This window comes from Streptomyces sp. NPDC018031 (genome assembly GCF_044327625.1).
Classification (GTDB): domain Bacteria; phylum Actinomycetota; class Actinomycetes; order Streptomycetales; family Streptomycetaceae; genus Streptomyces.
Genome location: NZ_JBIRFT010000001.1, coordinates 177,567 through 292,909 on the forward strand (window position 1 = coordinate 177,567; position 115,343 = coordinate 292,909).

General features: G+C 73.4%; 95 protein-coding genes, 1 pseudogene and 1 riboswitch (1 of these 97 only partly in view). Of the genes and pseudogenes, 34 read left to right on the forward strand and 62 right to left on the reverse strand.

Annotated elements, in window-relative coordinates; translation table 11 throughout:
• From ACH4B3_RS00725 to ACH4B3_RS00760, 8 genes and pseudogenes are all read left to right on the forward strand, one after another.
• A pseudogene (locus ACH4B3_RS00725) lies at positions 1–1,076 on the forward strand (histidine kinase); the annotation flags it as partial.
• A 9-nt stretch (positions 1,077–1,085) separates the two neighbouring features.
• Positions 1,086–1,499, forward strand: coding sequence for a roadblock/LC7 domain-containing protein (locus tag ACH4B3_RS00730; protein WP_197992152.1), 414 nt, complete (start codon positions 1,086–1,088; stop codon positions 1,497–1,499).
• A 107-nt stretch (positions 1,500–1,606) separates the two neighbouring features.
• The gene (locus ACH4B3_RS00735; RefSeq protein WP_398460534.1) at positions 1,607–2,017 is read left to right on the forward strand and encodes a DUF742 domain-containing protein; all 411 of its coding nucleotides are present in this window, start codon (positions 1,607–1,609) and stop codon (positions 2,015–2,017) included.
• Complete coding sequence (locus ACH4B3_RS00740; RefSeq protein ID WP_398460535.1) at positions 1,998–2,582, forward strand: GTP-binding protein; 585 nt, start codon at positions 1,998–2,000, stop codon at positions 2,580–2,582. The genes ACH4B3_RS00735 and ACH4B3_RS00740 overlap by 20 nt, the downstream gene beginning before the upstream one ends.
• Before the next feature lie 395 nt (positions 2,583–2,977).
• Positions 2,978–5,983, forward strand: a complete 3,006-nt coding sequence (locus ACH4B3_RS00745) for a nitrate- and nitrite sensing domain-containing protein (protein ID WP_398460536.1) — start codon at positions 2,978–2,980, stop codon at positions 5,981–5,983.
• Between the two features lie 10 nt (positions 5,984–5,993).
• Positions 5,994–6,407 carry a roadblock/LC7 domain-containing protein gene (locus ACH4B3_RS00750; RefSeq protein WP_135337964.1) on the forward strand — a complete coding sequence of 138 codons (414 nt, stop codon included), beginning with the start codon at positions 5,994–5,996 and terminating at the stop codon, positions 6,405–6,407.
• Between the two features lie 81 nt (positions 6,408–6,488).
• A complete protein-coding gene (locus tag ACH4B3_RS00755; protein ID WP_398460537.1) occupies positions 6,489–7,064 on the forward strand; it encodes a DUF742 domain-containing protein in 576 nt (191 codons plus the stop codon).
• A complete protein-coding gene (locus tag ACH4B3_RS00760; RefSeq protein WP_398460538.1) occupies positions 7,045–7,623 on the forward strand; it encodes a GTP-binding protein in 579 nt (192 codons plus the stop codon). Before ACH4B3_RS00755 ends, ACH4B3_RS00760 begins: the two co-directional genes overlap by 20 nt.
• A gap of 149 nt (positions 7,624–7,772) precedes the next feature.
• On the opposite strand, the gene ACH4B3_RS00765 is transcribed toward ACH4B3_RS00760, so the two are convergent.
• The 10 genes from ACH4B3_RS00765 to ureA form a co-directional block, all read right to left on the reverse strand.
• Positions 7,773–8,012, reverse strand: coding sequence for an acyl-CoA carboxylase subunit epsilon (locus ACH4B3_RS00765; RefSeq protein WP_398460539.1), 240 nt, complete (start codon positions 8,010–8,012; stop codon positions 7,773–7,775).
• A 43-nt stretch (positions 8,013–8,055) separates the two neighbouring features.
• Positions 8,056–9,639 carry an acyl-CoA carboxylase subunit beta gene (locus ACH4B3_RS00770; RefSeq protein WP_398460540.1) on the reverse strand — a complete coding sequence of 528 codons (1,584 nt, stop codon included), beginning with the start codon at positions 9,637–9,639 and terminating at the stop codon, positions 8,056–8,058.
• 250 nt (positions 9,640–9,889) lie between these two features.
• Positions 9,890–12,376 carry a polysaccharide lyase 8 family protein gene (locus ACH4B3_RS00775; protein WP_398460541.1) on the reverse strand — a complete coding sequence of 829 codons (2,487 nt, stop codon included), beginning with the start codon at positions 12,374–12,376 and terminating at the stop codon, positions 9,890–9,892.
• Positions 12,376–12,900, reverse strand: a complete 525-nt coding sequence (locus ACH4B3_RS00780) for a hypothetical protein (protein ID WP_398460542.1) — start codon at positions 12,898–12,900, stop codon at positions 12,376–12,378. Before ACH4B3_RS00780 ends, ACH4B3_RS00775 begins: the two co-directional genes overlap by 1 nt.
• Before the next feature lie 387 nt (positions 12,901–13,287).
• Positions 13,288–14,613: a hypothetical protein gene (locus ACH4B3_RS00785; RefSeq protein WP_398460543.1), complete on the reverse strand. Its 1,326-nt coding sequence runs from the start codon at positions 14,611–14,613 to the stop codon at positions 13,288–13,290.
• A gap of 231 nt (positions 14,614–14,844) precedes the next feature.
• The gene (cimA, locus tag ACH4B3_RS00790; protein WP_398460544.1) at positions 14,845–16,455 is read right to left on the reverse strand and encodes a citramalate synthase; all 1,611 of its coding nucleotides are present in this window, start codon (positions 16,453–16,455) and stop codon (positions 14,845–14,847) included.
• 379 nt (positions 16,456–16,834) lie between these two features.
• Positions 16,835–17,449, reverse strand: a complete 615-nt coding sequence (locus tag ACH4B3_RS00795) for a TetR/AcrR family transcriptional regulator (RefSeq protein ID WP_398461539.1) — start codon at positions 17,447–17,449, stop codon at positions 16,835–16,837.
• 76 nt (positions 17,450–17,525) lie between these two features.
• Positions 17,526–18,605 (reverse strand): agmatine/peptidylarginine deiminase, encoded by a 1,080-nt coding sequence (locus tag ACH4B3_RS00800; RefSeq protein WP_398460545.1) that lies wholly within the window; start codon positions 18,603–18,605, stop codon positions 17,526–17,528.
• A gap of 19 nt (positions 18,606–18,624) precedes the next feature.
• Positions 18,625–20,316 carry an urease subunit alpha gene (locus tag ACH4B3_RS00805; RefSeq protein ID WP_398460546.1) on the reverse strand — a complete coding sequence of 564 codons (1,692 nt, stop codon included), beginning with the start codon at positions 20,314–20,316 and terminating at the stop codon, positions 18,625–18,627.
• The gene (ureA, locus tag ACH4B3_RS00810; RefSeq protein WP_398460547.1) at positions 20,313–21,089 is read right to left on the reverse strand and encodes an urease subunit gamma; all 777 of its coding nucleotides are present in this window, start codon (positions 21,087–21,089) and stop codon (positions 20,313–20,315) included. The genes ACH4B3_RS00805 and ureA overlap by 4 nt, the downstream gene beginning before the upstream one ends.
• A 163-nt stretch (positions 21,090–21,252) precedes the next feature.
• Here ureA and ACH4B3_RS00815 point away from each other — a divergent pair, with 163 nt between their 5' ends.
• Positions 21,253–22,707: a cytosine permease gene (locus ACH4B3_RS00815; RefSeq protein ID WP_398460548.1), complete on the forward strand. Its 1,455-nt coding sequence runs from the start codon at positions 21,253–21,255 to the stop codon at positions 22,705–22,707.
• 128 nt (positions 22,708–22,835) lie between these two features.
• Here the strand turns inward: ACH4B3_RS00815 and ACH4B3_RS00820 are convergent, their stop codons facing one another.
• Both ACH4B3_RS00820 and ACH4B3_RS00825 read right to left on the reverse strand, forming a co-directional pair.
• Positions 22,836–23,921 carry a branched-chain amino acid aminotransferase gene (locus ACH4B3_RS00820; RefSeq protein ID WP_398460549.1) on the reverse strand — a complete coding sequence of 362 codons (1,086 nt, stop codon included), beginning with the start codon at positions 23,919–23,921 and terminating at the stop codon, positions 22,836–22,838.
• A gap of 296 nt (positions 23,922–24,217) precedes the next feature.
• Positions 24,218–25,261 carry a 3-isopropylmalate dehydrogenase gene (locus ACH4B3_RS00825; RefSeq protein ID WP_398460550.1) on the reverse strand — a complete coding sequence of 348 codons (1,044 nt, stop codon included), beginning with the start codon at positions 25,259–25,261 and terminating at the stop codon, positions 24,218–24,220.
• A gap of 128 nt (positions 25,262–25,389) precedes the next feature.
• Here ACH4B3_RS00825 and ACH4B3_RS00830 point away from each other — a divergent pair, with 128 nt between their 5' ends.
• A complete protein-coding gene (locus ACH4B3_RS00830) occupies positions 25,390–27,024 on the forward strand; it encodes a purple acid phosphatase family protein (protein ID WP_398460551.1) in 1,635 nt (544 codons plus the stop codon).
• A gap of 70 nt (positions 27,025–27,094) precedes the next feature.
• Here ACH4B3_RS00830 and ACH4B3_RS00835 read toward each other — a convergent pair whose 3' ends face one another.
• From ACH4B3_RS00835 to ACH4B3_RS00845, 3 genes are all read right to left on the reverse strand, one after another.
• Complete coding sequence (locus tag ACH4B3_RS00835; RefSeq protein WP_398461602.1) at positions 27,095–27,274, reverse strand: hypothetical protein; 180 nt, start codon at positions 27,272–27,274, stop codon at positions 27,095–27,097.
• Between the two features lie 657 nt (positions 27,275–27,931).
• On the reverse strand, positions 27,932–29,563 hold the full coding sequence (gene pruA, locus ACH4B3_RS00840; protein ID WP_398460552.1) for an L-glutamate gamma-semialdehyde dehydrogenase: 1,632 nt from the start codon (positions 29,561–29,563) through the stop codon (positions 27,932–27,934).
• Between the two features lie 50 nt (positions 29,564–29,613).
• Positions 29,614–30,540 carry a proline dehydrogenase family protein gene (locus tag ACH4B3_RS00845; RefSeq protein ID WP_398460553.1) on the reverse strand — a complete coding sequence of 309 codons (927 nt, stop codon included), beginning with the start codon at positions 30,538–30,540 and terminating at the stop codon, positions 29,614–29,616.
• Between the two features lie 309 nt (positions 30,541–30,849).
• Between ACH4B3_RS00845 and ACH4B3_RS00850 the strand changes: the two genes are divergently transcribed.
• Positions 30,850–32,115, forward strand: a complete 1,266-nt coding sequence (locus tag ACH4B3_RS00850) for a PucR family transcriptional regulator (RefSeq protein WP_398460554.1) — start codon at positions 30,850–30,852, stop codon at positions 32,113–32,115.
• A 254-nt stretch (positions 32,116–32,369) separates the two neighbouring features.
• Positions 32,370–32,684, forward strand: coding sequence for a putative quinol monooxygenase (locus ACH4B3_RS00855; RefSeq protein WP_398460555.1), 315 nt, complete (start codon positions 32,370–32,372; stop codon positions 32,682–32,684).
• Between the two features lie 107 nt (positions 32,685–32,791).
• On the opposite strand, the gene ACH4B3_RS00860 is transcribed toward ACH4B3_RS00855, so the two are convergent.
• From ACH4B3_RS00860 to ACH4B3_RS00895, 8 genes are all read right to left on the reverse strand, one after another.
• Positions 32,792–34,279 (reverse strand): MFS transporter, encoded by a 1,488-nt coding sequence (locus tag ACH4B3_RS00860; RefSeq protein WP_398460556.1) that lies wholly within the window; start codon positions 34,277–34,279, stop codon positions 32,792–32,794.
• Between the two features lie 76 nt (positions 34,280–34,355).
• Positions 34,356–35,036, reverse strand: coding sequence for a TetR/AcrR family transcriptional regulator (locus ACH4B3_RS00865; protein ID WP_398460557.1), 681 nt, complete (start codon positions 35,034–35,036; stop codon positions 34,356–34,358).
• Between the two features lie 263 nt (positions 35,037–35,299).
• Positions 35,300–36,904: a phosphoglycerate dehydrogenase gene (gene serA / locus ACH4B3_RS00870; RefSeq protein WP_398460558.1), complete on the reverse strand. Its 1,605-nt coding sequence runs from the start codon at positions 36,902–36,904 to the stop codon at positions 35,300–35,302.
• Between the two features lie 401 nt (positions 36,905–37,305).
• Positions 37,306–38,304: a ketol-acid reductoisomerase gene (gene ilvC, locus ACH4B3_RS00875; protein ID WP_398460559.1), complete on the reverse strand. Its 999-nt coding sequence runs from the start codon at positions 38,302–38,304 to the stop codon at positions 37,306–37,308.
• A 143-nt stretch (positions 38,305–38,447) separates the two neighbouring features.
• Positions 38,448–38,972, reverse strand: coding sequence for an acetolactate synthase small subunit (gene ilvN / locus ACH4B3_RS00880; protein ID WP_398460560.1), 525 nt, complete (start codon positions 38,970–38,972; stop codon positions 38,448–38,450).
• An 18-nt stretch (positions 38,973–38,990) separates the two neighbouring features.
• A complete protein-coding gene (locus tag ACH4B3_RS00885) occupies positions 38,991–40,862 on the reverse strand; it encodes an acetolactate synthase large subunit (RefSeq protein WP_398460561.1) in 1,872 nt (623 codons plus the stop codon).
• A gap of 245 nt (positions 40,863–41,107) precedes the next feature.
• Positions 41,108–44,065, reverse strand: coding sequence for a putative bifunctional diguanylate cyclase/phosphodiesterase (locus ACH4B3_RS00890; protein WP_398460562.1), 2,958 nt, complete (start codon positions 44,063–44,065; stop codon positions 41,108–41,110).
• 496 nt (positions 44,066–44,561) lie between these two features.
• Positions 44,562–45,587 (reverse strand): 2-hydroxyacid dehydrogenase, encoded by a 1,026-nt coding sequence (locus ACH4B3_RS00895; protein ID WP_398460563.1) that lies wholly within the window; start codon positions 45,585–45,587, stop codon positions 44,562–44,564.
• 75 nt (positions 45,588–45,662) lie between these two features.
• Between ACH4B3_RS00895 and ACH4B3_RS00900 the strand changes: the two genes are divergently transcribed.
• From ACH4B3_RS00900 to ACH4B3_RS00910, 3 genes are all read left to right on the forward strand, one after another.
• Positions 45,663–46,685 (forward strand): aldo/keto reductase, encoded by a 1,023-nt coding sequence (locus ACH4B3_RS00900; protein WP_398460564.1) that lies wholly within the window; start codon positions 45,663–45,665, stop codon positions 46,683–46,685.
• Between the two features lie 107 nt (positions 46,686–46,792).
• On the forward strand, positions 46,793–47,971 hold the full coding sequence (locus ACH4B3_RS00905; RefSeq protein ID WP_398460565.1) for a PQQ-dependent sugar dehydrogenase: 1,179 nt from the start codon (positions 46,793–46,795) through the stop codon (positions 47,969–47,971).
• A gap of 105 nt (positions 47,972–48,076) precedes the next feature.
• Positions 48,077–48,241 carry a DUF6191 domain-containing protein gene (locus ACH4B3_RS00910; protein ID WP_398460566.1) on the forward strand — a complete coding sequence of 55 codons (165 nt, stop codon included), beginning with the start codon at positions 48,077–48,079 and terminating at the stop codon, positions 48,239–48,241.
• A gap of 111 nt (positions 48,242–48,352) precedes the next feature.
• Here ACH4B3_RS00910 and ACH4B3_RS00915 read toward each other — a convergent pair whose 3' ends face one another.
• The 5 genes from ACH4B3_RS00915 to ACH4B3_RS00935 form a co-directional block, all read right to left on the reverse strand.
• A complete protein-coding gene (locus ACH4B3_RS00915; protein WP_398460567.1) occupies positions 48,353–48,889 on the reverse strand; it encodes a cupin domain-containing protein in 537 nt (178 codons plus the stop codon).
• Positions 48,890–48,968: 79 nt separating this feature from the next.
• Entirely contained in the window at positions 48,969–52,073 is a 3,105-nt protein-coding gene (locus ACH4B3_RS00920; RefSeq protein ID WP_398461540.1) for an AAA family ATPase, read from the reverse strand.
• 146 nt (positions 52,074–52,219) lie between these two features.
• Positions 52,220–52,408, reverse strand: coding sequence for a hypothetical protein (locus ACH4B3_RS00925; protein WP_398460568.1), 189 nt, complete (start codon positions 52,406–52,408; stop codon positions 52,220–52,222).
• 789 nt (positions 52,409–53,197) lie between these two features.
• Positions 53,198–55,414 carry an MMPL family transporter gene (locus ACH4B3_RS00930; protein ID WP_398460569.1) on the reverse strand — a complete coding sequence of 739 codons (2,217 nt, stop codon included), beginning with the start codon at positions 55,412–55,414 and terminating at the stop codon, positions 53,198–53,200.
• Positions 55,415–55,636: 222 nt separating this feature from the next.
• A complete protein-coding gene (locus ACH4B3_RS00935; protein WP_398460570.1) occupies positions 55,637–57,739 on the reverse strand; it encodes a phosphocholine-specific phospholipase C in 2,103 nt (700 codons plus the stop codon).
• Between the two features lie 494 nt (positions 57,740–58,233).
• Between ACH4B3_RS00935 and ACH4B3_RS00940 the strand changes: the two genes are divergently transcribed.
• Entirely contained in the window at positions 58,234–59,736 is a 1,503-nt protein-coding gene (locus tag ACH4B3_RS00940; protein ID WP_398460571.1) for a hypothetical protein, read from the forward strand.
• A gap of 411 nt (positions 59,737–60,147) precedes the next feature.
• Here ACH4B3_RS00940 and gatB read toward each other — a convergent pair whose 3' ends face one another.
• The 9 genes from gatB to ACH4B3_RS00985 all read right to left on the reverse strand — a co-directional run bounded on the left by gatB (position 60,148) and on the right by ACH4B3_RS00985 (position 71,473).
• On the reverse strand, positions 60,148–61,656 hold the full coding sequence (gatB, locus tag ACH4B3_RS00945) for an Asp-tRNA(Asn)/Glu-tRNA(Gln) amidotransferase subunit GatB (RefSeq protein ID WP_398460572.1): 1,509 nt from the start codon (positions 61,654–61,656) through the stop codon (positions 60,148–60,150).
• 27 nt (positions 61,657–61,683) lie between these two features.
• A complete protein-coding gene (locus ACH4B3_RS00950; protein WP_398460573.1) occupies positions 61,684–61,923 on the reverse strand; it encodes a hypothetical protein in 240 nt (79 codons plus the stop codon).
• Between the two features lie 85 nt (positions 61,924–62,008).
• Positions 62,009–63,502, reverse strand: a complete 1,494-nt coding sequence (gene gatA / locus ACH4B3_RS00955) for an Asp-tRNA(Asn)/Glu-tRNA(Gln) amidotransferase subunit GatA (RefSeq protein WP_398460574.1) — start codon at positions 63,500–63,502, stop codon at positions 62,009–62,011.
• 6 nt (positions 63,503–63,508) lie between these two features.
• Positions 63,509–63,805: an Asp-tRNA(Asn)/Glu-tRNA(Gln) amidotransferase subunit GatC gene (gene gatC / locus ACH4B3_RS00960; RefSeq protein WP_398460575.1), complete on the reverse strand. Its 297-nt coding sequence runs from the start codon at positions 63,803–63,805 to the stop codon at positions 63,509–63,511.
• Positions 63,806–64,274: 469 nt separating this feature from the next.
• Entirely contained in the window at positions 64,275–66,587 is a 2,313-nt protein-coding gene (locus ACH4B3_RS00965; protein WP_398460576.1) for a putative bifunctional diguanylate cyclase/phosphodiesterase, read from the reverse strand.
• Between the two features lie 220 nt (positions 66,588–66,807).
• On the reverse strand, positions 66,808–69,009 hold the full coding sequence (ligA, locus tag ACH4B3_RS00970; protein ID WP_398460577.1) for an NAD-dependent DNA ligase LigA: 2,202 nt from the start codon (positions 69,007–69,009) through the stop codon (positions 66,808–66,810).
• Positions 69,010–69,024: 15 nt separating this feature from the next.
• Complete coding sequence (locus ACH4B3_RS00975) at positions 69,025–70,035, reverse strand: methionine synthase (RefSeq protein ID WP_398460578.1); 1,011 nt, start codon at positions 70,033–70,035, stop codon at positions 69,025–69,027.
• Positions 70,036–70,220: 185 nt separating this feature from the next.
• Positions 70,221–70,910, reverse strand: coding sequence for an SDR family oxidoreductase (locus tag ACH4B3_RS00980; protein WP_398460579.1), 690 nt, complete (start codon positions 70,908–70,910; stop codon positions 70,221–70,223).
• Between the two features lie 23 nt (positions 70,911–70,933).
• A complete protein-coding gene (locus ACH4B3_RS00985; RefSeq protein WP_398460580.1) occupies positions 70,934–71,473 on the reverse strand; it encodes a TIGR00730 family Rossman fold protein in 540 nt (179 codons plus the stop codon).
• A gap of 119 nt (positions 71,474–71,592) precedes the next feature.
• Between ACH4B3_RS00985 and ACH4B3_RS00990 the strand changes: the two genes are divergently transcribed.
• Positions 71,593–72,480: an alpha/beta fold hydrolase gene (locus ACH4B3_RS00990; protein ID WP_398460581.1), complete on the forward strand. Its 888-nt coding sequence runs from the start codon at positions 71,593–71,595 to the stop codon at positions 72,478–72,480.
• 19 nt (positions 72,481–72,499) lie between these two features.
• Here the strand turns inward: ACH4B3_RS00990 and ACH4B3_RS00995 are convergent, their stop codons facing one another.
• On the reverse strand, positions 72,500–72,955 hold the full coding sequence (locus ACH4B3_RS00995; RefSeq protein WP_398460582.1) for an ATP-binding protein: 456 nt from the start codon (positions 72,953–72,955) through the stop codon (positions 72,500–72,502).
• Between the two features lie 169 nt (positions 72,956–73,124).
• Here ACH4B3_RS00995 and ACH4B3_RS01000 point away from each other — a divergent pair, with 169 nt between their 5' ends.
• Genes ACH4B3_RS01000 through ACH4B3_RS01010 form a run of 3 tightly spaced genes read left to right on the forward strand, consistent with a single transcriptional unit; the run spans position 73,125 to position 74,805 of the window.
• Entirely contained in the window at positions 73,125–73,979 is an 855-nt protein-coding gene (locus ACH4B3_RS01000) for a helix-turn-helix transcriptional regulator (protein WP_398460583.1), read from the forward strand.
• Between the two features lie 12 nt (positions 73,980–73,991).
• Positions 73,992–74,213: a DUF397 domain-containing protein gene (locus tag ACH4B3_RS01005; RefSeq protein WP_398460584.1), complete on the forward strand. Its 222-nt coding sequence runs from the start codon at positions 73,992–73,994 to the stop codon at positions 74,211–74,213.
• 10 nt (positions 74,214–74,223) lie between these two features.
• Positions 74,224–74,805: a YdeI family protein gene (locus ACH4B3_RS01010; RefSeq protein ID WP_398460585.1), complete on the forward strand. Its 582-nt coding sequence runs from the start codon at positions 74,224–74,226 to the stop codon at positions 74,803–74,805.
• A gap of 17 nt (positions 74,806–74,822) precedes the next feature.
• On the opposite strand, the gene ACH4B3_RS01015 is transcribed toward ACH4B3_RS01010, so the two are convergent.
• Positions 74,823–75,083, reverse strand: coding sequence for a hypothetical protein (locus tag ACH4B3_RS01015; RefSeq protein ID WP_398460586.1), 261 nt, complete (start codon positions 75,081–75,083; stop codon positions 74,823–74,825).
• Between the two features lie 71 nt (positions 75,084–75,154).
• Here ACH4B3_RS01015 and ACH4B3_RS01020 point away from each other — a divergent pair, with 71 nt between their 5' ends.
• Entirely contained in the window at positions 75,155–75,358 is a 204-nt protein-coding gene (locus ACH4B3_RS01020; protein ID WP_398460587.1) for a hypothetical protein, read from the forward strand.
• A gap of 99 nt (positions 75,359–75,457) precedes the next feature.
• Here ACH4B3_RS01020 and mnmA read toward each other — a convergent pair whose 3' ends face one another.
• On the reverse strand, positions 75,458–76,612 hold the full coding sequence (gene mnmA / locus ACH4B3_RS01025) for a tRNA 2-thiouridine(34) synthase MnmA (protein WP_398460588.1): 1,155 nt from the start codon (positions 76,610–76,612) through the stop codon (positions 75,458–75,460).
• A 230-nt stretch (positions 76,613–76,842) separates the two neighbouring features.
• Here mnmA and ACH4B3_RS01030 point away from each other — a divergent pair, with 230 nt between their 5' ends.
• Together ACH4B3_RS01030 and ACH4B3_RS01035 are read left to right on the forward strand one after the other, a co-directional pair.
• Complete coding sequence (locus ACH4B3_RS01030; RefSeq protein WP_398460589.1) at positions 76,843–77,604, forward strand: N-acetylmuramoyl-L-alanine amidase; 762 nt, start codon at positions 76,843–76,845, stop codon at positions 77,602–77,604.
• Between the two features lie 245 nt (positions 77,605–77,849).
• A complete protein-coding gene (locus tag ACH4B3_RS01035; protein ID WP_398460590.1) occupies positions 77,850–78,260 on the forward strand; it encodes a RidA family protein in 411 nt (136 codons plus the stop codon).
• A gap of 81 nt (positions 78,261–78,341) precedes the next feature.
• Here the strand turns inward: ACH4B3_RS01035 and ACH4B3_RS01040 are convergent, their stop codons facing one another.
• The 10 genes from ACH4B3_RS01040 to ACH4B3_RS01085 all read right to left on the reverse strand — a co-directional run bounded on the left by ACH4B3_RS01040 (position 78,342) and on the right by ACH4B3_RS01085 (position 90,245).
• Complete coding sequence (locus tag ACH4B3_RS01040; RefSeq protein ID WP_398460591.1) at positions 78,342–79,511, reverse strand: cysteine desulfurase family protein; 1,170 nt, start codon at positions 79,509–79,511, stop codon at positions 78,342–78,344.
• A gap of 137 nt (positions 79,512–79,648) precedes the next feature.
• Complete coding sequence (locus tag ACH4B3_RS01045) at positions 79,649–80,308, reverse strand: trimeric intracellular cation channel family protein (RefSeq protein WP_398460592.1); 660 nt, start codon at positions 80,306–80,308, stop codon at positions 79,649–79,651.
• Positions 80,309–80,415: 107 nt separating this feature from the next.
• Positions 80,416–81,768, reverse strand: coding sequence for an ABC transporter ATP-binding protein (locus tag ACH4B3_RS01050; RefSeq protein WP_398460593.1), 1,353 nt, complete (start codon positions 81,766–81,768; stop codon positions 80,416–80,418).
• 11 nt (positions 81,769–81,779) lie between these two features.
• A complete protein-coding gene (locus ACH4B3_RS01055; RefSeq protein ID WP_398460594.1) occupies positions 81,780–82,880 on the reverse strand; it encodes an ABC transporter ATP-binding protein in 1,101 nt (366 codons plus the stop codon).
• Positions 82,877–83,875 (reverse strand): ABC transporter permease, encoded by a 999-nt coding sequence (locus ACH4B3_RS01060; protein WP_398460595.1) that lies wholly within the window; start codon positions 83,873–83,875, stop codon positions 82,877–82,879. Before ACH4B3_RS01060 ends, ACH4B3_RS01055 begins: the two co-directional genes overlap by 4 nt.
• Before the next feature lie 124 nt (positions 83,876–83,999).
• On the reverse strand, positions 84,000–85,769 hold the full coding sequence (locus ACH4B3_RS01065) for an ABC transporter substrate-binding protein (protein WP_398460596.1): 1,770 nt from the start codon (positions 85,767–85,769) through the stop codon (positions 84,000–84,002).
• Between the two features lie 100 nt (positions 85,770–85,869).
• A complete protein-coding gene (locus tag ACH4B3_RS01070; protein ID WP_398460597.1) occupies positions 85,870–86,877 on the reverse strand; it encodes an ABC transporter permease in 1,008 nt (335 codons plus the stop codon).
• A gap of 315 nt (positions 86,878–87,192) precedes the next feature.
• Positions 87,193–88,005 (reverse strand): enhanced serine sensitivity protein SseB C-terminal domain-containing protein, encoded by an 813-nt coding sequence (locus ACH4B3_RS01075; RefSeq protein ID WP_398460598.1) that lies wholly within the window; start codon positions 88,003–88,005, stop codon positions 87,193–87,195.
• 129 nt (positions 88,006–88,134) lie between these two features.
• Positions 88,135–88,968, reverse strand: coding sequence for an enhanced serine sensitivity protein SseB (locus ACH4B3_RS01080; RefSeq protein ID WP_398460599.1), 834 nt, complete (start codon positions 88,966–88,968; stop codon positions 88,135–88,137).
• A 521-nt stretch (positions 88,969–89,489) separates the two neighbouring features.
• Entirely contained in the window at positions 89,490–90,245 is a 756-nt protein-coding gene (locus tag ACH4B3_RS01085) for an AAA family ATPase (protein WP_398461541.1), read from the reverse strand.
• Between the two features lie 265 nt (positions 90,246–90,510).
• Positions 90,511–90,620, forward strand: a riboswitch (glycine riboswitch).
• Positions 90,621–90,757: 137 nt separating this feature from the next.
• Here ACH4B3_RS01085 and gcvT point away from each other — a divergent pair.
• The 6 genes from gcvT to ACH4B3_RS01115 all read left to right on the forward strand — a co-directional run bounded on the left by gcvT (position 90,758) and on the right by ACH4B3_RS01115 (position 96,129).
• Entirely contained in the window at positions 90,758–91,948 is a 1,191-nt protein-coding gene (gene gcvT, locus ACH4B3_RS01090; RefSeq protein ID WP_398460600.1) for a glycine cleavage system aminomethyltransferase GcvT, read from the forward strand.
• Between the two features lie 174 nt (positions 91,949–92,122).
• Complete coding sequence (gene gcvH / locus ACH4B3_RS01095) at positions 92,123–92,500, forward strand: glycine cleavage system protein GcvH (RefSeq protein ID WP_398460601.1); 378 nt, start codon at positions 92,123–92,125, stop codon at positions 92,498–92,500.
• 33 nt (positions 92,501–92,533) lie between these two features.
• A complete protein-coding gene (glyA, locus tag ACH4B3_RS01100) occupies positions 92,534–93,793 on the forward strand; it encodes a serine hydroxymethyltransferase (RefSeq protein ID WP_398460602.1) in 1,260 nt (419 codons plus the stop codon).
• Between the two features lie 140 nt (positions 93,794–93,933).
• Entirely contained in the window at positions 93,934–95,316 is a 1,383-nt protein-coding gene (locus ACH4B3_RS01105) for an L-serine ammonia-lyase (protein ID WP_398460603.1), read from the forward strand.
• Positions 95,317–95,458: 142 nt separating this feature from the next.
• Complete coding sequence (locus ACH4B3_RS01110) at positions 95,459–95,698, forward strand: CopG family transcriptional regulator (protein WP_398460604.1); 240 nt, start codon at positions 95,459–95,461, stop codon at positions 95,696–95,698.
• Positions 95,695–96,129 carry a type II toxin-antitoxin system VapC family toxin gene (locus ACH4B3_RS01115; RefSeq protein ID WP_398460605.1) on the forward strand — a complete coding sequence of 145 codons (435 nt, stop codon included), beginning with the start codon at positions 95,695–95,697 and terminating at the stop codon, positions 96,127–96,129. Before ACH4B3_RS01110 ends, ACH4B3_RS01115 begins: the two co-directional genes overlap by 4 nt.
• Before the next feature lie 176 nt (positions 96,130–96,305).
• On the opposite strand, the gene ACH4B3_RS01120 is transcribed toward ACH4B3_RS01115, so the two are convergent.
• The 6 genes from ACH4B3_RS01120 to ACH4B3_RS01145 all read right to left on the reverse strand — a co-directional run bounded on the left by ACH4B3_RS01120 (position 96,306) and on the right by ACH4B3_RS01145 (position 102,856).
• A complete protein-coding gene (locus ACH4B3_RS01120; RefSeq protein ID WP_398460606.1) occupies positions 96,306–97,166 on the reverse strand; it encodes a lysophospholipid acyltransferase family protein in 861 nt (286 codons plus the stop codon).
• On the reverse strand, positions 97,163–97,924 hold the full coding sequence (locus tag ACH4B3_RS01125) for a GNAT family N-acetyltransferase (RefSeq protein WP_398460607.1): 762 nt from the start codon (positions 97,922–97,924) through the stop codon (positions 97,163–97,165). Before ACH4B3_RS01125 ends, ACH4B3_RS01120 begins: the two co-directional genes overlap by 4 nt.
• A 114-nt stretch (positions 97,925–98,038) precedes the next feature.
• Positions 98,039–99,415 carry a cytochrome P450 gene (locus tag ACH4B3_RS01130; protein WP_398460608.1) on the reverse strand — a complete coding sequence of 459 codons (1,377 nt, stop codon included), beginning with the start codon at positions 99,413–99,415 and terminating at the stop codon, positions 98,039–98,041.
• Positions 99,385–100,629, reverse strand: coding sequence for a cytochrome P450 (locus tag ACH4B3_RS01135; RefSeq protein WP_398460609.1), 1,245 nt, complete (start codon positions 100,627–100,629; stop codon positions 99,385–99,387). Before ACH4B3_RS01135 ends, ACH4B3_RS01130 begins: the two co-directional genes overlap by 31 nt.
• Positions 100,630–100,728: 99 nt before the next feature.
• A complete protein-coding gene (locus ACH4B3_RS01140; RefSeq protein WP_398460610.1) occupies positions 100,729–101,091 on the reverse strand; it encodes a DUF742 domain-containing protein in 363 nt (120 codons plus the stop codon).
• Positions 101,092–101,257: 166 nt separating this feature from the next.
• A complete protein-coding gene (locus ACH4B3_RS01145; protein WP_398460611.1) occupies positions 101,258–102,856 on the reverse strand; it encodes an ATP-binding protein in 1,599 nt (532 codons plus the stop codon).
• A gap of 245 nt (positions 102,857–103,101) precedes the next feature.
• Between ACH4B3_RS01145 and ACH4B3_RS01150 the strand changes: the two genes are divergently transcribed.
• Together ACH4B3_RS01150 and ACH4B3_RS01155 are read left to right on the forward strand one after the other, a co-directional pair.
• Entirely contained in the window at positions 103,102–103,653 is a 552-nt protein-coding gene (locus tag ACH4B3_RS01150) for a glycoside hydrolase family 25 protein (protein ID WP_398460612.1), read from the forward strand.
• A 123-nt stretch (positions 103,654–103,776) separates the two neighbouring features.
• Complete coding sequence (locus ACH4B3_RS01155; protein WP_398460613.1) at positions 103,777–104,085, forward strand: hypothetical protein; 309 nt, start codon at positions 103,777–103,779, stop codon at positions 104,083–104,085.
• A gap of 127 nt (positions 104,086–104,212) precedes the next feature.
• On the opposite strand, the gene ACH4B3_RS01160 is transcribed toward ACH4B3_RS01155, so the two are convergent.
• The 6 genes from ACH4B3_RS01160 to ACH4B3_RS01185 form a co-directional block, all read right to left on the reverse strand.
• Positions 104,213–104,437, reverse strand: a complete 225-nt coding sequence (locus ACH4B3_RS01160; RefSeq protein ID WP_398460614.1) for an EF-hand domain-containing protein — start codon at positions 104,435–104,437, stop codon at positions 104,213–104,215.
• Between the two features lie 65 nt (positions 104,438–104,502).
• Complete coding sequence (locus tag ACH4B3_RS01165) at positions 104,503–105,189, reverse strand: N-acetylmuramoyl-L-alanine amidase (protein ID WP_398460615.1); 687 nt, start codon at positions 105,187–105,189, stop codon at positions 104,503–104,505.
• 449 nt (positions 105,190–105,638) lie between these two features.
• Positions 105,639–106,142, reverse strand: coding sequence for an ATP-binding protein (locus ACH4B3_RS01170; protein WP_398460616.1), 504 nt, complete (start codon positions 106,140–106,142; stop codon positions 105,639–105,641).
• 288 nt (positions 106,143–106,430) lie between these two features.
• Complete coding sequence (locus ACH4B3_RS01175; protein ID WP_398460617.1) at positions 106,431–107,198, reverse strand: enoyl-CoA hydratase/isomerase family protein; 768 nt, start codon at positions 107,196–107,198, stop codon at positions 106,431–106,433.
• 168 nt (positions 107,199–107,366) lie between these two features.
• Complete coding sequence (locus tag ACH4B3_RS01180) at positions 107,367–108,542, reverse strand: Ig-like domain-containing protein (RefSeq protein WP_398461542.1); 1,176 nt, start codon at positions 108,540–108,542, stop codon at positions 107,367–107,369.
• A 390-nt stretch (positions 108,543–108,932) separates the two neighbouring features.
• On the reverse strand, positions 108,933–110,150 hold the full coding sequence (locus ACH4B3_RS01185; protein WP_398460618.1) for an Ig-like domain-containing protein: 1,218 nt from the start codon (positions 110,148–110,150) through the stop codon (positions 108,933–108,935).
• 441 nt (positions 110,151–110,591) lie between these two features.
• Between ACH4B3_RS01185 and glgX the strand changes: the two genes are divergently transcribed.
• The 3 genes in view from glgX to ACH4B3_RS01200 are tightly spaced (at most 34 nt apart) and all read left to right on the forward strand, a layout consistent with a single transcriptional unit that may run on beyond the window.
• The gene (gene glgX, locus ACH4B3_RS01190) at positions 110,592–113,039 is read left to right on the forward strand and encodes a glycogen debranching protein GlgX (RefSeq protein ID WP_398460619.1); all 2,448 of its coding nucleotides are present in this window, start codon (positions 110,592–110,594) and stop codon (positions 113,037–113,039) included.
• A gap of 34 nt (positions 113,040–113,073) precedes the next feature.
• A complete protein-coding gene (locus tag ACH4B3_RS01195) occupies positions 113,074–115,206 on the forward strand; it encodes an ABC transporter ATP-binding protein (protein WP_398460620.1) in 2,133 nt (710 codons plus the stop codon).
• On the forward strand, positions 115,203–115,343 hold the beginning of the coding sequence (locus tag ACH4B3_RS01200; RefSeq protein WP_398460621.1) for an ABC transporter ATP-binding protein. It continues 1,818 nt past the right edge of the window; the window shows 141 of its 1,959 coding nt (coding positions 1–141); the start codon lies at positions 115,203–115,205; its stop codon lies off the right edge, out of view. The genes ACH4B3_RS01195 and ACH4B3_RS01200 overlap by 4 nt, the downstream gene beginning before the upstream one ends.

The window sequence follows — 115,343 nt, forward strand, 5'->3', positions numbered from 1 at the left end:
ACACCGGACAGTTCGCCCGCCCCGAACTCGGCCAGGGCCCCGGCGACACCGGGCAGTACCCGCAGCCGCAGCTCGGCCAGGACCCGTCGGAGACCGCGCAGTTCGCCCGGCCCGAACTCGGTCAGGGCCCCGGCGACACCGGACAGTTCCCGCAGCCGCAGCTCGGCCAGGACCCGTCGCGGACCGGGCAGTTCGCCCGCCCGGAGCCGGGCCAGGGCCCCGGCGACACCGGGCAGTACCCGCAGCCGCGGCTCGGCGACACCGGCACCCATCGCCTCCAGGGCGGACCCGGCGACACCGGACAGTTCGCCCGCCCCGAACTCGGCCAGGGCCCCGGCGACACCGGGCAGTACCCGCAGCCGCAGCTCGGCCAGGACCCGTCGGAGACCGGGCAGTTCGCCCGGCCCGAGCCGGGTGCCCAGCGCTCCGCTCCGACCGGCGGCTACCTGCCGCAGGGCGGTCCGGGCGTCGGCCTCGGCGGCCGGCCGCAGACCGACACCGGGCAGTTCCCGGTGGCGTCCGAGCCCGCCGACGCGCTCACCGGAAAGCTGGAGGCGCTGCCGCCGTCCGGCCCCGGTGACGACCGCACACCGATCTTCGACACCATCGAGTCCAACTGGTTCCGCGGCGCGCGCGGCGGCACCGACGGCCGGGGGATCCCGGTTCCGGACCGCGAGAGCGCTCCGTCCGGCGACGTCCCGTCCCCGGTGTCCGAAGACCGGCATCGCGAGCCGCAGGCCTCGCCCGCGGGCGGGCCGGCGAACACCGCCGCTCCCGAGTGGCGTGCCTCGCCCAACGACGAGCGCTGGCGCCGGGCCGAGCAGGTCCGGGTGCCCGCCGCCGGCGGGATCACCGCTTCCGGGCTGCCGCGCCGGGTGCCTCGTGCCAACCTCGTGGAGGGCACCGCCCAGCAGCAGCCCCAGCAGACCGGTCCGCAGGTGTCGCGCGCGCCCGATGACGTGCGCGGACGGCTGACGAACCTCCGACGGGGGATCCAGCAGGGCCGTCAGGCCGGAACCGGTCCGGACGGCAACCAAGATCGCGGCCTTGGCCCGACTTACCAGCAGGAGCGTTAGTTGAGCCCGATGAGCCAGGCGGCGCAGAATCTGAACTGGTTGATCACCAACTTCGTGGACAACACCCCCGGGGTGTCCCACACCGTGGTGGTCTCCGCCGACGGACTCCTCCTCGCGATGTCCGAAGGCTTCCCCCGCGACCGCGCGGACCAGCTGGCGGCCGTCGCCTCCGGCCTGACCTCGCTGACCGCCGGAGCCTCCCGCATCTTCGAGGGCGGCTCGGTCAACCAGACCGTCGTGGAGATGGAACGCGGATTCCTCTTCATCATGTCCATCTCCGACGGATCGTCCCTGGCGGTCCTGGCCCACCCGGAGTGCGACATCGGCCTCGTCGGCTACGAGATGGCCCTGCTCGTCGACCGCGCGGGGAACGTCCTCACGCCGGACCTGCGGGCCGAGCTGCAGGGCAGCCTGTTGAACTGACCGCTTGTCCACCCACCGTCCGTCCCGCCCGGCCAGCAGGCCGGGCGCCCCCCACCGGCACCGACCGACGGCACCACCGTCATCTTGCTGTCCCGACCGGAGGATTCATGACCCCGCCCCCCGCCTCGCCCGGCCCGTACGGCGGCCATCATCACTCGCCGTACGGGGGCGAAGGCGACCAGCCCCTGGTACGTCCGTACGCCATGACCGGCGGCCGGACCCGGCCGCGCTACCAGCTCGCCATCGAGGCGCTGGTCAGCACCACGGCCGACCCTGCTCACCTGCAGGGGCTGCTCCCCGAGCACCAGCGCATCTGCCATCTGTGCCGGGAGGTCAAGTCGGTCGCGGAGGTCTCCGCACTGCTGAACATCCCGCTCGGTGTGGCGCGCATTCTCGTGGCCGACCTCGCGGAAGCCGGCATGGTGGCGATCCACCAGCCGGGCGGCGGCTCGGAAGCGGGCGGAACGCCGGATGTGACACTGCTGGAAAGGGTGCTCAGTGGACTTCGCAAGCTCTAACGGCGCGCCTGCCGCCCGGTCCACCACCTCCGCGAAGATCGTGGTGGCGGGTGGTTTCGGCGTGGGCAAGACCACGTTCGTCGGGGCGGTCTCGGAGATCAACCCGCTGCGCACCGAGGCCGTGATGACCTCGGCTTCCGCGGGCATCGACGATCTGAGCCATGTGCAGGACAAGACCACGACGACCGTGGCGATGGACTTCGGCCGCATCACGCTGGACGACGACCTGATCCTGTACCTGTTCGGCACCCCGGGCCAGGACCGCTTCTGGTTCATGTGGGACGACCTGGTCCGCGGCGCGATCGGCGCCGTCGTACTCGTCGACACCCGGAGGCTCGCCGACTGCTTCCCGGCCGTCGACTACTTCGAGAACAGCGGCCTGCCGTTCGTCATCGCCCTCAACGGCTTCGACGGACACCAGCCCTACTCCCCCGAAGAGGTCCGCGAGGCGCTGCAGATCGGGCCCGACACGCCGATCATCATCACCGACGCGCGGCACCGCAGCGAGGCCAAGAGCGCGCTCATCACACTCGTCGAGCACGCCCTGATGGCCCGCCTGAAGTAGTCCGCCGGGCCGTCGGCGGCAGCGGGTCGCGGGCCCGGAGTGCCCGGCGGACGGGCCGGTGGCGGTGCGCCGCGGGGCCCGAGAGACGTGCCCCCGGGCGGGCTGTGTCCTGTGACACGGCCCGCCCGGGGGCTTATAACGTTTCGACAGAGAAAAATACCCGGCCGGACACGCATCGCGCACAGCCTGTTCCACAGTGCATTCGTTTGCCTGGCTTTTTGCAGCCTCTCGACCCTGATGCCCTTTTCGTCCCTGGCTCTTGGCGCTTCGCGCGCGCTGTTCCCGGTGTTTGGACTGCACCCGTCCCCCGTGCTGGAATTCCCTGAACTGGGCAGTAAGGGCTCAGCTGAGAACGGCACGACATCAGGTGCCGACGCCGAGAGGTTGTTGGTCGAGTGAGGCGAAGCAAGCCCGACTCCGCACAGCAGGCGCGGGGGAACTTCACCCCGCCGCCGCGCACAGCGGCGTCGCCCGCCGATGTGCCGGAAACCCCCGCCCCCCAGGACAAGGGTGGCCGTTTTTCCCCCGGCAACTGGCGGGTACCCACCCGCCTGAACGCCATTCTGCTCATTCCGGTGCTGGTCGCCCTGGTCTTCGGCGGCCTGCAGGTGGAGTCGTCCATATCGACCTGGAGCGAGGCGCAGGACGCCGAGCGCACCGCGCGTCTGGTCCGGGCCGCCGCCGGCTACAGCAACGCGCTGATCAACGAGCGTGACCTGAGTGCCGAGCCGCTGCTCTCCGGTGGCGACGACACTGCGGTGAAACAGGCCCGCGCGGCCACCGACGCGGCGGCCGAGGAGTTCCACCGGCAGGCGGACGACATGCCGGACACAGCGAGCCTGAAGCGCCGGCTCAAGGCGTTCGAGGCGGTCGAGCCCCAGTTGGAGGCGCTGCGCCGCAACGCGTACACCTCCCGGCTGACCGGGGTGCAGACCGAGGAGGGCTACGTCGCCGTCCAGCACCCGCTGATGGAGTTCGCCAACGAGCTGGGTCTGGGCACCGGCAACATCACCTCCTACGGACGCACCGTCTACGCGATCTCGCTGGCCAAGGCCGCTGAATCGCTTCAGCGCTCGCTCGGTGTGCACCTGCTGGTGAAGCCCGGCCCGAGCGCCGAGGACCGGCGGGCACAGCTGACCGCCCTGGCCTCCTACGCGTATCTGGAGAAGATCGCGCTCGACGAGTTCAGCTCCGGCGGCATGGAGGCGGACGTGCGGCGGCTGGAGGACACCCTCGCCGCCACCAAGAAGGAGTGGGAGGAGCGCGTCGCGCAGGAGCGGGACGACGCCGAGGCCGCCGGGAAGCGGTTCGCCACCCCGCCGCCGATGGAGCGGATGCTGCGCGCCATCGGCGCGCCGGACGCCCAGGCGTCCACGCTCAAGCGGCAGGGCATCACCCCGCAGACCTGGTTCGACGCCGCCACCGCCAAGTTCGACGCCTACCGCGAGGTCGAGCAGCACCTCGCCGACAAGGCCGTGGACGAGGCCGCCCAGATCTCCTCCGACGCCAAGCGCGACGCGATCGTCACCTCGGTGATCGTGCTGGTCGCCCTGCTGGCGGCGTTCATCGTCGCGGGCATGATGGCCCGTTCCATGAGCCGCAGCATGCGGCAGCTGCGCAAGGCCGCCTTCGAGGTCGCCGAGCAGCGGCTGCCGACGCTGGTCGACCAGCTGTCCCGGACCGACCCGGGTCGCGTCGACACCCGGGTGGAGCCGATCCCGATCACCACCAAGGACGAGATCGGCGAGGTGGCCCGGGCCTTCGACCAGGTCCACCGGGAGGCGATCCGGCTCGCCGCCGAGCAGGCACTGCTGCGGGGCAACGTCAACGCGATCTTCACCAACCTCTCCAGCCGCAACCAGGGCCTCATCGAGCGGCAGCTGGAGCTGATCACCGGCCTGGAGAACAACGAGGCCGACCCGGACCAGCTGGAGAACCTGTTCAAGCTGGACCACCTGGCGACCCGTATGCGGCGCAACGGCGAGAACCTGCTGATCCTCGCGGGCGAGGAGCCGGGCCGCCGCTGGAACCAGCCGGTTCCGCTGGTCGACGTGTTGCGCGCGGCCTCCTCGGAGGTGGAGAACTACGAGCGGATCGAGATCTCCGGCGTGCCGGAGAGCGAGATCCACGGCCAGGCCGTCACCGACCTGGTGCACCTGCTCTCCGAGCTGCTGGAGAACGCCACCGCCTTCTCCTCGCCGCACACCAAGGTGAAGGTGGCCGCGACCCGGCTGCCGGACGGCCGCGTCATGATCGAGATCCATGACAAGGGCATCGGTCTGACCGCCGAGGACTTCGCCGACATCAACCACAAGCTGGCGAACCCGCCGACCGTGGACGCGGCGATCTCCCAGCGGATGGGCCTGTTCGTGGTCGGCCGGCTGGCCGACCGGCACGGCATCCGGGTCCAGCTGCGCCCGTCGGGTGAGCAGGCGGGCACCACCTCGCTGGTCATGCTGCCGGACGCCATCACCCACGGTGGTGGCGGCGAGGAGCTGTCGCAGGACGACTTCACCGTCTCCCGGATCGTTCCGGAGCAGCCGTACGCCACCCAGGAGACCCCGGCGCTGCGGACCGCCGCCGAGCTGGGCTTCGACGACTCGCACTACGGCGGGGAGCAGCAGCCCCCGGCGACCGGGATGGACCCGGTGGGGCGCTCGCTCGCCCGTGGTGAGCGGCGTGCCGCGCTGGAGGCGCAGACCTACCGCCAGACGGAGTATCCGGAATCGGACTACGCGGATCGGGCGGAAGATCCACAACAGTCGTACTTCGACTACAACTCGCCTGCGGAGCAGGGTGGATGGGCGGATTCCGGTTCGTACCAGGCTCCCTACGGTTCCTCGTACGGAACGCAACCGGAACCGATGCCCGGCATTCCCGAAGTCCCCGGGGACCGCGTAGAGTTCAACCATCCGGGTTCTGCCCCGGTCGACGCCCCGCCGGTGACGGACTCTGGTCTGCCGCGACGTGCCAAGCAGTGGCAGCAGCCCGGGGACGGTGCGGTGGACGCGTCGGGCGGCAGCCCGGGCCATGCACCGGAGCAGCAGCCCGTCCGGCCGGAGCAGGGTGCCGGGGAGAGCGGGCCCACCTGGGCTTCGGCCAACGACGAGCGCTGGCAGCGTGCCGAGCAGCTGCGGGAGCCGAAGGCCGGCGGGGTCACCTCCTCGGGGCTGCCCCGGCGGGTGCCCAAGGCGAACCTCGTGGAGGGCTCCGCGACCCAGTCCGTCTCGGGCGGTCCGCAGGTCTCCCGTGCACCGGAGGCCGTGCGCGGCCGGCTGAGCAACCTGCGCCGCGGCGTCCAGCAGGCGCGCAACGCGGGTGGTACCGACGGCAGCACCCCGCAAGACCAGCATGACCAACAGGGCTACGGCCCCGGCAGTACCTACGATCAGGAGCGTTAGTGTGAGCCCGATGAGCCAGGCGGCGCAGAACCTGAACTGGTTGATCACCAACTTCGTGGACAACACCCCCGGGGTGTCCCACACCGTGGTGGTCTCCGCCGACGGACTCCTCCTCGCGATGTCCGAAGGCTTCCCCCGCGACCGCGCGGACCAGCTGGCGGCCGTCGCCTCCGGCCTGACCTCGCTGACCGCCGGAGCCTCCCGCATCTTCGAGGGCGGCTCGGTCAACCAGACCGTCGTGGAGATGGAACGCGGATTCCTCTTCATCATGTCCATCTCCGACGGATCGTCCCTGGCGGTCCTGGCCCACCCGGAGTGCGACATCGGCCTCGTCGGCTACGAGATGGCCCTGCTCGTCGACCGCGCGGGCGGGGTACTGACCCCCGATCTCCGAGCAGAACTGCAAGGAAGCCTTCTCAACTGACAAACAGACAGTGCGTTCCGCGCCACCGCGCCATAGGGTGCGGTGGCGCGACCGCAAAACCGGCGAGCTGGAGGAGGACCCGTGGAGACGTCGCCTGGCGGATATCCGTACGAGCCCGAGCAGCAGTACGACCCACAGCACAACGCTCCGCTGCGCCGGTTCAACTTCCCCTCCTCCCCCAGCCAGCGCCGCCCGGGCGTCCCGCCCCGGCAGCAGCCCGGGCACGGCGCCGGCTACGAGCCGCCCCGCGCTCCCCGAATACAGCCGGTGGAGCCGCGCACGCCCGCTCCTGAGCCGTCCCCGGCCGCCGGGGGGCACCACCCCCTGGTGCGCCCGTACGCCATGACCGGCGGCCGGACCCGGCCCCGGTACCAGCTCGCCATCGAGGCGCTGGTCAGCACCACGGCCGATCCGTCGCAGTTGCAGGGCCAGCTGCCCGAACACCAGCGGATCTGCCAGCTCTGCCGGGAGATCAAGTCGGTTGCCGAGATCTCCGCCCTCCTCGCCATTCCCCTCGGCGTGGCCCGCATCCTCGTCGCCGATCTGGCGGAGGCCGGGCTCGTCGCCATCCATCAGCCCGGCGGCGACGAGACCGCCGGCGGACAGCCTGACGTGACACTGCTCGAAAGGGTGCTCAGTGGACTTCGCAAGCTCTAGCGATGCAGCTCGCTCCACCACCTCCGCGAAGATCGTGGTGGCGGGCGGCTTCGGCGTGGGCAAGACCACGTTCGTCGGCGCGGTCTCGGAGATCAACCCGCTGCGCACGGAAGCCGTGATGACCTCGGCCTCGGCGGGGATCGACGACCTCACGCATGCGCCCGACAAGACCACGACGACCGTGGCGATGGACTTCGGCCGCATCACGCTGGACCAGGACCTGATCCTGTACCTGTTCGGCACCCCGGGCCAGGACCGCTTCTGGTTCATGTGGGACGACCTGGTCCGCGGCGCGATCGGCGCCGTCGTACTCGTCGACACCCGGAGGCTCGCCGACTGCTTCCCGGCCGTCGACTACTTCGAGAACAGCGGCCTGCCGTTCGTCATCGCCCTCAACGGCTTCGACGGACACCAGCCCTACACCCCCGAAGAGGTCCGCGAGGCGCTGCAGATCGGCCCGGACGCGCCGATCATCATCACCGACGCGCGGCACCGCAGCGAGGCCAAGAGCGCGCTCATCACACTCGTCGAGCACGCCCTGATGGCCCGCCTGCGGTAGCCGGTCCGCCGGTCCGGGGCCCGGCCGGGGCCCCGGACCGGCGAGATATGGCCCCCGGGCCCGTGAACGACGGAAGTCCCCGCCACTCCCAGGGAGTGGCGGGGACTTCCGCGTTCGCTTCTCCGGACGGCGCGGCCGTCGGGCCGGGCTCAGCCCTGCCAGCTGTGCGGCGCCCGGAAGCCCGACTGGCGCTCCAGCCGGCGCCAGCGGGCGGTGCTGCGGCGGGGTCCGGTGGCGGTGTGGCTGCGGCGGTGGGCCGCGCCGGCCGCGGCGCGGGCCAGCAGGACCGCGGTGACGGCGGCGAGTTCCTCGGCGTCGGCGTGGCCCTTCTCCACCCGGACGAGCGTGGACGTGGCGGCGGTATCGGCGGGATCGCTGGTAGTGCTCACGTGGTCTTCGTCTCCATCGGTGCGTCAGTGCGGCGTGGTGGCGTTACTGCGGCGGGTTGCCGTGCTTGCGGGACGGCAGGTCGGCGTGCTTGGTACGGAGCATCGCCAGCGACCGGATGAGCACGGACCGGGTGTCGACGGGGTCGATGACGTCGTCGACGAGGCCGCGCTCGGCCGCGTAGTACGGGTGCATCAGCTCGGACTTGTACTCCTTGACCATGCGGGCGCGCATGGCGTCGGGGTCGTCCGCGCCGGCGATCTGGCGGCGGAAGATGACGTTGGCGGCGCCTTCGGCACCCATCACCGCGATCTCGTTGGTGGGCCAGGCGTAGGTCAGGTCGGCCCCGATGGACTGCGAGTCCATGACGATGTACGCGCCGCCGTACGCCTTGCGCAGGATCACCGAGATGCGCGGCACGGTGGCGTTGCAATACGCGTAGAGCATCTTCGCGCCGTGCCGGATGATGCCGCCGTGCTCCTGGTCGACGCCGGGCAGGAAGCCGGGCACGTCCAGCAGCGTGATCAGCGGGATGTTGAAGGCGTCGCACATCTGGATGAAGCGCGCGGACTTCTCCGACGCCTCGATGTCCAGCACTCCGGCCAGCGACTGCGGCTGGTTGGCGATCACGCCGACCACCTGGCCGTCCAGACGGGTGAGGGCACAGATGATGTTCGTCGCCCAGCGCTCGTGGATCTCCAGGTACTCGCCGTCGTCGACGATCTCCTCGATCACCTTGCGCATGTCGTAGGGCCGGTTGCCGTCCGCCGGGACCAGGTCCAGCAGGGCCTCGCCCTTGCGCTCCACCGGGTCCTCGGACTCCGCCACCGGGGGGTTCTCCCGGTTGTTCTGCGGCAGCAGGGACAGCAGGTAGCGCACTTCCTCCAGGCACGACTCCTCGTCGTCGTACGCGAAGTGGCACACCCCGGAGGTCTCGGCGTGCACGTCCGCGCCACCCAGTCCGTTCTGGGTGACCTTCTCCCCCGTCACCGCCTGGACCACGTCCGGGCCGGTGATGAACATCTGCGAGGTCTCCCGGACCATGAACACGAAGTCGGTCAGGGCCGGGGAGTAGGCGGCGCCACCGGCGCACGGCCCGAGCATCACGCTTATCTGCGGGATGACGCCGGACGCCTTGGTGTTGCGCTGGAAGATGCCGCCGTAGCCGGCGAGCGCGGAGACGCCCTCCTGGATACGGGCACCGGCGCCGTCGTTGAGCGACACCAGCGGCGCCCCCGCCGCGATCGCCATGTCCATGATTTTGTGGATCTTCGTGGCGTGGGCCTCGCCCAGCGCTCCGCCGAAGATCCGGAAGTCGTGCGCGTAGACGAACACGGTACGCCCGTGCACGGTCCCCCAGCCGGTGATCACACCGTCGGTGTAAGGCCGCTTGGCCTCCAGCCCGAACCCGCTGGCCCGGTGCCGCCGCAGCGGCTCCACCTCGTTGAAGGAACCCTCGTCCAGCAGCAGATCGATCCGCTCCCGAGCCGTCAGCTTGCCCTTGGCCTTCTGGGCCTCGGTCGCCCGCTCGCTCGGACCCCGCCGTACCTGCTCGCGGATCGCGTGCAGCTCGGCGACGCGCCCGCGGACGTCACTCGCCTCTTCGGGCGCACCTTCGAGATTGGTCATGCATCGACGGTACGTGCCGGGGGGCCATGACACTCATGTCGGTTTCATACAACGTCACACGCGTTTTCGTGGGCAGGCATAACAGAACTGCTCTGTGAGTTTGCCGTCCGCTGTTGTACCAAAGGCCAGTCCGAGCTGTCGGCACCCCACAAACCCTGCGAGGTCATCCCGCCATCGCCGGAGATTCACCACCCGGACGGGCGCACGCGGTCGGCGGATCGGGGCGCGTCCCCGCGGGGCCCCGGGGAGATCATCCGGCCAGTGACACGGTACAGCGGTGGGTGGCGCCGGCCGTACCCGCGGTGATCCGCAGCCGCAGTGCGCCGCCGGTGCCCAGCACCCGCACGCCCGGGTCGTGGGCGGTCACCGCGCGCACCGGACGGTGCCAGGTGACGTCCAGCGGTACTCCGGTGCGGGCCGGATCGGCGACGCAGACCACCGCGGCGCCGCCGGTGCGCCGCACCAGCACGCTCGCCGGACCGCTCACCGTGATCCCGCCGGTGCGGCCCGGCTGCCAGAAGTTCACGGCGGTGAGCCCTAGCGCGGGGACCCGTACGCCCTGCCGGCGGCCGGAGTTGACCAGCACCCGCACCCGGTCCCGGTCGGCGGCGCGGGCGGCGACCGCCTCCGGCCCGGCCCCGGGCATCAGCAGATAGGCGTAGGACGCCCCGTCCGGGTCGGTGCCGTGGTCGTGCCACAGCGTCAGGTACCGGCGGGTGAACGGTTCCGGCGAACCGCCGGTGTTGATGTCCCGCCAGGATCCGGTCCGGGACTCCAGCAGCGCGCGCACCCGGCCGCCGCCGGGGAAGACGTAGCCGCCGTGGCCGGGCAGGTGCGCCCAGCGGGCGTGCCCGAAGGTGGCGCTCCAGCCGGCGGACGCGGGCCGGCGGACGCCGTCCACGGTCAGCTGCACGGCCGGGGCGGCGCCCCCGGGGTCCCCGGGCGTGGGTGCCGGCTCCGCGCCGAGGTTGCGGTGGTCGATCACGGTCTCCACGGCGGTGCCGTCCCGCGCGGTGATGTCCGCCCCCAGGCAGAGGACCCCGTCGTCCAGGCAGAACCAGGACTTCCTGGCGCGCAGGGTGCTCGCCAGGCCGCGCAGGTCCTGGCCGAGCGCCGCGAACTCGCCGTCGGTGGTGCCGCCGACCCACCGGGCGTCGGGGCGGGGCTCGCCCCAGCCGCCGCCCTCGTTGTCGGCCAGGCGCTTCGCGGAGACGGTGGTGCCGGGCAGCCGGTAGGGGTCGGCGGTGGGCCAGAAGGCGTCCGTGTACTGGCCGTGCCGGCTGAGCGGGTCCCGGCCGGCCCACCAGTACAGCATTCCGGCGCCGGTGTGCCAGCCGCGCGGGTTCTCGCCGTTGCCGTTCTCGTAGTACGCGATCCGGTCCGAGGCCATGGCGATGTTGACGGTCCAGCCGGGCCGGCGGTGGACGGCCCGGTCCATGGCGGCGAAGAGCCGGTGTCCGGACGGTTCCGGGGCGGCCGGCACGGGGTCGGCGGCGACGGCGTGCAGCCGGGCCAGGTCGGCGACGCCGAACTGCGGGTCGGTGAGCACCGGACGGTAGGTGTCCCGTTCGATCCAGCCCTTGACCAGGGCGTGCCAGCGCTCCCGCGGGGTGCCCCCGGCGCCCCCGCCCGGCCCGCCGGCCGGGGTGCCGGCGTCCGGGACCCGGGCGAGCAGCGCGATCGCCGCCAGCAGCTGGTGTCCGCGCTGGTGGTCGCCCTGCCGGAGACCGCTGTCGGTGCGCTGCACCCCGCGGCTGATCGCCCGCCCGGAGACGCTGTCCATCATCAGCCCGTCGTGCAGCAGCGGCGCCCAGGCCCGCTCGACGCTGTCGAAGACGATGCGCCGGGCGGGGTCGGTGACCTCCCAGGGGGAGCCGGCGAGCAGGGTGAGCAGCCGGCCGAGCCCGTCCAGCAGCACATGGCCGTAGGTGCCGGAGTAGGCGACATGGGTGTGCTGGATGAAGGAGCCGTCGGCGTACAGGCCGTCGCCCCGGGTGACGTACGGGAAGACCGGGGAGAGCGCGTCGCGGGCGAGCGCGATCTTGGCGGCGGACCCGCCCAGCACGCCGCGCAGCGCGACCACCCGGCACAGATCGACCCGGTTGGCCCCGGTGGAGGTGCCGGTGTAGTCGCCGAGCATGCCGTCCGGGACGAAGTGGTCCACCGCGGCCAGGGTGCGGGCCCGCAGCTCGGCGGGAACCGCGCCGGGCAGGGTCGCCACCGCGTCCAGCAGCAGCCGGGGGCTGCCGATCTGCCACTCCCACCAGTTGCCGTAGCGGGTGGTGCCCGGGTGGTAGACGGTCCGGTCGAGGTGGTCCAGGCCGCGGACGACGTCCTCGGCCAGCCCGGGGTCCCCGGTGAGGCCGGTGCCGGGCTGGGCGTACGCCTGGGCCATGACGTTCAGCCGGGCGTAGCCGGCGGTGATGCCGCTGGGCGGGTCGTGGGGGCGGTCGGGCCACAGCCAGCCGGGGGCGGGCCGCATGGTCGCCCGGTATGCGGCGGCCTGCTGCCCGGTGCGCCGCAGCCGGTCGGCGTAGGGTGCGGCGCCCGGGTCGAAGCCGGTGCCGAGGGTGAGGTCCAGCCAGCGGCGGCGCAGCGCCTCGAAGGGCTCGGCGGACCGGTCGCGGGCGGGCGGTGCGGTGTCCGCGGCGGCGGACCGGCCCGGTCCGGCGAGGGGCAGACCGAGGCCGAACGCGGTGGTGGTCAGGAATCCTCGCCGGGACCAGGCCGGGGACATCAGCAGCCGCCGCAGTTGTAGTACAGCACGTCCCAGTGGTTGCTCTCGCGGGCGTAGATGTTGCCGGAGCCGGACTTCCACATCTTCGCGCCGTCGGAGCGGACGCCGATGTAGGTGAAGTTGCCGGTGATGTAGTTGCTCACGCAGGTGTAGGGGCTGAAGTCGAGCTTGTAGCCGTTCCAGTGGCTGTAGGTGCCGCCGGCGTGACCGGTCTCGGTGCCGCCGGTGATGTTGAGGGCGCAGCCGCTGGCCCGCTTGAGGGTCTGGGCGCCCTGCGCGGTGGGGAGGTTCAGCTGGTCGAAGGAGGTGCAGGTCGGGTTGTTCCGGTCGGAGCACCCGCCGGAGGAGGACCAGGTGATGCCCACCTCCCGGAACATGGCGGTGGCCTGCGAGTGGCTGATCTTGGTGACGGTGACGGCGGCGTGCGCCTCGCCGCCGCCGAGCGCGCCGACGCCGGGGGCGAAGAGCGCGCCGAGGACCAGGGCGAGCACGGTGAGGACATGGCGGACCGGATGGTGCCTCAAGGAATCCTCCTGCTGTGGACCGGGCTGGGGGGAGAGTCGTCGGTGTGCAGGTGGAGCAGGAGGATGATGCCCGAACGCTACGCGCGTCGCCAGGGTTCGCGGGAAACACCGGGCGAACGGTGGGCGTCGCCGGGCGACGGGCGGCGGCCCGCGTGCCGGCCCTCGGCGGGCGCGGCGGCGGCCGGTGCCCGGGGGCCGGTCCGGGGCGGACGGAGGGCCGGCCCCCGCGGTCGAGGCGGACGGACGGGTGGCCGGCCTCGGGGGTCGAGACGGGCGGCCGGAGGGGGCCGGCCCCGGGGCCGAGACGGGCGGACGAGTACCCCGGGGGTCGGAGCGGGCGGGCGGGTGGCCGGCGCCCGGGTCGGAGCGGGCGGGTGGCCGGCGCGGTCAGAAGTCGCCGCCGCCGAACCCGCCGCCGAAGTCTCCGCCGCCGCCGAACCCGCCGCCGTCGAAGCCGCCGAAGTCCCCGGAGTCGAAGTCGCCGCCGGAGAAGTCGCCGCCCTCGAAACCGTCGGTGTCGGCGTAGGCCGGGGTGGCGAGCATCGAGCCGAGCATGGTGCCCATCAGCAGGCCGGGCAGGAGCCCGCCGCCGAAGTAGCCGCCGGCCCACGGTCCGTACGCCGGTCCGGCCTCCCAGTACGGGACCCGGCCGCGCGCGGTCTCGACCGTGCGGCCGAGCGGCTCCTCACCGTCCGCCAGCCGGGCCGCGTCGGCCGCGCAGACCGGAACGGTCCGGGCGGTGCCGTCGGGCGGGGCCCATTCGGCGTCCGCGGTCGCGGGGCCGTGCCGGGGGTCGAAGAAGCACGGCGGGCGGCGTTCGGGCGGCGGCTCGCCGGCGCGGCGGGCGGCCAGCACGGCCAGCGCGAAGCGCCCTTCCTCCAGCGCCTCGGTGACCCCGCGCACGTCGTCCGGGTGCCGGGCGGCCGCCATGGCGGCCTTGGCCCGCTCGTAACTGTCCAGCGCCCGCTCGTAGTCGGCGCGCATCGCGTCGTCGGCGCCCGGCTCGCCGGGGTGGAAGTCCAGCCGGTCGAGTTCCTCGCCGAAGGCCGTGATGTCCTCGTCCACCACCACCCGCAGCTTCCGCAGGGCGGCCCGCTCCTGTGCCGCGCGCCGCTTGCGGCGGCGGTTGGTCACCAGGAACGCGCCGGCGGTGGCGACGACGAGCAGCATGCCGATGGTGACCAGGGTGCCCACGACGGTGGCGCCCCGGGAGGCGCCGCCCCAGGAGGACGGGGCGTCGCCATCGGCCTGTTCCAGCGCTCCGTCGACGAAGTCGTCCAGCTGGGTGGCGGCGTCGCTGCCGCCGGCCGGCTCCACCGAGCGGACGAGGTTGTCGACGGCCTGGTTGGACATGACCGAGGAGTCCGCGCCCGCGTCGAATCCGTCGCCGAGCCGGACCGCGTACACGCCGGAGATCCCGGTCTCGGTCCGCAGGTCGCTGAGGAGGTTCTGCTCCGGGAACTCGTCCCCGGCCGGGAGCACGGCGACGAAGACCGGCTTGTCGGCGTCCTCGATCTTCTCGGCCAGCGCGTCGGCCTCGGCCCGGGAGAGCTGGTCCCGGGCGCCCGGGTCCACGTAGACCGGCCCCTGCCGCAGTGCCTGGGCAGCGGTGTCGACCCCGGTGGCCGCGGAGGCGCCGCCGGCGGTCCCCAGGAGGACGGCCGACAGGAGCAGCAGCACGCCGGTGACGAGGGGGAACAGCCTCAACCGCATACTTCGAAGTTACCCGAAACGGAGCAAATCCGGGCATCGGGGTCGGGTAGTCCTGGCCCCGCACCGGGTCGCCGGGTACACCGCGCCACCCGCGGCCCGCTCGCCCGCACGGGGACCGTGCCCCGGCCACCCGCGCGGGGCGGGTGCGCCGGGTGCGCGGCACCGGCCCCCGGCGGCCCGGGGCGGGTGCCGGGCACCGGCGGGGTCCGCCCCGGAGGGGTGCCGGGGGTGCTACTCCTGCGGTTCGACGCCCGCGCGGCGCAGCCCGTAGGCGTAGGCGTCGTCCAGCGCCTGCCAGGACGCGGCGATCACGTTGTCCGCGACGCCGACGGTCGACCACTCGTCCCGGCCGTCGGTGGTGGAGACCAGCACCCGGGTGGTGGACTCCGTGCCGTGCTTGCCCTCCAGGATGCGGACCTTGTAGTCCACCAGCTCCATCCCGGCCAGCTGCGGGTAGATGCGCTCCAGACCCACCCGCAGCGCCCGGTCCAGGGCGTTCACCGGGCCGTTGCCCTCGGCGGTGGCGACGATGCGCTCGCCCTTGGCCCAGAGCTTGACGGTGGCCTCGTTGACGTGGCTCCCGTCCGGCCTGATCTCGACGATGGCGCGCCAGGACTCCAGCCGGAAGTAGCGGCGGGCCCGTCCCTCGACCTCCTCGCGCACCAGCAGCTCGAAGGAGGCGTCGGCGGCCTCGTAGGTGTAGCCGGCCAGCTCGCGCTCCTTGACCCGCTCGACCACGCGGCCGATCAGCTCCCGGTCCCCGCCGAGGTCGATGCCGAGCTCCTTGCCCTTGAGCTCCACCGAGGCGCGCCCGGCCATGTCGGAGACGAGCATCCGCATGGTGTTGCCGACCAGCTCGGGGTCGATGTGCTGGTACAGGTCGGGGTCCACCTTGATCGCCGAGGCGTGCAGTCCGGCCTTGTGGGCGAAGGCGGAGACCCCGACGTAGGGCTGGTGGGTGGACGGGGTCAGGTTGACCAGCTCGGCGATGGCGTGCGAGATCCGGGTCATCTCGGTGAGGGTGCCCGGCGGCAGCACCCGCCGGTCGTACTTCAGCTCCAGGGCGGCGACGACCGGGAACAGGTTGGCGTTGCCCACTCGCTCGCCGTAGCCGTTGGCGGTGCACTGGACGTGGGTGGCGCCCGCGTCCACGGCGGCCAGGGTGTTGGCCACCGCGCAGCCGGTGTCGTCCTGGGCGTGGATGCCCAGGCGCGCGCCGGTGTCGGCGAGCACGGTGGCGACGACCGCGTGCACCTGGGCGGGCAGCATGCCGCCGTTGGTGTCGCAGAGCACGACCACGTCGGCCCCGGCCTCGTGGGCGGTGCGCACGACCTGCTTGGCGTAGCCGGGGTTGGCGCGGTACCCGTCGAAGAAGTGCTCGCAGTCGACGAAGACCCGGCGGCCCTGGGCGCGGAGGTGGGAGACGGTGTCGCGGACCATCGCCAGGTTCTCGTCGAGGCTGGTGCGCAGGGCGAGTTCCACGTGGCGGTCGTGGGACTTGGCGACCAGCGTGATCACCGGGGCCCCGGAGTCCAGCAGCGCCTTGACCTGCGGGTCGTCCTCGGCGCGTACGCCCGCCTTGCGGGTCGCGCCGAACGCGACGAGCTGGGCGTGGCGGAAGTCGATCTCGTTGCGCGCCCGTGCGAAGAACTCCGTGTCGCGCGGGTTGGCGCCGGGCCAGCCGCCCTCGATGAAGCCCACGCCGAAGTCGTCCAGGTGCCGGGCGATGGCCAGCTTGTCCGCGACGGTCAGGTTGATGCCCTCACGCTGGGCGCCGTCGCGCAGCGTGGTGTCGAAGACGTGGAAGCTGTCGTCCGGGACGGTGGTGCTTGCGTCCGTCATGCTGATCTGACTCCTGTGAGGTCTCGGTCTACCGGAATAACCGGTTCCGCGCCCTCCATGATCCCTCGCGCTCCCGCTCCCGGCGGGGTCGGGCCGGGAAACGAAAAGACCCCTCGCGGGTGCGAGAGGTCTGCGCGCGGGTCTGGGGACACGATGTCCGCGCCGTACCGGGTCGTACGGGGCGGTCACTGCGGACCGGCGCGCCTGCTGCCAATAATCATGGCGAACGAGAGCACGAGCCGCAGTCTGGCACATACCGCCGCCGGGCCGCGTGCCGTCTCAGCATGCGAGCGGCGCGCCCCGGACACCGGACGGGACCGGCGCGCCGCCGAGCCGGTCCGCCGCCGCGGCACCACCGCCGGGGCGGGACGGACCGCCGTCAGGACGCCGGGACGAGCGCCTGGTCCAGGTACTCGCGGACGTGCGCCAGGGCCGTGGGCCGGTCCAGGCCGGGCAGCCCCACCACCAGATGGGTGCCGAAACCGTCCAGCATGGCCCGGGTGCGGACCGCGAAGCGCTCCGCGTCCACCGCCGCGAACTCCCCGCGGGAGGCACCCTCCGCCAGCAGCGCCACCAGGTCGCGGTGCCAGGCCAGCTCCAGTTCCAGCTGGCGGGCCCGGGTGGCGTCGTCGGCCGTCTGCGACCGGTTCCACACCTCCAGCCACAGCGTCCAGCGCGGGTCCCGGACCGCGTCGGGCAGATACAGCTCGACGAAGGCGTCCAGCCGTGCCCGGACGGCCACCGGCCGGGACAGCGCCGCCCGCCGCTCCGCGCCCAGCTGCTCCTCGCTCCACAGCAGGGTCTGCAGCAGCAGCTCGTCCTTGCTGCGGAAGTAGTACAGCAGGTGGCCGCTGCTCATGCCGACCTCGCGGCCCAGCCCCGCCATGGTCAGCGAGGCCAGGCCGTGTTCGGCGATGGTGCGCATGGCGGTGGCGAGCACCTGCTCGCGCGGCGGGCTGGCCCGCCGCTTGGGGGTACGGGCCGTACCGGCCACCACCGACGCTCCTTCGTCTCGGGCGCCCGCCGCCGGACACCGCCGGCCACCGGACGCGGAACCTGCCGGCGCGGGCCTAGCCGTGGCCACCGGGCCGGGGCTGCTGCTGGGTGATGCAGTGTATGCCGCCGCCGTTGGCGAAGATCTCCCGGGCGTCCACCAGCGTGACGGTGCGGTCCGGGAAGAGCCGGCGGAAGATCCCGGCCGCGTGTTCGTCGCGGGGATCGCCGAACGCGCAGAGCACCACGCCGCCGTTGCACAGGTAGTGGTTGACGTACGAGTAGTCCACCAGCTCCCCGTCGGCCTCCAGCACGGTGGGCGCGGGCAGCTCCACGACCGTGAGTTCCCGGCCCCGCGCGTCGGTGGAGTGGCGCAGCAGCTTGACGATCTCCTGGCACACCTCGTGGTCGGGGTGGAGCGGGTCCGGCTGGGTGTGGGCCACCACCACGCCCGGGGCGGCGAAGGCGGCGACGATGTCGACGTGGCCGCGGGTGCCGAACTGGTCGTAGTCGCGGGTCAGGCCGCGCGGCAGCCAGATCGCCTTGGTGGTGCCGAGCTGGGCGTGGATCTCGGCTTCGGCCTGCTCGTGGGTCCACCCCGGGTTGCGGTCCGGGTCCAGCTGCACGGTCTCGGTGAGCAGCACCGTGCCCTCGCCGTCCACATGGATGCCGCCGCCCTCGTTGACCAGCGGTGAGGCGTACCGCCGGGCTCCGGCCCGGCGGGCCACGAACTCGCCGATGTGCCGGTCGAGGTCCCACACCGCCCAGTCCTGGGCGCCCCACCCGTTGAACACCCAGTCGGTGGCGGCGAGCCCGTCGCCGCCGGTGAGGAAGGTGGGGCCGATGTCGCGCATCCAGGCGTCGTTGAGCGGTGCCTCCACGATGTCGATGCCCGGGCCGAGGAACCGGCGGGCCGCCCGGCCCTGCCCGGTGCCCGCGACCACGGTCACCGGCTCGAAGCGGCGCACCGCCCGGGCCACCGCGGTCCAGGCGTGCCGGGCGCGCTGCAGGGCCGGGTCGCCCTCCTCGCCGAAGGTGGCGTTGGGCCCCGGCCAGGCCATCCAGGTGCGGTCGTGCGGGGCCCACTCGGCGGGCATCCGGAAGCCGTCGGCGGCCGGGCCGGCGGTGGCGGGCGGGGGAAGGGGGCTGCTGCTCATATGGCGGTCCTTGGCTGGTTCACAGGAAGTACAGGCGGCTGAGGGAGACCCGGTCGGCCGGGTCGGAACGCATCGGGGCCCCGTCGAGGGTGACCAGTCCGCTGCGGTCGTCCACCCGGACGTCCCCCAGCCGGGAGTTGTGGACGAGGTCGGCGGGCCCGATGCCGCGGGTGCCGCGCACCGCGACCCGGCGGCGCCGGGTCGGCATGGTGTCGTCCTCCCGGTCCACGGCCGCCTGGGCGACGAAGGCCACCGAGAGGTCCGCGGCGGTGGCCCCGTAGGCGCCGAACTGCGGGCCGAGCACGAGGGGTTCGCAGGTGTCGGTGGCCGCGTTGGGGTCGCCGGTGACGCCGTAGGCGGGGAAGCCGGCCTTCAGCACCAGTTGCGGCTTGGCGCCGAAGAACTCCGGGCGCCACAGCACGATGTCGGCGAGCTTGCCCACCGACAGGGAGCCGACCTCGTGCGCCAGGCCGTGCGCGAGCGCCGGGTTGATGGTGAGTTTGGCGACGTAGCGCAGCACCCGGCCGTTGTCGTCGTGCGGGCCGTCGCCCTCCATCGGGCCGAGTTCGGCCTTCATCTTCCCGGCCATCGCGAAGGTGCGGCGCACCGTCTCCCCGGCCCGGCCCATGCCCTGGGCGTCGGAGGAGGTGATGCCGATCGCGCCCAGGTCGTGCAGCACGTCCTCGGCGCCCATGGTCCCGGCCCGGATGCGGTCCCGGGCCATGGCGGCGTCGCCGGGCAGGTCGGTCTTGAGGTCGTGGACGGAGACGATCATGCCGTAGTGCTCGGCGACGGCGTCCCGGCCGAAGGGCAGCGTGGGGTTGGTGGAGGAGCCGATGACGTTGGGCACCCCCGCCATCTTCAGCACGTTCGGTACGTGTCCGCCGCCGCAGCCCTCGATGTGGAAGGCGTGGATGGTCCGGCCCTCCAGCACGGCGAGGGTGTCCTCCACCGCCAGGCACTCGTTGAGGCCGTCGCTGTGCAGGGCGACCTGCACGTCGTGGTCCTCGGCCACCCGGAGCGCGGTGTCCAGGGCACGGGCGTGCGCGCCCATGTCCTCGTGCACCTTGAATCCGCAGGCGCCGCCCTCGGCCAGCGCCTCCACCAGCGGCGCCGGGTGCGAGGACGAGCCGCGGGCCAGGAAGCCGATGTTCACCGGCCAGGCGTCGAAGGCGTTGAAGGCGTGCCGCAGGGCCCAGGGCGAGTTGACGCCGACGCCCCACACCGGGCCGAACTCCTGGCCGATGATCGTCGTCACGCCGGACGCCAGGGACGCCTCCATCACGCGGGGCGAGAGCAGGTGGACATGGGTGTCGACGGCGCCGGCGGTGGCGATCATCCCCTCGCCGGAGACGATGGTGGTCCCGGTGCCGACCACCACGTCCACCCCGTCCAGGGTGTCGGGGTTGCCCGCGCGGCCGATGGCGTGGATACGGCCCTCGCGGATCCCGATGGACACCTTGCGGACGCCCAGCAGGGCGTCGATGACCAGCACGTTGCTGATCACCACGTCGCAGGTGTCGCGGACCGCCGCGGCCTTCAGGTGGAGCCCGTCCCGGGCGGTCTTGCCGAAGCCGGCGAGGAACTCGTCGCCGGGGCGCTGGGAGTCGGACTCCACCCGGACCACCAGTCCGGAGTCGCCGAGGACGACGCGGTCCCCGGCCCGGGGCCCGTGCACGGCCGCGTAGTCACGTGGGTCGATGGCGGTCACCGCTGGTCCTCCTCGAGGTCGGCGGGCGGGTTCGGTACGGAAGGCCCGGGCACCGGCGCGGCGGGGTCGGCCGGGCCGGCGCCCAGGTAGCCGCAGGCGGCGGCGCGGCGGAGTGCCTCGGCGCGGGCTCCCGGGGCGTCCAGCGGCCCGTCGACGAGTCCGGCGAAGCCGATGGCGACGCGGTCCCCGCCGATCGGGACCAGGCCGACCTCGACCCGCGCTCCGGGGTCGAAGCGCTGGGAGGACCCGGCCGGGACGCACAGCCGCATGCCGTAGGCGGCGCGCCGGTCGAAGTCCAGCCGGGGGTTGGCCTCGAAGAAGTGGAAGTGCGAGGTGACGCTGACCGGCACGGTGGCGGTGTTCGTCACGGTCAGGCGGACCGCCGGGACGGGCTCGGGGTCGGCAGGGCCGGGGATGACCGCCCCGGGCGCCGCGTCCCCGAGCGTGCCGGGGGTCCCGTCGGCCCCGGTGCCGCGGAGGGGGTCGGCGACCACCGCGAGCCGTGAGCCGTCGTCGAAGACCGCCTCCACGTGCACCTCGGTGACCACGTCGGCCACCCCGGGCAGCACGTCGTCGGGTCCGAGTACCGTCCGGGCCGCCTCGATCGCCTCGGCCAGCCGCCGCCCGTCGCGGGCCGCCTCGCAGACCGTGTCCGCGATCAGCGCGGTCGCCTCGGGCACGTTGAGCCGCAGGCCGCGCGCCCGGCGCGCCCGGGCCAGCTCCGCGGCACCGAACAGCAGCAGCCGGTCGCGTTCCGTAGGGGTCAGCCGCACTCCGTACACCTCCTCGTTTAGAGCGTCACTCTAAACCTAACCGAAGACTACGGCCAAGGGTTGACGCCCACCGCGACGTCCTTCACATTGAACGCGGTATTGAACGCCACTCTAAAAGTCGTCCGGCCGGCCCAGCCCTTCGTCCCCCAGGGAGAACAGCCCCATGCCGATAGCGAGAGAACAGCGCGGAGTCGACACCGTCCCCGACCGGGAGCGCACCAGCACGCCCCGGGACCTGGTCAGCATCCTGCTCGGCTCCAATCTGGCCCTGGGGGTGGTGATCTTCGGCTGGCTCCCGGTCTCCTTCGGCCTGGGGCTGTGGGCCTCGGTGTCCGCGCTGGTCGCCGGGACCCTGGTGGGCACCCTGCTCACCGCGCCGCTGGCGCTCGTCTCGCTGCGCACCGGCACCAATCTGTCCACCTCCAGCGGCGCCCACTTCGGGGTGCGCGGGCGGCTCATCGGCTCCGTGATCGGGCTGCTGCTCTCCCTCGGCTACACCGCGCTGACCCTCTGGGTGGGCGGCGACGCGGTGGTCGGGGTGCTCGCCCGGCTCTTCGGACTGCCCGCGGACGGCTGGGCCTACGCCGTGGTCTACGCCCTGCTGGCCGGCTGCACCGCCGTCGGCGCGGTGTACGGCTACCGGCTGCTGCTCCGGCTCAGCCGGGTGCTGGCGGTGGGGATGACCCTGCTGCTGACCGCGGGGCTGATCGCGTACGCCGACGGCTTCACCACCGCGGCCCCGGCCGGCGGCCCCGCGCTCGGCGGCTTCTGGCAGACCTGGCTGCTGGCGGCGGTCTCCGCCGGGCTCAGCGGCCCGATCGCCTTCATCACCCTGCTCGGCGACTACACCCGGTACATCTCCCCGCGCCGCCACTCCTCCCGCGCGGTCTTCTGGGCGACCTGCGCGGGACTCGTGGCCGGCCTGCTGATACCGCAGCTGTTCGGCACGTTCACCGCGCTGGCGGTCGGCGCCGGCGCGGACTACGCCGGACCGCTGGTCGCCGGATCACCCCTGTGGTACCTGCCGCCGCTGCTGCTCGCCGCGTCGGCCGGCTCGGTCGGCAACGCCGGGCTGATGCTGTACAGCATGGGTCTGGACCTGGACGCCATCGTGCCGCGGGCCACCCGCGCGCAGGCCACCTGCGCGGTGGCCGCGGTCTCCACCGCCTTCGTCTACCTGGGCCACTTCGCCTGGGACGCGCAGGAGGCGATGACCTCGTTCGTGCTGCTGCTCACCGCGGTCGGCACACCGTGGGCGGTGATCACGGTGTTCGGCTTCCTGCGCTGCGGCGGCGACTACGACGCCGAGGCGCTGCAGGTGTACAACCAGCGCTCCCGGGGCGGCCGCTACTGGTACCGGGCGGGCTGGCAGCCGCGCGCCACCGCGGCCTGGGCGCTGGGGGCGGCGGTGGGGCTGACGGCCGTCGACACCCCGGTCTACAGCGGGGTGCTGGTGCGCTGGACCGGCGGCATCGACGTCAGCTTCCTGCTGTCCGCGGCGGTCGCCGCGGGCGGGTACGCCGCGCTGACCGCCCGCGACCCGCGCCCCGTGGCGCCGCTGCGGGCCAGGGTGGCGGCCGTCCCGGCGGCCGGGGCGGAACCGGCCGAGGCGCCCTGACCGGGCCGGGGCCGGGCGACCGGCCCCGCCGGGCGGTCCGGCGGGCTCCCCCGCACATGGCGCCGGCGCCTGTCCGGCCCCGGAGACGGGGTCGGACAGGCGCCGGTGCGCCATCGGTGACGGCGGGTTCAGCCGAGCGGGTGCATCCAGCCGTGGGTGTCCGCGGCGGCGCCGGTCTGCACGTCCAGCAGGGCCTGACGGAGCTTCATGGTGACCTCGCCCGGCCGGCCGTCCGCCACCGTCCAGTCGCCGCGGGCGGACTTCACCGAACCGACCGGGGTGATGACCGCGGCGGTGCCGCAGGCGAAGACCTCGGTGAGGGTGCCGTCGGCGTTGCCGTTCCGCCAGTCGTCGACCGAGATGCGGCCTTCGGAGACCTGGTACCCGAGGTCCTCGGCGATCCGCAGCAGCGAGGCGCGGGTGATGCCCGGCAGCAGCGAGCCGGTCAGCTCGGGCGTGACGATGCGGTCGCCGAACACGAAGTACAGGTTCATGCCGCCCATCTCCTCGATCCAGCGGCGCTCCACGGCGTCCAGCCAGACCACCTGGTCGCAGCCCTGCTCGGCGGCCTGCGCCTGGGCGACCAGCGAAGCGGCGTAGTTGCCGCCGGTCTTGGCGGCGCCGGTGCCGCCGGGGGCGGCCCGCACGTACTCCTCGGAGAGCCAGACCGAGACCGGCTGCACGCCGCCGGGGAAGTAGGCCCCGGCGGGCGAGGCGATGACCACGAACAGGAACTCGTTCGCCGGCCGGACACCCAGGCCGACCTCGGTGGCGAACATGAACGGCCGCAGGTAGAGGGACTCCTCACCGGTGCCCGGCACCCACGCCCTGTCCTGGGCGACCAGCGCGTCGCAGGCGGCGATGAAGGTCTCGACCGGCAGTTCGGGCATGCCCATCCGGCGGGCGGACGCCTGGAAGCGCCGGGCGTTCTCGTCCGGCCGGAAGGTGGCCACGCCGCCGTCCGGCTGCCGGTACGCCTTGAGTCCCTCGAAGATCGTCTGGGCGTAGTGCAGGGTCATGTTGGCCGGGTCGATCGACAGCGGCGCGTACGGGACGAGCTGCGCGTCGTGCCAGCCCAGGCCCCTCGTCCACTTGATCGTCACCATGTGGTCGGTGAAGTGGCGGCCGAAGCCGGGATTCGCCAGGATCTGCTCCCGCTCCGCGTCGGACAGCGGATGCGAGGAGGGCTTGAGCGCGATCGAGGTCGTCGTCATGGGTTACGTGTCCTTCACCTTTTGTCGTGGCGGACCGCGCTGCACTCGCGTCCGGAAAACTGCTAGGACGTCCGAGCTTTCCCTCATGGTGCGGCCCCACGTTCGATTATCGCGCGCGCGGGTCCGGCCGGAACCCCCTGGGCAGCTGTCCGGTGCGGACGGGGGCGGACGCCTTGGGTCGATGGTCGCACCCAACCGCGCGGTAGCACAGCCACCCGTTCGTCACATCCGGGGCGGTATGCGCCTGGTGGAGTGAGCGGAACGGGTGGCTGTGCCGCGGTTCGGCGGAGGTGGCGTCAGCCGGCCACCCGGGCGGCGAGGGCGTCGCCGGTCCCCTCGGTGCCGCGGGGGGCGGACGGGTCGCGCTCGGCCAGGTCGGCGGCGACGGCGTCCTCGATCCGGGCGGCCTCGGCGCCGTACCCGAGGTGCCGCAGCAGCAGGGCGACGGAGAGCACGGTGGCGGTCGGGTCGGCCTTCCCGGTGCCGGCGATGTCCGGGGCGGAGCCGTGTACCGGCTCGAACATGGACGGGAAGTCACCGGCCGGGTTGATGTTGCCGCTGGCCGCGAGCCCGATGCCGCCGGTGACCGCCGCGGCGAGGTCGGTGAGGATGTCGCCGAAGAGGTTGTCGGTGACGATCACGTCGAACCGCTCCGGCTGGGTGACGAAGAAGATCGTCGCGGCGTCCACGTGCAGGTAGTCGGTGGTGACCTCGGGGTACTCCTGGCCGACCCGGTCGAAGATGTTCTTCCACAGGTGGCCGGCGTGGACCAGCACGTTGTTCTTGTGCACCAGGGTGAGCTTCTTGCGCGGGCGGGCGGCGGCCCGCGCGTAGGCGTCGCGGACCACGCGCTCCACGCCGTAGGCGGTGTTGAGGCTGACCTCGGTGGCGACCTCGGCGGGGGTGCCGGTGCGCAGCGAGCCGCCGTTGCCGACGTACGGGCCCTCGGTGCCCTCGCGGACCACCACGAAGTCGATGTCGGGGCGGCCGGCCAGCGGGGTGGCGGTGTTCGGGAAGAGCTTCGAGGGGCGCAGGTTGACGTAGTGGTCGAAGGCGAAGCGCAGCTTGAGCAGCAGCCCGCGCTCCAGCACGCCGGACGGCACCGTGGGGTCGCCGATGGCGCCGAGCAGGATGGCGTCGTGCTGCTTGAGCGACTCCAGCTCGGCGTCCGGCAGGGTGTCGCCGGTGGCGTGCCAGCGCTTGGCGCCCAGGTCGTACTCCTGGGTCTCCAGCTTCACGTCGGAGGGGAGCGCGGCGGTGAGGACCTTCAGGCCCTGGGCCACGACTTCGGGGCCGATTCCGTCACCGGGGATCACTGCGAGGCGAATGCTGCGAGACATACCGGGACCATACTCCGCGTCCCATTCATTGACACACACCGTCCGCCATGCGGACAGGCGCCCGTCGTACGACATGCGTTCACCTGGAATACCCCGGGACGTCCGCCGCCCCTGGGAAATTCGGGCGCATGGCTGCGACACCCTGGAAGGCGGGCCGCGGGGAACGCTCCGGCGGCCCCGCCGATCTCCCCCGCACCGGCATCCCGGACGAGCTGGCGGGCCGGCTGCCGATGGCCGAGCAGCACGCCCTGCTGCGGGCGCGGTTCTCCCGCCGCCGGATGCTGCGGGCGTCGGCCGCGGGGGCGGGCGCCGTCGCGGGCGCCGGGCTGCTCGGCGGCGCCGCCTGCGGCGCCGGCTCCCCGTCCCGCCCCGCCCCCACGCTGCTGCCCTCGCCGTCCGCGACCCGGGTGGACGGCTCCCTGGTGGCGCCGTTCGGCCGGCATCTGGCGTTCGGCGCCGATCCCCGCACCCAGATGCGGATCTCCTGGCAGGTGCCGGTGGCGGTGCGCAAGCCGTTCGTCCGGGTGGGCCTGGAACCGTGGGACCTCGGCCGCCGGATCGAGGCGGAGGTGCGCCATCTGCACACGCCGCCGCTGAGCGAGCGGCTGCCCGCGGTGGACCAGTACTACCTGCACGCGGCGCTGGACGGGCTGCGCCCCGGCACCACCTACTACTACGGCGTGGGGCACGAGGGGTCCGACCCGGCCGACCCGCGCCGCCACGGTGCGGTCGGGACGTTCCGGACCGCCCCGGCCCGGCCCGGGAAGTTCACCTTCACCGCCTTCGGCGACCAGGGCATCAGCTACCACGCGCTCGCCAACGACCAGCTGATCCTGGGCCGGGACCCGGCGTTCCACCTGCACGCCGGGGACCTCTGCTACGCGGACTCCACCGGGCACGGCGAGACGTCCGACGTCTACGACGCCCGGCTGTGGGACCAGTTCCTGGCGCAGACCGAGTCGGTGGCGGCCCGGGTGCCGTGGATGGTGACGACCGGCAACCACGACATGGAGGCGTGGTACTCCCCCGACGGCTACGGCGGGCAGCTCGCCCGCTGGTCGCTCCCGGAGTCCGGGCCCGATCCGCGCGGGGTCCCGGGCGCCTACTCGTTCGTCTACGGCAACGTCGGGGTGGTCGCGCTGGACGCCAACGACGTGAGCTACGAGATCCCCGCCAACCGGGGGATCTCCGGCGGCGCGCAGACCCGGTGGCTGGACCGCCGGCTGGCCCGGCTGCGGCGGACCCCGGAGGTGGATTTCGTCGTCGTGTTCTTCCACCACTGCGCCTACTCCACGACCAGCGCGCACGCCTCGGACGGCGGGGTCCGCGACGCCTGGGTACCGCTGTTCGACCGGCACCGGGTGGATCTGGTGGTCAACGGGCACAACCACGTCTACGAGCGGACCGACGCCCTGCGGGCCGGCGCGGTCGGCCGGAAGGTCCCCTCCGGCGGCAGCACCGACCCGGCGGTCGACGGCACCGTGTACGTGACGGCGGGCGGCGCGGGCGCGAAGCTCTACTCCTTCGGGGCGCCCGACAGCTACCAGGGCCATGAGAAGGACCGGGACGAGGTGGACACCTACCACTGGACCGAGGAGCGGGAGAAGGACCCGGACACCGTGGCGTGGTCGCGGGTGCGCTACACCGGCTTCTCGTTCCTCTCGGTCGAGGTGGAGCCGGGAAGCCGTCCGGCCATGCGGGTGACCGCGCTCGCCGAGTCCGGCGAGCGGGTCGACCACTTCACGGTCCGCCGCTCGGGCTGAGGGCCGCCGGTACCGGCCGCGGAGCGGCGGCGCGGCCCCTCAGCCGGGCGCGGCTGCGGGGTTCACGCCCTCAGGCGGGCGGCAGATGTCCCCAGTCGCCGCCGTTGTCCCGGCGGTCGAGGGCGCGCTGCAGCGCGGCGGCGGCGTTCTTGCGGTCGGTGTCGTCGCCCCTGCGGCGACGTCCGGTGGACACCCCTCCGGCGAACAGTGCGTTGCGGGCGGGGGTCCTGTGGGCAGCTGTCTCGGCCATGTGCACGTCTCCTCATGCGGTGAGCCCCGAGAAGGTGGATGCCGGAATGGGCGGGGGCCGGGGTGCGGCAGGGATCACCTGCGTTCCGCACCGGGCCGCAACCGCCGTCGCTGGTTGGAGCGAGACGTTCGGCTTCCACCAACGTAAGCCAGCGCGGCCGAGCTGTCTGCCCAATTACTCGGACTTCCTACTATCTGAGACGCGGGCGGCGCACCGCCGCTCGACGCGGTCGCCACCGCCGGGCTCCCGCGATGCGCGCCGGGCCGGTCCGTGCGGGACGCCGGGTGCTTCGACGCACACTCCGCCGTCCCCGCGCTCCGCCGCGCGCCGCTGCCGTCCGGGTGGCCCCGGTGCGGCATGGGGCCGACCCCCGTCCGGCCCCGGCCTGCGCGTGGCGGACACGCGCGGTCGCGCGCCGCCCCCCGTGAGGTGAGCGGTGTTAACTAAGGTGAAACTCACCTAACATGCTTGCCAGACGTTAGCACCGTGGAACGACGAGCGTCCACGCCATTGCCCGGAAGCTGCCAACCCGGGCCCCGGACGCACCACCGCCCCCGCCCGGCGGACCGGGCGGGGGCGGTGCGGAGTCAGCGTCTCGCGGCCTCGCGGCCCCGGAGGGCGAGCGGACCGCGGGGCGCCACCCCGGGACGGGGACGCTCAGCCCATGTGCGGGTAGCGGTAGTCCGTCGGCGGGACCAGGGTCTCCTTGATGGAGCGGGTCGAGGTCCAGCGCATCAGGTTCTGCTTGGCGCCCGCCTTGTCGTTGGTGCCGGAGGCGCGGCCACCGCCGAACGGCTGCTGGCCGACCACGGCGCCGGTGGGCTTGTCGTTGATGTAGAAGTTGCCCGCGGCGAAGCGCAGCTTCTCGCAGGTCTCCGCGGCGGCGGCCCGGTCCCGCGCGATGACGCAGCCGGTCAGGCCGTACGCGGACGCCGACTCCATCTGCTCCAGCATCTCGTCGTACTTCTCGTCGTCGTAGACGAAGACACCCAGGATGGGGCCGAAGTACTCGTCCTTGAAGATCTCGTTCTCCGGGTCGGTGGAGACCAGGACCGTCGGACGGACGAAGTAGCCCTCGCTGTCGTCGTAGCTGCCGCCGGCGACGACCTCGATGGTCGGGTCGGACTTGGCCCGGTCGATCGCCGCCTTGTTCTTGGCGAACGACCGCTCGTCGATGACCGCGCTCATGAAGTTCGCCAGGTCGCTGACGTCACCCATGGTGAGCGAGTCGACCTCGGCCGCGAACTCCTCCTTGAAGCCGTTCTCCCACAGCGAGCGCGGGACGTAGGCGCGGGAGGCGGCGGAGCACTTCTGGCCCTGGAACTCGAAGGCGCCGCGGGTCATCGCGGTCTTCAGCACCGCCCGGTCGGCCGACGGGTGGGCGACGATGAAGTCCTTGCCGCCGGTCTCGCCGACCAGCCGCGGGTAGGTCTTGTACTTCTCGATGTTGTTGCCGACCGTCTTCCACAGGTACTGGAAGGTCCTGGTCGAGCCGGTGAAGTGGATACCGGCCAGGTCCGGGTGGTTCAGCGCCACCTCGGAGACGTCCTTGCCGTCACCGGTCACCAGGTTGATGACGCCCTTGGGCAGGCCCGCCTCCTCCAGCAGCTGCATCAGCAGCACGGCGGCGTGGGTCTGCGTCGGGGACGGCTTCCAGACCACCACGTTGCCCATCAGGGCGGGGGCGGTGGGCAGGTTGCCCGCGATGGCGGTGAAGTTGAAGGGCGTGATCGCGTAGACGAAGCCCTCCAGCGGCCGGTGGTCGCTGCGGTTCCACACGCCCGGCGAGTTCGCGATCGGCTGCTCGGCGAGGATCTGGCGGGCGAAGTGGACGTTGAAGCGCCAGAAGTCCACCAGCTCGCAGGGGGTGTCGATCTCGGCCTGCTGGGCGGTCTTGGACTGGCCGAGCATGGTCGACGCGGCGAGGGTCTCGCGCCACGGGCCGGCGAGCAGGTCGGCGGCCTTCAGGATGATCGCCGCGCGGTCGTCGAAGCTCAGCGCCCGCCAGGCCGGGGCCGCGGCCAGGGCGGCGTCGATCGCGTCCTGCGCGTCCGCCTGGGTGGCGTTGGCGTAGGTCCCGAGAACGGCGGAGTGGTTGTGCGGCTGCACCACGTCGAAGCGCTCACCGCCACCCATCCGCTTCTCACCGCCGATGGTCATCGGCAGGTCGATCGGGTTCTGCGCGAGCTCCTTGAGCTTCGTCTCCAGACGGGCACGCTCGGCGCTGCCCGGAGCGTAGGTGTGCACCGGCTCGTTCGCCGGCACGGGGACCTGGGTCACAGCGTCCATGGTTGCCGTGTCTCCTTCGTTCGTGAGTCGGGGCGGGAAGCGTCCACCGGTCAGCCGCGGCTGACCAGCGACCGCAGGAAGAACATGAGGTTGGCGGGACGCTCGGCGAGACGCCGCATGAAGTACCCATACCAGTCTGTGCCATACGGGATGTAAACCCGCATACGGTGGCCTTCGGCCACCAGTCGCTCCTGCTCCGCCTCGCGGATGCCGTACAGCATCTGGAACTCGTACTCGTCCAGCTTGCGGCCGTGGCGCCGGCCCAGCTCCTGCGCGATGGAGATCAGCCGCGGGTCGTGCGAGCCGATCATCGGGTAGCCCTTGCCCGCCATCAGGATCTTCAGGCAGCGCACGTACGCCAGGTCCACCTCGCGCTTGTCCTGGAACGCGACGCTGGCGGGCTCCTTGTACGCGCCCTTCACCAGCCGCACCCGCGAGCCTTCCCCGGCCAGTGCGTGGCAGTCGTCCTCGGTGCGGAAGAGGTACGACTGGACCACCGCGCCGGTCTCCGGGAAGCGCTTCCGCAGCTCGCCCAGGATGGCCAGGGTGGAGTCGACCGTGGTGTGGTCCTCCATGTCCAGGGTCACGGTGGTGCCCGCCTCGGCCGCCGCCTCGACCACCGGGGTGACGTTGGCCAGCGCCAGGTCGTGGCCGCCGCGCAGCGCCTGCCCGAAGGCGGAGAGCTTCACCGACATCTCGGCCCGCGCGCCCAGGCCCTCGCCCTTGAGGGCCTCGGCCAGTGCCAGGTAGGCATCGCGGTTGCGCAGCGCCTCGACCGGGTCGGTGATGTCCTCGCCGAGGTGGTCCAGGGTCACCTCCAGACCGCGGCCGCTCAGCGACCGGACGGCCGACATGGACTCGGCCAGCCGCTCACCGGCCACGAAGCGGTCCACCATCGGGCGGGTGACCGGCGCGGCCGAGACGATACGGCGAATGGCGTCGCTGCGCGATGCGGCGAGCAACACGGGACCCAGCACGGGGCACCTCCGATGTGGTGTTCACGGGTGACCGCGGCGGTGGGACCGTGGCGGTCAAAATGAGCCACCGTGAAACCTAAGGATCCCTCCGATCAGAGGCCATCGACAGCTGTCACGCGTTGGTGGCCGAGATCTCAGACAGATGTATGACAATAGTGGCCGAGGTGGCGCGGAGGGGGTCAGGGACCACGCCGAGCCGCTCCGGAACGACCCGGACGGAGGCGCTCCGGGGCCTGCCGGACGGCGTTCCGGGGCACAGTCCAGGCAGTGTGACCGGTCGAAGGTGACGGGAAGGGAGCGGCGCGGCGGATGCGCGGTGACTATCAGCAGCTGGTGGACGAGATCTCGGCCACCCTCGGGGCGCCGGCCACCCTGGAGGACCGGGACTTCGCGCTGATCGCGTTCGGGGCGCACGACAGCGAGGGGGACATCGGGGAGCTGGCGCTGGACCCCGTGCGCACCCGGTCCATCCTGCAACGCCGGTCCACCGCCGCGGTACGGGCCTGGTTCGAGGGTTTCGGAATCGCCCGCGCCCAGGCGCCGCTGCGCATCCCGCCGGACCCGGCGGCCGGGGTGTTCATGGGCCGGATCTGCCTGCCCGCCCTCCACCGCGGCGTGGTGCGCGGCTATGTGTGGCTGCTGGACTACGGACACCTGTCCGATCTGGAACTCGGCGGCCCGGGGGTGCCGCCGGACCCGCGGCTGGCCCAGGCGATGGAGACCGCGGCGCGCATCGGCGCGCTGCTGGCGTCCGAGGCACGGGCCGACGCGGAGGTCGGCGAGCTGCTGCGGGAGCTGCTCACCGGCCCGGCCGCGGGACGGGACGCGGCGCGCGCGGGCCTCAGGCGGGCGCTGCGCGGGGTGGCCGACGGCCCGCTGGCGATGGTGGCGGTCACCCCCTGGGAGCCGGACCCGGACGAGGACTCCGGCGCCGGTTCGCCGCCCCATGTGCCCGGGGTGGCCGCCCTGTGCGCGGTGCCGGCCGCGGCCGGCGGCGGGGACGCGGGCGGCCGGTCCGCCGCGGGCTCCCGGCGTACCGGGGCGCTGGCGGCGCTGGTCAGACTGCGGACGGCCGGCGCGCTGGAGCCGGCCCGCACCGCGGGGGAGCAACTGCTGCGCGCCCCGCAGCCGGCGGGCGGCCGGTCCGCGGAGTTCCCGGCCGCCGTGACGGCGGGCGTCAGTGATCCGCGGCGGGGGCTGGACGAGCTGCCCGACGCCTGGCGGGAGGCGCGGGCCGCCGCCCGGGCCGCGCACGCCGAGGAGGGCCTGGGGCCGGTGGCGCAGTGGTCGGAGATCGGGCCGTACCGGGTGCTGACCGAGCTGCCCGGGGCCGCGCCGGACCCGGCGGTCCGGCCCCTGCTGGGACATGCGCATGCCGAACTGGCGCGCACCGTCGAGGTGTTCCTGGACTGCGCGGGCCAGGCGGGCCGGGCCGCCGCGGCGCTCGGCATCCACCGGCAGACGCTCTACTACCGGCTGTCCCGGGTGGAGCAGCTCACCGGCCTCGATCTCGACGCGGGCGAGGACCGGCTGCTGCTGCACATCGCGCTGAAGAGCGCCCGGCTGGCGGACTGAACGGCACCGCGGGGCGAGCCGGGCCCGGTCCGGCGCCGGGCCCGCGCCGGGTCAGCGAGGGACCGGCGCCGGTGCGCGCACCGGCCGCACCGCCGCCCGGTCGCCGCGCCGCCCCGGACCGGACCGGACGACCCCTCTAGGTTCGATTTGCCTCGTACCTTCACGACGACTACGGTCACCACGACCACCAGGTACGAGATTCTTCGTACCTGGTGGTCGTCACCGAACCCGTCCCCGACCGCCCGGAGCCCCCTGTGACCACGCCGTACAGCCTCGTCGGATTCGCCCGCCCCAAGCCCGAACGCGCCGCGGAGCTCAAGGAACTGCTGCTGTCGTTCGTCGCCCCGACCCGCGCGGAGCCCGGCTGCCTGGAGTACCACTTCCACGAGGACCGGGACGAGCCGGGCGTCTTCGTCTTCTACGAGGCGTGGCGCTCCAAGGAGGACCTCGACGCCCACCTCGCGCTGCCGCACCTGACCGACTTCTGGCAGCGGCGCATGGAGTACCTCACCACCGACCTGGAGATCCGCCGGCTCACCATGCACAGCCCCTACCCGCCCCGCGACTGACCCCAGCCGCCGGGCCCGCCCCGGCCCGGACGCGGTGACCGGACGGGCCGGGGTCCACAGGACCCCGGCCCGTCCGGTGCGGCCGGCGTGCGGGCGGCACGCGCCGCTCAGCCCAGGTGCGTCATCACCGGTTCGGCCGCCGCACCCGCGGGCCGCCGCTTCGGGCGCGGGGTGTTCATCAGCACGGCGACCAGCACGGCCGCCGTCGCGAGGATCACCGCGCCCCAGACGAACGCCTCGGAGAAGCCCTCGACCAGGGCCGCGTTCCGCAGGTCCGGGGTCATCGGCCGCCGGTCGCCGGCCAGCCGGTCGGCGGTGGCGCTGGTGGCGACGGTGTTCAGCAGCGCGGTGCCGATCGAACCGCCGATCTGCTGCGCGGTGTTGACGGTGGCGGACGCGATCCCGGCCTCCGCCGGCCCCACCCCGTGGGTGGCGTAGTTCATGGCGGGGGCCATCACCAGCCCCATCCCGAAGCCCACCAGGAGCTCGGCCGGCAGCACCCCGGTGGCGTAGGAGCTGCCGGGCTCCAGCGGCACCAGCAGCGCCACCCCGGTGGCCGCGGTCAGCAGCCCGGGGGCGATCAGGGCGCGCGGCGGCACCCTGGGCAGCAGCCGGGAGGCGACACCGCCCGCGGCGACCAGCACCGCCGCGGTCATCGGCAGGAAGGCCACCCCGGTGAGCATCGCGGAGTAGCCCTTGACGAGCTGCATGTAGTACGTCAGGAAGAGGAACATCGCGAACATGCCGACCACGGACATCCCGACCGCCAGATAGGCCGATCCGCGGGTGCGGTCCACCACCACGCGCAGCGGCAGCAGGGGCCGCGCGACCCGGCGTTCCACCAGGACGAAGGCGACCAGCAGCACCGCGCCGAGGGCGAGCAGTCCGCCGACCGCGGCGGAGTCCCAGCCTTCGGCTTCGGCCTCGCTGCACCCGTAGACCACGGCCACCAGGCCGGACACCGCGAGGACCGCCCCGGCCACGTCCGGCCGGGCCCGCCCGGTGCCGTCCCGGCTGTCGGCGGGCAGCACGTACCGGCCGAAGGCGGCGACGACCGCGATGGGCACGTTGACGTACAGGCACCAGCGCCAGTCGAGGTACTCGGTCAGCACCCCGCCCAGCACCAGGCCGATCGCGCCGCCGCCCGCGGCGATGGCACCGAAGATGCCGAACGCCTTCGCCCGCTCCCCCGGTTCGGTGAAGCTCACCGCGAGCAGCGAGAGCGCGGCGGGGGCGAGCAGCGCCGCGAACACGCCCTGCAGCGCGCGGGCCGCCAGCAGCACCCCGAAGTCGGGCGCCGCGCCGCCGAGCGCGGAGGCCAGGGCGAAGCCGGTGAGCCCGATGAGGAAGGCGCGCCTGCGGCCGGTGTGGTCGGCGATGCGGCCACCGAGCAGCAGCAGACTGCCGAAGGCCAGGGTGTAGGCGGTGATGACCCACTGCCGGTCGCCGTCGGAGACGCCGAGATCGGCCTGTGCGGAGGGCAGGGCGATGTTCACGATGGTGATGTCGAGAACGATCATCAGCTGGGCCAGGCCGATGAAGACCAGGGCCGACCAGCGGCCGGCCGGGGCCGCGGGCGGGGTGTCGGTGCTCATGGCGGAGCTGCCTTTCGGGAGGCGGGAGAGGACTGCGGGGCGGCGGTGACGGCGCCGGACTCCGGGAGGCGGGCGGTTATGCCTCGTCGGGCGCCTCGGCGGACCCGGGGCCTTCGGCGGCTGCGCGCCCGGCCACCCGGGCGCGCAGCCGCCGGAACCCCTCGGCGTCGACCACCGGGCCGGGCAGCCCGGCGGCCGGGCGCCGCGCCCCGGCGGCGCGCAGGCCGTCGAGGTAGATGTCGAGGTGCCGGTGGGCCAGCTCGGCGTCGTGCGGGAAGTCGCCGCCGGGCAGTGGCCGCGTCAAGCGGATGATCATGAAGGTGATGTCGCCCAGCGCGGCATCGGGGCGGATCAGACCGTCCCGCTGGGCCCGGGCGAGGATCTCCTGCACCGGTTCGACCGCGTCGCCGTCGAGGTCGGCGAGGAGCCGCCCGATGTCGATCCGGCCGAGGAGCGCGGGCATCACCGAGCCGACCTTGAGGTCCAGTGCCGCGTGCATGAAGCCGCGCAGCGCCTCGGCCGGGTCCGGCTCACGCCGCAGGCACTCCCCCGCGGCCCGGGCCAGCGCGGTGAGCACGTCGAAGGCCACCGCCTTGACCAGCTCGTCGCGGTCGGGGAAGCGCCGGTAGAGGGTGGCGATCCCGACGCCGGCCCGGCGGGCGACGGCGTCCAGCGGTGCGTCCGGTCCCTGGTCGGCGAAGATCTCGCGGGCCGCGAGCAGGATCTGTTCGCGGTTGCGCCGGGCGACTGCGCGCATGGCCACCTCCTCGGCGGAGCGGGCGGCGGCACGGCCACCCAGGTGGAGGAATTTCCTCCACCTGACAGTCAGCCTAATCCGCGCCGCGGCATAATTCAACACGCGGTGAATAACATGCGCGGAGACGGGGTGCCCGCGCCCGGCCCGCCCGGAAGCGGTTCCCGGCATGCGCGAGGGCCCGGCCCCCGCGAGTGCGGAGGCCGGGCCCTCGTCGTCGTCCCGGCGGCGCGCCGGCCGCTCGCCGGCGGGCTGCCGGTGGGCGGTCAGCCGACCAGGTTCACCGAGCGGGCCACGGTGGCGCCGATGTCGTCGGCGATCTCACCGAGCACGGCCGCCGGGATGGTGTCGTCCACGGTGAGCGCGACCAGCGCCGCACCGCCCGGGGTGGCCCGGGAGACCTGCATGCCGGCGATGTTGATGCCCGCCTCGCCGAGGATCCGGCCGAGCGTGCCGACCACACCGGGCTTGTCGGTGTAGTGGAAGAAGGCCATGTGGTCCGCGAGCGCCAGGTCCACGTCGTGGTCCCCGACCGCGACGATCTTCTGCACGTGCTTCACACCGGCCAGGGTGCCGGAGATCGCGACCTCGCTGCCGTCCCCGAGGGTGCCGCGCACGGTCACCACGTTGCGGTGCTCGGGCGACTCCGAGCTGGTGGTGAGCCGCACCTCGACACCGCGCTCCTGCGCGAAGAGCGGGGCGTTCACATAGGAGACCGTCTCGTCCACGATGTCCTCGAAGACGCCCTTGAGCGCGGAGAGTTCCAGCACCTTGACGTCGTGCTGGGTGATCTCGCCGTACACCTCCACGTCGAGCCGCACCGCGACCTCGCCCGCCAGCGCGGTGAAGATGCGGCCCAGCTTCTCGGCGAGCGGCAGCCCCGGGCGCACGTCCTCGGCGATCACCCCGCCCTGCACGTTGACCGCGTCCGGCACCAGCTCGCCGGCGAGCGCCAGCCGCACCGAGCGGGCGACGGCGATACCGGCCTTCTCCTGTGCCTCGCCGGTGGACGCGCCCAGGTGCGGGGTGGCCACCACGTTGTCGAACTCGAAGAGCGGCGAGTCGGTGCACGGCTCCTTGGCGAAGACGTCCAGGCCCGCGGCGGCGACCCGGCCCTCCTTGAGCGCGCTCGCCAGCGCCTGCTCGTCGACGATCCCGCCCCGGGCGGCGTTGACGATGCGCACCTCCGGCTTGACCTTGTGCAGCGCCTCGTCGCCGATCAGGCCCACCGTCTCCGGCGTCTTGGGCAGGTGCACGGTGATGAAGTCGGAGACCGCCAGCAGCTCGTCCAGGGTGAGCAGCTTGACGCCCATCTGGGCGGCCCGGGCGGGCTGCACGTAGGGGTCGTAGGCGACGATCTTCATCCCGAACGCGGACATCCGCTGGGCGACCAGGACGCCGATGCGGCCGAGGCCGACCACGCCGAGGGTCTTCTCGCTCAGCTCCACGCCGGTGTACTTGCTCCGCTTCCACTCGCCGTTCTTCAGCGCGGCGTTGGCCTGCGGGATGTTCCGGGCGGTGGCGACCAGCAGACCGCAGGCCAGCTCGGCGGCGGTCACGATGTTGGAGGTCGGTGCGTTGACGACCATCACGCCGGCCTTGGTGGCGGCGGCGACGTCCACGTTGTCCAGGCCGACACCGGCGCGGGCGACGACCTTCAGTTTCCGGGCGGCGGCGATGGCCTCGGCGTCGACCTTGGTGGCGCTGCGCACCAGGATCGCGTCGACGTCGGCGATGGCGGGGATCAGCTCGGCGCGGTCCGCGCCGTTGCAGGTCCGGATCTCGAAGTCCGGGCCCAGGGCGTCGACCGTGGCCGGCGACAGCTCTTCCGCGATGAGTACGACAGGCTTGCTGGACGAAGCAGTGCTCACGGGGTCTCAGTCCTCACTTGTCCTGGTGGCCCCTCCCGCCCCCCGAAGGGCCAGGGAGGAGACGGCCGTCCCGACGGCCGAAGGCGGTGAAGGGGGCAGCCGCGTGGAAGACGCACGACACTGTGAGCCTGAACGCGCTTGTGGAAAGCAGTGTAGTGGCGCCCGGCCCGGAGTCTTGTGCCGATCCGGCAGGATCACTCGCACGGGGCTGGACGCGCCGGACATGGCGGCGGTCACGGGTCCGCGCACGGCGGCTCCCGGCGCCGGGCACGGCCGTGGGGCGGGCCCGGGGAGGGCCCGCCCCACGGGCGGCGTGCCGGTCGCGCGAGCGCGGGCGGCACCGGCGCGGGTCGCCCCCGCGCCGGGCCGGCCGCACCGGGAGCGGGGCGCTCCCGGCAGGCTCACGCCTCTTCGTCGACCCAGCTCATGAGCTTGCGCAGCTCCTTGCCGGTGGTCTCCAGCAGGTGGTTGCCGTCGGCGTTCTTGTACTCGTTGTACTTCGGCAGACCGGAGTGGTACTCCTCCATCCACCGGTTGGCGAAGGTGCCGTCCTGGATCTCGGCGAGCACCTTCTTCATCTCGGCCTTGGTCTGCTCGGTGATGATCCGCGGACCGGTGACGTAGTCGCCCCACTCGGCGGTCTCCGAGACCGACCAGCGCATCTTCTCCAGACCGCCCTCGTACATCAGGTCCACGATGAGCTTCAGCTCGTGCAGGCACTCGAAGTACGCGATCTCCGGCTGGTACCCGGCCTCGACCAGGGTCTCGAAGCCGGCCTTGACCAGGGCGCTGGTGCCGCCGCAGAGCACCGCCTGCTCGCCGAAGAGGTCGGTCTCGGTCTCCTCGGTGAAGGTGGTCTTGATGACGCCGGCGCGGGTGCCGCCGATCGCCTTGGCGTAGGACAGCGCCAGCGGGAAGCCGGAGCCGGTGGCGTCCTGCTCGACGGCCGCGATGCACGGCACGCCGCGGCCCTCCTCGTACTGGCGGCGGACCAGGTGGCCCGGGCCCTTGGGGGCGACCATGCAGACGTCCACGCCGGCCGGCGGCTTGATGAAGCCGAAGCGGATGTTGAGGCCGTGGCCGAAGAACAGCGCGTCGCCGTCCTTCAGGTTGTCCTTCACGGACTCCTCGTAGACCTTGGCCTGGATCGGGTCCGGGACCAGGATCATGATGACGTCGGCCTCGGCGGCCGCCTCCGCGGGGCTGACCACCCGGAGCCCCTGCTCCTCGGCCTTGGCCTTGGACTTGGAGCCCTCGTGCAGGCCGACCCGCACGTCGACCCCGGAGTCGCGCAGCGACAGCGCGTGGGCGTGGCCCTGGCTGCCGTAGCCCAGGACCGCGACCTTGCGGCCCTGGATGATGGACAGGTCGGCGTCGTCGTCGTAGAACAGCTCGGCCACTTCGGATGTCTCCTAGTTTCGGGCGGGTCGGGTTGTGCGTCCCACCGTATGTCGGGCGGGCGGAAAGGGGGTCGCGGTCTCGCCATGCGGTCCGCGGTCTCCGGCCGTGCGGGCCACCCGGTGGCGGCCCGCACGGATCCGGTTCAGGCGGACCGGTCCAGGGCCCGCAGGCTGCGGTCGGTGATGGAGCGGGCGCCGCGCCCTATGGCGATGGTGCCGGACTGCACCAACTCCTTGATGCCGTACGGCTCCAGCATCTTGAGCATGGCCTCGAGCTTGTCGCTGCCGCCGGTGGCCTCGATGGTCACCGCCTCCGGCGAGACGTCCACCGTCTTGGCGCGGAAGAGCTGGACGATCTCGACGATCTGGGAGCGGGTCTCGTTGTCGGCCCGGACCTTCACCAGGACGAGTTCCCGCTGGATCGCCGCGCTGTCCTCCAGCTCGACGATCTTCAGCACGTTGACGAGCTTGTTGAGCTGCTTGGTGACCTGCTCCAGCGGCAGCTCCTCGACGTTCACCACGATGGTGATGCGGGAGATGTCGGGGTGCTCGGTGACGCCGACGGCGAGCGAGTCGATGTTGAAACCGCGGCGGGAGAAGAGCGCGGCGATCCGGGCGAGGATGCCGGGGGTGTTCTCCACCAGGACGGAGAGCGTGTGCTTGGACATGGCCTTGGGTCGTCTCTCTCAGTCGTCTTCGTTGTCACCGAAGTCCGGGCGGACGCCGAGCGCCGCCTGGATCTCGTCGTTGGAGGTGCCCGCGGCGACCATCGGCCAGACCATCGCGTCCTCGTGGACGATGAAGTCCACCACCACCGGCCGGTCGTTGATGGCGTTGGCCTCGGCGATGACCTTGTCCAGCTCCGCCGGGTCCTCGCAGCGCATCGCCACGCACCCCATCGCCTCGGACAGCTTCACGAAGTCCGGGACCCGGGTGCCGGCGCTCGGCGCCTTGCCGTCCGCGTCCGGGCCGGAGTGCAGCACCGTGTTGGAGTAGCGCTGGTTGTAGAAGAGGGTCTGCCACTGCCGGACCATGCCCAGGGCGCCGTTGTTGATGATCGCGACCTTGATCGGGATGTTGTTCAGCGCGCAGGTGACCAGCTCCTGGTTGGTCATCTGGAAGCAGCCGTCGCCGTCGATCGCCCAGACGGTGCGGTCCGGCTTGCCGGCCTTGGCGCCCATCGCGGCCGGCACCGCGTAGCCCATGGTGCCCGCGCCGCCGGAGTTCAGCCAGGTGGCGGGCTGCTCGTAGTCGATGAAGTGCGAGGCCCACATCTGGTGCTGGCCGACCCCGGCCGCGAAGATGGTGCCCTCCGGAGCGAGCTGGCCGATCCGCTCGATGACCTGCTGCGGGGAGAGGCTGCCGTCCTCGGGGAGGTCGTAGCCGAGCGGGTAGGTCTCGCGCCACCGGTTCAGGTCGCGCCACCACTCGGCGTACCGGTCCTGGGCGTACCCGCCGGTGTTCCCGGCGTCCAGCTCGGCCTGGACCGCGACCACCAGGTCGGCGATGACCTCGCGGGCGTCACCGACGATCGGCACGTCGGCGACGCGGTTCTTGCCGATCTCCGCCGGGTCGATGTCGGCGTGCACCACCTTGGCGAACGGGGCGAACGAGTCGAGCTTGCCGGTGACCCGGTCGTCGAAGCGGGCGCCCAGCGCCACGATCAGGTCGGACTTCTGCAGGGCGGTGACGGCGGCCACCGAGCCGTGCATACCGGGCATGCCGATGTGCTGCGGGTGGGTGTCGGGGAAGGAGCCGAGCGCCATCAGGGTGGTGGTGACCGGTGCGCCGGTCAGTTCGGCGAGCACCTTCAGCTCCGCGGTGGCGCCGGCCTTCATCACGCCACCGCCGACGTACAGCACCGGGCGCCGGGACTGGGTGATCAGCCGGGCGGCCTCGCGGATCTGCTTGGCGTGCGGCTTGGTCACCGGGCGGTAGCCGGGCAGGTCGGTCTGCGGCGGCCAGACGAAGGTGGTCTTCGCCTGCAGGGCGTCCTTGGCGATGTCGACCAGCACCGGCCCGGGGCGGCCGGTGGAGGCGATGTGGAACGCCTCGGCGATGGTCCGCGGGATCTCCTCGGCCCTGGTGACCAGGAAGTTGTGCTTGGTGATCGGCATCGTGATGCCGCAGATGTCCGCCTCCTGGAAGGCGTCGGTGCCGATCGCCTTGCTGGCGACCTGGCCGGTGATGGCGACCAGCGGGACGGAGTCCATGTGCGCGTCGGCGATCGGGGTGACCAGGTTGGTGGCGCCCGGTCCGGAGGTGGCCATGCAGACGCCGACCTTGCCGGTGGCCTGCGCGTAGCCGGTGGCGGCGTGCCCGGCGCCCTGCTCGTGGCGGACCAGGACGTGGCGGACCTTCGAGGAGTCCATCATCGGGTCGTACGCCGGGAGGATCGCGCCGCCCGGAATGCCGAACACGGTGTCCGCCCCGACCTCCTCCAGCGAGCGGATGAGGGACTGCGCGCCCGTGACGTGCTCGACGGTCGCGGGCTGCTGCTGCCCGCCGCTACGGGCCCGCGGCTGCGGATGGTGGGACCCGGAGGCCTGCTCGGTCATCTGCGTTCTCTTCTCGAAGACGAGGGTGTGTGCGGGGCCCGGTGGTTGGCTCCCGCCAGGGGTTTTGCGGGGTTTTGCAGGGTTCTGGTGCAACAAAAAACCCCCCGTGCCGTGAGGCAAGCGAGGGGAGCGCGTCGGGGAGGGTCCGCAGGGCTGCATGATGCCCTGCTTCAGCCGACGCGCTTTCCAAGTACGAGAATTCGGGTGCGCATGGCATCGACCCTCCCCCCGACGCGGGGTGGGTGTCAAGTGGGTGGGACGGGGGTCTCAGTATTTGAGCGCAATGGCGTACGGGTGTGCGCCTCCGGGCGCCGCCCGCCGTGCGGCGCCGCGAGGTGCGGCACGGCGCCGTGCCCACCGCCGGAGGGACGCACCGGCAGGGCTCCGCCCACCAGCACCGGCTCCTCCACCCGGGGCACCTCGAAGCCGCCCCGGACCAGCGCCCGGCGCAGCCGGTGCTCGTCCAGCGGCCCGGAGAACGCCATCCCCTGGGCGTGCGTGCAGCCCATGGCGCGCAGGGCGTCGATCTGCTCCGGCAGGTCCACGCCCTCGGCCACCGACTGCATGCCCAGGTCCCCGGCGATCCGCAGCAGTCCGGAGGTGATCTTGTGCAGCCGGGAGGACTCCACCACCCCCTCCACCAGCCCGCAGTCCAGTTTCAGGATGTCGACGGGGAGCCGGCGCAGTGCCCGGATGGCCGCGTAGCCGCTGCCGAACCCGTCCAGGGCGATCCGGACGCCCAGCCGCCGCAGCGCGCCCAGCCGGTGCTCCAGTTCGTCCAGCGGGACCCGGGGGTCGGAGTCGGTCAGCTCCAGGATGAGCGAACCGGACGGCAGTCCGTACCGCGCGAGCAGCGTCTCCACGCTCCGCGGCGGCATGGAGCGGTCCACCAGGCGGCTCGCCGGGAGCCGTACCGACACCGGTACCGGATGACCCGCCTGACGGCGCCGGGCGGCCTGCTCCACGGCCTCCTGGAGCATCCACCGGGTCAGTTCGGCGGCCCTGGCGGCCTCCTCCGGTCCGTTGTCGCCGCGGCCGCCCGCCGCGACCCGCAGGAACTCCGCCGGGGTGAAGAGGATGCCCTGCGCGGAGCGCCAGCGGGGCTGCGCGGCGAGCGCCGCGATCCGGCCGGTGCCGAGCTCGGCGATCGGCTGGTGGAGCAGCACGAACTCGCCGTCGTTCAGCGCGGTGCGCAGCCGGGTGGCCAGCTCGGCGCGGCGGGCCACCTCCGCCTGCATCTGCGGGGCGTAGAGCTCGACCCGGTTCTTGCCGGCGGACTTGGCCCGGTACATGGCCAGATCGGCGTTGCGCATCAGGGCGCCGGGGCCTATGCCCGGCTCGGCGAAGGCCACCCCGATGCTCGCGGCCACCCGCACCTCGGTGCCGCCCTCCACCCGGTACGGCTGGGACAGCGCGACCCGCAGCCGGTCGGCGATCTCCAGGATGCGGCACTCGCGGGCGGCCGGGTCGTCGTCGCCGTCCCCCACGATCAGGGCGGCGAACTCGTCCCCGCCGAGCCGGGCGGCGCAGTCACCGGAGCCGGAACGGACCGACTCCTGGAGCCGGCGGGCGGCCTGGACCAGCAGTTCGTCGCCGGCCTGGTGGCCCACGGTGTCGTTGACCGCCTTGAAGCCGTCGAGGTCGATGTAGAGCACGGCGGTGCCGACGTCGGTGCGGCGGCGACCGGCCAGCGCGTGCCGGACCCGCCTGGTGAACAGGGCGCGGTTGGGCAGGTCGGTGAGCGGGTCGTGCTCGGCGTTGTGCTGGAGCTGGGCCTGCAGCCGCACCCGCTCGGTCACGTCGCGGCTGTTGAGGATCAGCCCGCCGTGGTGCCGGTTGACGGTCGACTCGACGTTGAGCCATTCTCCGGCGCCGGAGCGGAACCTGCACTCGATACGGGTGGTGGGCTCCTCGCCGGGTGAGGAGGCCAGGAAGCGCCGGACCTCGTGCAGCACCGCGCCGAGGTCCTCCGGGTGGATGAGGGAGGCGAGTTCGGAACCGACGAGTTCGTCCGCGTCGCGTCCGTAGACACCGGAGGCGGCGGGGCTGACGTAGCGCAGCACCCCGGTCGGAGCGGCGATCATGATCACATCGCTGGAGCTCTGCACCAGGGAGCGGAAGTGGTTCTCCTTCTGCGCCAGCTCATGGGTGAGGGTGAGGTTGTCCAGCAGCATGATGGCCTGGCGGACCACGAGCGCGAGCACCACCGCGCACGCGGTGAAGATCACCGTGCCGTCGACCGGGCGGCCGTCCAGCACGTTGTAGAGCACGCCCAGGGTGCAGACGGCGACGGCCAGGTACGGCGCGAGCGCGGCGAGCGATCCGGTGATCGGCCTGCTCAGCGATGACGGGCGGACCGGCGGGGCGGGCGGGGCGGGCGACGGCCGGTTCGCGGCGCGGGACCGGGCGGCGGCCCACGGCGCGCAGCCCAGCAGCACCGAGCCGGCGAACCAGCCGGCGTCCAGCATCTCGCCGGAGCGGTAGTGCTCCCGCAGCACCGGGAGGGTGAACAGCGCGTCGCACACCACCGTCAGGGCGAGCGCCCCGATCGCGGTGTTGATCGAGGAGCGGTTGACCGAGGTGCGACTGCGGTGCAGCGCCAGCACCATGCTCACCAGCACGATGTCCAGCAGCGGGTAGGCCAGGGAGAGCGCGGTGCGCGCCACCCCGGCGCCCTCCTCGCCCAGCTGGCCGCGGTGCGCCAGGGCGAGGCTCCAGCACAGGGTGAGCAGCGAGCCCGCGATCAGCCAGGCGTCCAGCCCCAGGCAGACCCACCCGGCCCGGTTGACCGGGCGCTTGGCGAGCACCAGCAGCCCGACGATGGCGGGCGGGGCGAAGAGCAGGAAGCAGAAGTCGGCGAGCGACATGGGCGGCACCGGGCGGTCGAGGACCACCTCGTACCAGCCCCACACACCGTTGCCCAGGCCCGCCATGAGCGAGGAGACGGCGAAGAGCGTCCAGGCGGGGCGGCACCGGCCGAAACGGGTCCGGCTGTACCAGAAGCAGGAGACGGCGGCGCCGAACGCGGCGGCGCTGAGTCCGAAGTCGCCCATGATCATGGCGAGTTCGGCCGACCCCCAGCCGAGCAGGGCGCCGGCCGCGTAGCCGCCGCAGACGAGCGCGATCAGGAGCTGTCGCAGCAGCCCCAGACCGCCGCCGGAGGCCACCGACGGGCGGGGGAGGACGGCTCCGGCGGCGCTCACCGGACGGCCCCCCGGGTCGCCGGCCTCCGTATGTCCGGCCGGTGCGCCACGCGTCGCGCGAGGGCGGGGGAGTGCCGCCGTCGCTGCCTGAGTCGCGTCGGGTCGTTGATCCATCGACTGTCCATCGCCCGTCGCCCCCCTCACGTTCCGGTCCTTCGCTGCCGCCGTCCGGTATCAGGCGCAGCCCCCGCTCGGGACAATACACCAACCGGTCACACAGGGACATAGGTCATCTACGGAGCGTAATCGTGAGGAGTGTTTACGGATACGGAACGCATCCGGACGGTCTCTGTACGTGGTGCCAGTGGCAACCACCGCCACTTCGGGGCGCCCTGAGGGTGCCCCCGCGACCGCCGCGGGGACACCCCCGGACCGTCTCCGGCCGGGATTCCGACCGGGATCCGGCCGGGATTCCGACCCGGATCCGGCCGGGGCCCGCGGCCGGCTTCCGGGGCCGGGCGGCCCTCGGCCGAGACCCGCCGGGGACGGCCCCGGGTCAGCCGGTGGTGGCGACGACGTGCAGCGGCGGCTCCCCCGCCGCGAACCGCTCCAACTGCCCGCGCAGCAGCCGGACGGCGCGCGGCAGGAAGGCCGAGGACGGACCTCCCACATGCGGGGTGACGAGTACCCCAGGAGCGTGCCACAGCGGATGCCCGGCCGGGAGCGGTTCGGGGTCGGTGACATCGAGCGCGGCACGCAGCCGGCCGGACCTCAGTTCGGCGAGCAGCGCCTCGGTGTCCACCACCGGCCCACGGGCCACATTCACCAGCAGCGCACCGTCCTTCATCCGCCCCAGGAAACCCGCGTCCACCAGGCCGCGTGTGGTATCGGTGAGCGGGGTGCACAACACCACCACATCGGCGTCCGGCAGCAGCTCCGGCAGCGCGCCGACCGGGTGCACGGGGCCGCGCTCGGTGACACGGGCGGAGCGCGCGACGCGCACGACCCGCTCACACTCGAAGGGCACCAGCCGGTCCTCGATCGCCCTGCCGACCCCTCCGTACCCCACGACGAGTACGGACTTGTCGGCGAGCGCCGGCCGGAAGCCCGGCTGCCACCGGCCGGCGTCCTGGGCGCGCACGAAGCCGGGGATGTCCCGCAGCGCCGCCAGCACCAGCGCCAGCGCGAGTTCCGCGGTGGACGCGTCGTGCACCCCGCGGGCGTTGCACAGCCGCACCCCCGGCGGGAGGTCCGCCAGCGCGGGCTGCATGTCGTCCACGCCCGCGGTGAGGGTCTGGATGACGCGTACCGAGGTCATCGCGGACAGCGGCCGCCGGGAGACCTCGGCGCCCTTCATGTACGGGACGCAGTAGAACGCGCAGCGGGCGGGGTCGGTGGGGAACTCCGCGCCGCCGTCCCAGTGGGCGTACTCCAGCCCGTCCGGCAGGCCGCCGATCCCGTCGGGCGGGAACGGCAGCCACACCAGGGGCCGCTCCGGGCCGCCCGTCGGGTCGGGGCCGCCCGGGCCGGTGGGCCGCTCGGACCGCTCGGTGCGGCGCACGCCGCTGTGATCTGCGCTCATGCCAGGAGGCTATGCGAAGGCGGCCGGGACTCAGACGTTAGTTTGGGAGTCGCGGAACGGGAGGGGTCAGGCCAGGTGGAGCGCAGGACGATCGGGGCGACGGCGCTGGAGGTGGGCGCGATCGGCCTCGGGTGCATGCCCATGAGCTGGGCGTACACCGCCTCACAGCGGAACGGCGAGAGTTCCTTGCGCGCCTTGCACACCGCGCTCGACCTGGGTGCGAGCCTGCTCGACACCGCCGACATGTACGGGCCGTTCACCAACGAGCGGCTGGTCGGGCGGGTCCTCAGGGAACGGCGCGGGGACGCGTTCGTGGCCACCAAGTGCGGGCTCCTGGTGGGCGAGAACCACATCGTCGCCAACGGACGGCCCGGCTACGTCAAACGCGCCTGCGACGCCTCGCTGCGCCGGCTGGGGACCGACGTGATCGACCTCTACCAGCTGCACCGGGCCGATCCGGAGGTCCCGGTGGAGGAGACCTGGGGGGCGATGGCGGAGCTGGTGGCGGCGGGGAAGGTGCGGGCGCTGGGGCTGTGCGCCTTCCAGAAGGGCACCATGCGCGTCCACCGCCGGGGCGCGGTCACCCCCGGCCGGCACGGCACCCACCACGCCACCATCCGCCAACTGGAGCGGCTGCAGCAGATCTTCCCGGTGGCCGCCGTCCAGGCCGAGCTGTCGGTGTGGTCGCCGGACGCGCTGGACGCGCTGGTGCCCTGGTGCGCCGCCCGGGGTGTGGGTTTCCTCGCCGCGATGCCGCTGGGGAACGGTTTCCTCGGCGGAACCCTGACCCCGGGTCAGGGATTCGAGCCGGACGACGTCCGGGCCCGGCACCCGCGGTTCACCGCCGAGATGATGGCCGCCAACCAGCCGATCGTGGCCGGTCTGCGCCGGGTGGCCCGGCGGCACGGCGAGCGGGTCACGGCGGCCCAGGTGGCGCTGGCCTGGCTGCTCGGCCAGGGCGGCCATGTGGTGCCGGTGCCGGGCACCAAGCGCGAGCGGTGGGTCGTGGAGAACTGCGCCGCCGCCGGACTCGCCCTGGACGACGCGGACTTCGCGGAGATCGCGGCCCTGCCCGCGGCGCTGGACTCCTGGGACTGACCACCGTGCGCACCGGGGGGCGGTATCCGGACGCCGGCCGGGGCCGTCCGGTGTATAAGAGGCAGTGCCGCCTACCGGCGCCGCCACGCCACCGAGAGGAACCGACCGTGCGACGTCCTGCCGTGTCCGCCCTGCTCGTCGCCGCCGCACTGCTGGCGGCGGGCTGCTCCTCCGACGGGGACGACCCGGCGGGCGGGCGGGAGCGGAGCGGCAGCCCCGGCGCCTCCCGCACCACCGGCCCGTCCGGCCGGCCGTCGCCGACCGAGTCCGGCGCACCGGAGAAGGGCTCGGCGAAGGTGGTGCGTACCGTCGCGTCCGGCATCGAGAGCCCCTGGGGGCTCGCGCCGCTGCCGGACGGGGACCTGCTGGTCTCCTCGCGGGACACCGGCAAGATCTTCCGGGTGTCGCGGGAGGGCGGCCGGAAGACCGAGGTGGGCACGGTGGCCGGGGTGGCCCCGGAAGGCGAGGGCGGGCTGCTGGGGATCGCCCTCTCCCCCGACTTCAGCTCCGACCACATGGTGTACGCCTACTTCACCACCCGGTCCGACAACCGCATCGCCCGCATGCTGTACGACAGCGGGCGACCGGCGGGCGACCAGCTCGGCGCCCCGGACACCGTGTTCAAGGCCATTCCCAAGGGCGCGGTGCACAACGGCGGGCGGATCGCCTTCGGCCCGGACAAGATGCTCTACGCGGGCACCGGCGAGGCCGGCGACCGGGCGCTGGCGCAGGACAAGGAGTCGCTGGGCGGCAAGATCCTTCGGATGACGCCGGACGGGCAGCCGGCGGAGGACAACCCGGACCCCGGTTCGGTGGTGTACTCCTACGGCCACCGCAATGTGCAGGGGCTGGCGTGGGACCGCGCCAAGCGGCTGTGGGCCTCGGAGTTCGGGCAGGACACCTGGGACGAGCTGAACCTCATCCGGCCGGACGGCAACTACGGCTGGCCCGAGGTCGAGGGCGAGGCCGAGGACGGCGCCGGTGAGGGCTTCGTCGACCCGGTGGGGCAGTGGAAGCCGGAGGACGCCTCGCCCAGCGGGATCGCCTTCGCGAAGGGGTCGGTCTGGCTGGCCGGGCTGCGCGGGGAGCGGCTGTGGCGCGTCCCGCTGAAGGGGGACGCGCCGGTGGCCGAGCCGGCGGCCTTCCTCGACGGGAAGTACGGACGGCTGCGGACCGTGGTCGCCACCGACGACGGCGGCGGCCTGTGGCTGGTCACCAGCAACACCGACGGCCGCGGCGAGCCCGGCGGCAAGGACGACCGGATCCTCCTCCTCGACGTCACCTGAGCCGCGGCCGCCGGCCCGCCCCCGCACCGGGCCCGTTCCGGCACCCGGATGCCTACACTGGACGGCGGCCCACCCGGCGCGCACGCACAGGGAGACGAGGGACTCGTGTTCAACCTCATGGAGCAGCTGTTCGCACCGGGACGCAGGCACACCGACGAGGAGCGCAACCGGCTGGAACTCACTCGGGAGGACCAGGGTGACGGCGATCCGGGGCGCGGACCGATAGACCTCGACTCCGGCCAGGTCGTGATCAAGCCACGGCAGGGCTGACCGGCGGCCGGGGCGCTCCGCCCCGGGCGGCGGGCCCCGCACCCGGCGCCCGGACCGGGCGCGCCGGTCGGGCCGTGTCCGCCGCGGTGCCGGCCGGGGTGGCGGCGTGCGTCACGCCGAGGCGGCCAGGGCGGCCCGCCAGACGGGGCTGTCCACATAGTGGTTGTCGAAGCGCTCCGCGGACTCGGCGATCTCCCGCGGGTCGGCCTCGCCGCGCATCACCCGGCCGAGCAGGCGCAGGTAGTCGAACCTGCCCATGCCGGGGGTGAAGACGAACAGCACGTCGGCCTCGGCTCCCGGCGCCGCCGCGAAGGCGTGCGGAGTGTGCGGGGGCACCGCCAGGAAGTCGCCCGCCCCCAGGACGGTGATCTCCTCCCCCACCAGCACCCGGAGGGAGCCGCTGAGGACGAAGAACAGCTCCCAGGCCCGGGTGTGGAAGTGCGCCGGGGCGCCCACCGCGCCCTCGGCGAAGGTGGAGCGGTAGCTGGTGAAGGCGCCGCCGGTACCGGTGGAGTCGGCCAGCAGGGTCATCACACTGCTCGGGTCGGCGCAGGTCTCGGCCTCCGCCCGCCGGGTCAGGACGGCTTCCAGGGGCGTGCCGGGCGTCGTGGCGGCGGGTGCGGGCGCGGTGTTCTCGGTGGTTCCCATGGCCTCCACACTAGGCGCCGATTGACCTTCCGAGGAGGTCAATCGGGCGTCGGACGGATGGGCCAATTCCTTCCTCCGGTCAGCCGGCCGGCGCGCCCTCCAGGCCGTCCACCAGCTTCAGCCGATGGGCCAGCGCGCCCGCCTCGACCCGGCCGGAGACCTCCAGCTTGGCGAGGATGTTGGAGACGTGCACGCTCGCCGTCTTCGGTGAGATGAACAGTTCCTCGGCTATCTGGCGGTTGGTCCGGCCGATCGCCACCAGCCGCAGGACGTCGCGTTCCCTCGGCGTCAGGCCCAGGGCGCCGGCCGGGTCGGCCGAGCCGTCCGGTCCGGGGGCCGGGGTGGTGGCGGGGTCCGGGGCGGGCGGGGCCGGGGCCGCCGCCGTCTCCAGGGGCAACCGGGCGCGGCGGGCGAGCAGTTCGATCTCCTCGCGCAGCGGGCGGGCGTCGAGCCGCTCGGCCGTCGCATGGGCCCGGGCGAGCAGGCAGCCGGCCCGCTCCCGGGCCTCCCGGGCGTCCTGGGCGGGACGGGCGGAGCCCCCCGCGGCGCCGGCGATCAGCGCCTCGGCCCACCGGTGACGGGCCCAGGCCAGCAGATAGGGAGCCTCCAGCGCTTCCAGGGCGGTGACCGCGACCGCCCATCCGTCGGGGTCGTGATGGCCCGCGGCGCGGCCGAGTTCGGCGTCGAGCAGCAGGGCCTGGGCCCGCCAGAGCGGCGCCCACCGCTGCAGGCCCTCGGCCCTGCCGCGGATCATGCGCAGCACGTCGTCCCGGTCGGGTGCGGCGGCGGGCAGCCCCCGGGCGTCCGCCTCCGCGGTGGCGGCCGCGAGCAGCAGCGGCCAGGCGTAGCGCTGGGTGCCGGGCGCGAAGCCCGCGCGGAGCGCCCGGTCCAGGACGGCTCGGGCTTCGGGCAGCCGACCGCGGGCCGCCGCGATCTGCAGCGCGAAGCGCGCCAGCGGGATGGTGTGCTGCTGCTGGTCGTCGTGGGTTCCGTAGTGTTCGGCGGCGACGGCCAGTTCGCGATCCGCGGTGTCCAGGTCGCCGCGGAGCAGCGCCAGCTGGGTGAGCCGGCTGGCGGCCAGGCCCTGGGGGCGCAGTCCGGCCGCGAGCCGCCGGGCGTGTCCGGCGGCGGTGCCGGCCTCGTCCCAGCGGCCGAGGGTGATCAGCGACTCGGCCTGGTTGGCGTAGACCCAGGACTGGGCGTCGGGCAGGCCGAAGCCGCCCAGCACGGTGATGCCCTCGGCGGCCACCCGCACCGCCTCGGCGGAGCGGCCCACGCCTTCGAGGGTCGAGACGAGGTTGACGAAGCAGCGGCCCAGGACGGTGATGTCGCCGAGTTCGACGGCGCGTTCGCAGACCTGCCGCAGCTCGGCGAGGCCGGACTCCTGGTTTCCGGAGTCGATGGTCAGCCAGCCCAGGGTGACCCGGGCGTTGAGCTCGGTGGACTCGGCGCCGACCAGCCGGGCGACCTCCACGGCACGCTCGGCGGCGGCGAGGCTGTCCGGGCCGGGCCGGTGCAGCGCACCCCAGACGGCGACCTGGGCGAGCACCTCGGCGTGCACCGCGGACGGCGGCAGCCCCCGCACCAGCTCCTGGGCCCGGCTGAGTTCGTCCCAGCCGTCGCCGCGCGCCAGGCTGACCACGATCTTGGAGCGCTGCGTCCAGAACCACGCGGTGCGCAGGGTGTCGCCGCAGCCGTCCAGCTTCCGCAGGGCGCGCTTGATGATGGCCAGGGCCCGCTCGCCCTGCCCGGAGAGCTTGGCGGCGATCACCACCTCGGCGAGCAGGTCCAGGTGGAGGAGTTCCTCGTCCGGGCAGTTGCAGGCCGGGTACACCTCGGCGGAGTCGAAGGGGCGCTGGACCACCCGGATCTCCGGCGGGGTGTCCTCCCACAGCTCCATGGCGCGCTCCAGCAGCCGCAGCCGTTCGGCGTGGGCGTAGCGGCGGCGCGCTTCGACGGCGGCGCCGAGCACCGCGGGCAGCGCCTTGGCCGGGTCGTGCGCGTGGTACCAGTGGCTGGCCAGCCGGGCGGCCCGCTGGTCCGCCCGGACCAGCCCCGGGTCGTCCTCCAGGGCCTGTGCGTAGCGGCGGTTGAGGCGGGAGCGCTCGCCGGGGAGCAGGTCGTCCTTGACCGCTTCGCGGACCAGCGCGTGCCGGAACCGGTAGCCGTTGTCGTCGCCGGTGGGCCGCAGGATGTTGGCGCCCACGGCGGTGCGCAGCGCCTCGATGAGGTCGTCCTCGCCGAGCCGGGACACCGCGAGCAGCAGTTCGTACTCCACCGCGGAGCCGCCCTCGGCGAGGATCCGCACCACCCGCTGGGTCTCCTCGGGCAGCGCCTCGACGCGGACCAGCAGCAGGTCCCGGAGGGACTCGCTGAGGCCGGTGGTACAGCCTTCACGGATGCTGCCGGCGATCTCCTCGACGAAGAAGGCGTTGCCGTCGGTGCGCCGGAAGACCTTGTCGACCAGCCCGGGTTCGGGTTCCGCGCCGTTGATGCCGGCGATCTGGGCGTGCACCTCGCCCCGGGTGAACCGGGCGAGTTCCAGGCGCCGCACGGTGCGGGTGCGTTCGGCCTCGGCGAGGAAGGGGCGCAGCGGGTGACGGCGGTGGATGTCGTCGGAGCGGTAGGTGGTGACCAGCAGCAGGCGGGCGCTGTGCAGCGCCCGGAAGAGGTAGCCGAGCAGTTCGCGGGTGGAGCGGTCGGCCCAGTGCAGGTCCTCGACGGCCACCACCAGGGTGTGGTCGGCGGCGAGCCGCTCCAGCAGGCGGGTGGTGAGTTCGAAGAGCCGGGCGCGGCCGCCCTCGTCGTACGACTCGCGGGCGGTCTCGCCGAGTTCGGGCAGCAGCCGGGCCAGCTCCCCCTCCTGGCCCGCGGCCGCGCCCCGCAGGTCGTCGCCGAACCGGCGGCGCAGGGCGCGCAGTACGGCGGCGACGGGGGCGAAGGGCAGTCCGTCGGCACCGATCTCGACGCACGCACCGAGGGCGGTGACCGCCCCGGCCGCGTCGGCGGTCTGCAGGAACTCCTCGATCAGACGGGTCTTCCCGACGCCCGCTTCGCCGCCGATCAGCAGGGCCTGGGGTTCGCCGGCGGTGGCGCGGGCGAGCGCTTCGGTGAGCGTGGCGAGTTCGTCGTCCCGACCGACGAACACCGGGCTGACGGAGGTGGTCTGCACGCCGTCGAGGATCGCACACGTTTCCGCAGATGGGACACCGCCTTCCGGCCGGTGGAAGGCGGTGTCCCCGGCGGACCCGGGCCGGCGGGGCCCGGTGGCCGTTCCGCCGGGGGCCGGGGGCCCGGGCGGGGCGGGTGCCGAGGCGGACACCGGCCGGCTCAGGCGGTCGCGCCGCGGTGCCGTATCACCGACCCGTCGCCGCCCTGACTGCTCACCCGCCCTCCGAGTGCGCCGCGGCCGGACCGGCGTCCGGCGCGGCTCCGGGTGGCCTGGCGGGCCAGTCGCTCCCCCTCGGCGACGCGGCGCAGTTCGGCTCCCTGGGCTCGGTGCAGTTCGTAGTGGAACATCGCGTTCTCCTGTCGGTGCCGGTGGCCGGCGAGTGCTCGCCGCCCTGTCGTGCCTCCACTTTCCTCGCCCAGGGGGGCCGACCGCATCGGGCGAGTTCCCGATCTCCGCGGCGCCGGGGGCCTTAGGCCGCCGGCCGCCGAGGCCGGGGGCCTTAGACGGTTGGGGCACCGGGTGCCATGGGGGCCTCAGGCGGGGGCCGCGGGCACGGCGGTCGTCCGGGGCGCGGCGGCCGGACACCCATGAGGACCTCAGGCGCGGGCCGCGGGCACGGCGGTCGCCCGGTTCGCGACGGCACGGCGGCCGGACACCACGGGGACCTCAGGCACGGCCGCGGACACCGCGGTCGCCCCGGACGCGACGGCACGGCGGCCGGGCCGGGGTCCGTAGGGGGGAGCCCCGGGCGTCGGCCGCGGAGTGGCGGACGCGCTGGTCCCGGGGTCGCCGCCGCGAGGGCCGGACGGGGCGCCGGGTGCGGCGGGGTGGGTGGCCGCGGGGCCACCGGCCGCCCCGGCTCCGGCCCCCGGCGACTCCGGCCCGCTGCGGGCCGGCCCACGCGGGACCGGCCCGGGGCGGCGCCTACCGCCGGGCCGCCCGGGGCCGCCCCGATCAGCAGGCGGGCCCGGTGGGCTCGGGGAGGGGGACCCGTCCCGGCGGCTCAGGAGAGCGGACCGGGCGGCTCGGGGGAACCGGCCCAGCGGCTCAGCAGAGCGGACCGGGCGGCTCGGGGGAACCGGCCCAGCGGCTCAGCAGGGGGACCGGGCGGGCTCAGGAGAGCGGGACCGGCGGGCTCAGGAGAGCACTCGGTCGCCCGGTTCGCCGGTCCGCTGGACGGGCAGCGGCACGGGTCCGGCCACGGCCTCCTCCGGCGGTTCGATGGTGAGCCGCGGCAGACAGCGGTCCAGCCACTTCGGCAGCCACCAGTTGGCGCCGCCGAGCATGTGCATCAGGGCGGGGACCAGCAGGGTGCGCAGGACGAAGGCGTCCAGCGCGACCGCCGCGGCCAGGCCGATGCCGAACATCGCGATGATCCGGTCGCCGCTGAGCACGAACGCGGAGAAGACCGCGATCATGATGACCGCCGCGGAGTTGATCACCCGGCCGGTCTCGGCCAGGCCCACCCGGACCGCGACCCGGTTGTCCCGGGTCTGCAGCCACTCCTCGTACATCCGGCTGACCAGGAACACCTGGTAGTCCATGGAGAGCCCGAAGAGCACCGAGACCATGATCACCGGCAGGAAGGGCTCGATCGGGCCCGCCCCGCCGAGGCCGAGGAGTCCGCTCCCCCAGCCCCACTGGAAGATCGCCACCACGACGCCGAAGGAGGAGGCGACCGCGGCCACGTTCATCAGCGCGGCCTTGAGCGGGATGCCGATGCTGCGGAAGGCGAGCAGCAGCAGCAGGCAGCCCAGGGCCACCACCACGCCCACGAAGAGCGGCAGCTTTCCGATGATCACGGAGGCGAAGTCGTCGTAGCTCGCGGTGAGACCGCCCACGTACACGTCGAGCGTGGTCCCGCGCTCCGCGTCCGGCAGGACGTCCTCGCGCAGGTGCCGCACCAGGTCGGAGGTCTCCTCGGACTGCGGGGAGGTCTCCGGGACCACGGTGATCACGCCGGCTCCGGTGCTGCCCTGCTGAGGGGTGCCGGTGACCGAGGCGACACCGTCGGTGCTGCGCAGGGTGTCGGTGAGGCGGGAGAAGGCGACCTTGTCCGCGGCGCTGCCGATGTCGGCGGCGAGGGTCAGCGGGCCGTTGACGCCCGGCCCGAAGCCGTCGGAGATCATGTCGTACGCCTGCCGGGTGGTGCTGGCGGCGGCGTTGTTGCCCTGGTCGGAGCTGCCCAGGTGGAGCGAGAGGGTGGGCACCGCGAGGATCAGCATGACCACGGCGGCGACCGCGCCCAGCGCCTTGGGGTGGCGCTCGACGAAGGCCGACCAGCGCGCGGTGAGCCCGGTGGGCACGTCCGGCTGCGGTCCCCGTTCGATCAGCCGGCGGCGTTCGCGGCGGCTGAGCGCCTTCATCCCGATGCACCCCAGCAGGGCGGGCAGCAGCGTGACGGAGGCGGCGACGGTGAGGACGACGGTGAGCGAGGCGGCGATGGCCACGCCGTTGAGGAAGCTCAGCCGGAGCACCAGCATGCCGAGCAGCGCGATGCACACGGTGGCGCCCGCGAAGACCACGGCGCGGCCGGAGGTGGCCACCGCCCGCTGGGCGGCCTCGGCCACCGGCAGGCCCTGCCGCAGGCCCCGGCGGTGCCGGGTGACGATGAACAGCGCGTAGTCGATGCCCACACCGAGGCCGATGAGCATGCCCAGCATGGGCGCGAAGTCGGCGACCGTCGTGGCGTGGCCGAGCAGGCCGATCGCACCGTAGGCGGTGCCGACGCCGACCACGGCGGTGGCCAGCGGCAGCAGTGTGGCGGCGAGCGAGCCGAAGGCGAGGAAGAGCACCACGGCCGCGGCGGCGATGCCGATGATCTCGCTGAGGTGGCCGGGGGCGGTGGACTCGGTGAGCGCGATGCCCGCCCCGCCGAGCGCCACCTGGAGGTGGTCGTCGGCGGCGGCCCGCGCGGTGTCGACCACACGCTGGACGTCCCCGGTCTGCAGGGAGTCCACCGGCGCGTCGAAGGTCACCGTGGCGTACGCGGTCTGCCCGTCCTGGCTGATGCGGGCGGTGCTCTCGGCGCCGTACGGACTGCTGACGGAGGCGACCGCGGGCAGCCGCTCCACGTCGTGCAACACCTCCGTCATCCGCTCCCGGACCTCGGCGGCGCGTACCGTGCCGCGGTCGGTGTGCCAGACGATGGTGTCGGTGTCACCCGCCTCGGCCGGGTTGGTCCTGGCCAGCAGTTCGGTGGCCCGGGCCGATTCGGTGCCGGGGGTGTCGTAGTCGTTGGAGTACGCGGTGCCGGCGGCAGCGGCGGCGGCGGTCACGCCCGCGAGGGCGACCAGCCACAGCACGATGACGACGAGGCGGCGCCTGAGGCACCACCGGGCAAGTGCGGCCATGGACTGCTTTCCGGGTGTCGCGCCGCTCACGGCGACGGCGGCCCGCGGCCGGGGCGGTGGCCTCCGGCCGGGGGCGCGGGACGTACGGGCGGTCGTGGCGGAACCCGCCGAGCCGTCAGGGTGGCGCGGCGAGTCCCATCTGCACTCTGACACCCGGAAATGATCCTTTGTCCCTTTTGTGGGCTTCCCCACAGGGCCCTGACCGGGCCCTTCGAGGACCGGTCAGCCGCTGACCGAGGGGTTCCCGTTCTCGATGTGACCTGTCAGACGGCGGTGGAAGCCGGGGTCGCCTTCGGCGCTGAGCGCCAGGTCGTACCAGCCGTGGCCCTCCCGGGTGGCGAAGTCCACCGCCCGGGTGGCACCGGCACGCACCGTGACGACGCGCTCCCGGGCGTCGGGATCCGCCACGTACGCCAGCGGCCGGACGGTGACCCGGACGGACTTCTTCCCCTTGTTGGTGACGGCGAGGGTCAGCACCCGGCGCCGGGCGTCGATGCCGCCGCGGACCCGGAGGCCGGCCGCGGCGCCCCCGGCCGTGCCCCGGAACTCGCGGCGGAATCCGTTGGGCCCGGTGACGGTGAAGTCGTAGGCACCGTCGGTGACCGGCACCTCCCAGGTGGCGACCGACCCGGCGGCGACGTCCCGGTGCCGCGGGGCGGCGTACTCCCCCGCGTAGGGGAAGAGCGTCAGATGGGCGCTGCGGGTGCCGCTGTTCGCCAGCACCAGCCGCATCACCCCCTCCTTCGGCTCGTACACCCCGGAGACCTCCGGCTGGTACGGCAGCGGCCGGGCCGGGCGGGTGCCCGGCTCCTGGCGCGGCATCCGCTGGTCGGCGGGCGGCAGCGGGGTCCAGTGCCCGTGGTCCGGGGTGACCGGCGCGGGCCGCCGGAGCGGCTGCGGGGCGGCGGTGCCGGTGAAGTCGAACGCGCCGGTCAGGTCGCCGCAGACGGTGCGCCGCCAGTCGGAGATGCCGGGCACCTCGATGCCCAGCCAGCGCTCCAGGAAGCGGTTGGCGGAGGTGTGGTCGAACACCTCCGAGCAGACGTAGCCGCCGACCGTCCACGGCGAGACGACCAGCATCGGCACCCGCACCCCCAGGCCCAGCGGCTTGCCGTCCCACCACTCCTCGGTCGCCTCGGCCGGCGGGTTCGGCGGCACCACGTGGTCGAAGAAGCCGTCGTTCTCGTCGTAGGTGAGGAACACGGCCGTCTTCCGCCACACCTCGGGGCGGGAGGCCAGCGCGTCGAGGATCCGGTAGGTGAGGGTGGCGCTGTGCGCGGGGGTGGACGGCCCGGGGTGCTCGGAGTCGAGCGCGGACGGCACCAGGTAGGAGACCCGGGGCAGCGTCCCGGCCTCGACGTCCGCGCGGAAGGCGTCCACCAGGCCGCCGCCGGCCACCCGCCGCAGCCCGCGCTCGAACAGCTGCCGCTCGGTGCCGTCGAGCCGGCGCAGGCCGTCCTCCAGTCCGTCCAGCAGCCGCTGCCGCCGCTCCCCGGTGGCCTTCAGCACCTCGGTGTAGAAGGTGTTGGTGCTGCGGTACCCGAGGCCGGCCAGGGCCTTCCGGGCGACCTCCTTGAACGGCCGGTAGAACTCGACGTTGTTGTCCTGGTAGTTGTCCCACTCCTGGTAGACCCGCCAGCTCACCCCGGCGCGCTGCAGGATCTCGGCGGTCGTCGGCCAGCCGTACCCGGGGTGGGTGTCCTCGGCGTAGGCGTCGTTGCCGACCGCCCGGCGGCCGTCCGCCTCGTACCCGGTGGTGCCGCTGACCCAGTAGTTGCGGTTGGGGCTGGTGGAGGTGTGGATGGCCGAGTGGTACGCGTCACAGATGGTGAAGGTGTCCGCGAGCTCGTAGTGGAACGGGATGTCCTCGCGCTGGAAGTGGACCATGGTGGCGCCGCCCTTGGCGGCGACCCAGTTGTTCATCCAGCCGCCGTTCCAGGCGCGGGCGCCGCCGACCCAGGAGTGGTCCAGCTGCCCGACGTACTGCAGGTCCTTCTGCTGCGCCGCGGCGGCGTCCCGGGCGGCGAACGGCAGCACGGTGCCGCCGCCGGGCGCCGGCTGGTGGAAGACGTCGCCGCCGCCGGGCAGGGTCACGGCGTTGCGGTCGCCGAACCCGCGCACTCCGCGGAGCATCCCGAAGTAGTGATCGAAGGAACGATTCTCCTGCATCAGCAGCACCACGTGCTCGATGGCGTCCAGGCCGCCCTCCGGCGGGGTGGGCTGCGCGGCCAGCGCGGCCTGCAGGGACGGCGGGAGCAGCGACGCGGTCGCCGCCGCCCCCGCGCCGAGCGCGACCAGCCGGCGCCGTGAGATGTCCGTTGCCACCGTGGGCCCTCCTCGTCCTCCGTGCCGTCGCTCGGAACGTAGTGAGACCGGATGGCCGACGGAAGACCGCACCCCGACCCGGCGGTGAACGTCCGGCCGGAACCGGCCGCGGCCGACCGGCCCCGCGCGCGACCGGACGCACCGGCCGGGCCGGATCCATGCCGGAACCCTTCCCATCCCCTGCCCGCCCTGCCAGGCTCGACACCGGCGGCCGACGCCTGACCTTTCGTTTCCCGCTTTTCTCCGGATCACTTCAACTGTCGTACGGAGCAGGGCTGTTCCTGTTGAAAACCCGGAGTGCGGCCGGAAGGATCGAACGCGAAGCAGGCACACACGGCCCCGCGCCCCCTCCCTCTGCGAACCCGCAGCACCACGCGCCGGGCCGTCTTCGTCATGAACCGGCACGGGCCGGATCGGCCCGTGACCCTCTCGCATCGGACGATGCCCGATCACACGGCGGCGGTCCCCCGCCCGTGTCAGAAGGAGTTGTCCCGATGTCGCAGCCGCCTCCGCCGCACCAGCCGCCCGCCGGCCCAGGCACGCCGCGGACCGCGCCCCACGATCCGTCGCACCGAGCCCCCGGCGGCTACCCGGCGCCCGACCCGCACACCGGCGGCGGCCGGCGCGCCGACCGCCGCCGCCGGTCCTCGCCGTCCAAGGGCATCGTCATCGGGGTGGTCACGGTGGCCCTGCTCGCCGCCGGCGGCGTCGTCCTCGCCGTCCAGGGTGGAGACGACGACGGCGCGTCCGACGGACAGCAGGTCGCCGAGGCACGGGTGCTCGGCTCGGTCCCCATGCCGGCCGGGCTCGAAAAGGGCGACCCGGTCCCGGTCCCGGGCCTGTGGACCACCGGCGAGAACTTCGTCAAAGGCGACGTCAACAAGATCGTCGGCTATCCGCTGAAGGGGGGTGCCGCCTCCTGGGAGATCCCGCTCGGCGGCCGGCTCTGCCAGGCGTCGCCCCGGGTCACCGAGGACGGCATGGCCGCGGTCCTGTTCGAGAAGCCCGGCAAGGACCAGACCTGCACCCAGGTCGGGCTGGTGGACCTGAACAAGGGCAAGCTGGTCTGGAAGCGGGAGGCGACCGACTCCTGGGGATCGGTGGCCGGCTTCGACTCGGTCACCATCGGCGGCGGCACCGTCGCGGCCGCCGCGGAGGTCGGTGACGGCGGCGCGGGCTGGACTCTGGACGGCGAACCGGCCTGGAAGCTCCAGACCGACAAGGAGTGCGAGGACATCGGCTACGCCGGTGGCGCCGACAAGATCATCGCGATCCAGCAGTGCGGGGACGCGGACGTCCCGCCGCTCGACGTGCAGACCGTCGACCCCAAGACCCGCGCGGTCACCTCCACCTACCGGCTTCCGGAGGGCGTCGAGGACGCGTTCGTGCTCTCCACCGATCCGCTCGTGGTCGGCACCGCCAAGGAGTCGGACGACGCGGCCACCGGGTTCGCCACCCTCCTCGCCATCGACGACGGTGCCGACGAGGGCAAGCTCCGGAGCGAGACCGCGATCCCGGCTGAGAAGTTCGAGACCGACTGCGACGCGCGCTCGGTGGAGATCTGCAAGGGGGTCGTGGTCAGCAAGGCGGCCGACGCGGCCTACGTGGCGACCACCCAGGACGTCGCGGCCGACGTGTACAACGAGATCGTCGCCTTCGACCTGAAGACCGGCGAGGAGGCCGGCCGGACACCCGGCCTGGAGGGCGTCAACCTGCACGTCCTCGGCCTCGACGAGGACGGGTCGGTGATCGCGTACCAGGAGACCGACCTCTCCGGCGAGGCGGGCGGCATCTGGCGGATCGACCCCGCCTCGCACCGGAAGACCCAGGTCTTCCGGACGGCCGCCGAATTCCGCGACAAGGAAGCGGCCTTCGAGGCCGGCGGGGTATACCACTACGCGAACAAGCGGCTCTACATCGGCGAGGAACTCGTCTCCGGGGAGGAGAACGCGGTGGACAAGGACCACCCGCTCGCCGTGGTCATCGGAACCGGCTGACCCCCGGCGCGGCCCGGACCCGCCGACCCCGGCCCTGGTGGGTCCGGCCCCGGTGGGTCCGCACCGGTGGACAGGCCCCCGAGCACCCCGGCCCGGTCCCGCGACGTCGGGGCCGGGCCGCGGCCTGCCCGGGACGAGGCCCGCCCTGCCCGGCAGGAGGCCGCGCCCTGCCCGGCGGCCGTGGTCCGCCTCCCGCGCCGGGCCGGGTGCTCACCGGTGGGCGAGCGGCGGCGGGACCAGGCCGCGGGCCCGCCGGGCAGGCCCCGTGCCGGCGGGCCGGTGGCACTGACCGGGACGGGGGCGCGGTCCGCCCGAGGGCGGGCCGGCCGGACCGGCGGCGCCCGGTGAAACGCGCGGCGGCGGGCACCGGTCTCCCGGATGCCCGCCGCCAACGGTCGCGTCGGCTCCGCGTCAGCCCTCGACACCCAGCTTCTGCAGGATCAGCTCGCGCACCCGCGCCGCGTCCGCCTGGCCGCGGGTGGCCTTCATGACCGCTCCGACCAGCGCGCCGGCCGCCGCGACCTTGCCGCCGCGGATCTTGTCGGCGATGGCCGCGTTGGCCGCGATCGCCTCGTCGACGGCGGTGCCCAGGGCCCCCTCGTCGGAGACGACCTTCAGACCGCGCCGGTCGACCACCGTGTCCGGGTCGCCCTCGCCGGCCAGCACGCCCTCGATGACCTGGCGGGCCAGCTTGTCGTTGAGCGAGCCCTCCTTCACCAGCGCGCACACCCGGGCCACCTGGTCCGGGGTGATCTCCAGGGCGGCCAGGTCGGTGCCCGACTCGTTGGCCCGGCGGGCCAGTTCGCCCATCCACCACTTCCGCGCCGCGGCCGCGTCCGCGCCCGCCTCGATGGTGGCGGTGATCAGGTCGATGGCACCCGCGTTGAGCACGGACTGCATCTCGTGCTCCGAGATGCCCCACTCCTCCCGCAGCCGGTTGCGGCGGACCCGCGGCAGCTCCGGCAGCGTGGCCCGCAGCTCCTCCACCCAGGCGCGCGACGGCGCCACCGGCACCAGGTCCGGCTCGGGGAAGTAGCGGTAGTCCTCCGCCTCCTCCTTGACCCGGCCGGACGTGGTCGAGCCGTCCTCCTCGTGGAAGTGGCGGGTCTCCTGGATGATCGTCCCGCCGCCGCCCAGCACGGCCGCGTGGCGCATGATCTCGAAGCGCGCCGCCCGCTCCACCGAGCGCAGCGAGTTGACGTTCTTCGTCTCCGAGCGGGTGCCGAACTTCTCGACCCCCCGCGGCCGCAGCGACAGGTTGACGTCGCAGCGCATCTGACCCATCTCCATACGGGCCTCGGAGACACCCAGCGCCTTGATCAGCTCGCGCAGCTCGGCCACATACGCCTTGGCGACCTCCGGAGCGCGCTCCCCGGCCCCGACGATCGGCTTGGTGACGATCTCGATGAGCGGGATGCCGGCCCGGTTGTAGTCCAGCAGCGAGTGGGAGGCGCCGTGGATACGGCCGGTGGCACCGCCGACGTGCGTCGACTTGCCGGTGTCCTCCTCCATGTGGGCGCGCTCGATCTCCACGCGGAAGACCTCGCCGTCCTCCAGCTGGACGTCCAGATAGCCGTTGTAGGCGATCGGCTCGTCGTACTGCGAGGTCTGGAAGTTCTTCGGCATGTCCGGATAGAAGTAGTTCTTCCGGGCGAAGCGGCACCACTCGGCGATCTCGCAGTTCAGCGCGAGACCGATCTTGACGGCGGACTCCACGCCGGTCGCGTTGACCACCGGCAGCGAGCCGGGCAGGCCGAGGCAGACCGGGCAGGTCTGCGTGTTGGGCTCCGCCCCGAGGGCGGTGGAGCACCCGCAGAACATCTTGGTCGCGGTGCCGAGCTCGACGTGCACCTCGAGGCCCATCACGGGCTCGTAGGCGGCCAGCGCGTCCTCGTACGACACCAGTTCAGTGACGGTCACGGAAAACTAACCTTTCAGTCCGCTCGGTCAGTCCGCGAGGACGTCGTCGTCGCCGATGCGCTTGAGCTCACGCACGAGCAGAGCGACGCTGGTGACCACGGCGGCCGCGGAGACGACCGCGTCGACGAGCTGCAGCCTGTCCTGCTCGACGCGGGCCTTCTTGACCTGCTTGATGATGCCCAGGGCGCCGAAGAGCGTGGTGCCGATGGACAGGTACGTGCCGGGCCGGGACTTCTTGAAGCCCTTGGCCTTCTTGATTGCACTCACAGCTTCTCCTTCGCTTCTCCGCCCGCGCGGCGCAGAGGTGCGGGAATCATGGTCGAGTGCGGCCCGGCGGCCGCGCGTGCGACGCTCACAGCGACGGTGCCTCCTCGAGCAGCGGGTGGCCCCAGCGGGCGGTGAACGCGGCCTCGACCGCGGCCCCCACCCGGTAGAGGCGGTCGTCGGCCATGGCGGGAGCGATGATCTGCAGACCCACCGGCAGCCCGTCCTCGGGCGCCAGGCCGCAGGGCAGCGACATGGCCGCGTTGCCCGCCAGGTTGGTCGGGATGGTGCACAGGTCGGCGAGGTACATCGCCATCGGGTCGTCGGCACGCTCACCGATCGGGAAGGCGGTGGTGGGCGTGGTCGGCGAGACGATCACGTCGACCTGCTCGAACGCCTTCTCGAAGTCCTGGGTGATCAGGGTGCGGACCTTCTGCGCGGAGCCGTAGTAGGCGTCGTAGTAGCCCGACGACAGCGCGTAGGTGCCCAGCATGATCCGCCGCTTGACCTCGGGGCCGAAGCCCGCCGCGCGGGTGAGGGAGGTGACCTCCTCGGCCGACCGGGTGCCGTCGTCGCCGGCCCGCAGGCCGTACCGCATGGCGTCGAAGCGGGCCAGGTTGGAGGAGCACTCGGACGGGGCGATCAGGTAGTAGGCGGCGAGCGCCAGGTCGAACGACGGGCAGTCCAGCTCGACGATCTCGGCGCCCAGTTCCTGGAGCAGCGCCACGGACTCCTCGAAGCGCTGCATCACGCCCGCCTGGTAGCCCTCGCCGCGGAACTGCTTCACCACGCCGACGCGCATGCCGTCCACGGAGCCGTTCCGGGCCGCCTCGACCACCGGGGGCACCGGCGCGTCGATGGAGGTCGAGTCCAGCGGGTCGTGGCCGGCGATCACCTCGTGCAGCAGGGCCGCGTCCAGGACCGTGCGGGCGCACGGCCCGCCCTGGTCCAGGGAGGAGGAGAAGGCCACCATGCCGTACCGGGAGACGCCGCCGTAGGTCGGCTTGACCCCGACCGTGCCGGTGACGGCCGCCGGCTGGCGGATCGAGCCGCCGGTGTCGGTGCCGATGGCCAGCGGGGCCTGGTAGGAGGCGAGCGCCGCGGAGGAGCCGCCGCCGGAGCCGCCGGGGATCCGGGTCAGGTCCCACGGGTTGCCGGTCGGACCGTAGGCGCTGTTCTCGGTGGACGACCCCATGGCGAACTCGTCCATGTTGGTCTTGCCCAGGATGACGACGTCCGCTTCCTTGAGCTTGCGGGTCAGCGTCGCGTCGTACGGCGGGATCCAGCCCTCGAGGATCCGGGAACCGACCGTGGTCGGCACGCCCTTGGTGGTGAAGATGTCCTTGAGCGCCAGCGGCACACCGGCCAGCGGGCCGAGCCGCTCGCCACGCGCCCGCTTCTCGTCCACGGCCCGGGCCTGGGCCAGTGCGCCCTCACGGTCCACGTGCAGGAAGGCGTGCACCTTCTCGTCGACGGCCTCGATCCGGGCCAGGTGGGCCTCGGTGACCTCGACGGCGGTGACCTCGCCGGACGCGATCTTCGCGGCCGTCTCGGCCGCGGTGAGCTTGGTCAGGTCTGCCATGACGGGTTACTCCTCCCCCAGGATCTGCGGCACCTTGAAACGCTGCTGCTCCTGGGCGGGGGCGCCGGAGAGCGCGTCCTGCGGGGTCAGCGAAGGACGGACCTCGTCGGCGCGCATGACGTTGGTCAGCGGCAGCGGGTGGGAGGTCGGCGGTACGTCTTGGTCGGCGACCTCGGAGACGCGGGCGACCGCGCCGATGATGTCGTCGAGCTGTCCGGCGAAGTGGTCGAGCTCTTCGTCCTGCAGTTCCAGACGTGCCAGCCGGGCGAGGTGGGCGACCTCCTCGCGCGTGATGCCAGGCATGCGGCGATCCTCAGGGTGGGTGTGTAGGTTTCGCGCCCAATCCTATGGCTCGCGGGGCACTGCGAGCGAAACGCTTGTCGCCGTGCGGCGCGCATGGTGCGAATTCCCTCCGGCCGGGCCGCTCGCCGACCGGTCCCCGGCCCGCGGCGCGGGGCGGGCGGGCCGCCGCGGGGCGGCCGGAAACGCCCCGCGGCGGGCAGCGCGATGGCGGGTTCCCCGGTCGCCCGCGGCGGGGGGCGGGCACGGTGCGGGCACGGCGCGAGCGGGCGGCCGCCGGGCACCGGCGAGCCGCGCGGACGGGCGGACGGGCGGGCCCCGGTCGGCGGATCGGCCGGCGGATCGGCCGGCCCACGACCGGGTCACCGGCCGTCGTGCGGTCAGGTGATCGGCCGGCCCGCGGTCGGGGGCACCGGCCGCCGTGCGGTCGGCAGACCGGCCGGCCCGCGACCGGGTCACCGGCAGTCGTGGGTCAGGTGACCGGCTGGTCCGCGTTCTCGGCCGGGACCGCGGCCGGGGCGGCGACGCCGGGCCCCGGCGCGTCGACCGGCACCTCGGCCCGCACCAGCGGCTTCACCTCGACACCCGCCTCGGTTCCGCGCAGCTCGGTTCCGCGCAGCGGGCCGCCCTCGGCCGGCAGCTCCGCGGTCACCAGCGGCTTCGCCTCCACCGGAACGCCCGGCCCGAGCTGCGGCGGCGCCCCGGCCGAGGGCTGCGCGACGGACAGCGGCAGCCCGCCCGACCGGGGGGTGCAGGTCCCCTCCCCGCGCGCCCGCAGCCACGCCGTGGTCTCCTCCGGCGGCATCGCGGCGGCGACCAGCCAGCCCTGCACCGCGTCGCAGCCCAGGTCGCGCAGCCGCTCCCAGGTCTCGTCGTCCTCGACGCCCTCGGCGACCACCAGCAGCCCCAGGGAGTGCGCGAGGTCCACGGTGCAGCGGACGATCTCGGCGTCCTCGGTGTCCACCGCCAGCCGGGCCACGAACGACCGGTCGATCTTCAGTTCGCTGACCGGCAGCCGCCGCAGGTGGACCAGGGAGGAGTAGCCGGTGCCGAAGTCGTCCAGGGACATCTTCACGCCGTGGCCGGTGAGCCCGGCCAGGGTGTCGGCGGCGCGCTGCGGGTCCTCCAGCAGCACATGCTCGGTGATCTCCAGCTGGAGCGCGCCCGGCGGGACGCCGTGCCGGGCGAGCCGTCCGGCGACCGCGCCGGCGAAGCCGGGGGTGTGGACGTCGCGCGGCGAGACGTTGACGGCGACCGGGACCTCCAGGCCGGCCGCCCGCCACCGCGCGACCTGGCCCAGCGCGGTCTCCAGCACGTACTCGGTGAGGCGGGGCATCAGGCCCGAACTCTCGGCGATGGCGATGAACTCGTCCGGGGGGACCCGGCCGCGGTCCGGGTGCACCCAGCGGACCAGGGCCTCCAGCCCGGCGACGTGCCCGTCGAAGCCGACCTTGGGCTGGTAGTGGAGTTCCACCTGGCCGGCGTCGAGGGCGCGCCGCAGGTCGCCGAGGAGGCCGAGCCGGTCGGGGGTGTTGCCGTCCCGCCGGGCCTCGTACACCTCGGCGCCGCTGCGGTCCCGCTTCGCCTGGTACATGGCGACGTCGGCGCGGCGCAGCAGCCCCTCGGCGTCGAGCGCGTGGTCGGGGTAGACGGCGACGCCCGCGCTGGCCTCCAGTACCAGGGTGAGCCCGTCGAGGTCGAGCGGGGAGCCGAGCGCGGAGATCAGGTTGCGGGCGACCCGCTGGGCGCTGGTGAGGGAGTCGGCGGTGGGCAGCAGCACCGCGAACTCGTCGCCGCCGAGCCGGGCCGCCTCGGCGCCGCGGGGCAGGGCCAGCCGGAGCCGTTCGGCGATCTGGAGCAGCAGCCGGTCCCCGGCGAGGTGGCCGAGGGTGTCGTTGACCGAGCGGAAGCGGTCGAGGTCGATCAGGACCAGGGCGGTGCGGGCACCCTCCCGTTCCGCCTCGTCCAGCGCGGCCCAGGTGCGGTCCAGCAGCCAGGCCCGGTTGGGCAGCCCGGTCAGCGGGTCGCGCAGCTGCTCCTCGGCCCGCACCCGGGCGATCCACAGGGTGGAGTCCAGGGCGATCAGCGGCACCGCGAACAGCGGGAGCATCAGCGGCCGGTGGTCGGCGACGACCACGATCAGCGGCGAGATGCCGAGCAGCGCGACGCCGACCAGGGCCTGCCGGACGAGTGCGGTGCGGGCCACCGTGCGCAGGGCGGTGCCGGGCTGGGAGAGGGCGAACCACAGCAGGCCGCGGGTGACCGCCAGGTAGGTGAACGCGGCCAGCGCGACCTGCGGGACGTGGTACAGCTCCCAGCCGTCCGGGTGCCAGGGGTTCTCCACCGACGGCACGGTGCCGAACGCGGCCAGGGTGAGGGCGGCGGCGCCGATGCCGAGGATGTCGATCGAGCCGTGCAGCAGCGCCTGGCGCCAGCGGTGACGGCGGGCGGCGCCCACCAGCACCACGACCGCGAGGCTGATCAGGACCGCGGGCAGCCACCCGAAGAGCAGCAGGGTGGCCAGGGTTAACGCGGCGCCGGAGCCGGTGCCGCCCCACCAGCGGTCGCGGCCGAGCGCCACCAGGTGGCCGACGATCAGCCCGGTGAGGACCGCGAGCGACCAGCCCACGGTGCCGTCGGGGAAGAGGGCGTGGCCCTGGTCGAGCACCCGGTAGATCCCGGTGCCGAACGCGACGGCCGCGACCGCGAGGGCCGCGGCGGGCAGGGTCGGCTGCACCAGACGGCGCAGCCGCGACGCCGGGGCGGCGCTGTCGGTCGGTTCCATACCCGTCCCTCTCACAGCCGGCGGTGCCCGCGCCACGGCAGGCGCACCCCTCAACAGTAGGCCGCAGACGGCGGCGGCGGGCGGCGATCGGCAGCGGTTGCCCGAATGCCACCCGGCCTTTCACCACCATCTGGTATGCGCTGTAAGGGTGATGCCCGCTGGCCATACCGGGAACTACTCCCGACCGAATATGGCCTACTCCGTATGGCTGACGAGGCGTCTATTCCGGTGATGTCAGGGCGATCTCCCGGGCCGCGTCGGGTCCTTGTTCGAGCAGCACGGTGAATCCGGCGTCGTCGAGCACGGGCACTTTCAGCTGCATGGCCTTGTCGTACTTGGAGCCCGGGTTGTCCCCGACGACGACAAACCCGGTCTTCTTCGACACCGAACCGGTGACTTTCGCGCCACGGCTCTGCAGGGCGTCCTTCGCGCCGTCCCGGGTGTAGGACTGGAGGGTTCCGGTGACCACCACGATCACCCCCTCCAGCGGGCGCGGACCCTCGTCCTCGCCGCCGGATTCCTCCATCCGGACGCCCGCGGCCCGCCATTTCTCGATGATCTCGCGGTGCCACTCCTCGGCGAACCACTGCTTGACCGAGGCGGCGATGGTCGGCCCGACGCCCTCCACGGCGGCCAGCTCCGCCTCGTCCGCCTCGGCGATCCGGTCGATGGACCGGAACTCCCGGGCCAGCGCCACGGCGGCGACCGGACCCACATGGCGGATGGAGAGCCCGGTGATGATGCGGGCCAGCGGGCGTTCCTTGGCCGCCTCGATGTTCGCCAGCATGGCGACCGCGTTCTTCTTCGGCTCGCCCTTCTGGTTGGCGAAGAACGTGACGACCTTCTCCTCGCCGGTCTTCGGGTCGCGCTTGGGCAGTCCGCTGTCCGGGTCCAGCACATAGGACGTGATGGGCTTGAGCTGCTCGACGTCGAGGCCGAAGAGGTCGCCCTCGTCGCGCAGCGGCGGGTGGGACGGCGCCAGCGGCTGGGTGAGCGCGGCGGCCGCCACATAGCCGAGGTGCTCGATGTCCAGGCACTTGCGGCCCGCCAGGTAGAAGATCCGCTCGCGCAGCTGCGCGGGGCAGGAGCGGGCGTTGGGGCAGCGCAGGTCGACGTCGCCCTCCTTCATCGGCTGCAGCGGGCTGCCGCACTCCGGGCACTCGGCGGGCATCACGAACTCCCGCTCGGTACCGTCCCGCAGGTCGGCGACCGGGCCCAGGATCTCCGGGATGACGTCGCCGGCCTTGCGCAGCACCACGGTGTCGCCGATGAGCACGCCCTTGGCCTTGACCACGTCCTGGTTGTGCAGGGTGGCGAACTCCACCTCGGAACCGGCAACGGTGACCGGCTCGACCACGGCGTACGGGGTGACCCGGCCGGTGCGCCCCACCCCGACCCGGATGTCGACCAGCCTGGTGTTGACCTCCTCGGGCGGGAACTTCCAGGCGATCGCCCAGCGCGGGGCGCGCGAGGTCGAGCCCAGCCGGCCCTGCAGCGGGATCTCGTCGAGCTTGATCACGGCGCCGTCGATCTCGTGCTCGACCGAGTGGCGCGCCTCGCTGTCCCCGTAGGCGGCGATGAACTCGCGTACGCCGTCGAGCGAGTCGACCACCTTGTTGTGGGTGGCGGTGGGCAGGCCCCACTCGCGCAGCAGGTCGTACGCCTGGGACAGCCGGTCGATGTCGAAGCCCTCCCGGGCGCCGATGCCGTGGACCACCATGTGCAGCGGCCGGCCGGCGGTGACCTTGGGGTCCTTCTGGCGCAGCGAACCGGCGGCCGCGTTGCGGGGGTTGGCGAACGGCGGCTTGCCGGCCTCCACCAGGCGGGCGTTCAGTTCGTCGAAGCGCTCCCGGGGGAAGTAGACCTCGCCGCGGATCTCCACCAGGTCCGGGATGCGGTCGCCGGCCAGCCGGTCCGGGATCTCGGCGATGGTGCGCACGTTGGGCGTGATGTCCTCGCCGGTGCGGCCGTCGCCGCGGGTGGCGGCCCGGGTGAGCCGTCCGTGCTCGTAGGTGAGGTTGACCGCCAGGCCGTCGACCTTCAGCTCGCACAGGAAGTGGTACGAGCCGCCGGCCCCGGCGGGCGCGCCCAGTTCCCGGCCGAGGCGCTCGCCCCAGGCGGACAGCTCCTCCTCCTCGAAGGCGTTGTCCAGGCTGAGCATCCGCTCCCGGTGCGCGACCTCGGTGAACTCGGTCTCGTAGTTGCCCGCGACCTTCTGGGTGGGTGAGTCGGGGGTGCGCAGCTCGGGGTGCTCGTCCTCCAGCGCCTCCAGTGAGCGCAGCAGCTTGTCGAACTCCGCGTCGCTGATGACCGGCGCGTCCTTCACGTAGTACCGGAAGCGGTGCTCCTCGATCACCTCAGCGAGCTGGGCGTGCTTCTCCCGCGCTTCGGCGGGCACCGCCGAATGCTGTTCGCCGGCCACCGTGTCGTCCTCCCGTTACTCAGGGTTGTCCGCGAGCGATCTCGCGGCCCGGACGCAGTGGGCCAGCGCGGCGCGCGCGTACGCGGGTGAGGCACCCGCGAGCCCGCACGCCGGGGTGATCACCACGGACTCCGCGAGGGTCCCCGGTGACAGCCCCAGCCTGCGCCACAGCGTCCTTACCCCCATGACGCTACCGGCAGGGTCCGACAACGGGCCGTCCACGGCGGGCACCGCGCCGACGAAGAGTGCGGTACCGCTCTCCACCGCCTCACCGATCGCCTCTTCCTCACGCTCGGTGAGCAGTGACAGGTCGAAGGAGATCCCGGTGGCTCCGGCGCGCCGCAGCAGCGCGAAGGGCACGGCGGGGGCGCAGGAGTGCACGATCACCGGCCCGTCGCCGGCGACCGCCGTCAACTCGCGCAGGGCGCCCTCCACCACGCCCCGGTCCACCGCGCGGTGCGTGCGGTAGCCGCTGGCGGTGCGGACCGAGCCGGTCAGCACGGCGGTCAGCGAGGGCTCGTCGAGCTGGAGCACCGGCTGTGCGCCCGGTACCCGGCGGCGTACCTCGGCGAGGTGGCCGCGCAGTCCCTCGGCGAGCGAGGCGGCGAGGTCCCGGCAGGCGCCCGGGTCGCTGAGCACGGCCTCGCCGTTGCGCAGTTCCAGCGCCGCGGCGAGCGTCCACGGCCCGACCGCCGACACCTTCAGGGCCCCGGTGTGGCCCTGGGTGAACTCCTCCAGCGCGTCGAGGTCCTCCCGCAGCCAGGAGTGGGCCCGCCGGGTGTCCCGGCCCGGGCGGTCGCTGATCCGCCAACCGCTGGGCTCCACGTGCGCGTACATCTCCACGAGCAGCCCGGCGGTGCGGCCGATCATGTCCGAGCCGGGCCCGCGGGCGGGCAGTTCCGGCAGGTACGGCAGGGTCTCCAGGGACCCGGTCACGGTCTTCGCCGCTTCCCGGGCGTCGCCGCCCGGCATGGATCCGACGCCGGTGGCGGCACCCGGTCCCCAGCTGATGTTCTTCTCGGTCACCCGAGGAAGCGTACGAGGTCCGGACGGCCGGTACCGCGGCCCGGCCCGGCCGCCGCCCGGACACGTCCGGCAGGCCCGGGTCGCCGGCGGCCGTCGCCGCGCGGGCCCCGGCGGCCGGCCGGCCCGGCGCGGTGCCACGTGTCCCGGCCGCGGCCGGCCCCGGCGGCCGGCCGGAGTGGTGGCCGTCAGCCCTGCGGTCGCACCGACAGATCGGTGACCTCCGCGCCGCGCGGCAGGTCGAGCGCGGTCAGGATGGTGGTGGCCACCGACTCGGGGGTGATCCAGCGCTCCGGGTCGTACTCCTTGCCCTCCTGTTGGTGGACCTTGGCCTGCATGGGGGTCGCGGTCCGGCCGGGGTAGACGGAGGTGACCCGCACGCCGTTGCCCGACTCCTCCCAGCGCAGCGCGTCGGCGAGCGCCTTGAGCCCGTGCTTGCTCGCCGCGTAGGCGCCCCAGCGGGCGTTCGCCCGCAGCCCGGCCCCGGAGTTCACGAAGAGCACGTGTCCCTGGGAGACCCGCAGTTGGGGCAGGAGCAGCCGGGTCAGTTCGGCGGGGGCGACCAGGTTGGCGGCGAGCTGCTGCTGCCACACCCTGGGGGTCAGCTCGCCGACCTCGCCCAGCTCGACGACGCCCGCGATGTGCAGCAGCGAGTCGATCCGGTCGGGCAGGCTCTGGTGGCCGAAGGCCCAGGACAGCCGCTCGGGCTCGGCCAGGTCGCCCACGAGCGTCTTCGCCGACGGGAAGCGCGCGGCCAGCTCCCTGGCCCGCCCGGCGTCCCGGGCCAGCAGCCACAGCTCGTCGCCGCGCTCGGCCAGCCGCTCGGCGACGGCCGTGCCGATGCCCGAGCCGGCCCCGGTGATCACATGTGTACGCATGTCCCCATGGTTACCACGCCGGATCAGACCTGGCCGTGGGTCTCCTCCAGATACGCCAGCGCCCCGACGCCGTCCTCCGCGAAGAAGACCAGCCCGGTCAGCGGCAGCGGCAGGAACCCTTCCTTCTCCATCCGCTCGAACTGCAGCTTCAACCCGTCGTAGAAACCCGCGGTGTTGAGCAGGACCACCGGCTTGGCGTGCAGGTTGTGCTTCTTCAGCTCCAGGATCTCGGTCGCCTCGTCCAGGGTGCCGGTGCCACCGACCATGATCACGATCGCGTCCGCGCGGGCGAGCATCTCCGCCTTCCGCTCGGCGAGGTCCCCGGTGATCACCATCTCGTCCGCGCCCGCCCGCGCCTTGGACGCCAGGAACTCCACGGACACCCCGACCAGCCGGCCGCCGGCCTCCTGCACCCCGTCGGCCATCACCTTCATCAGCCCGACGTCGGAGCCGCCCCACACCAGGGTGTGCCCGCCCCGCCCGATGAGCCGGGCGAACTCGCGCGCGGGCGCGGTGTAGCGGTCGTCCAGGTCGGCGGCGGAGCAGAAGACGCAGATGTTCATACGGGTACGGTATCCGGCCGCCCGGCGGCGACCCGGCCCCCGAGCACATCCGGTCTTGACCATGACCACCGCGTACGAGACGATACGTCTCGTACCACTCATTGGAAGGGATCACCGCCATGCCGCAGTCCGCCACCACCCGCTTCGTCACCCCCGCCCCCGGGGTCCGCCTGTGGACCGAGACCCGCGGCGCCGCCGACGGCAGCCCGCTGCTCCTGGTCATGGGCGGACAGGCGTCCGGGCTCTGCTGGCCCGAGGGCCTGGTCGAGCGGCTCGCGGCACACCACCGCGTCATCCGCTACGACCACCGCGACACCGGCCGCTCCAGCCGGACCTTCGACCAGGCCCCCTACCGCGTCACCGACCTCGCCGCGGACATCGTCGGGGTGCTCGACGGGCTCGGCGTCGAGCGGGCGCACCTGGTCGGGATGTCCCTGGGCGGCATGCTGACCCAGCTGGTACTCGCCGACCACCCCGACCGGGTGCTCAGCGCCACCCTGTTCGGCACCACCGCGCTGAGCACCGCGGACCTGGTCCACCCGGACGGCACCCGCACCCCGGTGGACAAGCTCCCCGGCATCGACCCCCGGCTACTGGAGGAGTGGGCCCGCCCCATCGAGGACCTGGGCCCGGAGGCCGAACTGGACCGCCGGGTACGGCACTGGGAGCTGCTGCACGGCGACGCGCTGCCCTTCGACGCCGACTACTTCCGCACCATGGAACGCGAGATCATCGAGCACACCGGCCGGTACCTGACCGACTACTCGCACGCCCGGGCCGACGACTCCGGGATGCTGCGCACCGAGGCCCTGGCCGCGAACCGGGTGCCCACCCTCGTGGTGTCCGCCCCGGCCGACCCCGTCTTCCCCCCGCCGCACCCGCAGCACCTGGCCCAGGCCCTGGGCGGCGCCCGGCTGACGGAGATCCCGGGCCTCGGACACTCCCTCCCCCCGCAGGTGCACGAACCGCTGGCGGAGGCGATCCTGTCGCGCACCGGCGCACGGTAGGCGGCACGACGGCGTACGGTCAGGCCGCGAGCGCGGGAACGGGGGTCGGGCCACCGAGCCCGAGCTCGAACCAGACGGTCTTGCCACCCAGCCCGAACGCCCCCTCGTCCAGCGAGAACCCACCCCACCGGTCGGCGAACACCTCCAGGATGAACATGCCGCGCCCGCACTCGTCCTCGGTGTCCGGCTTCAGCACGCCGGGCAGCTCCGGGTTGGCGTCGGAGACGCTGACCCGGAGCACCGGATGATCCCACCGCACCCGTACGCGGACGGGATGCTCGGAGTAGCGCACGGAGTTGGTCGTCAGCTCGCTCGTCAGCAGCTGTGCGCGGTCGACGAGCGGCCCCAGGCCGTGCGCCGTCAGTACGGCCTGGAGGGCGGACCGCACGACCCATGGGCCGCGGGGGTCGCGAGGGAAGGAGATCTCGTACTCCCAGGGCTGGTCGAACGGCGTGGGCGAGGGGTCTTCGGGCATGGGCCACCTCCATGAGTCCGTGCTGCGCCTCACTGGCGCCACTCACAAGCTATGGCGGCTTGACTCACATGTGAGTACATATTCACGAAAGAGTGAATAGCTGTGCGCTCACTGGACCCGTGACAACTGGGCCTGCCAGACTCGGCTTTCGCGCACCAGGAGAGGGCCCATGGCTTCCAGAACCGCCCCGACATACCGTCAGCGTCGCCTGGCCACCGAGCTCCGACGCTTGCGCGAACAGGCCGGCCTGACGGCTCAGCAGGCTGCCGCGCTGCTGGGTACGGACCGGACGATGGTGGCTCACATCGAAGCCGCGCGCACCAAGGTCAATGCGGAGCGAGTCCGTCAACTCGCGTGCAACTACGCGTGCCCGAACGACACACTCGTCGAAGGACTCGCCGCCATGGCCGACGCCCGTCGGGATGAGCACTGGTGGGACGAGTATCGCGGCAAGCTTCCGGACGGCTTCCTCGACATTTCGGAGATCGAGTACTACGCGACGCGGATCCGGACCGCCCAGACAGTGCATCTGCCCGGCTTGCTGCAGACCGAGGAACACGCGCGTGCTCTCTTCGAACTGGTCGTACCGAAACTGAGGCGGCTGGACGTGGAGCTGCGCGTGGCGCACCGAATGGAGCGCCAGGCGATTTTCGCGAGGGACGACCCCACTCCCTACGTCGGCATCGTTCACGAGGCAGCGCTGCGCATGCAGTTCGGAGGCCGGGACGTGACCCGAGAACAGCTCACGTACCTCGCCGAAGCCGCCGACCGGGAAAACATCACGCTCCGGGTGATTCCGTTCAGCGCCGGCAGCTTCCATGGAGCCGGTCAGTCCGTCCTCTACGCGGAAGGCCCCGAACCGCAGCTCGACACCGTCCAGCTGGACTCGGCGTACGGCCCCTACTTCACGGACTCGCCCACCCCGCTCGCCAATTACAGAGCACTCCTGGATCTGATGGAGTCCTCCGCGTTGTCACCCAGCGAATCGCAGACACTGATCAAATCGATCGCCCGAGACGTGTGAGAGGACCTTCGGATGAACGAGCTCACCTGGCGCCAGTCGACGTACTGCGGCGGCGGTGGCAACAACTGCGTCGAGCTGGCCACCGCTGAGGACGGCGTCGCCCTTCGGGAAAGCGAGATACCCGGCACCGTCATATCAACCCGCCCCGCCACCCTCCGCGCGTTTCTGCGGGCCGCGAAGGCGGGGCGGTTCGACGGACCGGCCGGCACCGCCCGACCGGAAGCCGCGCGCTAGCCTGAGGCGCATGGATCAGGTCGACGGGGTTGAGGTCATCGTCTGCGCGGACGGCGAGGCGTTCGAGAGCTGGCTGGCCGAGCACCACACCCGTGAAGCGGGTGTGTGGATCAAGGTGGCCAAGAAGTCGTCCGGCATCCCCTCGGTCACCGCTGACGAGCTGGTCGACATCGGCCTGTGCTACGGCTGGATCTCCGGTCAGCGGCGGTCGCTCGACACCCGGCACTACCTCCAGAAGTACGTGCCCCGCCGCCCGCGCAGCCTGTGGTCACGGGTGAACGTGGAGAAGGTGGAAGCGCTCACCGCCGCCGGCCGGATGCGCGAACCCGGCCTGGCCGAGGTGCTCAAGGCGAAGGCGGACGGCCGGTGGGCGGCCGCGTACGAGTCGCAGCGCACGGCCACCGTGCCCCCGGACCTCGCCGCGGCGCTCGACGCCGACCCCGCCGCCCGGAGCGCCTTCGAGGCGCTCGACCGGAGCGGTCGGTACCTGACGATCCTCCCGCTGCTCCAGGCCCTCACCCCGGAGAGCCGGCGGACCCGGCTCGACAAGATCCTGGACTCGCTCCGCACCTCCGGCGCCTCACCGGCGTAGCCGGAGCCGTGCGGCGGTCAGCCGGGGTCCGCCCAGGCCGCCATGGTCGCCATGGTCGCCATGGTCGCCATGGTCGCCATGGTCGCCATGGTCGCCTCCAGCGTCCAGATCCGCACCCGTGCCGCGACCCTCGCCGCGTACAGGTCGCGTTCCGCGACGATGCTCAGGTCGCCGGTCCCCAGCAGCCCGGCCCCGGCGTGGGCGATCAGGTCCATGGCCGTCGTTCCCCCGGTGCACAGCGTGTTCAGGAAGGCCGCGTCCCAGGTGCGTTCGTGCATGGTCCACGACGCTCGACGGGCGGCCGTGGCCTGGAGCAGGTGCGTGAAGCGGCGCGCGCACTCCGCCTCGCGTGACCGTTCTTGACCTGGAAGACGTGGTTGCCCGTCTCGATCACGGTGGCGATCGGCAGGATGAAACTCACCCCGTCACGGCGGCGCCGTTCCATCTCGGCCACCACCTCGGCCCGATGGCCGTTCATGTGCGGCACATCGAGGAACTCGACCAGTACGGAGGTGTCCAGGAAGTCGAGCGGCGCGTGGTGGGAATCGGCTAACCAGGATCTCCCGGCCCGGTCGATCGAACGCCCCGGCCGGGAGAGGAGCGGGCGGGGGCGCACGGCGCGGGGCGGGTCGGGGCAGGGCGGCGGAGCCGGTTACGGCACGGGCGCCGGCGCCCGCCGGGTGGTGGCGATGGTCGCCGACCCGACCACCCGGGTGCCGTCGTACAGGACGATCGCCTGGCCGGGGGCGACCCCGCGCACCGGCTCGGCGAACGACACCCGCAGCTCCTGGTCCACCAGCTCGGCGCGGACCTCGGTCTCGGCGCCGTGGGCGCGCAGCTGGGCGGTGTAGGTGCCGGGGCCGGACGGCGGCGTGCCGCACCAGCGGGGCCTGATCGCGGTCAGCCCGGCGATGTCCAGGGAGGCGGCCGGGCCGACGGTCACCGTGTTGTCCACCGGGGAGATGTCCAGCACGTAGCGCGGCTTGCCGTCGGACGCCGGGACGCCGATCCGCAGGCCCTTGCGCTGGCCGATGGTGAAGCCGTACGCGCCCTCGTGGGTGCCCAGCTTGTTGCCGTCCTCGTCGACGATGTCGCCCTCCGCGGTGCCCAGCCGGGAGGCGAGGAAGCCCTGGGTGTCGCCGTCGGCGATGAAGCAGATGTCGTGGCTGTCGGGCTTCTTGGCGACGGCCAGGCCGCGGCGCTCGGCCTCGGCGCGGATCTCGTCCTTGGTGGTGAGGGTGTCGCCGAGCGGGAACATCGCGTGCGCCAGCTGCCGCTCGTCCAGCACGCCGAGGACGTAACTCTGGTCCTTGGCCGTGTCGCTGGCCCGGTGCAGCTCCCGGCCGCCGTCCTCGCGGGTGACGACGGTGGCGTAGTGGCCGGTGCACACCGCGTCGAAGCCCAGTGCGAGCGCCTTGTCCAGCAGCGCGGCGAACTTGATCTTCTCGTTGCAGCGCAGGCAGGGGTTGGGGGTGCGGCCCGCCTGGTACTCGGCGACGAAGTCGTCCACCACGTCCTCGCGGAACCGCTCGGCCAGGTCCCACACGTAGAAGGGGATGCCGATGACGTCGGCGGCGCGGCGGGCGTCGCGGGAGTCCTCGATCGTGCAGCAGCCGCGCGCGCCGGTGCGGAAGGACTGCGGGTTGGCCGAGAGCGCCAGGTGCACGCCGGTGACGTCGTGGCCGGCTTCGGCGGCACGGGCCGCCGCGACGGCGGAGTCCACCCCGCCGGACATGGCGGCGAGGACACGGAGGCGACGGCCGTCGCGCGGAGCGTTCGGATCGGGTGCGCCGGGGAAGTCAGTCATAGCCACTCCAGGGTACGGGGCCCGGGCGGCGGTCGGCGCCCCGCTTCTCCCCGGCCCCGGCGGCGCTCCCCCGGCCCCCGGCACGGCGGCTCGCCGGGGCGGCCGCGGTCCCGGCCCGTCGTCGGATCGCCCGGGCCGCGCCGGGGCGGCCGTGGAACCGGGGCCGCGCCGGTGTGCGTTGTCCCGGGTATGAGACTCCACGACGGCGGCTGCGGCCCGAGGCCCGGCGGATGAGCGGCACCCCCGCGCCGGACCGCCCGGCGGACCCGACGGACCCGACGGACCCGACGGGCGCCGGCCCCGGTGACCGGGACCGGCCGGCGGACGGGGAGAAGGCGGGCTCCGCGCCGCGGCCGCGCCGGCGCACCCTGCTGCTCGGCGGGGCGGCCGTCGTCGGCCTGGGCGGAGCCGGGGCGGCCTACGCGGCGCGGGAGGAACTCGAGCGGCTGTGGTGGCGGCTGCCGGGGGTGGACCGGCCGCGCCGCGCGGGCGAGGTCGACCATCCGGGCGCGGACTGGGTCGCCGCCGCGGACGCGAACCGGCGGCGGGCGGACCGGCCCTACGACTACACCATCGACCGGGTGGTGATCCATGTCGTGCAGGGCAGCTACGCGAGCGCGCTGAAGGTCTTCCGCGACCCGGACCACGAGGCCGCCACCCACTACGTCGTACGGGAGGACGGGCACATCGCGCAGACGGTCCGGGAGCTGGACGTCGCCTTCCACGCCGGGAACCGCTCCTACAACGAGCACAGCGTCGGCATCGAGCACGCGGGCTGGGTGGACCGCCCCGAATCCTTCACCGAGGCGATGTACCGGGCGTCGGCCCGGCTGACCGCCGGAATCTGCGCCCGGTACGGCATCGAGCCCGACCGGAACCACGTCATCGGCCACGTCGAGGTGCCGGGGACCGATCACACCGACCCGGGGCCGCACTGGGACTGGGACCGCTATCTGCGCCTGGTCCGGGCGGCGGGGCGGGCGACCCGCTGACCGGCCGATCGGCCGGCGGGGCGGCGGGCGGGCCCGGTGGGATTCGGACCGGCCCGGTGCCGGGTCCCCGGGCGGGTGCTCGAAGCCGGGTCTCCGGGCGGGGGCGCCTCCGGACGGGTCTCCGAACGGGGGGTGCCCGGAGCGGCCGGCCCGGGCCCCCGCCCGGAAAAGCCGAGGACAGCCGCCACGGGGCTCTGCGACGATGCGATCATCCCCTGCCCGTGCCCCTCCGGAAGGAAACGAACGTGCCGCGCGCCGTCACGCTGATCCGCTCCGCCTCCCTGTCCGACGTCGCCGAGTACGCCTACGCGGCCACCGCGCCCGCCGAAGCGCGGCTGATCTTCCTCGCCGGGGCATGCCCGCTCGAGGACGACGGTTCCACCGCCGCGGTCGGCGACTACGCGGGCCAGGCGGCGAAGGTCGTGGAGAACCTGCGGACCGCCCTCGCCGACGCCGGGGCCTCGCTGCAGGACGTGATCAGCACCAGGGTCCTGGTCGCCTCGACACGGCAGGAGGACCTGGTCACGGCCTGGGAGGTGGTGCGGGCGGCCTTCGGGGACCACGACGTGCCCAGCACCCTGATGGGCGTGACCGTACTCGGCTACAACAACCAGCTGGTGGAGGTCGAGGCGGTCGCCGCCGTGCTCGACGCCTGACCGCGCCCGCACCCGGGCGGACGTTCCCGGGGACTGCCCCGGTCGACCCCGGAGCCGTGCCGCCCCCGGTGCGGCGGGCCGCTAGCTCAGGCCCGCGCTGCGGGCCCGTGCCACGGCCGGGCCGATCGCCTCCGCCACCGCGTCCACGTCGGCCTTGGTCGAGGTGTGGCCGAGGGAGAAGCGCAGGGTGCCGCGGGCCAGCTCCGGGTCGGTGCCGGTGGCCAGCACGACGTGGCTGGGCTGGGCCACCCCGGCCGTGCACGCCGACCCCGTGGAACAGGCGATGCCCTGGGCGTCGAGCAGCAGCAGCAGCGAGTCGCCCTCGCAGCCGGGGAAGGAGAAGTGCGCGTTGGCCGGCAGCCGGCCGGCCGGATCCGGGTCACCGCCGAGGATCGCGTCCGGCACCGCGGTGGTGACCGCGGTGATCAGCGCGTCCCGCAGCGCACCGACCTCGCGGGCGAAGTCCGCCCGGCGGGCCGCGGCCAGTTCCCCGGCGACCGCGAAGGCGGCCACCGCCGGGGCGTCCAGGGTGCCGGAGCGCACCTGGCGCTCCTGGCCGCCGCCGTGCAGCAGCGGGACGGGGGCGTACTCGCGGCCCAGCAGCAGCGCCCCGATCCCGTACGGGCCGCCGATCTTGTGGCCGCTGACGGTCATCGCGGCCAGCCCGGAGTCGCCGAACCCGATGTCGAGCTGGCCGAACGCCTGCACCGCGTCGGCGTGCAGCGGGACGCCGAACTCCGCCGCCACCGCGGCGAGTTCGCGGACCGGCATGATGGTGCCGATCTCGTTGTTGGCCCACATCACGGTGGCCAGGGCCACATCCCCGGGGTTCGCCTCGATGGCCTCGCGCAGCGCCTCGGGCGCGACCCTGCCGTGCCCGTCCACCGGCAGCCAGTCGATGCGCGCGCCCTCCTGGTCGGCGAGCCAGTGGACCGCGTCCAGGACGGCGTGGTGCTCCACCGGGCTGGCCAGCACCCGGGTGCGGGCCGGGTCGGCGGCCCGGCGGGCCCAGAACAGGCCCTTCACGGCGAGGTTGTCGGCCTCCGTCCCGCCTGCGGTGAACACCACCTCACTCGGGCGGGCGCCGAGGGCGGCGGCGAGGGTTTCCCGGCCTTCCTCGACGGTGCGCCGCGCACGCCGCCCGGCGGCGTGCAGCGAGGAGGCGTTCCCGGTGACGGTCAGCTGGGCGGTCATCGCCTGCACCGCCTCGGGAATCATCGGCGTGGTGGCGGCGTGGTCGAGGTATGCCATGGTGTGACGATTCTACGAGCCGGGGCGCGGCCGGTGTGACGGGCGCTCGGTCCGGATCGGCGTGCGCCCCGGACGGGGCGGCGCGCCGGGCGCGCTCCGGGGCGGACCCGGCCGGCCCGGGGCCGCCGCGGCCGGGGTCAGACCTCCTCGACGGCCGTGCTCCGCCGGTTCCAGGCGCGCGGCGCGCGCCAGCCGAAGTGCATCGCGAGCAGCCGGACGACGAAGGCCAGCACCGCCGCCAGCGCGCTGGTGGTCGCGTTCAGCGCGTCGAAGCGGATCAGCAGGGCGGTGGTGCCCGCCCCCGCCATCGCGGGCACCGCGTACAGGTCGCGGTCCCAGCGCAGCAGGGAGGGGACCTCGTGGGCCAGGACGTCGCGGAGCACGCCGCCGCCGACGGCGGTGGCCAGGCCCAGCGCCGCGGAGGCGGTGAGGCCGAGTCCGTACTCGTAGGCCTTGGTGGTGCCGGTGACGCAGAACAGCCCGAGCCCGGCGGCGTCGAACACGCCCACCGCGCGGGTGATCCGCTCGACCTGGGGGTGGAGGAAGAACACCAGCACGGTGGCGACCAGCGGGGTGAGGAAGTAGCCCAGGTCGGTGAAGGCGGTGGGCGGCACATCGCCGATCATCACGTCACGGAAGAGTCCGCCGCCCAGCGCGGTCACCGATGCGAGCACGGCCATGCCGAAGACGTCGAAGTTCTTCCGGACGGCGAGCAGCGCGCCGGAGATCGCGAAGACGAAGATCCCGGCGATGTCGAGCGAGTGCTGGACGGACGGGGTGAACAGATCGGTGAGCACCCGACATTCTTACCTGCCCGGCGGCGTGCTCCTGACATACGTGTGCCGGGCCCCCGGAGAGGCCCGGCACCCGCGTACGGGGGCGGTCGGCGCGGTGGCCGCGCCGGTCAGCCGTCGGCCGGCCGCTCCTTGTCGACGTCGGCCCGCCGCACCGGTTCGTCCGCGGTGTCCGGCCCCGCGCCGGCCTCGGCGTCGGCACCGGCCTCGGCGTCGGCGTCGGTCCCCGCAGCCGCCTCGGTGGCCGCCGGCTCCGCCGGACCGGCCTGGGCACCGGTCGCCGTGTCCTCGGCCGCTGTGTCCTCGGCCGCCGTGCCCTCCGCCGCCGTGCCCTCCGCCGCTGTGTCCTCGGTCGCCGCGGCGGGGGCATCCGGCGCCGCGGCCGGCTTCCCGGCGGGCGCGGCCTGGGTCGGCAGCGCCACCCCGGTCACCGGCTCCGGGTGGTGGCAGGCCACCTGGTGGCCGGCGGCCAGCGCCTCCAGCGGCGGCTCCTGCGTCTTGCAGATCTCCGTCGCCTTCCAGCAGCGGGTGTGGAAGCGGCAGCCGGGCGGCGGGTCGATCGGCGACGGCACGTCGCCCTTGAGCAGGATGCGTTCCCGCTTGGCACGCCGCCTGGGGTCCGGCACCGGCACCGCGGACAGCAGCGCCTTGGTGTACGGGTGCAGCGGGTTCTCGTAGAGCGACCTGCGGTCCGCCAGCTCCACGATCTTGCCCAGGTACATCACCGCGATCCGGTCCGAGACGTGCCGGATGACCGACAGGTCGTGCGCGATGATCACGTAGGTCAGGCCCAGCTCTTCCTGGAGGTCGTCCATCAGGTTGACCACCTGGGCCTGGATGGAGACGTCCAGCGCCGAGACCGGCTCGTCGGCGACGACCAGCTTGGGCTTGAGCGCGAGCGCCCGGGCGATGCCGATGCGCTGGCGCTGGCCGCCGGAGAACTCGTGGGGGTAGCGGTTGTAGTGCTCGGGGTTGAGACCGACCAGCGAGAGCAGCCGCTGCACCTCGGCCTTGGTGCCGCCCTCGGGGGTGACCCCCTGGAGGCGGAACGGCGCGCTGACGATGGTGCCGACGGTGTGCCGCGGGTTCAGCGACGAGTAGGGGTCCTGGAAGATCATCTGGACGTCGCGGCGCATCGGGCGCATCGCCGAGGTGCCCAGGTGGGTGATGTCCTTGCCCTCGAACTCGATCTTCCCGCTGGTGGGTTCGAGCAGCCGGGTGATCAGCCGGCCCATGGTGGACTTGCCGCAGCCCGACTCGCCGACCACACCGAGGGTCTCCCCCGCGCGGACGTCGAAGTCGAGTCCGTCGACCGCCTGCACCGCGCCGGCCTGCCGCTTCAGCAGGCCCTTCTTGATGGGGAAGTGCTTGACCAGTCCGGTGACCTTCAGCAGCGTCTCGGGAGTGGCGCCGGGCTGCCCGGGCGTCGCGCCGTCCTGCGACACGGTGGCGTCATTCGGCACAGTGGCGTCCTTCACAGCTTCGGCGCAATCTCTTCGGTCCAGATGCGGGTGCGCTCCTCCTGCGGCATGTGGCAGGCGGAGTAGTGCCGGTGACCGGCCTCCCGCAGCTCCGGCCGCTCGGTACGGGTGATGCCGCCCTTGGGGACGTCCGCGTACGGGCAGCGCGGGTTGAAGGCGCAGCCGCTGGGGATGTTGATCAGGCTGGGCGGGGAGCCCTTGACCGGGATGAGGCGGTCGGTCTGGTCGCGGTCGATGCGCGGCATCGAACCCAGCAGACCCCAGGTGTAGGGGTGCTGCGGTTCGTAGAAGACCTTCTCGGCCGGGCCGCGCTCCACGCAGCGGCCGCCGTACATCACCAGGATGTCGTCGGCGAGTTCGGCGACCACGCCCAGGTCGTGGGTGATGATGATGACCGCGGAGCCGAACTCCTTCTGCAGGTCGCGGATGAGGTCCAGGATCTGCGCCTGGACGGTGACGTCCAAGGCCGTGGTCGGCTCGTCCGCGATCAGCAGCTCCGGGTTGTTCACCAGCGCCATGGCGATCATGGCGCGCTGGCGCATGCCGCCGGAGAACTCGTGCGGGTAGCTGTCCACCCGCTTGTCGGGCTGCGGGATGCCGACCCGGTCCAGCAGCTCGACGGCCCGCTTGCGGGCGGTCTTCTTGTCCACGTCGTTGTGGACCCGGTACGCCTCGATGATCTGCGCGCCGACCGTGAAGTACGGGTGCATGGCGGACAGCGGGTCCTGGAAGATCATCGCCATCTCCCGGCCCCGCAGCCGGCGGACCTCGTCGGGGTCGGCGGAGAGCAGTTCCTTGCCGTCGAACCAGATCTCCCCGGACAGCCGGGCCTTGCCGCGCCCGTACTGTCCGACCCGGTGCAGGCCCATGATGCCGAGCGAGGTCACCGACTTGCCGGAGCCGGACTCGCCGACGATGCCGAGGGTCTTGCCCCGCTCCAGCGAGAAGGAGAGCCCGTCGACGGACTTCACCAGGCCGTCGTCGGTGGGGAAGTGCACCTTGAGGTCGCGGACCTCGAGGAAGGTGTCCGAGGGGGCCGAGGCACCGGCGGCCACGGCCTCACCGACGGCGCCGGACTTCGTCAGGTCGGTCACGAGAGCCTCACTCGGGGGTCGATCACGGCGTAGAGCAGGTCCACGATCAGGTTGGCGATGACGACGGCGGCCGCGGTGATGAGCGTGACGCCGAGGATGAGCGGCAGGTCCCGCTCGCTGATCGCGCGGACCGCCGCCTGGCCGAGGCCGGGCAGGCTGAACGTGGTCTCGGTGAGGATCGCGCCGCCGACCAGGGCGCCCAGGTCCATGCCGAGGATGGTGAGGATCGGGGTCATGGTGGAGCGCATCGCGTGCTTGCCGATGACCACCGGTTCCCGCAGGCCCTTGGCGCGGGCGGTGCGGATGTAGTCCTCGCCGAGCACCTCCAGCATGGTGGCCCGGGTCAGTCGTGCGTACATCGCCGCGTAGAGGAAGGCCAGCGTGAGCCAGGGGAGGATCATCCCGCTGAACCACTCCGCCGGGTTCTCCCCGAACTCGGTGTACTCGTTGCTCACCCATTCCAGGTTGTAGGAGAAGATCGCGAGGGTGACCACGCCGGTGAAGTAGATCGGCAGCGAGACGCCGGCCAGCGCCACGCTCATCGCGGTGCGGTCCAGCAGGGAGCCGCGCTTGAGCGCGGAGACGATGCCGGTGACCACACCGCCGATCAGCCACAGCACGCAGGCCCCGGCGGCCAGGCCCAGGGTCACCGGGAGCCGGTCGGTGAGGACCGGCCAGATGGCCTGCTCGTTCTTGAAGGAGTATCCGAAGCAAGGGGCCGAGCAGTGGACGGTGTCCCCGCCGCCGGTGTAGTCGCGGCCGACGACCAGGCCCCGGACGAACTCCCAGAACTGGACGAGGATCGGGTCGCCCAGACCGAGCTTCTGCCGGATGTTCTCGATGGCCTGCTCGTCGGAGACCTTCCCGACGTACATCGTGGCCGGGTCGACGCCGGTCATCTTCGGGATGATGAAGAAGATGCCGAAGGTCACCAGGACGACGACCAACAGCGTCATGACGACGGCGAACAGCCGCCGGATGAGATATGCGAGCACTGCTCTCGGCCCGGCCGCGGCCCGGGCGCACCGGAGGTCTTCCGGTGGCCCGGGCCGCGGCGCGCGGCCATCACCTGCCCTTCGTGCCTAGCGGCGGGGGTGCGCCGGAGCGCACGGGTGGGGGTTACTTCACGACGCCCAGGGAGGCGTAGTCGTAGCGGCCGTTGAACGCGTCGGCCGTGTAGACGTTGGTCAGCCGGGAGCTGCGCCAGATGATGTTCTTCTCGAAGACGAACGGCAGGTAGACGGCGTGCTCGGAGACGAGCTTGTTCATCTGGCCGTACAGCTCGGCGGCCTTGTCCTCGTCCAGGGTGTCCTGGGCCTTGGCGAACAGCTCGTCGACCTTCGGGTCGTCCAGCATGGAGAAGTTGTTGTTACCGCTGTCCAGGATGTACTTGCTGCCCACCAGCGGCAGCGAGAAGCCCTGGCCGGTCGGGAAGTCCGGGCCCCAGCCGTGGATGATGATGCCGTAGCCCTTGTCCTTGACGACCTTGGGGCTGCCGACGATGCCGGAGGTCTGCGAGCCGTCGTACTGGTCGATGTCGGCCTTGATGCCGATCTTGGCCAGCGACGCCTGGAGCGACACGGCGGTCGCGACCTCGACCGGCTTGTTGTTGCGGACCGCGATGGTGGTCTTGAAGCCGTTCGGCTTACCGCACTTCTTCAGGGCTTCCTTGGCCTTGGCGACGTCCGGCTTGCCCTGCAGCGCACCGTAGGGGTCGTACTTCGGGTCGGACCCCTTGACGGCCGGCGGCAGCATGTTGGTGGCGATGTCGCCACCGGCCTGCGGGCCGCCGCGGGCGGTCTGCAGCGAGGTCTTGTCGGCGCCGTAGATGACGGCCTTGCGGCACTCGATGTTGTCGAACGGCTTGACCGTCTGCGGGAAGACCGCGTAGCGGATGAAGCCGGTGGACGGGTTGTCGACGTTGCCGCGGTGCTTCTGCAGCGCGGTGACGCGGCCTTCCTGGCCCATGCCGGTGGCGTTGATGTCGACGTCGTAGTCGCCGCTGATGAGGCGCTTGTCCATCTCGTCGGCGTTGGTGATCAGCGTCAGCGTGATCTTGTCCGGGAGCGCCTTGCGGATCGGGTCGGAGGACTGCTTCCAGTTCTCGTTCCGGGACAGCACCATCGACTTGTTGGGCTCGTAGGAGTCCCACTTGTACGGGCCGGAGGAGAACGGCTTGAGACCGTACTTGGACTTGGTGTCCTTGTCGGGGCGTGCCGGGGAGGCGGCCGGCATGGCCAGCATCTGCTCGAAGTCGCCGTTGCGCTTGGGCAGGTGGAAGATGATGGTCTTCTCGTCCGGCGTCTCGATGGCCTTCAGCCCGAGCTTGTCCTTGGACTTGTCCTTGTACGGGCCGGGGTACTCGCCCTTGGGGTCCAGCACGTCCTTGAGGTAGATCGGGCCGCCGGACAGCACGTCCTGCGCCCAGATCCGCTCGATGCCGTACTTGATGTGCTGGGCGGTGATCGGCTTGCCGTCCTCCCAGGTGATGCCGTCCCGGAGGGTGTACGTGTAGGTCTTGCCGTCGTCACTGATCTTGGCGGGCCCGGCGGCCAGGTCCGGGGTCAGCTCCTGGCTGGCCTTGCCCGGCGCCGGCTTGTAGGAGATCAGCTGGCGCGAGTAGAAGCGCGAGTAGTCCCACATGAAGCCGTAGTAACCGCGGGTCGGGTCCCAGGAGTCGGCGTCCTGCGTGCCGATGAACTTGAGGGTGCCGCCCTTCTTGGCCGACGCGTTGGCGATCTTGCCGTTCGCGGCGTCGAAGCCGGCCCCGCCGCCCTTGCCGTTCTTGTCGTCGTCGCCACCGCCACAGGCCGTGGTGGTCAGCAGAGCCGCGACGACGAGGGCCGCCCCAGCGGCCAGTCTGCGCTTCGGTGTGCGTTGTGTGGTCACGATCTCGCACCTTCCATGGTGTGGCGTTTGCTTGGGCGTTGGGCTCATCGGGTCGTGCCGGTCGTGCGGGTGCCGGCGGACGGCGCGCGGCGTGAGGACATCAGCGGTTCCCCTTGGGGTCCAGCGCGTCCCGCACGCCGTCGCCGAAGAGGTTGAAGGCCAGCACGGTCACGAAGATGGCCAGGCCGGGGAAGATCATGAAGGTCGGTGCGATGTTGTAGGTGCGCACGGCGTCGGACAGCATCTGGCCCCAGGAGGCGGTCGGCGGCTTGACGCCCGCGCCCAGGAAGCTCAGCGCCGCCTCGGTGAGGATGTTCGTCGGGATCATCAGCGTCATGTAGACGGTGATCGGCGCGATCAGGTTGGGCAGCAGTTCCTTGAAGAGGATGTAGCGGTTGCCCGCGCCGAGGCTGCGCGCCGCCTCCACGTACTCGCGCTCGCGCAGCGAGAGGGTCTGGCCGCGGACGATCCGGCCCACGTACGGCCAGCCGAAGAAGCCGATCACCACGATCAGCACGCCCATCCGGACGCCGGTTCCCTCCAGGCCCCACATCTCGTTGGGCACCACCGAGACGAGCGCGAGGATGAACAGCAGCTGCGGGAAGGCGAGCAGCAGGTCCATGGTGCGGCTGATGACGGTGTCGACGATGCCGCCGAAGTAGCCGGCGATGACGCCGAAGATGGTGCCGAGGAGCACCGCGAAGATGGCGGAGGCGAAGGCGACGATCAGCGAGATGCGGGTGCCGTAGACCACCCGGCTGAACACGTCGCGGCCGTTGACCGGCTCCAGGCCGAACAGGAAGTCCTTGCTCATGCCGCCCCACTCCCCGATCGGCTTGCCGCCGAGGAGGGCGTCGATGTGCTCCGGTCCGTCGTGGAACTCGTTCGGCGGGTGCCCGAACGCCTTGACGATGAGCGGGGCGAAGATGGCCACCAGGACCAGGAACACCACCACGCAGCCGCCGGCCAGCGCGACCTTGTCCCGCTTCAGCCTGTTCCAGGCGATCTGCGCCGGGGTGCGTCCGGCGATCTTCTTGGCCGGTTCCCCCGCGGCGACATCGACGGCCGCGGTCTCGGCCGCACTCGTGTCATGCAGTGGTGCCGTCATGCCCTGGGACCCCTCTCGGCCGGCGGTGACCGGCCCACGACCCGCCGCGGTAGCGGCCTGGTTCACATCACTGGTGCGCGTCGTGCTCGTCGTGCGGAAAGCTGATCGAGGGGGTCGTACGCAGCCACGACGCCTCCCTTGGAGCGGGAGTCTTCAATGTGCCGGCGATCACCCGCCAGCCCTCCTGGCCAAAGGATGCGCAACCGTGATGTGGGTAGTCGGGTTCCGTTATACGAACAGCCGTGTCGCGTGAACGCGTCGGTAACCTGTCGGCCGCCGGCCGCCGGATCACCGTCCGGAAGATCGGACGGCAGGTCAGAAGGGTTGCGGCGGCGGGGGATAGCCGTAACCGTGAGAGGGCGCGGCGGCGGCGCCATAGGCGTCGCGATCGAAGAACGGACGCGCGTTGGCGCGCATCCACATGGCCACCGGGTCGTACTCGTCGGCCATCGACACGGTGGAGACCGGCAGTCCGTCCGGCACCACGCCGACGGACTGATGCATCATCACCCGCACCGACTCCACCGCCGCGGGGCCGGTGTCGTACAGATCCAGCCCGATGGCCAGATAAGGGGCGCCGATGGCGGGTTGCACCCAAGCCCGGCGCAAAGCCCGCACAACGGGCGTACGGTGGGCGTTCTGCCCCAGCAGTCCGTAGAACTGGGGCAGTTCGATGGTGGGATCGCTGATCCGCAGCGGACCGGCGGGCAGCCGGTCCAGCCCGCACGCGATGCGCCGCAGGTCCAGCCAGGGAATGCCCACGCCGCCGCCGGGGGCGTGCGGGTTGAGCCACAGTCCCCAGCGGTCGGGGAACAGGGCGCCGGCCACCTGGCGGCCGCCGACCACCTCGTGGGCGCGGGTCCAGCCGCTCGCCGTCAGCTCCTGGGGCGAGGTGACACACGGCGCGTAACCGAGGCCGTCGATCTCCATGTTGCCGTACTGGGCGTCGGGCGAACCGGGCGAACCGTGCCACAGCAGCATCCAGACCTGGCCGTCGGCGAGCGCGTGCAGCAGCGCCTCGTAGGCGTCGTACCGGCCGGGGGCGACCTGCCGCAGCGTCTGCTCCACCTGGCCGGCGCCCGGTGACGAGTCGCTGCGCTCGGCCCTCCAATCCGCGCCAGCGCTCACCTGGCTCCGCCCCTTCTCTCGGCCTTCACGGCTCTGTCGGCCTTGACGGCATGGCACCGGGGCGCGCCCGCGCATCCCCTCCGGTCATCCAACCAGCTTACGAGTCCGCACGGACGACCCTCGGCTCGGTCAGAGATCACGGTCGTAGAACGGGCGCACCCGGGTCAGGATCCATTCGCCGACCGGGTCCTGCGCGACGTCCAGCAGCACCAGCTGCACCGGCCAGGGCACCTGGACCGCGCCCATCGCCCGGCCGAGCGCGTCCAGCACCACCGCCTGGCTCTCCGGGGTGGGTTCGTCGAGCTGGACACCGACGAAGAGGGCCGGCGGGTCGCCCTCCACGCTGGCCAGCGCCCGGCGGGCGCTGCGCACCCCGGGCACCTTCGCCAGCTCCAGGCCCGCCGCGGCCAGGAAGTCGACCGGCTCCTCCTGCCAGTCGGGCTGGAACAGCCGGACCCGGCCGCCGGAGACGACCGGCGCCCCGAGCTGCTCCGGCGCGCCGCCCGCGGGCGTCCCGGCCCGGCACAGCTGCGCCACCGCGGGCGGCGGCAGCGGCGCGCCGACCGCGCCGCCGGGGTTCAGCGCGATCCCCAGCTGCGGCGGCAGGCCCCGGGCGAACTCCACCGCCGGGGCCACGGCGAACGCCATGTGGTCCCCCACGACCTGGCGGAACTGCTGCTCGGAGCTGAACACCGGTACGTACCCGGCGCCGTCGATCTCCACCGTCGGCAGGTCCAGGTCCGGGCTGTCCGGGCCGCCGCCCTTGGGCAGCGGGATCCACACCGGGCTGCGGCCGAGCACCTCGACGATGCGGGCGCCCGCCCCCGGCACGTCCAGCGACGCGGCCAGCACCTCTTCGAGCTCGTTCGCCGGGAAGGCGCCGGGGGCACCGGGGAAGGCGCCGGGCGCGGGGTCCGGGGAAACGCCGTGCAGCGGCGTGGGGCCGTCGCTCTGGATGCTCATCTCGTCCATCCGCCGTCTCGTCAGGGCTGCACGGAAACCCTAACGGCTGTCGCCGTCCGGGCGGCGGGCAGCCCGCGATCCGGACCGGCGGCCCCGGCGGCCCGGACCGGCCGGGGCCGCAGGCAGGGGGAGTCCGCGGCCCGGGGCGAGGCCCGCAGCCCGGGGGGGGCGGGCCGGAGCCGGGGGCCGCAGCCCGGGGAACGGAGTCCGCGGTCCCGGGAACGGAGCCCGCGGCCTGGGGCGGGGACGCAGGGGAGGCGGGGTCGCGGCCCGGAGCCGGGGTCCGCGGCCTGGGGGACGGGCCGGTCTCCGGGGGCCGGAGCGCAGCCCGGGCCGGGGCCCGGGGGCCGGCAGTCCAGGGCGAAGTCCGCAGTCTGGGCCGGGGCCGGCCGGACGGGGGCGGTGACAGGGACAGGGACGCGCCCCCGGCCCCGGAAGGGGCGGGCCCGCGGCGGGCGGGCCGGGGGCGGGCGGGCCCGCGGCGGGCGGGCCGGGGGCGGGCGGGCCCGGGGCCCGCGGGGTCACTCGAAGCCGATGGCGCGCAGTCGGTCCGCGGCCGGGCGGTCCAGCAGCACCACCGAGGCGCAGCCGCGCGGCAGCCGCCCCCGCTCGGCGTCCGCCACCAGCCGGCTCACCGCGCGCCGGTGACGCCGGAAGGCGTACCCGGAGACCCCACGCCCGCGGGCGGCCTGGCCGTCCCGGGCGACCGCGGGCGACACGTCCAGCAGGACCATGTGGAGCGCCCGGTCGCGGCGCCGGGCGTGCCGGGCCAGCCAGTGCCGCACCCAGGCCAGGGTGCCGCAGTCGTGCACCACCAGCCCGGCGCCGGACCGCAGCGCGCGGCGCAGTCCGGCGTAGTGGGCCAGCCGGGCCAGCGGGCGGTACAGGGCGTAGGGCAGCCAGCCGGGCAGCGCGGCCTCCCAGCGCTCCCGGGTGTCGTGGGAGTCCACCCGCCGCACCGGTCCGCCCTGCCGGTCGAGGCCGGCGACGGCGCGTCTCATCAGGGTGCTCTTGCCGCTCCCGGGCAGCCCGGAGACCACCACCACGTCCCCCACGGGGTAGCGCAGCTCACGTTCCCGCCCGGCACCGGCCGCGCGGCCGGTGCCGGGCCGGGGCCCGGTGCGGGGCCCGGCGGCGATCAGCCGGCCGGCCGCGGGGGCCGCCACCACCGGCAGGGCCCGCACCGGCGCACCGGCCCGGGGCGCCGCCGGGGACGCGGCCCCGGGCGCCGCGGGCCGCCCGCGCGGTTCCCGCCCCGACGGGGCGCCGCCGCGCAGGTCCCGCACCGCCCGGGCGCGTCCGGGGACGATCGACGCCACCGCCCGCTCGGCCTGCTGCCGCGGCAGGGCGGTACCGTCCGCCGCCACTCCCGCGCTTCCGCACTGCCCCTGCACCGTGATCGTCCTCCTGGGTCGGTCACTGCGGCCTACCCGAAGAGTGTCAAGAAAAGGTAATGACATTCAAGGTGAATCCACGCCGGTCCGGGGGTTCCGTTATGGCGGGCACGTGCAATGATGTGCCCGCAACTGCATACCGGCCGCTTGAACCCGCGCGGGAGAGTCCCCGGTCCGGCACACCCTGCCGGGCACCGGGGCGCCGAAGGAGCAAGTCCTCCCTTGAATCTCTCAGGCCCCGAATACCGCGCGGGCGAGGCAGATCTGAAAAGTGAGCCGCTCCGGCGGCTCCGCCGAAGGTGCAAGCCGGACCCGCCGGGGTCACGGTGAAGCTCTCAGGTTCCGATGACAGATGGGGAGAACGACACCCCTTCGCCTCGCCTGGAGCTATGTACATGACAGACGCCCCACGCCCCGCCGACGGCGGCGGCGCCTCGCGCCACACCGCGCTCGACGCGCTGCACCGTTCCCTCGGGGCCACCATGACCGACTTCGCCGGCTGGGACATGCCGCTGCGGTACGGCAGTGAGCGGGAGGAGCACGTCGCGGTCCGCACCCGGGCCGGCCTCTTCGACCTCTCCCACATGGGTGAGATCACCCTCACCGGCCCGCAGGCCGGCCAGGCCCTGGACTACGCGCTGGTCGGCAACATCGCGGCACTCGCCGTCGGCCGGGCCCGCTACACCATGATCTGCGAGCCCGAGGGCGGCATCCTGGACGACCTGATCGTCTACCGGCTCGCCGACCAGGAGTTCATGGTGGTGGCCAACGCCTCCAACGCCCAGGTGGTGCTGGACGCGCTGACCGAGCGCGCGGCCGGGTTCGACACCGAGGTCCGCGACGACCGTGACGCGTACGCCCTGCTCGCCGTGCAGGGGCCGGACTCCCCGCGCATCCTGAAGCGTGTGACCGACGCCGACCTGGACGGGCTGAAGTACTACGCCGGACTGCCCGGCACCGTCGCCGGGGTGCCCGCGCTGATCGCCCGTACCGGTTACACCGGGGAGGACGGCTTCGAGCTGTTCGTGGCCCCGGCGGACGCCGAGAAGCTGTGGCAGGCGCTCACCGAGGCCGGCGCGGAGGTGGCCGCGGACGCCGCCGGCCCGGACGGCGAGCGGACCGGCCTGGTGCCGTGCGGGCTGTCCTGCCGGGACACCCTCCGCCTGGAGGCCGGCATGCCGCTGTACGGACACGAGCTGACCACCGCGACCACGCCGTTCGACGCCGGCCTGGGCCGGGTGGTGAAGTTCGACAAGACGACGAACGACGGCGACTTCGTGGGGCGCGCGGCGCTCCGGGCCGCGGCCGAGCGGGCGGCGGCCACCCCGCCGCGGAAGCTGGTCGGCCTGATCGCCGAGGGACGCCGGGTGCCGCGCGCCGGATTCCCGGTGGTGGCCGCCGACGGCTCGGTCATCGGCGAGGTGACCTCCGGCGCGCCGTCGCCGACCCTGGGCAAGCCGATCGCCATCGCGTACGTGGACGCGGCGTACGCCGAGCCCGGCACCGAAGGCGTCGCGGTGGACATCCGCGGTGCGCACGAGCCGTACCAGGTGGTCGCGCTGCCCTTCTACAAGCGGCAGCGCTGACCCACCGGTGACGCCGCCGGGAGCCACCGGCCGCGGGTGTCCCCGCCGGTCCGGTCCGGCACCGGTGGCGGCGGTCCGGCCGCCGCGCTGACGGCTGCGTCACATTCGGCGCTCCCGTCCCACCTGTCAAGACCGATGGCATAACCACACCCTCGTATCCAGGAGAATCACGACATGAGCAACCCCCAGCAGTTCCGCTACAGCAAGGAGCACGAGTGGCTGTCGCCCGCCGAGGACGGCGTGTCGACGGTCGGCATCACCGAGCACGCGGCAGGCGCGCTCGGCGACGTGGTCTACGTGCAGCTCCCCGAGGTCGGCTCCACCGTGAGCGCCGGGGAGACCTGTGGCGAGCTGGAGTCCACCAAGTCGGTCAGCGATCTGTACTCCCCGGTCTCCGGTGAGATCACCGAGATCAACGAGGACGTGGTGAGCGACCCGGCGCTGGTGAACTCCGCCCCCTTCGAGGGCGGCTGGCTGTTCAAGGTGAAGCTGACGGAGGAGCCGGAGGACCTGCTCTCCGCCGACGAGTACGCCGAGTTCTCCGGCAGCTGATCCGCCCTCGCCCCTCATCCGAACGGGAACCCGATGTCGCTTCTCAACAGCTCCCTGCACGAGCTCGACCCGGACGTCGCCGCCGCCGTCGACGCCGAGCTCTCCCGACAGCAGTCCACCCTGGAGATGATCGCCTCGGAGAACTTCGCTCCGGTCGCGGTCATGGAGGCCCAGGGCTCGGTCCTCACCAACAAGTACGCCGAGGGCTACCCCGGCCGCCGCTACTACGGCGGCTGCGAGCACGTCGACGTCGTCGAGCGGATCGCCATCGACCGGATCAAGGCGCTGTTCGGCGCCGAGGCGGCCAACGTCCAGCCGCACTCCGGCGCCCAGGCCAACGCCGCCGCGATGTTCGCCCTGCTCTCCCCCGGCGACACCATCCTGGGTCTGAACCTCGCCCACGGCGGGCACCTCACCCACGGCATGAAGATCAACTTCTCCGGCAAGCTCTACAACGTGGTCCCCTACCACGTCGACGTGGAGACCGGTCTGGTCGACATGGCCGAGGTCGAGCGCCTGGCCAAGGAGTCCAAGCCGAAGCTGATCATCGCCGGCTGGTCGGCCTACCCCCGCCAGCTGGACTTCGCCGCCTTCCGCCGCATCGCGGACGAGGTCGGCGCCTACCTGATGGTCGACATGGCGCACTTCGCCGGTCTGGTCGCCGCCGGGCTGCACCCCAACCCGGTGCCGCACGCCCACGTCGTGACCACCACCACCCACAAGACCCTCGGCGGTCCGCGCGGTGGCGTGATCCTGTCCACCGCCGAGCTCGCCAAGAAGATCAACTCCTCGGTCTTCCCCGGTCAGCAGGGCGGCCCGCTGGAGCACGTGATCGCCGCCAAGGCAGTGTCCTTCAAGGTCGCCGCGACCGAGGAGTTCAAGGAGCGCCAGCAGCGCACCCTGGACGGCGCCCGGATCCTCGCCGAGCGCCTGACCCGGCCGGACGTCGCCGAGGCGGGCGTGGCGGTACTGTCCGGCGGCACGGACGTGCACCTGGTCCTGGTGGACCTGCGCAACTCCGAGCTCGACGGTCAGCAGGCCGAGGACCGGCTCCACGAGATCGGCATCACGGTCAACCGGAACGCGATCCCGAACGACCCGCGGCCGCCGATGGTCACCTCGGGTCTGCGGATCGGCACCCCGGCCCTGGCCACCCGCGGCTTCACCACCGAGGACTTCACCGAGGTCGCGGACATCATCGCCGAGGCGCTGAAGCCGACGCACGACACCGAGCCGCTCAAGGCCCGCGTCGCCGCGCTCGCGCAGAAGCACCCGCTGTACCCCGGCCTGTAACCGCGGCACGGCAGCGTTCGACACCGGGCACCGCGCACACTGGTACGTGTGTGCGGTGCCCCGGTGCCCACCGCACACCCCCCGCGGCGGGCACCCCAGGCACCACACCGACCACCCAGCAGACAAAGGGGTCCGCCACCGTGGCCATCTCCGTCTTCGATCTCTTCTCGATCGGCATAGGCCCGTCCAGTTCGCACACGGTCGGCCCGATGCGCGCGGCACGCATGTTCGTCAGCCGGCTCAAGAAGGACGGCCTCCTCGCGCAGACCGTCTCGGTGCGCGCGGAGCTGTTCGGCTCACTCGGCGCCACCGGTCACGGGCACGGCACCCCCAAGGCGGTGCTGCTGGGCCTGGAGGGGCACTCCCCGCGTACGGTGGACGTGGAGACCGCCGACGACGAGGTGGAGCGGATCCGCACGACCCGGCGGCTGCGCCTGCTCGGCGCCGAGATCGGCGGCGCCCACGAGATCGACTTCGACGAGCCGACCGAGCTGGTCCTGCACCGCCGCCGCTCGCTGCCCTACCACGCCAACGGCATGACGCTCTTCGCCTACGACGCCGAGGGCCTGCCGCTGCTGGAGAAGACCTACTACTCGGTCGGCGGCGGCTTCGTCGTCGACGAGGACGCGGTCGGCGAGGACCGCATCAAGCTCGACGACACCGTGCTGCGCTACCCGTTCCGGACCGGCGACGAGCTGCTGCGGCTGTGCCAGGAGACCGGCCTGTCGATCTCCTCGCTGATGCTGGAGAACGAGAAGGCCTGGCGCACCGAGGAGGAGATCCGGGAAGGGCTGCTGGAGATCTGGCGCGTGATGCAGGCGTGCGTGTCCCGGGGCATGTCCCGGGAGGGCATCCTGCCCGGCGGCCTGAAGGTCCGCCGCCGTGCCGCCCAGTCCGCCCGGCAGCTGCGCGCCGAGGGCGACCAGACGGCCCACGCCATGGAGTGGGTCACCCTCTACGCGATGGCGGTCAACGAGGAGAACGCCGCCGGCGGCCGGGTCGTGACCGCCCCGACCAACGGCGCGGCCGGCATCATCCCGGCCGTCCTGCACTACTACCTGAACTTCGTGCCCGGCGCCGACGAGGACGGCGTGGTGCGCTTCCTGCTGGCCGCCGGCGCCATCGGCATGCTGTTCAAGGAGAACGCCTCCATCTCCGGCGCCGAGGTCGGCTGCCAGGGCGAGGTCGGCTCGGCCTGCTCGATGGCCGCCGGCGGGCTGGCCGAGGTGCTCGGCGGCTCCACCGAGCAGGTGGAGAACGCCGCGGAGATCGGCATGGAGCACAACCTGGGTCTGACCTGCGACCCGGTCGGCGGCCTGGTGCAGATCCCGTGCATCGAGCGGAACGGCATGGCCGCGGTCAAGGCGGTCACCGCCGCCCGCATGGCGCTGCGCGGCGACGGCCGCCACCACGTCTCCCTCGACAAGGTCATCAAGACCATGAAGGAGACCGGCGCCGACATGAAGGTCAAGTACAAGGAGACGGCGCGCGGCGGCCTCGCGGTCAACGTCATCGAGTGCTGAGGATCTAGGTCCTGACCAGCGTTTTCCTCTTTCAGCGCGGTCAGGGCCTTCCCCGCTCACTCAGCGGGAAGTGGGACGGACCTGAGAGCCCCTGGAGGTTCCCCGGCAGCAGGGCACGCGGTACAGGTGTTAGCGTTGGTACATGTCGATGAAGAGGACGAACGTCTACGCGGACCCCGAAGATCTCGCCCTCATCAAGGAGGCCGCCCAAAGGCGCGGCATCCCGGAGGCTGAGATCATCCGTGAGGGGATCCACCTCGCGGCCATGGCGAACAGGGTCTGGGACGAGCCCTTCGACTGGCCCACGTTCGAGGGCACCGGAGAAGCGGCGAGCAGTGAGGATGTCACCACGGCGGTAGCCGAGGGAGCTTCCAGGCAGTGATCGTCATTGCCGATACCTCCGGGATCATCGCCGCCTCGGACCGGCAGGCTCCCGAGGCCGCCGACTGCCGGCGCGTGCTTCGCGAAGCCGGGACCGTGATCGTCTCCCCGTTGGTCCTCGCGGAGGTCGACCACCTGGCCAAGGCCCGGTTCGGCTCCGCCGCTCGCTCCACGATCGTCGCGTTCATCCTCGATCAGGTCCGCCGAATGCGCTTCCAGATCCCCCAGACCACCACCGATATCCTCGATGCGGCGCAGGCCGTCCAGAAGCGCTACGCCGGTCTCGACCTGGACTTCGCCGACGCGGTCAACGTCGCCCTGGCCGCCGAGTACCGTACCGACGCCGTACTGACCCTCGACCGCCGGGACTTCCGGGCCGTGCGCCCGCTCACGCCCCACAAGGCATTCCGGCTGCTGCCCGACGACGCGTAGCTGACAGCGGCAGGTCACGTGCACGGAGACGGCGCGCGGCGGCCTCGCGGTCAACGTCATCGAGTGCTGAGCGGCCCGTCTCCGCGCGCCGCCGCGACGGCGGCCACCGGCGGCTCCGGCGGCCCGGCCTGATCCGGCCGCACCGGGACCGCCGGGTCCGGTGGTGTGCGGCCCGGTCAGCCCGGTGTCCACAGGTCGGGGGTGCGCAGCCCGACCGGGGGCGGGGCGGAGCGGCGGATGCCGGGGACGCGGGCGGGCGGCGCCGGGGTGCCGGCCACCGCGGCGCGGGCCCGGGCGGCCAGCGCCCGCCGGTCGCCGGGCGCCGGTGGCAGGGCGCGGTGGACGGTGACCCGTACCCGCAGGTCGGCGGCGCGGATGACGCGGCCCAGGGAGCGCGCGAAGTCGTCCTCGCCGACGAAGGCGGCCACCGTGGTCGGGTCGCGCCGCTGGAAGTAGTCCAGGGTGACCGGGCGGACCGGCGCCCCGGCGTCCAGTGCCGCCTGGAAGGCGGCCCGGCGGAAGGGTCCGCCGGTTCCGTAGCACCAGGTGACGCCCTGCGGGAAGACCATCACCGAGCGTCCGGCGCGGAGCCGGTCGGCGATCCGGGCGACCGTGCCGGGCAGTTCCCGGAGGCTGTCGCGGTCGATGAACATCGTGCCCGCTCGCTTGACCAGCGGGCCGACCAGCGGCCAGTCGCCGACCTGGTTCTTGGCGAGCATGGTGACCGGCTCGACGGCGAGCAGCGCGATGACGTCCAGCCAGGAGATGTGGTTGGCCACCACGAGGGTGCCGGTCGGACCCGGTTCGCCGAGGGTGCCGCCGCGGTGCTCCAGGCGGACGTCGAGGGCGTCCAGCACCGCCTGCGCGCGGGCCCGCACCACCTCCGGGTCGCCGAGGCGCCCGGGGGCGGCCAGCGCGCCCGCGACCACCCGGCCGAAGGCCGCGGTGCGCCGGAGCACGCGGGGGGCCGGGGCCCGCGCCGCGTCGGCGGCGACGCAGCGCGGGTCGCACGGGGACCGGGCGGCCCAGGCGTTCACCTGGCTTCGCCCAGGAAGAAGCGCCGGTAGCGGTCGCTGAGCCGGTCGGTGTCGAGCAGCACGAAGAAGTCGGCGTCGCCGAAGTCCCGCTCGTGCTGCGGCGGCCCGCACATCCAGGCGCCGATCCGCAGGTAGCCGCGGAGCAGCGGCGGCAGGGTCGCGTAGCCGCCTTCGGCGGTCAGGTCGTGGCCGGGGACCCACGGGTCGAGGGGCTGCACCCGCAGCTCGGGCGGGGCGGCGTGCTTGGTGGTGCCCAGCAGCCAGGCGTTGGCCGCCGCCCTGCCGCCGTCGGTCAGCGGCACGGAGGCGCAGCCGGCCAGGTAGCGGTGGCCGGAGAGCAGGACGTAGCGGGCGAGTCCGGCCCACATGAGGTTGATCACCGCTCCGGAGCGGTGGTCGGGGTGCACACAGGCCCGGCCGGCCTCGACCATCTGGGAGCGGACCTGGGCGGGCAGGCCGCGCAGGTCGAACTCGGTGTCGGAGAAGAGCCGGTCACCGCGTCCGGGGGGCAGCAGCCGGTAGGTGCCGACCACTTCCCCGGTGGCCGTGTCCGAGACGATGAGGTGGTCCATGACCTCGTCGAACTCGTCCTCGTCGCGGCCGTCGGCGGTCGGACGGATCCGGGCCCCCATCTCCTGTCCGAAGACCTGGTACCGCAGCCGCTGGGCGGCGTGGATCTGTTCCTGGGAGCCGGCGATGGAGGTGACGTACGCGCTGGTGGTGGCCGCCGTGGGGTCGGACGTGGAGAGCGGAGGCATGCCTTGGGCTCCGTTCGCAGGAGGTGCCGTGCTTGTGGCCACCACCAGCTTCGGTGCGGTGCGATACGTCGCGGTGTCCGGCCGATGTTTCCCGCGCAGCCGGACGGTGACGAGTTACGTCGTCGCGGGCATGCCAAGATCCACCGGCAGTGACCGGTAGCCGAGGGCCATGAAGGACTCCAGGTGCGGCGGGTCACCGGCGGGCCCGGCCGATCGCAGGCCGGGGAAGCGGGCGAACAGCGCCGGCAGCGCGATGCCCGCCTCCATGCGGGCGAGCGGGGCACCCAGGCAGTGGTGGACGCCGTGGCCGAAGGACAGGTGCTCCCGGTCGGGCCGGGTCAGGTCGAAGTCGCCGGCGCGCTCCCCGTGCCGGGCGGGGTCGTGGTTCGCCCCGGCGAACACCGCCAGGATGGGGTCGCCGCGGGCGATGCGCGGCCCGCCGGGTATGTCGATGTCCTCCACCGCGAAGCGCATCGGGAGGCTGGCGACGCTGGGCGCCCAGCGCAGCGTCTCCTCGACCACATCGCTCCACCCGGCCCGGCCGTCGCGTACCAGCTGGTGCTGGTCGGGATGGGTGAGCAGGGCGTGCACGGCGTTGCCGACGAGGTTGACGGTGGTCTCGTGCCCGGCGCCGAGCACCAGCAGCAGCGTGTCGACGAGTTCGTCCTCGGTCAGCCGGCTGCCGTCCTCGTCCCGGGTGGCGACCAGCATGCTGGTGAGGTCCTCGTCGGGCCGCCGGCGTTTGAGCGCCACCAGTTCGGCCACCAGGGCCCCGATCTCCTCCGCGGTGGCGACGGCCTTCTCCGGGGTGACCGTGGTGTCCACGATGTCGTCCGTGAGCCGCGCCAGATCCGGGCGCATGCCCTCCGGAACGCCGAACAGCTCGCAGATGACGCCCATCGGCAACGGGTGGGCGAAGGTCGCGCGCAGGTCGACCGTACGGCCCGGCGGGGTCGCGGCCAGCGCGTCGAGCAGCTCGGTGGTGATCCGCTCCACCTTGGGGATCATGGCCTCGGTGCGCCGGGCGGTGAACGCCGGGGCGATCAGCTTGCGCAGCCGCCGGTGATCGGGCCCGTGCGAGGTGAGCATGTTGACCGGCCCGAGCATGTTGAGCAGCCAGGTGTCGCGGTACCCGCCGTCGATCCAGGCGGGCCAGTGCCGGCGCGGGTCCCGGGAGACCCGGGGGTCGGCGAGCAGTTCCTTCAGCAGCGCGTGGCCGGTGATCGACCAGACCCGTACGCCGCCGGGCAGTTCGACCGGGACGGCGGGCCCCCGGGCGCGCAGCCGGGCCACCTCGCCGAGGAGGTCGCGCCCGGCCGGGTCCAGCCGGACGGCGGCCGGGCCGTCGGCGGTGGGGTCGGCCGGGCCGTCGGCGGCGGGACCGGACGACATGGCGGCGGGCTCGGCGGGGGTGGCGGCCGCTGCGGACGGGACGGCGGCGGGCTCGGCGGGGGTGGCGGCTAACGCCGGGTCTTCGGGGTGCCTGACCATGGGGTGACTCCTGCCTGTTCGGGATGGACCGGGCTGAATCTCACCGGGAGGTACGCCAGAGCAGTGTGGAAGGGACCGGGCCGCCACGGCAACCGCTCCCGGGGCACCGTGAGTTCGAGGTCGCACAGCTGGCTGGTGAGGTGCTCGATCGCGGTGGTGGCGATCAGCAGCGCCGGGCTCTTCACCGGGCACGCGTGCGGCCCGGCGGACCAGGCGAGATGGGCGCCGCCGTCCGAGCGCGGGCCGGGCGGCAGACCGTCCGGGGTGGTGTTGGCCGCGCCGTAGGAGATCAGCACCAGCTCCCCGGCCTCGATGCGGACCCCGTGGAAGTCGACGGCGTGGCGCGGGAAGTGGGCGCCGTAGTTGGCGATCGGCGGTTCGTTGCGCAGCACGTCGTGGACCGCGTCCCAGGCGGTGAGGGCGCCGCCGGCCAGCGAGCTGTAGTACCGGTCGTCGCTGAGCATCCGGGACAGCGCGTTGGAGATGAGGTTGGTGATCGGCTCGTTGCCGGAGCCCAGCGTGAGGGCGACGTGGTGCACCACCTCCTCGGTGCTGAGCCCGGCCGGGTGGTCGATGAACCAGGAGGTGAGGTCGTCGCCGCGGCGCCGCTGCTTGAGGGCGACCAGTTCCGCCACGTACCCGGCGAACTCCTCGCCGGCGCGGGTGGCCTCCTGCGGGCTCCTCGCCTCCAGCAGGCCGGCGAGCGGGGCGACCAGCCGGTCGTGGTGCTCCTCGGGCACCCCGAACAGCTGGTTGAACAGCACCAGCGGCAGGTGACGCGCGTAGTCGGCGACCAGATCGGCGGTGCCGGCGGCGGCGAACCGCCGGATGAGCAGGTCCGCGGCGCCCCGCGTACGGGCCCGCAGCCGGTGGGGCTCGATCATGCCGAAGGAGTCGGTGACGACACGCCGGTAACGCAGGTGCGCCGGTCCGTCGTTGAACAGCGGATTGGGCCGCCACGCCAGCATCGGCAGCACCGGGCAGTCCGGCGGGACGGTGGCCTGCCAGGCGCGCGGGTCCTTGCTCCAGGTCTCCGGGTCGTGCAGCAGGTCCAAGGCGGCCCGGTAGCCGACCACCAGGTAGGCACCCACGCCGGGGACGAGTTCCACCGGGGCGACCTGGCCGAAGCGGCGCAGCCGCGCGTACACCGCCTGCGGGTCGGCGGCGAACTCCTCGCCGTACAGCGGGACCGGCTGCGGAAGGCGGTGGATCACGGCGCCGGCTCCGGTGTCCGGGCCGGCCCGCCACCCGCCGGCCGCCGGTACCCGCGGCCGGCGGGCCGTGCCGGCCGCCACCGGGCCCCGGCCCGGACGTCACTCGCTTCGGATGGCACGGAGTCCACTCAGCACCCTTTCCAGTAACCGCGCGTCGAGCTGCTCCGCTCGCGGGATGGGGTTCCGGGCCCGGATCCGGCCCGCGTCGACCAGGTCCGACACCAGCACCTTGACCACGCCGACCGGCAGCCGCGCGTGACCGGCCACCTCGGCCAGCGACAGCGGTCCGCCGCACAGCAGCTGGAGGATGCGGTGCCGGGCCGGGTCCAGCCCGTCCGGCACCCGGTCGACGGCGGCACTGAGCAGGGAGAGCGCGTCGAGGCCGCTGCGGCCGGGGTCGGCGTGTCCGCCGAGCGCCATGAACGCCGGCACGAAGGGTCTGTTCTCCCGCGGCGGGGTCATGAGCGCGCCGCGCCACCGCGGTTCCGGCCGTCCGCCGCCCGCTCCCCCGGCGTGCCGGCCCGGACGCGGACCTGCCCTCCGGCCCGGTGCCGCCCGGCGGCGGGGACCGGCCGCGGGCCGGGGGCGGACCGTGTGTCGTTACGGGCGGTGCGCCGGGGAGCGGTCGTCATGGGGCGGAGTTCCCTTCCTGCCGGTCCTGGTACCCGTGCTCCGGTCGTTCGTCCTCTGCCGGCCGGGGCTCCTCCGGCGGCCGGCCGTCCGGCGGCCCGGGCTGCCGGTGCCGGTGGTCCGGCTCCCGGGCGTCCGGGTTGAGCTGGGGGCCCTGCGCGCCGGGCCGGCCGGCGCCGGCGGCGGCGCGGCCGGAGGCGGTACCGCGCTGGAACGAGCTCCAGACGGCGCCGGTCTCCTCGGGGGTGCGGTCCTGGACCGGCCGCCGGGGCGGCACCCCCTCGGCCGGCCCGGCCGTCCGCTGGGCGGGCGGGTGCGGCGCCGGGGGCCGGCCGGGCCGGCGCCGGCGGCGCGGCAGCCCGGTGGCGGTCTCCGGGCCGGTGGGTGTGCCGGGGCCGGTGGGTGTGCCGGGGCCGGTGGCGGGCTGCGGGCGGCCGGGCCTCGCGGGTCCGGCGGGCGCCGGTGCCCCGGGCCGGCCCGTCGACGGGTCCTGCGGATGGGGCCGCCCGGCCGCGGTGCGCCCGGACAGCGGCGCCGCCACGGACATCGGGGTGGTGGTCTCGTCCAGCAGGGTCAGCAGCCGCCGGGGGATGTGCACCACGGCCCGCACCCCGCCGTACGGGGCGGGCTTGTCCACCGAGACGGTGAAGCCGAACTGCCGTACCAGGCGCCCGATGGCGGCGAAGCCCACCCGCGGCGGGTCGCCCAGCTCGGTGATGAGCACCGGGTGCAGCCCGGAGGTCATCCGGGCCGCGTACGCCAGTTCCTCCGGGTGCATGCCGACCCCGGCGTCGTCGATGACCACGACCGCGCCGGTGTCGCTCTGGTGGAGGCTGACGTCGACCTCCAGGGTGCCGTGCGAGTGGTGGACGGCGTTGGCGAGCAGTTCGGCGACGACGACGGCGACCGGTTCGGCGGCCCGGGCCACCACGCCGATGGGGTCGGTCAGCCGGCTGGTGATCCGCACCCGCTCGGGACCGAGGATCCGGGACTGCGCGCCGACCACCACGTCACCGAGGTGGGAGTCGGCTCGGGTGAGCCCGGTGGTGGCCCCGCAGACCACTCCGGTGACCTGGATGCGCCGCAGGATCTGCTCGTTGAGGCGGCTGAGTCCGACGGTGTCGCGGAGGACGCCGGGGTCGTCGTAGGCGTGCTGCATCGCGTTGACCCGGTCCTGCAGCTGGTAGCTCTTGGCCTGCATGACCTTGGTGGTGCCCCGGACGGCGGCCTGCGCCGCCTCGTCCACCCGTTCGCGCTCGGCGAGCAGGGCCCGGGAGACCAGGTCCAGCACCGCCCGGTGGTCGCGGTCGGTCTCGCTGCCCAGCAGCCCGGGGCGGGCCAGGCCGGGCACCGGTACGTGGTCGTGCCGGAGGTGGCCGACGAGGGCGGGGAGCCGGGTGGCGGCCAGGTGGCGGGTCTCCTCCGTCAGCTCCCGCAGCCGGGCGGTCAGTCGTGCGGCGTCGGCGGCCGCGGCGTCCCGCTCCGACCGCGTCCGGGCGAGGCTCCGCCGGGAGCGCCACAGCAGCGCCGCCAGCACCACGGCCGCGAGGCCGCCCAGGGCCAGGCACGCGGTCAGCGCCTCCGGTAAGTCAGTCATCGCGGTCCTCGGTCGGGGGCGGGCGGGGTCCGCCGTCCTGCTGCGGGCAGCGGTCGCGACCCGTCACAGTACGCCCGTCGGCGGCCCGACGACCCCGGAACCACGGAGACTTCGCGGAACCCGTGCGGTGGTGGGCGGGCCGCCGCACACCACTGCGACGTTGCACACCGTCTATATCCGGGCACGCTGTGTGTAAACCCCCCGCACCCCTCCCCCCTCCGCTCCGCAACGTTGGAGGCGATCGCATGCTCCGCGGCATCGACGTCAGTTCCCACCAGTCCTCGTTCGACACCGACGGCCTGGACTTCGTCTTCATCAAGGCCACCGAGGGCCGCTCGTACATCAACCCACGCCAGTCGGCACAGGCGTCGAAGGCCCGCAAGGCCGGGTGCGTGGTGGGCTTCTACCACTTCCTGTGGCCGGGGAACATCGCCGCCCAGGCCCGCTACTTCGTCGAGGAGTGCCTGTCCCGGCAGGGCGACCTGCTCGCCGTGGACTGGGAGAACACCAGCTCCGGCACCCGGGCGGGCAACGCCGAGAAGGACCGCTTCCTGCGCGAGGTCAAGGAACTGCGGCCCACCCACCGGGTGCTGCTCTACTGCAACCGGCACTTCTGGCTCAACCACGACACCACCTCCTACGCGGGCGACGGTCTGTGGATCGCCGACTACGTGACGGCGGGCAAGCCGCGGATCAAGGCGAAGTGGCGGATCCACCAGTACACCGACACCCCGCTGGACAAGGACGTGGCGGCGTTCTCCAGCAAGGCGGCGCTCCGCGACTGGGCCACCCCCTGAGCGATCCGGGCCCGCCGGGGCCGCCCCGGTCCGGCCCCGTGCGGGCGGGCCCGGGGCGGGCGGCCGCCGCCGGTCCGGCCCACGCGCGGCCCGCTGTCGGTGGCTGCGCTTAGGCTCGGGGACATGAGTTACGCAGACCTGCGCGAACTCCAGAGCGCGCTCAGCACCGCCTCGGACATCGCGTTCTCCCTGGAGGCGGCGCCCACCGGCCATGAGGCCGAGCAGCTCGCCGACGCGCTGCGCCGGGCGCTGTCGGCGGCGAGCGCTCTGGGCGCCGAACGCGGCGCGACCGGGTGCGCCGAGCACCCGCGCGGCGCCGTGGACCCGCTGTACGGGGACAAGGAGGATCCGCTGCCGCCCGGTTACGGGCGCTGTCTGCTCTGCAACGACCGGCGGCGCCGGGCGAGCGCGCAGCGGCGCGGCTGGCGCTGAGGGCCGGCCGCCGGTTCGCCGCGGCCGGCGGCGCCGGTGCCCGGCCGGGGGCCGGTGCGGCCGGGCCGGGCACCGGCCGGCGGACGCGGGCCCGGCAGGGCGGCCGCGGCCGCCGGTGGCGGCGAGGTCAGCTCTCGACGCCCTTGCTGCGGGACGCCCAGAACTCGTCGAAGTTGAGCAGGCCGTCGCCGTTGGAGTCATGAGCGTTGATCACGGCCTGCGCGACGGTCTCCGTGACGTACGGGTCCCCCAGCTGCGCCATGACGCTCTTGTACTCGGCCGCGGAGATCAGCCCGTCTCCGTTGGCGTCGAAGCGCTCGAACGTCTTTCTGGCCGTCTCGATGTCGGTCACCTGGGCCACCCCTTCGTTGTGCTTGTCGGACGAGCACAGATTAGCGACCCCGGCGTGCTGCCCCGTCAGTAGGAGTTCACCAGCGACATGTAGCGCGGCCAGTCCCAGTGCGGGCCGGGGTCGGTGTGGGTGGCGCCGGGCACCTCGACGTGCCCGATGATGTGGGTCCGGGTCCTGGGGATGCGGTAGCGGGTGCAGATCGCCGCGGTGAGCCGGGCGGACGCCTTGTACATGGCGTCGGTGAAGTACTCCGGCCGGTCCACCCACCCCTCGTGTTCGATGCCGATGCTGCGGGTGTTGTAGTTCCAGTTCCCGGCGTGCCAGGCGATGTCCTTCTCCCGCACGAACTGGCCGATGTAGCCGTCGGCCGAGGCGATCATGTAGTGCGAGGACACTCTGCGCGCGGGGTTCTGGAAGATGCGCATCGCGTCCTGGAAGGTCTCCTGGGTGACGTGGACGACGACGAAGTCGATCGGGTACGACGTCGGCCGGCTGGAGACGGTGTAGTTGGAGGGACTGGCCGGGATCCAGTGGGTGGGCGGATAGGTCGCGGCCGTGCCGGTCCCGCCGCGGGTGGCGGCCGCCGCGACGGCGGGGGCGGCGGTGAGGCCGAGGGCGGCCGCGCCGAGGCCGGCGCCGCCGCGCAGCAGACCGCGACGGGTGGGACGGGCGGTCGGGTCGGGTCGGGGGGTCGCCGCGGTGTCCGGGTGGGGGTCCGGTGCCTGGCGGGCTGTCGTGCCGTGGGCTTCCATGGGGGGGCTCCCGGTTCCTGGGTTGAACGGGACATGACGCGCGTAGCGTCTCCCTCATGCTGGGCTTCCGACGCGGACATGCCAAGCACTTCCAGGCAAAGAAAGTACTGCGCAACCGGTCTGCACCTCTGGCGGCGACGCTCGGGTGAATACGCATCCGCGACTTCGCAACCATATAAACATAAGCCGGATCGATTGTTTACCCGCCATTAATGAGGCAGGTGGCGCACCTCACCTTGGATTGCCGCGCACAATGTCCGAATAATGCGCTTACGTCACCAAATGCCGCATTGAAAGCGGGGCATCCCGTCTGCGATAGTCGGTTCCGCGACCCCCTTGACCCGGGCTCGGTCGTCATCCGCCACCGGATCACACCCCCTTCGATCCGGGGCGCGCCACAGAGGCCCCGTACCGTCACACCGCGACGGTCACCAGGGGCCTCTTCGCGTTCAGCGGTCCACCACCCGCATCTCGAACCAGGTGGTCTTGCCGCGGGGCAGCAGGTCCACGCCCCACCGGTCGGAGAGCTTGTCGACCAGGAAGAGCCCGCGGCCGGTGATGTCCAGCTCCTGCACCGGCATCAGGCACGGCAGCCCGCGCGAGGGGTCCCGGACCTCCACCCGGATCCAGCCCCGGCGGCGGTGCATCCGCAGCCCGACGCAGCGCGCCCCGGTGTGCCGCACGGCGTTGCCGACCAGCTCCGAGACGAGCAGCACCGCGTACTCGGCCAGCTGCGGGGAGAGCTGCCAGACCCGCAGGACGACCGCCTCGGTCAGCCGCCGCGCGGTACCCGCCGACTCCGGACGGGAGGGGAGCCGCACCTCCTCGGCCGTCGGGTCGCCCAACCGGTCGACCACCTTGAGCGCAAGCTCGTCCTCGACGGACGGCACGCGCCGGACAGACGCCGGAACGGCACGTTTCTGCGGCTGCTCCATACCCTCCAAGCCCGCCATGCCCCCCATGATGGCCGCCCCAGGTGACCGCCGGGAGCGGAACCGCTGGATTCCGAACGCCGTGGCCATGGGCCCGGGTCACCGGTCCCGACGCGGGCCGCCCGCGGCCGAGGAGCCGGGAAACCGACCTGACCAGCAATGACAGCACGCGTACGAATGATCGCCCAGCGTACCGGAATGGGGCGGGGAGTTCGCGGCGCGGAGGCGGCGCAATTCCCCCACAAGAGGCACGCGGGGGCGCCGACGAGTTGCCCCGTGCGCCCCCACGCGCCGTGAACGCGCCTGCGTTCAGCGGAACTTGGCCTTGCCGGGGCCCTCCTCCACGAAGCTGCGCATGCCGGTCTCCCGGTCCTCGGTGGCGAACAGACCGGCGAACCAGTTCCGTTCGATGGCCAGGCCGGTGTCGATGTCGGTCTCCAGACCCGCGTCCACCGACTCCTTGGCCGCGCGCAGCGCCAGCGCCGGGCCCTGTGCCAGCTTCGCCGCCCAGGCGTGCGCCTCGGCGTGCACCTCCTCCGCCGGGACGACCCGGTCGACCAGCCCGAGGGTGAGCGCCTCGTCCGCCTTGACCATGCGCCCGGTGAAGATCAGGTCCTTGGCCCGGGACGGCCCGACCAGCCGGGACAGCCGCTGGGTGCCGCCGGCGCCGGGGATCAGCCCGAGCAGGATCTCGGGCTGGCCGAGCTTGGCGTTCTCCGCGGCGATCCGGAAGTCGGCGCACAGCGCCAGCTCGCAGCCGCCGCCCAGCGCGTACCCCGTGACGGCGGCGACCACCGGCTTGGGGATACGGGCCACCGCCGTGAAGGAGTCCTGCAGGTCCCGGGACCGGGCCACCATCGCGGCGTGATCCATGACCTGCATCTCCTTGATGTCCGCGCCGGCCGCGAACACCTTCTCGCCGCCCCAGAGGACCACCGCGCGGACGTCCTCGCGACGGGTGGCCTCCTCGGCGAGCTCACGGAGCCGGTCCTGGGTGGCGATGTCCAGGGCGTTCATCGGGGGGCGGTCCAGGCGGATGGTGCCGACGCCGTCGGCCACCTCGAGAGTCACAGTCATGGGCGCAGGTTAGCGCGCGTTCACCGGACGGCGGCAGCGGGCCCGGACCGCCCCTCGGGCCCGGGGCGGCGGAGGGTCCGGTGCCCGCCCGGAACGCCGGCGGGCCCGGGCCGCGGTGTCTCCACCGCCGCCCGGGCCCGCCGGCGCAGCCCGCCGTCAGCCGGTGGGCTACTGGTCCGCCTTCCACTGCTCCCAGGACATGTTCCAGCCGTTGAGACCGTTCTCCGGCTGGATGGTGCTGTCGTTGGAGTTCTTCACCACGACCACGTCCCCGAGGATCGACTCCTTGAAGAACCAGGCGCCCGGCGTTCCGTTGTTCCCGCCACCGCGCAGGTCGCGGAGCCCGACGCAGCCGTGGCTGGCGTTCACCGAGCCGAACGTGGAGGGGGCGGCCCAGTAGTTGCCGTGGATGAAGGTCCCGGAGGTGGACAGGCGCATCGCGTGCGGCACGTCCTTGATGTCGTACTCCCCGCCGAAGCCCACGGTCTCGCCGTTCATCCGGGTCACCGGGAACTTCTCGCTGATCACCATCTGCCCGTTGTACGTCTCGGTACCGGGCGCGCCCGAGGTGATCGGGATGGTCTTGAGGGTCTTGCCGTCCCGCTTGACCGTCATCGTCTTGGCCTTGGCGTCCACCACGCTGACCTGGCTGCGGCCGACGGTGAACTTCACCGTCTTGGACTGCTTGCCGTAGACACCGGGCCGCCCCTCGACGCCGTCGAGGTTCAGCTCCAGCGTGACCTTGGTGCCGGCGGCCCAGTACTTCTCCGGCCGGAAGTCCAGCCGGTCGTTGCCGAACCAGTGGCCCTCGATCGGCACCGACGGGGAGGCGGTGACCTTGACCGCGCGCTCCACCGCCTTCGGGTCGGTGATGCCCCGGCTGAACTTCAGCGAGACCGGCATCCCCACGCCGACCACGCTGCCGTCCTCCGGCGTGAAGTAGCCGACGAAGGTGTTCTTCGGCACCAGGGTGGTGAAGCTGGCGTGCTTGGCCGACTCCCGGCCGTCGGAGTCCTTGGCGACGGCGTCCACCGTGTACTTGGTGGCGGCGCCCAGGTGCTCCTCCGGGATCCAGCTGGAGCCGTCCGGCGAGATCTTGCCGTCGATGGCGCGGCCCTTGTCGTCCGCCACCTTCACCGAGCTGAGCTTGCCCTTCTCGGCCGTGACCTTCAGCGCTCCGTCGGTCGCCACGTCGGCGGCGCCGTCCTTGGGCAGGATGGCGACCACCGCCTCCGACGCCTTCTGGTCGCCGTTGCCGTCCCGGCCCTTGTCGTCGTCGGAACCGCCGCCCCCGCCACACGCCGTCACCACGACCAGCAACGCCCCCAGCAGCAGGGCGGACATCCCCCTGCGGCCCTGGGCCCCCGATATGCGCTGCACCTTCACTCCGGCTCTCTCCCCTCCGCACGGCCCGCGCCCCCGCGGCACCCCCACTCGCGCGACCTGCGCGCATGGCGATAGATAACCACATCACCTACCCGGAGAACGGCCGGTGAATGTCACCGTTCGGTCCCAAGTGGGAGCGGTGGGCGGGATGGGCGAATCGAGAGGGACGGGCCGGTTCACCGCGGCAGCCGCCGGGGTCCGCTGCGGCGCCGGGCACCGGACGGACCGGAGGCGGCCGGGGGACCGGGGCCGGGGGGACGGGGCCGGGGGGACGGGGCCGGGGGGACGGGGGCCGGGGACCGGGGCGGGGAACGTGGGACGGGAAGGGGCCCGGGGGGTGAGGGGCGGTCAGCCCAGTGCGGAGCCCGCCCGCCAGCGCGGCCACGGCATGTTCCAGCCACCCAGCCCGTTGTCCGGCGCCACCTGGCGCTCGTGGGAGTTGACCACCTGCACCACGTCACCGACGAGGGTGCGGTCGTAGAACCATCCGGCGGCGGTCCGCGGGCTGCCGCCCCGTACGTCGCGCAGCCCCACGCAGCCGTGGGTGGAGTTGACGCTGCCGAAGGTGCTCGCGCCGGCCCAGTAGTTGCCGTGCAGGAAGGTCCCGGAGGTGGTCAGCCGGAGCGCGTGCGGCACGTCCGCGATGTCGTACTCGCCGCCGAACCCGACCGTCGAGCCGTCCATCCGGGTCTCCGCGAGCCGCTCCATCACCACCATCCGCCCGTTCCAGGTCTCGTGGCCGGCACCTCCGGTGGTCACCGGCAGCACCGCGATCGGCTGCCCGGCGCGGCGCACCGTCATGGTGTGGGCGGCCGCGTCCACGGTGCTGGTCTGGGAGCGGCCGACGGTGAACCGGACCGTACGGTGCTGCACCCCGTACACCCCCGGGGCGGCCCGCACGTCCCGCAGCCGCAGCCGCAGGGTGACCTCGGTGCCCGGGGTCCAGTAGTCGCGCGGCCGGAAGTCCAGGCGCCGGTCGCCGAACCAGTGCGCGGCGATCTCGGTGGCCGGCCGGGCGCTCACCGAGATGCCCCGCTCGACCGCGGCCCGGTCGGCGATCGGGCGGTTGAAGGCGAAGGACACGATCATGCCGGTGCCCACCGTGGCCCGGTGCTCGGGGGTGAAGTAGCCGATGAACCGGTGCGCCGGGACGAAGGTGGTGAAGGCGGTGTGCCGGGCGGCGCGGCGCCCCCGGCCGTCCACCGCCACCGCGTGCACCAGGTACCGGGCAGCGAGCGCCAGACGGGCCCGGTCCGGGCGCCAGGACCTGCGGTCCGCAGAGAGCCGCCCGGCCACGTCGGCCCGCTGACCGGCGTCGTCGACGCGGGTCACCCGCACCCGCTCCAGCCGGCCGTCGGGCGCGGTCACCGACAGCCGGCCGTCCGCCGGCACGCCCCTCGCCCCGTCGTGCGGCGTGATCCGGATGATCTCCTCCGGCGAGCGCGGCGCGTCGTCGCTGCCGAACCCGCCCAGCCCGCACCCGGCGAGCGCCACCAGCACCGCCCCGGTCACGGCGGCCCGCCGCACCGCCCTGGCCCAGGGCCCCGGTCTCGATCCATGTGTCACGTCCGTCCCAACGACCGCCCGGCCCCGGGGAAACGAAATGGACCCGAACGGAGCCCCGCACGGGGGACCGCGCCGGTCCGGCCCCCGCGGCCCGGGCGGGGCTTCCGGTGCCCGGGCGGGGGCGGTGCCACCGTGGCCGGGCGGGGCCGGGGCCGGGCCGGTCGGTGCCGCCGCGGCCCGCCGGGGTGAGCGCCGCGCCGGTTGTGGGCAGAACTCGTGGTGAGGCGGGAGGGACCGGCGGCACGGGACGCCGCGCGGACGGCCGACCCGCCCACGGGACCGGTGTGGCGGCCGACGGGACGGTCCGGCACGACGGCAGCGGCAGGGTGGTGCCGCCGGTCCGTGTCCGCTCTCCGCGGCCCCGCCGCGAGCCGTGGAGTCGCCCTCCACGGCTCCACCACGGGCCGCGGGGTCAGCCGCGAGCCGCCGGAGGCGATCAGGGTGTCGAGCGCAGCCGAGCAGGAGACAGTCCACGATGGGTGGCCGGAGCGCGCCCCGGGCCGGGACGGGCCGCCGCCCGCCGCCGGCTCCGCGCGCCCCGCCGCGCCCCCCGCCGGCCCGGCCGCGGAACCCCCGGCCGTCTCGGTCCCGGCGCCCCGCGGCGGGCCGGTGCCGGGCGTGCCCGCCCAGCCCGGCCCGGACCAGCCGCTCGGGGCGTGGCCGCGGCCCGGCCCGGACGGCGCCCCGGCGGGCACCGACTTCGCGCTGTGGGCCGGCGGGGCGGAGGCGGTCGAGGTCTGCCTGTTCGACGAGGAGGGGCGGGAGTCCCGCCGCACGCTGGTGGAGCGGACGGACGGCGTCTGGCACGGTTTCGTGCCCGGAGTGCTGCCCGGCCGCCGGTACGGCTACCGGGTGCACGGCCGCTGGGACCCGTGGACCGGGGCCCGCTGGAACCCGGCGAAGCTGCTGCTGGACCCCTACGCCCGGGCGGTCGACGGGGAGTTCGGCGGGCCCGGGTCGCCCGGCGCCGGGGACGGCCCGCTGCCGCCGGAGGTCTACGGGCATGTCCGGGACTGGCCGGAGCAGCACGTGGCGGACACCGTGCGGGACGACCGCGACTCGGCCCCGTTCGTGCCCAAGGGGGTGGTGGTCGGTCCCGCCGAGGCCGGGCCGGACGCGGCGCACCGGCGGCCGCGCACCCCGTGGTCGGAGACCGTCCTGTACGAGCTGCACGTCCGCGGCTTCACGATGCGTCACCCCGGCGTACCGCCCGAGCTGCGCGGCAGTTACGCGGGGCTGGCGCACCCGGCGGCGCTGGAGCACCTCACCCGGCTCGGGGTGACGGCCGTGGAGCTGCTGCCGGTGCACCACTTCGGCCACGAGGACCATCTGCTCCGCCGCGGGCTGCGCAACTACTGGGGCTACAACTCCATCGGCTACTTCGCGCCGTACTCCGGCTACGCGGCCACCGGCACCCGGGGCCAGCAGGTCGGGGAGTTCCGGCGGATGGTGCGGGCGCTGCACGAGGCGGGGGTCGAGGTGATCCTCGACGTGGTCTACAACCACACCGCGGAGGGCGGTGAGCTGGGCCCGACGTTCTCGCTGCGCGGTATCGACAACGCCGGTCACCACCGGCTCCAGCAGGACCCGCGCCGCTACGCCGACGTCACCGGCTGCGGGAACACCCTGGACGTGCCGCAGCCGCAGGTGCTGCGGCTGATCGCCGACTCGCTGCGCTACTGGGTCACCGAGATGGGGGTGGACGGCTTCCGCTTCGACCTGGCCACCGCGCTGGCGCGGAACGCGGACGGGGTGGACATGAACGGGCCGTTCCTCGCGGTCCTCGGCCAGGACCCGGTGCTGCGGCGGGTGAAGCTGATCGCCGAGCCGTGGGACGTGGGCCCGGGCGGCTACCGGGTGGGGGGCTTCCCCCGGCCGTGGGCGGAGTGGAACGACCGCTACCGGGACGCGGTGCGGGACTGCTGGCGCGGCGCGCTGCCGGATCTGCGGGACCTGGGCTACCGGCTGTCCGGCTCCAGCGACCTGTACGCCTGGAACGGCCGGCGGCCCGGTGCCTCGGTCAACTTCGTCACCGCGCACGACGGTTTCACCCTGCGCGACCTGGTCAGCCACGACCGCAAGCACAACGAGGCCAACGGCGAGGGCAACCGCGACGGCACCGACGACAACCGGTCCTGGAACTGCGGCGCGGAGGGCGGGACCGACGACCCGGCGATCCACGCGCTCCGGGCCCGCCAGGTGCGCAACCTGCTCGCCACCCTGCTGCTGTCCACCGGGGTGCCGATGCTGGTCGCGGGTGACGAGCTGGGCCGCACCCAGGGCGGCAACAACAACGCCTACTGCCAGGACAACGAGGTCAGCTGGCTGGACTGGGGGGCGGCCGCGGAACCGGACAACCGGGCGCTGACCGCCTTCACCGCCCGGCTGATCGCGCTGCGCCGCGCCCATCCGGCGCTCCGCCGCGACGCGTTCTTCACCGGCCGGCCGGCGGCCCCGGGCGGGCTGCCCGATCTGGCCTGGTTCACCGCGCGGGGGGAGCGGATGACCGACGCCGACTGGTACGCGCCGGCGGCCACCATCGGGATGTTCCTCTCCGGACGGGATCTGCCGCAGCGGGACGCGGAGGGGGCCCCGGTGACCGACGACAGCTTCCTGCTGGTGCTGCACACCGGCCCGGACCCGGTGGACTTCGTCCCGCCGGGCGCGCCGTGGGCGGGCGGCTACCGGGTAGTGGTCGACACCGCGCGGGACGACGCGCCGGCCGGGCCGCCGGAACCGGGCCCGGACGCCGGCGCGGTCGGCGGCGGGCCCGCGGGGGCCGCGCCCGGCGCCCCGGTGCCCGCCGGGGCGCCGGTGCGGCTGCCGGGGCGGTCGCTGCTGCTGCTGCGCGCGCTGCCCGCGGCGGACGGGGGCCGGAAAACCGAGTGAGCCGTGTCAGGGGTGAACCGTAGTCTCGCCCCTGATGTCTGACACCGGCCCACTCCCCCAGAGCCCCGTCCCCGCACCGCCGCCCGCCGCCGGCCCCGGCTCCCGGGCCGCTGCCGCCGCCCCGCCCGGCGCCCTTCCCGGCGCCGGCTCCGGCACCGACACCGACGTTGGTTCCGGCACGGATTCCGGCCCCCGGGGAGCGGGCGAGGACCCGGCGGTCGAGGCCGGGGCGCCCGCGGGAGGCGCCGCCCGGCGCCGGTCCGTGGTGCGTTCGCTGCTGCGCCTGTGGCCGTACCTCCGGCCGGTGCGGGTCCGGTTCTGCACCGCGGCGGTGGTGGCCATCGTGGCCTCCAGCCTCAGCCTGGTGATCCCACTGGTGCTGAAGTGGCTGGTGGACGGGCCGGTGGCCGACCGGGACCCGGGCGGGGTCTGGCTGGGCGGGGCGCTGCTGCTGGCGCTCGGGGTCACCGAGGCGGTGCTCTTCGGGTTCCGCCGCTGGCTGGTGGCCCGGCCGCTGGCGAGCGTGGAGGCCGCCATGCGGGCCGACCTCTACCGCCATCTGCAGCGGCTGCCGGTCTCCTTCCACGACCGCTGGCCCTCCGGGCAGCTGCTGTCCCGTGCCACCACCGACCTGATGCTGGTGCGGTTGTTCCTCGCCTTCCCGCTGACCTTCCTGGTCGTCAACGCGGCCACCATCCTGCTCGGTTTCGCGATCCTGCTGTCCCAGCAGTGGACGCTGGGGCTGCTGCTGCTCGCCCCGGTCGTCCCGCTGGTGGCGCTCTGCTCGTACTTCGAGGCGCGCTACTCCCAGGCGGCACGGACCGCGCAGGACCAGATCGGCGACCTGACGACGGTGGTCGAGGAGGGCGTGCTCGGCATCCGCATCATCAAGGGGTTCGGGCGGCACCGCAGCCAGGCCCGCGCGTTCCGGGCGCTCTCGCACCGGCTCCGCGCCACCGAGCTGCGCAAGGCGCGGCTGCTCGCCACCCTGTGGGCGCTGATCATGACCCTGCCGGAGCTGGCGATCGGCACCGCGCTGCTGCTGGGCACGGTGCGGGTCGCCGACGGCGACCTGTCGGCGGGCACCCTGGTCGCCTTCCTCTCCACGGCGCTGGCGCTGCGCTGGCCGGTGGAGTCGGTCGGCTTCCTGCTGGCGATGAGCCAGGACTCGGCGACGGCGACCGACCGCTACTTCGAGGTGATGGACGAGCCGGCCGCGGACGCGGCGCAGCCCGGCCCCGGACCGGCCGACGGCGACCGGGCGGTGGACGCCCCGGCCCGGGCGGCGGACGGCACGGACCCGGCGGCGGACGGCACGGACCCGGCGGCGGACGGCACGGACCGGGCCGGCCCCGGACCGGACGGCCCGGAACCGGACGGCCCGGGCGGCCCGGGTCGGGCCCCGGCCGCCGGCACCGGCCGCCTCGGGCTCCGGTTCGAAGGGGTGGTCTTCCGCCATGCCGACGCACCACCCGGCGAACCCCCCGTGCTGCGCGGGGTGGACCTGCACATCCGGCCCGGCGAGTCGCTGGCCCTGGTCGGCGCGACCGGTTCCGGCAAGACCACCCTGACCGCCCTGGTGCCCCGGCTGCACGAGGTGACCGGCGGCCGGATCACCCTCGACGGCCGGGACATCACCGCGATCGGCCGCGACGAGCTGCGCGGCCTGGTGGCGGTGGCCTTCGAGGAACCCACCCTGTTCTCGGCGACGGTGGGCGAGAACGTGCTGATGGGCGCCGCGGGCGCGGGTCCGGCGGAGCTGTCCCGGGCGCTGGAGGTGGCTCAGGCGGGGTTCGTCCACGCGCTGCCGGACGGTACCCGGACCCAGGTCGGCGAACAGGGGCTGAGCCTGTCGGGCGGTCAGCGGCAGCGGCTGGCACTGGCCCGCGCGGTGGTCGGCCGGCCCCGCTTCCTGGTGCTGGACGACCCGCTCTCCGCGCTGGACGTGCACACCGAGGCACTGGTGGAGGCCGCGCTCCGCGAGGTGCTGGCGACCACCACCGCGCTGATCGTGGCCCACCGCCCCTCCACGGTGCTGCTCGCCGACCGGGTGGCGCTGCTCTCCGAGGGCCGGATCGCCGCCGTCGGCACCCACCATCAACTGCTGCGGGACAGCGCGGAGTACCGGCTGCTCATGTCCGGCGACGAGGAGGAGACCCCCCGATGAGCACCTCCACCGGCGACCGGCCGGTCCCCGGTCGCGACGGGCGCCCGGCAGGTCCGGGCGCCGCCCCGCCGGCCTCCGGCGCCGCCACCGGTGGCGGCGGTCCGGAGCGTGACGCGGCCCGCCCGTCCACCGGCACC

Coding starts and splice junctions, on each gene's coding strand:
- ACH4B3_RS00730 (WP_197992152.1), top strand. CDS start 1,086: ATGAGCCAGGCGGCGCAGAATCTGAACTGGTTGATCACCAACTTCGTG.
- ACH4B3_RS00735 (WP_398460534.1), top strand. CDS start 1,607: ATGACCCCGCCCCCCGCCTCGCCCGGCCCGTACGGCGGCCATCATCAC.
- ACH4B3_RS00750 (WP_135337964.1), top strand. CDS start 5,994: ATGAGCCAGGCGGCGCAGAACCTGAACTGGTTGATCACCAACTTCGTG.
- ACH4B3_RS00770 (WP_398460540.1), bottom strand. CDS start 9,639: ATGACCAATCTCGAAGGTGCGCCCGAAGAGGCGAGTGACGTCCGCGGG.
- ACH4B3_RS00775 (WP_398460541.1), bottom strand. CDS start 12,376: ATGTCCCCGGCCTGGTCCCGGCGAGGATTCCTGACCACCACCGCGTTC.
- ACH4B3_RS00785 (WP_398460543.1), bottom strand. CDS start 14,613: ATGCGGTTGAGGCTGTTCCCCCTCGTCACCGGCGTGCTGCTGCTCCTG.
- cimA (WP_398460544.1), bottom strand. CDS start 16,455: ATGACGGACGCAAGCACCACCGTCCCGGACGACAGCTTCCACGTCTTC.
- ACH4B3_RS00800 (WP_398460545.1), bottom strand. CDS start 18,605: ATGAGCAGCAGCCCCCTTCCCCCGCCCGCCACCGCCGGCCCGGCCGCC.
- ACH4B3_RS00815 (WP_398460548.1), top strand. CDS start 21,253: ATGCCGATAGCGAGAGAACAGCGCGGAGTCGACACCGTCCCCGACCGG.
- ACH4B3_RS00820 (WP_398460549.1), bottom strand. CDS start 23,921: ATGACGACGACCTCGATCGCGCTCAAGCCCTCCTCGCATCCGCTGTCC.
- ACH4B3_RS00825 (WP_398460550.1), bottom strand. CDS start 25,261: ATGTCTCGCAGCATTCGCCTCGCAGTGATCCCCGGTGACGGAATCGGC.
- ACH4B3_RS00830 (WP_398460551.1), top strand. CDS start 25,390: ATGGCTGCGACACCCTGGAAGGCGGGCCGCGGGGAACGCTCCGGCGGC.
- ACH4B3_RS00835 (WP_398461602.1), bottom strand. CDS start 27,274: ATGGCCGAGACAGCTGCCCACAGGACCCCCGCCCGCAACGCACTGTTC.
- pruA (WP_398460552.1), bottom strand. CDS start 29,563: ATGGACGCTGTGACCCAGGTCCCCGTGCCGGCGAACGAGCCGGTGCAC.
- ACH4B3_RS00850 (WP_398460554.1), top strand. CDS start 30,850: ATGCGCGGTGACTATCAGCAGCTGGTGGACGAGATCTCGGCCACCCTC.
- ACH4B3_RS00860 (WP_398460556.1), bottom strand. CDS start 34,279: ATGAGCACCGACACCCCGCCCGCGGCCCCGGCCGGCCGCTGGTCGGCC.
- ACH4B3_RS00865 (WP_398460557.1), bottom strand. CDS start 35,036: ATGCGCGCAGTCGCCCGGCGCAACCGCGAACAGATCCTGCTCGCGGCC.
- ilvN (WP_398460560.1), bottom strand. CDS start 38,972: ATGTCCAAGCACACGCTCTCCGTCCTGGTGGAGAACACCCCCGGCATC.
- ACH4B3_RS00885 (WP_398460561.1), bottom strand. CDS start 40,862: ATGACCGAGCAGGCCTCCGGGTCCCACCATCCGCAGCCGCGGGCCCGT.
- ACH4B3_RS00895 (WP_398460563.1), bottom strand. CDS start 45,587: ATGAGCGCAGATCACAGCGGCGTGCGCCGCACCGAGCGGTCCGAGCGG.
- ACH4B3_RS00915 (WP_398460567.1), bottom strand. CDS start 48,889: ATGGGAACCACCGAGAACACCGCGCCCGCACCCGCCGCCACGACGCCC.
- ACH4B3_RS00925 (WP_398460568.1), bottom strand. CDS start 52,408: ATGTTCCACTACGAACTGCACCGAGCCCAGGGAGCCGAACTGCGCCGC.
- ACH4B3_RS00930 (WP_398460569.1), bottom strand. CDS start 55,414: ATGGCCGCACTTGCCCGGTGGTGCCTCAGGCGCCGCCTCGTCGTCATC.
- ACH4B3_RS00940 (WP_398460571.1), top strand. CDS start 58,234: ATGTCGCAGCCGCCTCCGCCGCACCAGCCGCCCGCCGGCCCAGGCACG.
- gatA (WP_398460574.1), bottom strand. CDS start 63,502: ATGGCAGACCTGACCAAGCTCACCGCGGCCGAGACGGCCGCGAAGATC.
- gatC (WP_398460575.1), bottom strand. CDS start 63,805: ATGCCTGGCATCACGCGCGAGGAGGTCGCCCACCTCGCCCGGCTGGCA.
- ACH4B3_RS00965 (WP_398460576.1), bottom strand. CDS start 66,587: ATGGAACCGACCGACAGCGCCGCCCCGGCGTCGCGGCTGCGCCGTCTG.
- ACH4B3_RS00980 (WP_398460579.1), bottom strand. CDS start 70,910: ATGCGTACACATGTGATCACCGGGGCCGGCTCGGGCATCGGCACGGCC.
- ACH4B3_RS00985 (WP_398460580.1), bottom strand. CDS start 71,473: ATGAACATCTGCGTCTTCTGCTCCGCCGCCGACCTGGACGACCGCTAC.
- ACH4B3_RS00990 (WP_398460581.1), top strand. CDS start 71,593: ATGCCGCAGTCCGCCACCACCCGCTTCGTCACCCCCGCCCCCGGGGTC.
- ACH4B3_RS00995 (WP_398460582.1), bottom strand. CDS start 72,955: ATGCCCGAAGACCCCTCGCCCACGCCGTTCGACCAGCCCTGGGAGTAC.
- ACH4B3_RS01000 (WP_398460583.1), top strand. CDS start 73,125: ATGGCTTCCAGAACCGCCCCGACATACCGTCAGCGTCGCCTGGCCACC.
- ACH4B3_RS01005 (WP_398460584.1), top strand. CDS start 73,992: ATGAACGAGCTCACCTGGCGCCAGTCGACGTACTGCGGCGGCGGTGGC.
- ACH4B3_RS01010 (WP_398460585.1), top strand. CDS start 74,224: ATGGATCAGGTCGACGGGGTTGAGGTCATCGTCTGCGCGGACGGCGAG.
- ACH4B3_RS01015 (WP_398460586.1), bottom strand. CDS start 75,083: ATGCACGAACGCACCTGGGACGCGGCCTTCCTGAACACGCTGTGCACC.
- mnmA (WP_398460588.1), bottom strand. CDS start 76,612: ATGACTGACTTCCCCGGCGCACCCGATCCGAACGCTCCGCGCGACGGC.
- ACH4B3_RS01030 (WP_398460589.1), top strand. CDS start 76,843: ATGAGCGGCACCCCCGCGCCGGACCGCCCGGCGGACCCGACGGACCCG.
- ACH4B3_RS01040 (WP_398460591.1), bottom strand. CDS start 79,511: ATGGCATACCTCGACCACGCCGCCACCACGCCGATGATTCCCGAGGCG.
- ACH4B3_RS01070 (WP_398460597.1), bottom strand. CDS start 86,877: ATGACGGCACCACTGCATGACACGAGTGCGGCCGAGACCGCGGCCGTC.
- ACH4B3_RS01080 (WP_398460599.1), bottom strand. CDS start 88,968: ATGAGCATCCAGAGCGACGGCCCCACGCCGCTGCACGGCGTTTCCCCG.
- gcvT (WP_398460600.1), top strand. CDS start 90,758: ATGACAGACGCCCCACGCCCCGCCGACGGCGGCGGCGCCTCGCGCCAC.
- gcvH (WP_398460601.1), top strand. CDS start 92,123: ATGAGCAACCCCCAGCAGTTCCGCTACAGCAAGGAGCACGAGTGGCTG.
- glyA (WP_398460602.1), top strand. CDS start 92,534: ATGTCGCTTCTCAACAGCTCCCTGCACGAGCTCGACCCGGACGTCGCC.
- ACH4B3_RS01110 (WP_398460604.1), top strand. CDS start 95,459: ATGTCGATGAAGAGGACGAACGTCTACGCGGACCCCGAAGATCTCGCC.
- ACH4B3_RS01125 (WP_398460607.1), bottom strand. CDS start 97,924: ATGCCTCCGCTCTCCACGTCCGACCCCACGGCGGCCACCACCAGCGCG.
- ACH4B3_RS01130 (WP_398460608.1), bottom strand. CDS start 99,415: ATGGTCAGGCACCCCGAAGACCCGGCGTTAGCCGCCACCCCCGCCGAG.
- ACH4B3_RS01140 (WP_398460610.1), bottom strand. CDS start 101,091: ATGACCCCGCCGCGGGAGAACAGACCCTTCGTGCCGGCGTTCATGGCG.
- ACH4B3_RS01145 (WP_398460611.1), bottom strand. CDS start 102,856: ATGACTGACTTACCGGAGGCGCTGACCGCGTGCCTGGCCCTGGGCGGC.
- ACH4B3_RS01150 (WP_398460612.1), top strand. CDS start 103,102: ATGCTCCGCGGCATCGACGTCAGTTCCCACCAGTCCTCGTTCGACACC.
- ACH4B3_RS01155 (WP_398460613.1), top strand. CDS start 103,777: ATGAGTTACGCAGACCTGCGCGAACTCCAGAGCGCGCTCAGCACCGCC.
- ACH4B3_RS01165 (WP_398460615.1), bottom strand. CDS start 105,189: ATGGAAGCCCACGGCACGACAGCCCGCCAGGCACCGGACCCCCACCCG.
- ACH4B3_RS01170 (WP_398460616.1), bottom strand. CDS start 106,142: ATGGCGGGCTTGGAGGGTATGGAGCAGCCGCAGAAACGTGCCGTTCCG.
- ACH4B3_RS01175 (WP_398460617.1), bottom strand. CDS start 107,198: ATGACTGTGACTCTCGAGGTGGCCGACGGCGTCGGCACCATCCGCCTG.
- ACH4B3_RS01180 (WP_398461542.1), bottom strand. CDS start 108,542: ATGTCCGCCCTGCTGCTGGGGGCGTTGCTGGTCGTGGTGACGGCGTGT.
- ACH4B3_RS01195 (WP_398460620.1), top strand. CDS start 113,074: ATGTCTGACACCGGCCCACTCCCCCAGAGCCCCGTCCCCGCACCGCCG.